This window comes from Oceanobacillus neutriphilus (genome assembly GCF_014645515.1).
Lineage (GTDB): Bacteria > Bacillota > Bacilli > Bacillales > Amphibacillaceae > Oceanobacillus > Oceanobacillus neutriphilus.
In genome coordinates, this window is sequence record NZ_BMLW01000017.1 from 1 (window position 1) to 105266 (window position 105266).

The window sequence follows — 105266 nt, forward strand, 5'->3', positions numbered from 1 at the left end:
ACGTTACCAGGAGAACTTAAATAGCCTGACACCGTTAGAATACCGGTATCAGACTGTTGCATAGATTTTTGTTTTTTTACTGTCTACTTGACAGGGTGCAGTTCATAGCGAAGGCGGACCGTTTTGACTCCTGAGGGATTAGCATCATCTGAAGACCCACTTTTGCCAAGTGCTCTTCTTGGCAAAAGTTAGCTGAAGAGCATGCCCCTAGGCAGGCTAAGGTCGCAACGTCCTGGGGTTGCGATTACTCACCCCATCGAAAGGAGTTGTTGCAACGCCTGCATTAGTACGTCCTGGGACTGGGACTGCGGTTACTCGTCCCACCGAAGAGCTTTTGCGATTACTCGCCCCATCGAAAAGAGTTGTACGTCGAAAGCAAAACGGTCCGCCTCAGCGGTGGCCTTACATGTTACCTTCTTTCTAGATAGAGTTTAGTTTATGCTTTGTCAAGAGATAGATGGAAAGAACGACCAACACACGTCCCAGTGATAAGCAAGTTATTTTTTAAGGTGCGAAAGTTGAATAATTTAATAAAATACCGATCAATTTTAGATGCTGCTTCTCCACCCTACCCTCCGTGGTAAATCATCCTGTTAAATTTAAAATTCTTTTACAATTATTGAATTAATCTGAAAAGCAATTATAATGAGTATAACAAATTAAATGATATATTTGTTTTATGTTCAATGTGGTTTTCAATTCTCATGAAGAAAGGGAGCAAAAAAATGGAACAAGTTATACAAGCTTTAAGTACAAAATTATCAAGTGATCAAATATCCTCAAATGACACAGTAAAAGAACTACATAGTAAAGATGAAACCTATCATCAGACAAGCATGCCTGATGTCGTCGTGTTTCCAAAATCAACAGAAGAAGTTTCCTTTATTATAGAGGTTGCCCAGAAATTCCAAACTCCGGTAACCCCTTTTGGAGTCGGCACCAGCCTGGAAGGACATGTTATCCCTTACCAAAAAGGGATTACGATTGATTTTTCATTAATGAATCAGATTCTGGAAATAAAAGAAAGTGATTTGCTTGTAAAAGTACAGCCGGGAGTAACCAGAGAACAGCTGAATAAAGAATTAAAGAAGTATGGTCTTTTTTTCACTGTAGACCCTGGAGCAAACGCAACTCTTGGCGGAATGGCAGCAACAAATGCAAGCGGTACCACTACAGTAAAGTACGGTGTTATGCGTGATCAGGTCCGTGATATGGAAGTTGTGCTTGCGGATGGCAGCGTGATTCATACCGGGAATCTGGCTGCAAAGTCCTCTTCCGGTTATCATTTAAACGGTCTTTTCATCGGTTCTGAAGGTACCCTGGGCTGTTTTACTGAACTCACACTTCAGGTTTATGGAATACCGGAGCATATTGTTGCTGCGCGGGCTACTTTTCCAAGCCTTACTAACGCGATTGAAGCTGTAACCTCTATTTTGCATGCGGGGATTCCCATCGCAAGAGTTGAGTTTGTTGATGAAGCTTCCGTAACACAAATTAATAAATTCAGTGAGACGGATTACCCTACCAAGCCTACCCTTTTCCTGGAATTCCATGGAAATGCCTCTGGATTACAAGAGGATCTTGCATTTTCACAGGAAATTATGCAGGATCACGGCTGTGACAATTTCAGCTCGGAAACAGATACCGCTGCCCGTAATCATTTATGGGACGCCCGGCATAATTTAGCATATGCCTATATTCATGGCCATGTTGGTAAAAAAATGATGCTGACAGATGTCGCTGTTCCAATTTCAGAATTGGCAAATTCCGTGATCTATGCCGGCGAAGAATTAGAAAAGCTGCAAATTCCCGGAGGTATTTTGGGGCATGTCGGCGACGGAAATTTCCACTCGTTAATCATGATCGATATGGAGAATGAAGAGGAAGTGAAAAAAGCAAAACAATTTAATGAGAAAGTAGTGCGTTATGCGTTAGAGCGTGGCGGAACCTGTACAGGTGAACATGGTGTAGGTATCGGAAAAAAGCCTTATCAACGCTTGGAGCACGGTGCAGCTCTCGATGTCATGATAAATATCAAAAAAGCTTTAGATCCAAATAATATACTGAATCCATCAAAAATTGTAGATGTTGATAATAGAGTTAATCTATGAAATGCTTGAGAAGATAAGAGCTCTGGCAAACAAGTATTTTGCTATTCCTGCCATTATTGCAGCTGTTATTTCGTTTATCTTCCCTTCTGCTTTCATACCATGAAATAAAGGTTCAACACCAAAATACTGTCAGCTGATTTTTTTTCAGCTGACAGTTTCTAATGATCAGTCAAACAGACAGTATTCAAAGTACTAACTGCTTTTTGGTTTACGTACCATCCCCAATATTCCAGCAGCGAAATAAAAGAAAGCTCCAACAAAAGTTCCGCCTTGTGTAATAAATAAGGAAACTGCTGCAAAAATGATTAACATCATGCTGGCAGTTTTGGCCTTCTTGTCCCCTTTAAACCAAACAAAGCCAAGGACACCGATAATGATTGCTATTCCCATCATTCCAAAACCAATGGTACCCCCCTCTAATAATCCGCCCATACTATTCGATTCTGCATATGCCTTATCTATTGCTTTCATATACATTCCAACTAAAAATACATAGAACAGTCCGCCAATAATCGTTAAGGTTATTTCGATAGACCTGTTCATATAATTACGCTCCTATTCTTTGTTTAACTTATTTTTTCATACACCAAAGAAATGGATACTTTCATAATTTTGAAGTAACTGAACTGCGAGTATTCTCTATTTATTTAAAACGGGCCATCCTCCGACATCATCATTTCGACAAATTGTTCAACACCCTCTAATTCATCTGTTTTCACTAGAGGAATCGATATTTTATCAAAAAGTGGTTCCGCATTTACAGCAAAGAAATCATCAATCATATAAATTGTTTTCGGTAAAACTTCTATTTTATCAAGAAGCTGATAGATTGCCTGCTGCACACCTTCTGCATAATAAACTGATTCTGCTAAATCATAATGAAGAACGGCCCCTGTTTCATGTTCAACAAGAATAAGAATATATGGCAGAAAAGGTCTTGAATCTGGAGTATTCTGTACTGGTTCGCCCATTTGAATCAATGCCATTTCTACTTCTTTTCCATTTGCAGACTCTGCTTTTTTTCTCATTCGTTTCCATTCTATTTCAGACATATCCAGCTCTAAAACAGGTTCTTGCAGGGCTTCTTCAAGCAATTTATCAGTTGATAAGTATATTAACTCTTCATTTCCATCAATAGCAAGCATGGTTCTCCCGAAGCTCGGAACCTTTTCAGACAAGTTTTCCGTATCTGAAAGAAAAGCATCCAATTTTAATAGAATTTCCGTTAAAAGAAGACACTCCTCCTGGTTAATCCTCCACGGCAATTGATCCGGAATCATACTGACAAAAGAAGGCCATTGATACTTCCCGCGATATTTTCTGCCCAGTTTTTTAATTAATTCATATTCTTCTTCATCCAAATCATCCCGATTATTAAAATCCACTGTGACAGAGTATTGATTGAAAAGAAGTGCAGGATTGTCTTCATATGGATCTGAATCCATAATATCAAAAAACGATAATAAACCTTTAGAGCCGAGGAAACAGGTAACACCATAGCTCTCTCCAGCATTCCCCATAATTGAGCAATAGGCATAATCATTTATCGCTTCTGACCAGATAGCAATTAATTGATCATCATAAAGCTCCAGCCATGGTTTTTTATTTTTCACCTGATCAGCTGCATCAAATAATTCATTCCATTCTTCTTCATCCGGCTCTATTTCTTCTGAAGTCTCGAAAAACAAATCATCATAAAATTCACTAAACTGTTCATTTATATATTCTACAAGTTCCTCATTTGCCATTGGTTCTAAATTATACTCCGTAACAAATTCCTTATCCTTAAGTGCATTGCCTTCAGCGGCGAAACAAAATGGCAAAGGTAAATCCATTGGCAAATCTGCTTTTTGTTCTAATATAATTTCATGATACCATCGGCTGCCCTCTGCATCGTTTATATAAGTCATCCGGTCACCAATATTTTTCAAAAACTCTGCTAAAGTGACCTCTTCTTCATTAAAAGCAGATTCACCTTTAAACAAATTCTTCGTCTCCGAACCAAACCGGTAATCACCCTGTAAAAAAAGATGTGAAGCCATATCGGGCCATGCAAACGCTATTTGTAAATAGCTATTGAAATCTTCAAAAGTTGTCTCTTCTGATACGATTAATGTCCGCCATACAGGTTGTTCCATGTTTTTTATACTGATTTTTACTTGAAGAGCCAAGAAAACACATCCTTTTTTTACTATATTTTCAGTTTATCAGCTTCTTAATCTGATTCTTATTTTCAAGATAGCTCTTCTTCTGGCAAAATGCAACTATTTCTATGCAAAAGCTGCGCATAAGAACAAGACAATGAAGTAATCATAATTCTTTACAAAAGGTCAGAGCTTCCTTTCTTATTTCCGGCTATTTAAATGCGGCAGCTTATGAATACATCTGCCAAATCACCAACCAGACAATAAACATAATACTGCTGATGCAAGTCAATACATATCCAGTCTTCTGCACTTTAGACAGCCGCTTTTTTCTCCAGAATACAATCACTATAATAACGGAAATAAAACTGACAACAGAAAAAACATAATTTCCTATAAAATGAGGAAGCAATTCTGAATACGTCCGCATTGGTTTATTTAACATACGTATAATTAACAGTGCTATATTTAGTGCCAGGGCAGTACCTGAAAGTGTCAAAATCCAATTCCATTTTGTAACCGCCAATATTTTTTTCTTTCTTCTTTTTTGTATAAATGCCAGCACTACTAAGACAAACGGATTAATTAGAAAGTAAAGCATGCACCAAATAAACAACCCTAAGCTGCTAAATAAGAATGCTTTACTTTTATCCATCGGGAGATAATCTGCGTATGTTGTTGAAATTTGCACGACATTACCATTATTTTCATGAAAATACATGACATTGCTTGGTATAAAGACGTCATCTCCATTTTTTAATTTATAAACATATGGATCTGTTTGCATATAAGTCGCTTTAAAACCACCTAATTCCAATTCAATTTCACTATCATTCATAGCTTCTACATGCAATGGAGCGAGGTATGTGTATAGATTCATAAATCCGTTATATGTACGGCGTGCCGATAAATAAGATCCTTCTACCTCAGACGCCGGCGGAAGATTTTCCTGTACCGTATGATCTCCCCTGCCCACTAATTCGTCTGTCAATCCAAATAAAAGATCGATTTCATCCGCTTGATTAGTTAAAATGATAATAGCAAAATTATCTTCCGGTACAATTTGTATATTACTGGAATAAGCAATCGTATTCCCTGAATGTGTTAAACCTCTATACTCGCCATCGTACTCCCAGAAACCGTGTGCGAGCCCCGGAACGTCTTCTTCGGGAGCATAGCTTGTTGAGAGCAGTTCGGTAACTGTCCCGTTTTCCTTAAATAAAGAAGTATTGCCTGATTCAGATTGCATCAAAGCCTGCGCAAACTTCGCCAAATCAGCTGCAGTCCCATTTATTCCTCCGCTTGGATACATGGAAATATAAAAAGGCTCTGACTCTATAAAGGCTCCGTTCTCTCCAGAAAAATATCCTTTTCCTTTATGGAGTTCAATTTCCTGGTTATCCTCCACAGGCAGATGCATGGTTGACTGATTCATTTCCAATTCTTCAAAAATATGTTCATCTACATATTCATAAAATGGCTGGCCAGTAATTTCTTCAATAATATAAGCTGCTAAAGAAGTAGAGTAATTGGAATAAGCAACAACCTCGCCAGGCTTAAAAACCTGCTCCGGCTCTGCTGTTTTCAAGACTTGCTCCAAAGAAACCAACTGCTCTGGAGAATCGAATAATAAATCAAAAATATTCTCTTCAAAGCCTGCGTTATGATGCATTAAGTTCAAGATGGTAATGGGATCATCGTAATTTAATTTGGTCAAAAAACCGTCCGGTAAATAATTTCGTATATCCTCCTCCAAATCCAGTTTTCCCTGTTCAGCGAGCTGCATGGCAGAGACCCAGACAAATAATTTGGTAATAGATCCCCATTCCAGAACGGTTGTCTCCGGATCCATCGGAATTTGATTTTCTACATCTGCATAACCGTACCCTTTGGAAAAAACAATGTGGTCGTCCTTGATAGCAATAATTGCTGCACCGGCTACGGTATCACCGATGTATTCTTCTGCATAATTATCTATAAATTCCCCCAGTTCATCAATCGGTATCCCTGATGGCGTTGAATTTTCCGCTGCTGAGAAAGGATTGGGAAAACATAGCCCTAATAAGAATATGTAGAGAAAAATGCTGATTCTTTTTATCATTTTGTTACCTTCCCTCTGCTTTTTATATACAAATTCTGTATTTATCATACCATTAAAGAGATATTCTGACAGTTATTATTTAAAAAATTCTAATAATTTTCAAGCGTTTTCTATTAAAAATAACAGGTTTTACGAACGGAGAGCACCACTTTTTTTGATACAGGGTTATAGTTTTCTGCCTTCCAGATATACAAGGTATAAAAGGTGTATCCGATGAAACATATGAACAACTCGTGCAATTTTTTTACCACCACCATGACGGACATATTAACTGCGGATAAAAATAGTATTGATAAATCTGACACGAGTTGGATGTATGAACACGAGTTATATGAGGAAGCAGAAAAATATGCTGAAGAAAATGATGTATATGCTATCGGAGTCTTCCCTAACCCGCTCTTTTTAGTAGCCAGTATTCTGAAGTGAATAGTGAAGAGGAAGCAGCATTTCAATAAAAAGATGACAAAATGCAAGCAGGATAATGAAGAACATGTTTATCCTGGTATGGTAAGATATAGATGTTTATTCTCAGGTGTGAAAGTTGAGTTAGTATATTTGCATTTCAAACTCCTTTGCAGCCCTGTAATTAATTATCAGGAAAATCAAAAAAGAAGCTCCCTTTATCGTGCTAGAGCTATTTCTCTTTCTGCTATAAAGGGAGAATTTCAATGTATACTTGTAATTTTTCAGTACATATTACTTATGTTCACTTAACCAATTAGTAAGTTCATCCAATTCATCGCCTTCAAGATCTTTAAAAGCTGGCATTCCTCCGTCTGTTCCATTTTCAACAATATCAGCAATCTCATTCTGAGAATATTTGCTGCCGATTTCTGTTAAATCCGGACCACTTCCTCCTGCCATATCCTGACCATGGCAGCCGGTACAGTTGTTTTGAAATACCTCTTCTCCCGCTTCAACACTGGCAGACTCTCCATCTCCCTCATCTTCTTCATCACCTGCAGGCTCTGTCTCCGTCTCTCCTTCACTACCTGTGTTGTCAGCGCCTTCATCCTTGCTGTCTCCTCCACAGGCTGCTAATACACACACTAGAATCAAGGCTAATAACATGAGATAGAACTTTTTCATTTTAAGTTACCCCCCTTTTTAAAAAATTATTTTCAATTTTCATACTACTCTTTTTTTCTTTTGATATCCATATATCTGCTTATAAAAATAGATTCAAAATACCCACTAAAAATTACTCGTTAAACCCTTTCCATTCTGTAATGTTTTCAGTAAGATTAATACATAATATGCTTCCCCTGCTAAGAAAAGAAGATGTCATTTCTCTTTTTACAGGGTTCTGTTCATCAATTTATATAAATATTCGCAGTATTTAATCTAATAAAAGTCAGGCAAAATGAACTGTATATTTTCCAAACAAATTGACCTTTTACTGTAAAAAATAATCCCCCTTTTTCCAATCGTTCCGTTGATTACAAATGAAATAAACGCAATCCCATTTAAAGATGATAAATATTGAAGAAGAGTATATACTTGTATGGTGTTTAGAAATTGCATCTTATTTATTATAATAGATTTAGACATTCAATATATCCATATAAAAATTGGTATTACAGAAGTTTAGGAAAACGGCCATCTTCTTTTGTTTTATACTGAAATGATGGTTTTTTAGTTTGTTTAAATGAGATTGTACCAGTTCTATCCTTACAAAGTTACCTGCTGGTTTATCGATGAAGCAATACATATACTACAGCTTTCAGATACTTAAAAGTTACTTTAACTATGGCATTGTCGCGATTATTGTTCAAAATAGATTGACCAATGTAAATAAAAACAAATGATTAATGATATACAGGAGGAAGCAATTATGAGAAGTATTCAGAGCTGGGCTGCAGAACGTTTACTCACACGGCTTAGTAATAAAAATAATTTTACCAATCATAAATTATACGCTAAATTTTTAAAAGAAAAACAAATTAAAAATGAGAAGCCTTATGTTTTGCCAAAATTTATTAAAAGAAAATTTAATATTAAAAAACAAAAGATTGATGGAATGGACTATTATATCTTTAACCAAGAAACAAATACTTCCGAAAAAGCTGTAATCTATTTGCATGGAGGCGGATATATAGAACAACCATCCGTGTTCCACTGGCTTTTCCTTGGAAAAATAGCAAAAGAAACAGATGCTAAAATTTTCGTTCCTATCTATCCCAAAGCCCCTAATCATCAATATAATGAATCTTTTGATAAAGTTCTTCCGATATACGAATGGATTTTAAAGACATTCGGTAAAGATAACATTACCTTGATGGGAGACTCAGCCGGCGGAGGATTTGCATTAGCGTTAGCACAATTGCTCCTGGAAAAAGGTTTATCACAGCCACGGCATATCATCTTAATTTCACCTTGGCTTGATATTACAATGAAAAATCCAGATGCTGCTGTGCTGGAACGTAAAGATCCAATGCTGGGTATTTATGGATTAATTGAAATGGGTAAAGCGTATGCAGGAGACACAGATCCGAATTATTATTTACTCAGCCCAATAAATGGAGAAATACACGGGTTGGGAGAAATTACTTTATTTGTCGGGACACATGAAGTTTTTTTACCCGATGCCAGAAAGTTCAGAGACAGACTGAGAGCGGAAAAAGTGAAAATAAATTATTTTGAATATCCGAAAATGAACCACATCTTTGTACTTTATCCTATTCCTGAAGCAAAAATAGCGACCAGAGAAATAGTGGATATTATCAATAATTGATTATAGCGTTTATGCATTAACATCAATAAGATTACAATAATTAATGCAGTGATTGTTTCTAGAATAATAGAATTTTCGTTATTTTTTATTAACATGCTGCCTATGCCATTAGCATGTAGTCCCGGTGTCAAATACCAGAATAAGATCCAACCTCCGCAGATAAGAAGAAAGGATCTCCAAGGCAATACTCTTTTATTAGATGGGGAGATGTCATCTGATGATGTAAAAAATAGAGAGTCTAATGTGTTTTGGTTCTTCCTTTTCATATGTACCAAATCCTTTTTAGAAAATTTAATTCCTTCCTGCTATACTTGCCGGATTCTTTTATTGCGGCTCTTTCTTTTATTAGAACCGTAAAAATACATACTCAATGGCCACCACAGAATTAGAAAAATCGGATATACTTCCCAAATAATATTTGGTGTGGAAATCGCGCTCACCACAATGAAAAATACAACGGTTAAAAAGGTTCCGAAAACAGACAGTCCAAAATATCTTTTTGATCTGATAAAATATAAAAGAGCTGGCCACCATAAAATAGCGAAGGTCGGATAAACAAACCAAATTGTTGATGGGGAATAGTACAAATTAATAAAAACCATCAAGGCAATAAATAAAATACTCCCCCAGACAGAAAAATTCAAATCGATTTTTGCTCTTTCAATTCTTTTTTCATCTCCATCACTGTTTACGCGATAAACACCTAACTCGTTTTTTATTTCATCAATGTTACCAAATTCCACGATAGCTTTATTGACAGCATCCTCTTCTTCTTTCCCCTGTGCCATCAAATCGTATACTTTTTCTTCCAGATTCTGAAAAATTTCTTGCTTGATGATTTCTTTTTCCTCACTCTTTGGAATATCTTTAATTGAACTACTCCTACTTATCAACCGTAAAGGTTGCTTGAAGTAGGAGATTCCTAAGAACACCAACCCATTGGCCAGTTATGGATTAGGCTATCCCCGCAGTCCCTGCGGTTATCCGTAATGCTTCCTTACGAAGATTCCTGCTTGCATTAATATCTCTTTGATGATGGCTTTGACAGATATCACACGTCCATACACGCAAAGCGAGATTTTTAACTTCTTGGTTTTGGTGTCCACAATGAGAACACAGCTGACTGGATGGATAATTTTTAGCGACCGTAACAACCTGCTTTCCATACCAGGCCGCTTTATATTCCAGCATCGTTTGGAACGCTGACCAGGATACGTCGCTAATTGCTTTTGCAAGATTTCGATTTTTCAACATGTTTTTCACAGACAAATCTTCTATTCCGATGATATCGTGGTTTTTGACTATCTCGGTGGAAATTTTATCCAACATGTCTTTTCTTTTATTAGCAATCTTTTCGTGAAGCCGGGCTAATTTTCGTTTTTGTTTCTGCCAATTTGCTGAGCCAGCCTGTCTCCTGGACAGAATTACTTGCGCTTTTACCAATTTCTCTTCTAATATCCGGAAAAATCTTGGATTTTCATACACCATTCCATCAGAAAGGGTTGCAAAATCGGTTAATCCAACATCAATGCCTACGCAGGAACCAGTCTTTTCAATGTGCCCGACTTCCGTTTCCGCTACAATCGAAACAAAGTATTTTCCTGATGGGTTGCGCCGGATTGTTGCATTGATAATACGTCCTTCCACTTCCCGACTTTTAGCAAAACGAACCAATCCGAGCTTGGGCAGTTTGATATGTTTATCGAATATGGCAATATTTCCATTGACATGTTTCGTGGTATACGATTGAACAGGATTCTTTTTTGATTTAAAACGAGGTGCCTTATTCTGCTTCTTATAATAACGCGTATAGGAATCATTCACGTTTTCCACCGCTTTTTGAAGGGCAATACTATCGACTTCTTTGAGGAAAGGATAGGTTTTCTTTAATTCCCGAACTGCTTTGATTGCCTTATTTTTATTGAAAAATTCGCCCTTCCAATTATTTTGAAGAAGCTGCCCGTTTTGTACCATTTCATTCACCGTGTGCCAATAGTGGTCTTTTTCTTTTTGTTTTCCTGTAAAATAGTTGTAGACAAAGCGGGAGCATCCGATTGTCTTATGGATGAAGGTGATTTGTTTTTTGTTCGGATAGATACGAAAACGAAATGCTTTTGTTATTTTCATAGCTTCTAACCTCCTCCTGTCTATTATATCAGAAGAAGGGCGTTTTTGGAACATTTGTTCTATTTAGTATTGGACAGTCGAGACACCCAAAAGCAATCTTATGTGCATAGGAGATTCATCTCCCCCTTACCTCTACGCGCTTGAAGAGGGAGTTTCCTCTCCTTTTTTGATAAATCGTCTACATGGTTTTTTATCTTATTCAATCTAATCCCTCCATAAACAAATCAATAATTTCCTTTGTTTCCTTCCATTCCCTGGCTGTCTCTTTTAAATATGCTTTACCTAACATCGTAATTCTGTAATATTTTCGCTTCCCGCCATGAGACACTTTCCCATAATACGACTCGATTAATTCTTTCTTTTCAAGGCGCTGGAAAACAGCATATAATGTTGCCTCTTTAATCTGAAAACGATTGTCTGTCCGTAAGCTGATTTGTTTTGATATTTCATAACCATACTGATCATTTTCATAAATCAGCCGCAGTATAATCGATTCCAGGTGCCCCCGGATAATATCACTTCTAATCATAATAATCCTTCCTCATCATATAATTATATCTGATAGAGTAATATTATCACTGATTACTCTATGTGTCAAAGTAATTATAATTAAAGAAAATTGATGCTCCTAATTATTTGAAAGGTCTATTAAATAAATCATTTCAATTTAATAAGCATTTATTACCATTTACTTATTATTATATCGGAATAGTAATTATATCATTTATTACTCTTTCTGTTATAGCAAAATCACAAGCTGTATTGAGGTTTATAAATCTACGGAAATCAAGCATGTAATATGAAGATTTTTTCTGCATTAGAAAGATCAGTCATCCCTAAAATTTTACCTGTTCTTTCTTTGGAAACAGGTTTCATATCTCTTTATAAAAACATTATTTTTTACAGGAATATTGAAAATATATAGTAATTTATTTATAGTTAATGTTAAAGAAAGGAAGAAACGCTGGAGGAATATATAATGAAAAAATATATCGTCATGTTTGTATGTATACTAATCATCGCAGGTGGCTGCGATATGCGTATACAAGAAGAAAATAGAAAGCCTTCAGAAATGAAGCTTGATGAATTACCAGAAGCACCAGCATTTAAAGATGACTTTACAAGAGGATTTTTACAGTCCGCAGAGCCAGTACGAGAAGGGTATTACCCTTTTTTATCGGAATCAGAAAGCTTTACCATGGACTTTCCTGAAGAGATGAAAGTGGAGTATCGGAGTCATTTCGCAAGTTCTGATAACGAGAGGGAAACAGTTGAAATAAGAAATGTAGAAAAGAACAGAAATGTTCATGTCCATTCTTTTATGCAATATTATCGCTCTATGGGCACTGCAGAAGATAGTATGAGAATGATGTCAGCAAGTGCTGATAAGGATTTAAATTTCAAAAAAATAGAAACAGCTTATGAAAATCAATATTTAGATGTTGCAGAATTTCAATATGATGAGAACAACCACACTATCTTAGCGATAGTATGGAATGAAGCGGGTCAACAGATTCAAATTTCTTTGATGGCAAGATGCCTGGATTCTGAAGAGATGGATCGATGTGAACCTTTAACAAAAGAGGATAGAGAAAAAATAATGGAACAATTTAAATCCATAGAATTGATTCTCCCCGAAAACGATTAATCATATCATAAAGAAAAAAACAGAATTTATAATTGGCAGTGTTTTCAAATGATAATGAAAGGTTTTCTAAAACACCCAACACGTTAGTATAAAATCGGAATGTATTTATAGCTATCTAAAAGCAATATTTTTATAGTTTCTTATACAAAATAAATACTGACTGCACAGACAGCCAGTATTAAAAACCGCACGGAAGAAGACCATTGAATATTAATTACAAACTTTTCTTGCAGTTAGCTAACCCGAGTTCCGCACTGCCAAAATGCCGGGATCGGGATTACTCTGCGCGATAAAACCAGTAAACACAAACGGTAATTCTTCTTTCTCAACGTACCTCTTAGCATTATAACAATTGTAAAAAGCTTATACAGCTCATTTTCTAATCATACCATTATCCCTGTAAAGATAACATTTGAATGATCGTCTCCATTACAGCATCCTCTTCATTGGAACGAGCGATGTAATTCGCGGCATCTTTTAATTCCGGTACTGCATTACGAACCGCAAAACTATATTTCGAACGGACCATAAGCTCTAAATCATTATAACCGTCACCAAACGCCATCGTTTCTTCCGGGGTCGTATTTAATAAATGCTGTAAATGTTCAACAGTAGTCCCCTTATGAACATTAGCATTTGCAATATCAATCCAGGCTGCTTCAGAGGCAACAATGTAAGCTGAATCAAAAAATGGAGATAATTTCTCTTTTGTCTCAAAACAATTTAAGGATGGATCATGAACTGTTATCTTAATAAAATCATCCGTTATTTCATTAAAATCAGCAACCTGCCTTATCTGTGTATATGATCCTTTGACAACATTCATTTCATCCGGTGAAAGGTTTTGTTTAACAATCGCTGCCTCTTTCGTACATGCGATAATCGTATGTTTCGAGCTTATTTCCTCAAGTAAGTGAATAATTTTCAGTCCTAATTTATTGCTTAACAATGATTCATAAACAAATTTACCTTGATGCTTGATTCGGGTTGCGCTGTCTCCCAGAATCCATAAATCATTTGCATCGTCTCCAAATAATGTCTCCACACGTTCACATTGTTTCCCTGTAACAGGTGCAAATACAATACCTTTTTCCTTCATTATCTTTTTAACATCTTTATACAATTCCCGATTAAAATCACCACTGTTATTCAAAAATGTACCATCCATATCTGTTAATATCAATTTAATCATATAATATCCTCCCGCTCTGTAAATAAATTCATCCATTTAAGAACTCTATTTAAGACGATCTGTATTTCTACCTCTCCTGCTTTAATAATTGAGATGTTTTCAGCAAGCTGTTTAATTTCTCTGAGCATAGAATCATTACTGCAATAAAAATAATAATACAAATCGTAAAGACTCCCATCGTTGTGTGAGATACAATGAAACCGATAACAGGCGGCATAAATGTAGTGCCTGTATAAGCGGCAGCCATTTGATAACCCATTATTGTTTGAGAATGTTTTTTTCCAAATCGCGACGGTGTTTCATGTAACATACACGGAAATATTGGAGCTAGACCAAGCCCAATAATGATAAAGCCAGCAAGTGAAAAAAAGGCGGGCAGTGGCAGTAACAGAATAACGGCACCTGTTAATGCTGTGATTTGGCCAGATCTAATCAGTGTGCGATTCGTTATTTTAAAGGTAATAAAACCAGTTATTAACCTTCCTGCTGTTATCCCCACAAAATACATAGAAACCCAACTGGCTGCTGTTGCTGCATTTAATCCTTTGATGTTTACTAAGAAACTGCTTCCCCAAAGGTTTACCGTTGCTTCAACACCACAATATAATAAGAAAGAAACAAGCGCTAGTTTAACTCCCTTTATTTGCGTTGGCTTTATTTTTTTTATAGGTTCATCCTTCATTTGATAGATTTCATCTCCATTCTGATCAGGTATGCTATGCGTACTATTGTGGACTACTTTGTTCCATAAAGGCAAAGAGAAAAAGAGAATCAAAACCAATACAAATTGAATACCGGCAATAACGAGATACCCGTTTCTCCAAGAATTATCCCCAGAAATAAAATACGCCATTATAATCGGTCCGAGGGATGCTCCTATCCCCCAAAAACAATGCAGCCAGCTCATATGATGCGCCTTGTAGTGGGTAGCTACATAATTGTTTAACCCCGCATCAACAGCTCCAGCTCCCAAACCAAGAGGAATGGCACAAATGATTAACCAAATTACCGATGGAGCAAAATAAAACCCTAATAAAGCAATGGCAGTCATTAAGACACTGACAAAGGTTACTTTGCCAGTACCGAACAATTTAAGTATCCTCCCGCTAACTAAGCTGGAAATAATCGTACCAAATGCAATCATCATAAAAAGGATTCCGCCTGTTTCAATTGGGGCGCTAAGATCTGATTGCATTACCGGCCATGCTGCTCCTAATAATGAATCTGGTAGTCCTAAACTGATAAAAGCTAAATAAATAATTAGTAAAAGATATACTGCCATGTTTTATCTCCTTTTAATTTTTATCTTTCCATGAAGATTTAAAATGAAAATTATAGTTACAGTCACCTCTCCTGAAAGTTAATTTTATAAATCGTGTCTTTCGTAACTAACCATCTTAAGCCAACTGTTATGCTTTGCTGGAAATTTCGGTCAAAATAGATGACAGGTTTGTTTGGCTGCCTGGAAAGATGCGTATTACCTCCAATTTGTCGCTTCATCATTTCTTCGTCTATATTTTCAGAGGAAATCACAAAAATACTTGGAGCTACAACAGCATTATAAATAGCTACAATTTCTGAAAGATTATGGACTAATTCTTCATCCGTACCTGGAGCAGCTTTATCCATAAGCATCGGAAGGTATTTTATTTCACCGGCCAACCCTTTCTGCCCTTCTATAAGTACACCTTTAGAAAGTATGGTTATTCCCGGCATACTTTTTTCTGGATAATAGATTCCAACAACACTTTCATTCGTAAGATTATTTCCAACACAATATCCCATCGTCATGATATGTGCATCATTCTGTATTTTTATAGGAATATCCGTTATTTTTTTCAGTTCTTTTTCAATATTCCAGGAATCAAACATATTTTCCCAACTGGATGTAATAACACCTTCAAAAATTTTCCCGGGCAGCGTCAGCCCTATTCTTTCAATTTCATATTCTCTATGAATATATTTATCAATGATTTGCAAAAGGTCATCTGTATTATTCGGAAAATCGACTATATCAGAAACTTTCTCATCTCCATCCAAATTTACAATTTTAATGATTGTTTCCAAGTTCCTTTTCCGTTCTGCACTCTTTTTTTCTTGAATTGAAACGAGAAGATAAAATGATTTGTCATAATTAAAAATATAATCGGCTGCCGGCCGCCCTGTCTTTTGCTGTACAAAAGAATTCTCCAAAAATATGTTTTCCTTCACTAATTCTTTAACCAATGAATTAATAGTAACTACACTAAGGCCGGTGTCTTTAACCATCTCTGCTTTAATAGCTTTTCTCTTTTTAAACAGCAACGCTTTCAATTTTTCCAAATTTTTTTGTCTAATAGGATTGTTTTCTTCTTTCAATCAAACCACCTCCCACATTCATTAAAGTACTTTATTAAGTGCCTTTAATAAATATAAATGATAAACAAATTATTGTAAAGAGAATTTGCAGGATATTGTCATAAAGTGAAACTTCATTGAGCAGGGTTTTCTTCCACGGGATTGGGACTGGAATAAATAATTTACCGGGGTTAAAAAGCGCTGCGCGTTGACAGTTCATAGATATTTAAGTTTGAGCTAAAAAGTTGACAAAAAAATTATTTTATGCTATAATTTACATTTATTATTTTTAGTTATATAATAGGGTTCCCTTGGCCAGGGGGCCCTTTTTTGCGTTCTAAATATCCTTACAGGAAAGGTGATATCCTATGAATTTATCCGATATGCTGAATTCCATCCAACAATCACATCATTCCAATACAATAATGGATCTGGTTAGTTTAAATGAGAAAACAAAAGAGCGGAATTTAGTTCTAACGCCAGATGATGCGAAGTCACTGGTGGTATCCAGAAATAAAGTGCTGCGTGATCATGCGAGAATTGAATTGAGCAACGGTGTGTTAAAGGAGTTAATTGAGGTGTTTTCCGTCTCCCCTTATATGAACCAGGAGTACTATGTTGATACACTGAATGAACTTCAGGAGATTTTTTATTATCTTAAAAATGAAACGGAAGATAAAGTTGAAGATGCAAAGCTTATTCAACTGATGAATGATTATTATAATGGATCCTGTGCAGGCTCTATCGAACTGTTAAGAAGTAAAATGGAAGAATTCGCGGAGAATTTCAGAAGAGATATAACACTTCCTGATTCTATATTTAAAGGGGATGAATAATATATGGAATTTGATAACAACTCAGGTCATTCCCGGCAGATTTCTAATATAAGAATTGATCGGTCACGGTTAAAACGAAACCAATATACCCTCTCTCTTCTGCAGGAAGGTCAGCGGTCAGGAGTCATCTCAAGTCAAAAAGTCTATCAGATACAAGTAGAGATGGTGCAGGTTCTTCAGCGATTAATCCTGCGGTATACTCAAGAGGCAAGTACCTCAGTGACAACGGAAACAGCGGAAGGAATCATGACATCCCTGCTTTATGCTATCGATACTTATACTCTTCAATATAAGAATCCTGATGAAGCACTTACTCATTTAAATAAGGAAAGTATAAAAGATATACATTCTAAAGGGGTTGAATTACTCCGCTGTTATTTTGAAGAAACAAAACAACTGTATCAAGAAGTTAAAAATATCAAATTAGATGTGCCGGTCGATGCTTATCATATGACTATTGATGAATCGTTACCTGTATTTATAAAACATTATGATATTATTTTCGAAGCCCAAAATACTATGGCAAGCATTGATTATCCTTTAGCTGTTGATGATATGCGGCTTCAGGGCGTTTTTTATATACGGCAGTATTTAGAGCGATTACGAATAGAGACAGAATTCTGCCGCTTTTTTAGTCTTCAGGATGTAATGTTTGTCTTAATAAATTTCGGAAAAATAAGTCGCTTTAATTACCAAATCGAGCTGTTTAATATGTTTGAGCTAATGATAAATAATGCTGTTTTTTCACTGCTGTCCGGAGGAAAACCTGATAATGTCCGGATTTCGGGAATTCAATTTGAGCAGCTGAATCGAATGTTAACAGCTGCCCCTGCTGATCAAAGGACGAAGTTGATTCATCAAGCTCTTGATCAGCTGCAGAAAACCCTGCAAACAAATCAGGCTCTCATTGATTACATCGATTTGTACCGCGGTGAATTCGTTCAAAGGGTGAATAATGCTGCAAAAATCGGCAGCTTCGAAACGCTTATTATCCGAGAAATAAAAGAACATGAAAAAACAATGGTATTCAAGTTAGATGAGAATGATCGAAAGAGTGATATACAAATGCGCAGCTTAGTAGACCGTATCTTAGAAATCAGCAATTCTGAAGAAAAAGCACTGTTCATCCGGAGACATTTTGTTTCACTGCATGATTATCTGGATCTGCTCCATGCAGGATGCCTGTTTAACGGGGATTATGAAGCTCTTTTTAGAACTTTTGGAGATATTGAACTAGCTATTTTAGCCAAAATCATATTTTATGAGAAATTACGGGATGCTACGCATGATTTGTCAGATATTATTGAGGATGGAATCGAAGCAGAGAATGAGTGGGAAATACATTATATTGAATTTATGCAGCAGTTGGAAGATGAGCGCATTAAAGCTATAGGAAATCTTATTTATGAAATCAATTATGAGGATATATCCTTTCATTAGGCAGAAATTATTGAAAGGAAAATGATTACTTCATCTCCCTTAAGTTTTCCTGTCTACAAAGGAATAGAACTGCGCGAAATAAGCAGTGAATTGTATCAGCTATGTTTGTGGATTATACTGGCAGTCAGGCTCCTCTTCTTGCGGTTTAATAAGCTTCAAATTATTGAGATGGAGACTTACCGCCAGTTTAAAATAAATTTAACCTGATTTAAGACAGTGAATAAACTCGATCATAACTTTAGAATCTAATGACTATTCGCGCATCTTAAGGCATCGGTTTTTCCGATAATAGTGAATAAGTCTTAAATAAACTATTGGACTCTGGTCTGATTTTCTTTATATAAAATGAAGTTCCGCTCTTATTGTGTTAAATAACGTTTAATTATTTAACACGAAGTCCAGAAAAAATTGCAAACAGTTGGGTTCATTCATTAATACACTGAATTATTTTTTATTTCCGGTATCTAATGAGTACTGTATGAAATTATACTTATAGTAATATCAAATTCTCCTGAAAACCAGTATGCGGTAAAATGAATCCAGTCCTTCCATTTCACCGCATACGTATAAATCTGATCTGCTACTTGAGAAGCATTTATTTTATCATCCCGTATTTCTCTTCGAAGGTGTCATCACAGTAAAAATGAGCATATATACCAAAACGACAAGCCCTATTGCAAAATAACTTAGCAGTAAACCGAAAAAATCAGAGGCTGCTCCACTAATCATTGGTCCAATCATCATTCCCGCAGAATATGACGTATTATAAATGGCAAAGGTAACACCGTATGCTTGGGTTTGGCTTTCCTGTGCAATATCAGCAAGTTCAGGAAGTGTCGGTGCGAGTACCGTTCCCATACTGATACCGATACAAGCTAATGCAGCAATTTGCAGCCATATATTGGTCGGTAAAACAACGAGTACCAGAGAAACAGCAGTAATGGCTAAACCAATAGTAATTGTTTTAGGATGACCGATTTTGATGGAAAGACCTCCAATAATGGGAGCTGTAAACGCATAAGCAAGTGAAGGTACACCAAATAATAAACCGATAGCTCCTGGTGATGCATCAAACACATTTCTTAAATAGGTTGGAAATGTCGGTTCCAGCACACTGGGAATAGCAGCACCGATAACAACTGCCCCGCCAACCATGAGCAAAGAACGATTTTTCAATAAACGGAACGCTCCTGATGGTTCCTCTTCCTTTCTGTGAGGCTCTTCTTTCAATAGAAACACTCGTAACAGCCCATCGATTAAGGCAATTCCTGCCGCTATAAAAAACGGAAGCATATAGCCCCCTAATTGGTAGAGCCAGCCTCCGAAAGCTGGGCCCAACAAGGTCCCCACAGCTTGCCCCGATAGAGCAATTCCCATGACTTTTCCCCGTTCTTTCGATGGATAAAAGTCTGCAAGCAATGCAAGACCGGATGTCCAGGTGGCAGCTGCAGCAATTCCTTGTAAAACACGGCAAAGGAGTAATAGCCAAAAAGTATTCGCAAACGCAAATAACAGTGTAGCGACACCGAGTCCTAAAATTCCCCACAGCATTGGACCACGTCTTCCAAATTTGTCTGAAACAACACCAAATATTGGTGTGGCAATTAATAAAGCAGCTGCATAGCTGCCAAATAAAATACCGATTGCAGTTTGTGATATACCTAAGTTTTCAGCATAGTCCGGCAAAATAGGAACAATCATTCCATAAAGCAGCATATCAGTGAAGATTGCTAAAGTTACAACTAACAAGACGCTTTTTTGAGCTTTTTTAATATTTCGTTCCTGATTCATTTTCTTCCCTTCTTTCTTCAGATATTTTGTTGTTAATATCAACAACAGCTACTTCCCTTTGTCAGAAGCTGAATGACCTCCTTTCTTCTTTTACTCCTTAAGAGGAAAAGAAATAATTGTTTTTACCGCCTCGCTAGCTCGCCGCCTCCACCGATAACCGCAGTAATTTATTATCTTACTTATGTCACTGCTATTATCCATTCCGAATAAAATATAATTTACCCTCCATTGATTACTCAACGTTGAATATAAATATATTTTTTTCTCCCTCTCAATTAAGAGGGAGAATTACTGATCATTTTTTTCTAAGTATATCAATGCTTTCTCGACGAAATCCTGCTGCTGTCTGATAGTAGCAAACATATTATCAAAAACCAGCTGCACCATGGGAGGAATATTGCCTTCTATTGCCGCTTTTTTTTCCTTCCAGCCCGCCTGGACGCTTCTATATTCATTTTCCAACGTTATTTGCTGCTGTTCTAAAGCTTGACGTGCTTCTTCTACGGACAGCTTATCAAAAAAAGAGATGCCTGTATATAAAGAGGCAGGATATTGAACGGATGAGCTGGTTAATGCCTCTCGAACCAAATCTTTCAGATGCTTTTTTCCTTCTTCTGTGATTCGATAGGTAAACTTTTGCCGATGACCCGTTTGCTCCACCTTGTCAATTGCAATATACCCATCCTTTTCTAATTTTTTGAGCGCATGATAAATCGAACCGATTAATACGCCGCCCCATCTTTCTGCATCTGTCATTCGCAGTGCCTGCTGAATATCATAACCGGACATCGGTTTCGTATCTAACATACCCAGTACAAGTAATCTTGTCATCAAAGTCACACCCTTTACTTAACGTTGAGTATTGTATAATGATTATATAAGAATGTCAATTATTCAGAATATAAATGCACAAAACGTTTATCCAGCTTTATTGCAGATTATTTACTTTACCGTTTTCGATAGCTCCCATTTGAAAGATAAAAATATGCCTCAATATCATTTATAATTAAAGATCTTGTACTCAATAGCAGTAATTCAAAGAACCTATTATTGCTAATGTGAAATAATTAACAGAAATAGGTTCCCTCGCAGTTGTATTATATTAATTTTCAAATGATTTTCGAAGTATAATTATTTCCTCAAGCTCTAGGCTGGTTAATTCAGATATTTCTTCATCCGTATAATCCCTGTCTAAAAGCTTTTTCACAAAATTTCGTTCTGCTTCTTTCTTTCCTTGTTCGACGCCTCGCTCTATACCTTGCACCATCCCTTGTTCGATACCTTTTTCTATACCTTCAGCCACACCTCTTGCCATTCCCTTTTCCATGCCTCTTTTTGTCGCTTCTTCCTCAATTTCTCTAAACAATCTTCCAAATGTCGGTGTGTCTCTTAACTTTTCCATTCCCATTATTTTTCCTTCCTCCTTTTCGTTTTGTGCAACTGGTAATGAGTCGTACAGCTTTTCCTGTAATTCCGTCGGTATCTGCAGGATATAATCAATAAAATACAACAGGGCGGAAAGATAGGCTTCGCGATGTGAGTACTTTTCGAATGCCAGGCTGATGAGCTTCTGTTTAAATTGGAACCTTTTTTCATTATCCTCGTCTGTCCTGTCATTATTTTTACTGACATAGATTCCTGCAAGAACAGCTAAAGCGAATGGATTATCAGATTTTTTCAGCTCTTCCTCAGCTTTTCCATAGAATCGGTAGGTGTTATAGGCATAGGTCAGCATTGTGCCATAAAAAGAATAATGGAACGTATCTTCATGGTGCTGATGGCTGGCATCAGTTAAAAGCGTGATGGAATAAATCGGGTGATTGTATTTATCGTAGACGCGGTAAAAGTATTTAAACATGCGTTCTGCAAAGTCTTGTCCGCCAATGGCCAGCACTTCAATATGAATGAAGACATATTTTTCTTCTCCGTTTTTCAGCAGCACCTTGACTAGTTTATCCGTATAATTTTTTCCTTTTCTCGAATCAATAACAAACTGAAAAAGCTCCAGATTTTTGAAATCTGCTCCTTTTTCAAAATCAATTTCGGGATATAAATCCCGTGCAAAATATTCCATAAATTCTTGAAATAATTCTTCAATCAAATTTTTCCAAAGTCCATCGTAATCTGTGTTCTTTTCATGATAAGTCTTTTTATTTTCTTTTATTGTTGTCAGCATTATTTTATCACATCCTCAAGTAATAATAAATTTGTTTTAATCGTATAGGCTTTGTGCACGGAAAGCAAAAGCGCAAAACAGGATTTCTTCTGTACATACTGACTATATATATGGGTTTTTAGTACAATTTTTTACGTTTTTCAACCAGGAAATGATATTCATATTGAGTTTTTAGTAATACTTTTATCAGTAGAAAAATCGCTTGTCCTTTTTTTAAGCCAGTTGTGATACCATGGTATGAGCTATTGTGTATTTTAATAGAGGAGTTTACATGCTCTTTAAAAGATTGGGAGGGATTATGATGGAAGTCAACAATTCAACCGCCAATCGAATATTAATCATTGGATGTCCCGGTTCAGGTAAGTCAACATTAGCCACACAAATTGCTCAAATTGGAAACATTCCTTTAGTACACTTAGACAGCATTCAATGGATCGATAATGAAACGAATACCTCTCAGGCAGTTTTTGATGCAAAATTGAAGGAAGAAATACAGAAAGACCAATGGGTTATTGATGGTAATTATGGAAGAACAATGGAATTGCGTATGAAGCGCGCAGAAATGGTTATTTGGTTAGATTTTCCCCGCAGTATCTGTCTATATCGTATACTCAAGCGCTATGTAAAAAATAAAGGAAAGAAAAATCCGCACGGTAATCCGGATAGATTATACTTTTCTTTTCTTCGTTTTGTTTGGAATTATAAGAAAGAGAATGATTCCCGTATAGAGGCATTAAGAGGCAGATTCCAAGACCAGCTTCTATTCATCCATATTCGTTCTGGAAAAGAGCTCAGGAAATTTATAAATAATTTTGAAACTCGATGTGAGCTGTAACATATGTGTCAACTTAGTAATTACTTTCTGTCGCCCAAAAATATCCTGCATAAAAAGAGCAGTACTCATTAACATGTTAGTGAGTACTGTTCTTTCAGATTAAAAACGCTTATCATTATTTTATTTCACCATTCATCTCACGTGTTTTATAGACAATTTTACGAATACTGTCCATCGATAGATTATAGGTTTGTTCCAATTCCTCAAATGAACGGCCTTCTCTGTATAATCTATAGATCTCCTCGTTTCTTTTGGCTAGGGCGATACGCGACCCGTTGGCTTCTCCCCATCCTGCACGCTGACTGGTTTGTTTTGGAATATAGATAAGCTCTCCTTGAATATATTTCTGGAGCTCCTTCAATAAATGAGGCGGAAGCACCTCTTTTCCATTTTTATATGACAAGCAAGAACATCCTTTCTATGAAGATGTATGTGTCGATCTTGCATTATTTTCTCATTCATCATTAAAACTCCTCTCATTTTAATTTATTTTACGAAAGCCTTTTCACTATTAGTATACATTAATTTGGGAAAGAAAAGGAGACCGCAATTTTAATGCGGCCCCGTGTTTTATGATTTCCGCTATGCGGAAATCACCTCATATTTTGTGATCAATTTAAATCAGCCTCCTTTCCGAAATATTATCGGTCCGACACCCTTATTAACTCATATATCCCCTGCTCGAACAAGGGGAAGAACGATTATAATTATTTTTTACCACTTTTTATATTTATTACTCAACTTTCATACCTGAGAACAAGCATCTATACCTTCCTATTCCAGGATGAACATGTTCTTTATTATCCTGCTTGCATTTTGTTAAATCATCCTTCTATTGAAATGAAAATTGTGTATAGCGCCGCTCCGACCAACCACTACGCTTTCCACGGGGACGGCTTCAGCTAGGCTTCTTTCTGCACATTCCTTGAGGCCGAGAGTCCTCTCTCCACCTAAACAGGATAGATTTACGATTATCAGCGCTGAAAAAAGGGTATAAAATATACAATACATTTATGAAGGATAACATTATAATAACGAAAGGGAGCGATGGACACAAATGAGTATGTGGACAAAGATATTTGTTGCCTTAACGATGGTAATCACTATTAACATGGGACTTACACTCACAGCATCTGCGGAAAATCAGATGAACGATTTACATATTGAAGTAGAACTGCAGGAAGATGGCTCAGGCGTTGTTACTGAACATCGTCAAATGAATATAGATAACGGTACGGAGTTTTTCATTGATATGGCCAATCTTGATGATTCAGAAGTATTGGATTTTTCAGTTGAAGGGTTTACAGAGGAGCCTGATTGGGACTCCGATGCTTCCCAGGAGGAAAAGGCAGGAAAATATGGAACAATATCTACCAGCGATGGGGTTGAATTAGTTTGGGGGATCGGAGAGTACGGTGAAAATTCGTATACCATAACCTACACGCTTTCTAACCTTGTTCGTAATTTAGATGATGGGCAGGGAATGCTTTGGAACTTTGACACCTTTTCAGATGTTCCTGCTCAAAATTTGACAGTTGAAATTACAGGTTTTCAGCCGTTTACATCTGAAACGGTAAATTACTGGGGCTTCGGTTTCGCTAATGACATGCAACTCACAGATGGCCGCATTGTATGGGAGTCAGACGAGGAAGTTGATGGAGATGTGATTGTTTTGGCACAATTTCCAGATGATTTCTTTCAAGCGCAGCAAACAGAAGACATGACGTTAGCCGAACAACAAGAAGAGGCAATGGATGGGTCTGCCTATAATACAAGCGACAATTCCAGGGCTGCTACTATCATCATTAGCGTAGTCGTTGTTTTTATATTATTAATCGGTATTGGTACCCTTTTAATTATCCTTAAAACCAATAAAGCAAAAAGAGAAGCCGGCGCAATGAAGCCGCTGCATAAACGGGTGGCAGAAAACAAAGGTAAAACATATGCGGCCGTGCCTTTCGAAGGAGAAGACTATGCAGGTTTAAGTGCCCTTCTAACTCAGATGCAACTGGGGTATTTTGAAGATATTTTTCAAGCTTATCTTTTGAAATGGTCAGTGAATAAGAAAATCTCTATTGAAGCAGAAGAAAAAAGTAAGGTTTTCGGGAAAAAATATCAATCGACCATTGCTATTAACGATTTTAAAAATGAACGGGATAAGCATCCAATAACCTTTGGAGAACTAACGGATCAAATTGATGGCGAAACATATGACGAATCATATGAAACTGGTCTATGGACGATGCTCTTAGATGTTGCTGACAGGAATGGCATTGTCACAGAAAAAGCCATCCAAAAATGGAGTAAACAGTATGCAAAGGAAGTCAGTACGTTTGCTGATTATCTCAAGGACTACTCCGAAGCTTATCTAGAGCAGCAAGGATTGTTTTCTTTTAAAGAAATTAAAGCAGCTGGATTTTTACAATCTATTACGGTACCAAGTGATGAGGGAGACAAACTGGCAGATCGTTTGATACAATTTAATAACTATTTAAGCGAAGCAGATATAAATCAATTTACAAATGCTTCTAAGCCACTTTCACTAAAAGATATGATGCTATGGAGTGTTTTACTTGGTAAAAGTGATAAAGTATCTAAAAAATTAGAAGCTCTCGTTCCTGAAAACAACTATGAAGAGGACTTGGTATACCTTAATTATTGGTACGGAACTGTCCACACCCGTACAATCTTAACTACAGGCTTAGCCAGCGGCGGCTTTCATTCCAGTACTTCATCTATTAGTGCGTCGAGCGGAAACGGCGGTGTTACAAGCGTCGGCGGTGGCGGTGGAGCTGGTGGCGGCGGCGGTGGCGGAATCCGCTAGACAAAACCTCTTTCGTGCCCAGCTTTAATAACCATATCGTATCAATTATCTATCCTAAAAAAGCTCAAAAGTAATTTGAGCTTTTTTAGGATAGTTTTCTTTGAAGTTAGGTTTGTCCAATAAATTCTTTAAAAGTCTGCGCATCAAAGAAAATAGAGGAAGCTGTCAGTTTACCAGTTTCATTAAAAGACAGGAATTCTCCAACATCTAACTGCTTTTCTGCTCCAGACAGAGACTGAAGTGTATAACGGTTTATAGCAGCAGCCTCATTTCCCTGAATAATCAACTGCTTTGTCTCCAATGCAGTACTTAACGAGAAAAATTGTCCTGCTCCTTTTAAATAGAAATCTTTACCCTTCATAGCATCGGCACTATCCAAAACAACATAGGTTATGTCGTTAGAAACATAGCTTTCCCAATCCCCGTCATGAATCGATTGAAAATACGCTTTGACTAAATTCTCTGTAACCATAAAATTACCTCCTAAGATGATTGTGTTCCTTACAAAAGTCATCTTAGCAAAGGCAATATGACTACGTATTGTCATATTGCCCGAGATTTTTTTGCAGAATCGTTATTATTTTTGTTTGTAAAGAAGATGGACCGAGAATCTTTACATGATTTCCAAAACTAAGAAGAAGGTCAACCAGCTCCTGATTGATTATTCTTTGTGCTGCTACCAGCAAATTGTTTTCCTGTTCTGTGATTTCCTCAGCTTGAAAATAATCATATACCTTTGCAGCGGCGTCCAACGAAAACGTTAACCGGATAATTTCTTTTTTTAGCAATCTCTCTGGGTCGATCATTTTCTCCAGCTCTTGATAGCTCAGCTTTTTATGTAACGATTCATCAAAATTCACTTCCGTCATTTCCAAATCCCGGATTCTGGATAGTTTAAAAAAGCGCAGCGCTTCTTTTTCCAAACAAAAACCTAATAAGTACCAGGCATTCATTTTAAAGATCAAATGGTATGGAACCACTGTACGTTTAGTTTGCTTCTTCTTTGAAGTATACACAAACTCGACGAGCCGTTTTTGATGCAAAGCAGCGTCAATCCTGTCCAAATTATTTGAATCCAAATTCCAGGAATTGAAATCAAAAAAGTAATGACTGCTGACCGGGTTGTCTGATTTATAAGAATCCATCTTTTTTTCAAGCATATCAACACTAGGATAACGAATCATCCTGTTGATATTCCTGCTTATGTTCTTAATAAATTTCTGCTCTTCTTCAGTAAATAAAGAAGCATTCATTTTGTATTTCTCCGCCAGAAAAAAACCGCCATTATTTCCCCTTTCGGAATAAATAGGGATACCTGCCAAAGTTAATGTATCAATATCCCTGTAAATAGTACGAACGGAAACTTGAAACTTCTCAGCTGTTTCTTTTGCTATGATTCTTTTTTGGGACAACAGAGCGATTAGAATATACATTAGTCTTTCTAATTTCATATAAGAGTTTCCTTTCTAATATATTTTATTTTACTGAATCTATTAGACAGTTTATATCGTTTAAATATAGTTATAGCACAGAATACCCTGCCAAGTAATGCTGTCATTATACCATTATAATTTGAAAACTATCTGCCTCTTTCCAAAAACCATACTTTATCAAAACTTTATGTTCACTATACGCTCAGCTTATTTTACTTTGCTACTATTTACAGTATCAAAAAAAGGAGATGAGCAAATGATGCAGGCAAATAAAAAAGAGTCTATTTTAGAAATTAGAAATCTAAACAAAAAAATTGACAGGCAAACCGTAATTGATGATATTCATTTTTCAATTCAAAAAGGTGATATCTATGGCTTTCTCGGACCAAATGGAGCGGGAAAAACAACAACATTAAGAATGATTACCCGATTGATTTTTCCTAATTCCGGCGACATATTGATTGACGGACATTCCATAAAAAATGATTCCTTTTTAGCCCTTTCCAGAGTAGGCAGTATTATAGAAAATCCTGCTTTTTATCTTCATCTTACAGCAAGGCAAAATTTAAGTCTTAGTGCTAAATTAGCTGCTGTCAAAGTGCCGAAAACAAGGATCAATGAAGTTCTGTCCATTGTTGACCTGAAAGAAGCCAAGGATAACAAGGTGAAAACATTTTCTTTAGGGATGAAGCAACGCCTGGGAATTGCTAATGCCCTATTGTGCTACCCCAGCTTAATTATATTGGACGAACCGACGAATGGCGTAGATCCAATGGGACTTCGGGAGATGAAAACGTTAATTAAACGATTGGCAGAGAAAGAAAAAATTACGTTCCTTATCTCCAGTCATATGCTTCGGGAAATGGAGGATTTATGTCATAAAGCAGCCTTTATTCAAAGTGGCAAGATCGTTGAAGAAGGAGATATTTCCGAATTATTCAGAGTCTATCAGGTCAACAATTTAGAGGATTTATTTTTTGCCTGTATAAAGGAGAATTTAACATCATGAAGAACATATGGACACTGACTTCATTCGAGTTTAAACGCATGCTGACGTCCAAAATGCTGCTTGTTTATACACTTATTTATGCTGCGATGTATGTTTTAACAGGTGTTATTTTTAAGGTTTACGGTGCGGGAAAAACAGTAGTTGCCGGTTATGGTCAATCATTTCCTGTGGAAATGCTCCAAGCTGGTATTACATTTACAGCTGTTTTTGTTGCCATTTATGTCGGAGAGATCTTAATACAGGAACGAAATAACGGGACAATCAAATTTGTTCTTTTACGTTCTGTTTCCAGATTTCAATATTATATATCGAGAATTATATCAATCTTTTTATTTTCACTTCTTTTAACATTTATCATTATTTTAATAGGTTATGTCGTTGGCCTTCTGTTCTTTGGTTGGGGAGATACGTTTGTTTTTTATTCTGTAACTACGAGTGGTTGGCAGGGTATAGGAGTTACGGTTTTAGCCGGGTTAGCCTTTGCTTTTGCTTATTTTATTTTTGGTTTAATCGCTTTATTGGTTTCGCAGGTTATTCAGCGAATTGCTACTTTAGCTATGCTGATGGGATTGTCTACGCTGGTCGGACAATATATCGTTATCTATGATCAAATAAAACAATATGTGATTTATGAGCACTTATTATTTTTCCATATTAATCTATTTGAAAAGTCTATTTCCTACAGTGTCACCAGCTTCGGTATACTCGTTGGTTATCTTATCGTACTTGGAACAGCAGGCTGTTTTCTGTTTAAAAAACAGGATTTATATGTATAAAGGAGGGTGTACATGATTCAACAAGTAAAACATGACATATTTTATGTGCTTTATAACCGGAAATATCGGTTATTGATATTACTTACTATTTTATTAACAGCAGGTTTAACTATTTACACGGCGGTAAATACGAATGCAGGAGAAGATATTCTCATTCTGGTGTTTGGAAGCTTCAGGCAAATGTATTGGATAATCTGTGCCTATTTCATTGCTGATTTGCTGTCAACAGACTATCACTCGCAGACATTTAAAAACATTATCCCTAAATTATCCATCCGCAATCATTATTATTTATCAAAAATAATCGTTGCGACATTATTAGGAATAGTTATCTTATTAATACACGTTGTAACGAGCTGGCTCACAATTGGTTCTCTTGCAGCAGGAATCGAATTAAATTATTTCAACCTCTCCTATTTTTTATGTGGAGCTCTTCTTTCTCTTCTTTTCTATTCATCCATGCTGGCTTTTGTTATAGCTATTTCCGGAAAAGAAACCGTCACAATTGGCGTGGCATTGGGACTTATACTCTTGCAGGCGTTGATGGAGGGCCTTGACCCTGTGGTTTCAGCTCATTTTCCAACCATGTACGTCAGCACTTTACATGATCTTGTTTCAGCGAATCTGTTAACAGGTATTATTTCGATTAGCTGCTATCTTATTTTCACTTTCCTATTATTTATTGGTACGATAAAGATATTTAGTAAACAAGATTTATTTACTTAGGAGGTACCAATGGAGCTGAAAAGAATACTTGTAGTAGAAGATGATGTAGATTTAGCTAAAATGATGGAAAATTATTTAACTAGAGAAAACTATGATGTGTTGATTTGCCAGCAGGGGGATCAAGCCCTGCATGTTGTCAAACAGTATCAACCAGATATGGTTTTACTAGATTTAATGTTACCAGGACTGGAGGGGCTGGAGATACTAAAGCAAATAAGGGCGTTCTCTGTAGTGCCTGTCATTATTATCAGTGCAAAAGAAACAGAGGTGGATCGAGTGCTTGGGTTAAAAATTGGATCTGATGATTATATGACAAAGCCGTTCTCGATTAAAGAACTCGTTGCAAGGGTGGAAGCATTATTCAGACGTTTTGAATATGCTTCTTTCCCCTCTCCTTCCAGTGACATTATTGCATTTGATGATGTTATTATTGACCTGTCTTCGAGAATGGTAACAAAGGACGGCGTGCTTGTTAACCTGACCATGAAAGAATTTGATTTGCTCGCATTCTTAGCACAATCTTCTAATCAGGCTTTCCGCAAAGAACAACTCTATGACAACGTTTGGGGAATACATGAATATGGAGATATCAATACAGTTACGATTCATATACAAAAAATCAGAGAAAAGCTGGGGAACAGCAGCTACATCACTACTTTACGCGGAGTAGGCTATCGTTTCGACGGTGAAATACAATGAAGCAGAGTATTGTAAAAGAACTTATTTGGATGTGTATCATCACTGCTTGTATACCGCTGCTTATTTCTTTTATGATGGCACAATCAAATATTATTTTTATTATTATCCTGATAACAACCTTGCCTTTTTTTCTATTCTCTTTTTGGATGATTACCTATGTTAGAAAACGAATGATTGCTCCTCTATCTATTTTAGCTGAGGAAGCTCAAAAAATTTCTCAAGGAAACTTATCACATCGGATATCATACAAAAAAGATGATGAGTTTAACCGCTTTATCACTGCTTTTGACCAGATGAGAAATACATTACATCTGCAAGAGCAGCGGCAGCAATCCTTTGAAAAGGAACGTAAACATTTTATCGACAGCATTTCCCATGATTTAAAAACACCGATTGCCTCGATTTCCGCTTATATTGAAGCTTTACAGGATGGTATGGCAGAGAGCCCGGAGGAAGAGCAGCTTTACCTGCAAGTCATTCAAAAAAAGGTTCATGTATTAAATGACCTTTCCACCCAATTAAGCTTAAGCTATGAAACACCGGACACCATTCATTTGGAAACCCAATCAATCAACTGCTATGAATGGACAGTGGACTGGCTGGAAAATATTCTTGTGGAATGCCAGACAATGGGTATACATGCCCAATTAGAAAATCAACTTAACAGCAAGAATGCTTCCAGTTTCAGCATCGATATTTATCAGCTGGACCGGGCGCTGCAAAATATTCTTAACAATGCCTACCGATATGCGAAAGAGTTTTTGTCGATTAAAACAATTCTTGACGCTTCTTCTTTTAAAATACAAATTGCAAATGATGGAGCCCGCCTTCATAACACACATATCCATAGGATTTTTGAACGGTTTTATACGGAAGAGCTGCACAATGCAGATGGTCATCTGGGTTTAGGGCTTTATATAACAGATACACTGGTCCAGGCGATGGATGGGAAAATAACAGCAGCAGTGACAGATGGCCGGATATATTTCGAAATTACTTTTCCAATTGTAAGGATTTAATCTGATTCAGTAATTCCTGTTTGGTATAGAGAAAAGCATTCGAAAGAAAATCCTTTGAATGCTTTTACCTTTTTATAAACAAAATATTGACTATCTTTTGGATGTATTTTGTTTATATAACCCTCTATCCCATTAGTTATAACAAACGCTTGCATTTAAAAACAGCCTGGCTCTATCATTCAGCTATTGGCAATACCATCCGCACAGCCAAACCGCCATAATGACTCTGCTCAATAACAACTTCCCCGCCATGTGAAGAAATAATCTGCTTCACAATTAAGAGTCCCAGGCCATGCCTTAGCTCCCCGGAAGAATTACTGCCAAGCATATAGTGCGGTGTATTATTTAGGTGCTGAATTTGTTCCTTTGTTGCCCCTATTCCATTATCCTCTACCGAAATAACACATTTACTTTCTCCTATATCAATAGACAGGTAAATAGTACATCCATCCTCATTATGATTCATGCAATTTTGAATCAGATTGCTGATTGCCCTTTTCAGTAAGGATTTATCTGCTGGAATAACACAAACAGATACCTGTTCATCCGCAGTCCATTCTACCGGATATTTTCCTTCGAGATCGATATTCATAAATTCCACTGCTACTTCTCTTACAGCAGCAACCAAATTTTCGTCCTTTAAATGAATCGGCTGCATATTATATTCCAGCTTCGATGCTAAATTCAAATCATCGATAAGCTGTTTCATTTTTTCGCTTTGTTTTCGAATGACTGTTATTTTTTGCCTGGATTCTTGATCCAGTTTATCTTCCTCTTCCAGTTGACCGACATAGCCCATTACCATGGACAAAGGAGTTCGTATATCATGTGAAACACCGGCAATCCAATTCGATCGTGCTTCTTCCTTTCTTTTCAGCATCCGCTGCTGCGATTGTAAAATAGCAGAGGTCTGATTAATATTTGCTGCCAATTCAGATAAAGCACCCTTCTCTTTCACATTAACCATCTCTTTTTTCGGCAGATATTGAATTCCCTCTACAATCGGGCCGACAGATTTCAAGAACTTGTAGTTAGTCGCCATATAGATGATGAAAATAAGAGCAATATTACATATAACAAGGATAAGCAGGGTTATCGGTATATTTTTGATAAATTGATAATCCCAGCCCGGCTGCATGTACTTCCAATAGCTGTCTTTTGGAAACCCTACTACTATCAATCCGTCTTCTGCCTCTCCAGTAAAAGTAGGATAGCCATCCATATATCCTCTAGTCAAGGAAGCGATATCAGATAATGTATACTCTTTTGGAATATTTTCCGGCAGATCATCCGAATTCCAAATCACTTTTCCGGAGGTATCATCAATAAGCACGGCCCAGGCTTGCTCTTCTTTTAATTTTACTTTCATTTCTTCCGATAATGTATAGCTCCCGTTTTCCTGTTGAATTGCTTCAGCGGAATCTTTCGCTACCTGCCATGGAGAGATACCTGCACCCTCCTTTATTGCAAAAATAGAGATAAATAACAAATTCAGTACAGCTAAAATAACGGTACTCATCATCAGTAACCCAAGAAATCGCATGGATAATTTGGAGATGCTTTTCAGCTCGCTTTTCATCTCAGTGTTCCTCCACAATTAACTTATATCCCAATCCTTTCACCGTTAAAAGTGATACAGGCTTAGAAGGATTTTCTTCTATCTTTTCCCGGATGCGCCGAATGTGTGCCATTAACGAATTTTCATAGCCGAATGGATTCTCTCCCCAGGCAGCTTCACACAGCGCATCAATTGTCACAATACGTCCAGCCTGACGATACAAAGCTGACAGGAGCTCGAATTCTTTAGCTGTAAGCGGGATATCCTCCCCTTCTTTTACGACGGCTGCACGTTCAAAATCAATTTCACAGTGATTCAAATTAACTTTGGGGTTTTCCCCTTTGTAGCTTCGCCGCAGAATGGCCATGATCCGAAAAATTAACTCCTTTGGCAGAAAAGGTTTCACTAAATAATCATCAGCCCCTGAATCAAATCCTGCAAATTTATCCTCGTCCTCTCCTCGTGCAGTGAGAAAAAGAACCGGGTAATCCGCCATTTCCCGTAAGTGTTTTAACAGAGCGAATCCATCTCCATCGGGCAGCATCACATCCAAAATGGCGAATTCCGGTTTATAGTCGTTTGCCACTGTAATTGCTTCTTTCATTGTCTCTGCCGTGCGTATATGTTGAAAACCATTGTTCTTTAAAATAGAAATTACCATTTCTAATAATGCAGCTTCATCATCCACCAGTAAAATTCGTTTTTGTTTGATATAATCCATATTTATTCACCCTCTTTATACCTGTATTATGTATTATAGTACATTATCATCAAGTTCCGGTTCCTTTTTTGAAAATATAAGGGAATTGTAAGGTAACGAGAAGGGTAATGTCAGCTGAGAACGATATGCTGAGATTATCAACAGAAAGGAGAACATGCAAATGAATATTATCGAAACAAAAAATTTAACAAAGCGCTATGGCGATTTTCATGCTGTTTCAGAAGTAAATCTTCATATTAAAAGAGGGAGTGTCTACGGTTTCCTGGGTCCAAATGGCGCCGGCAAATCAACGGCGATGAAAATGCTGCTCGGCTTAACAAGACCGACAAGCGGAAGTTTTACTATCAATGGGAAAACGTATCCTGAAAACCGGATTGCTATTTTAAAAAATATTGGTTCATTTATTGAGGGCCCCGCCTTTTATGGCAATCTTACCGGGGAAGAAAACCTGGAAATTGTCCAGAGAATCTTAGGTTTGCCCAGCTCTGCTGTCTCCGAAGCTTTGGAAATTACAGGGCTCACAAAAGCAAAGAAAAAACTGGCAAAGAAATATTCACTCGGAATGAAACAGAGGCTGGGACTGGCCAGCGCCTTAATTGGCAAGCCTTCTATCCTTATTCTTGATGAGCCGACAAACGGACTGGATCCGGTCGGTATTCATGAGATTCGCAGTCTGATCCGTTCGTTGCCGGAAAAATTTGATTGTACGGTGCTGGTTTCTTCACATTTACTGTCAGAAATTGAATTAATGGCTGACAATATCGGCATCCTCAATCAGGGAAAATTGCTGTTTGAGGGGCAGCTTGAGGAATTAAAGGATAAAGCTGTGAAACTGGGTTATCCGGTTGACCATTTGGAGGATACCTTTTTGGCTATGATTGACGCTGATAATAAAGAGCGAGGGAATTTACAATGATGCTTACGATGGAATGGAAAAAGCGGAAACGAACAGGATTTATACTGACATTTTTATTCGGAGCTATTTTAGCCGGCTGTGTACCAATCTTAAATATGGCCTTTCGTTCACAGTTGTATACGGGAATGGATGGTTCCCCGCTTCAGATACTGTTAGAGGGAAACTGGCAGATGGTTGGACTAATAAATGTTTCCCTTATCGTGGTGGGTGCGGGCATTCTTTATAATACAGAGTATATCCATAATGCGATACAAAAAATGCAGTCACTGCCCTTAAAAGAAGGAAATATATTTTTTTCCAAATTTTTGATCATAAGTATGGCATGCTTGGGAGTTCTTGTGATAGAGGCTGCAGCGCTTGTATTTAGTTCTGCCTACTGGTTCTCTGGTGATTCATCAGCGTTTACCATGGAATGGTTGAAAAATATCGGCTACTTTTTTATTTTGAGCTTACCGGCAGTTGCACTGGCTTTAATGATTGCCTCCTTCTTCCGTAATATGTGGATTGCATTTGGAATCAATGTTATCGGCATTTTTTTGGCAATCACGCCGTTGTCGAATCAAAGTATGATCATAGCATCCTTTCCATTTAAATTACCCTTTCAAATACTTGATACTCCTGCTGTTGCTGCAGCGGATACATTTATTTGGATTGCGTTAACAGAAACCATATTGCTTTTGCTGATTCAAAGAGCAGCTGTAAACATAAGGAGGATTTTTGTATGAATTTTTTTGATGCGATACGAGTGGAAAGGAAGAAAATCCATCGTTCTAAAATTGTATTAATTTTGGTTCTGGCGGCTATCGTCCTTTGGGTTCCATCGATGTTTAACATGGAAATGAATCTGGATATGCAAGCCGGTGATCCCCCTCCTGAAAATAATTTCTTTGTTCAAGGGTTTCTGTTGTTTGCATGGTTTTTATTTCCTGCCGGCATGGTTGTTGCAACAGTGATGATTCGACAGCTGGAGCAAGGAAATAATGGCATATCAAAAATGTTATCCCTGCCTGTCCATCCAGCTATGCTCAGCCTGGCTAAATTTATTATACTGGTTTTCCTTGCAGCTTTATTTATCTTAATAACTATCGGAGTCTATTATATTGCTGCTGCAGTTGGAACGGTTATCCATCATTATAATTTTATGCTAGCTCCATTGTTTGTATTTAAGGTAGCGGCCTTCTTTTTCCTGGCGGCTATACCAATGCTTTCTGTATTCTGGATGCTGTCTGTCTGCATTCAGACACCTATTTTTGCTGCAGGACTCGGACTGGCTTCTGTCGTTCCATCTGTATTAATGATTAATACGAAACTTTGGTTTATTTATCCGATGTGCTACCCGTTTTACGTAATAACCGCCAAATACATTTCGACAGCCCAGGTCAATCTCTTTCCATGGATACCTGTTGCAGTTGGAATTACAATTGTTTGTTTAGCCATTTCCTGTATCTTTTTTGGAAAAGCGGAAAGGAGGTAGGATTATAAATGAAAAATGCTTTTATAAGCATTTGTACAATCATGCTGTTTATCCCCTGGACAATTCTAATTCTCAGGACAAATGATTGGGCACTTGAATCACCAACAGCTGAAATTATGATTTTATCCTATGCTGCATTTATGGTTTTCAGCGGTATTTTCACGATATTCACCTATCTTAAAATAGATAAGGGAGCCTTGGTGAAAATTTGTCTGGTAATCAATTGTTTATATGCTTTTATCGGAGCAGCAGCAATCTTTCTTATTGTTGCTCCTTCTTAGCAGGAAACATATATTTTCTGCAATAGCGATTTTTATCTGAAGCATTTCTTACAAAAACAGATTATAAATAGCAGTTCTAAAGAATAAAAATAGCAATGGAATGATAGTGTTGCTATTTTTATTCTTTTAAAGCTTGAAAATTTCAAATATAGTTATCTGGCTAGCTTCTCTCATAATATAATGCTTTCTAAGAAAAAAGAGATTTATATATTTCTCCTATGATACCTTCCATTTGATGGACACCTAATTCTCCATTTGTCATGATCACTGCACCTTTTCCCTGATACGGATATGCTGCCATCATACATTGAAAGCCTACACCCCAGCCAAGTGATGCAATTTCCAGCTTTTCTCCTGAACCTTCCAGAAACACTCCTAACCCAGCCCAGCTTTTGCCTCTTTGCGGAGTAATCATTTCTTTTGCTGCATTTTCCGACAGACCGATCTCACTTTTTCCTTTTGCAGCATTTATTAATTCCAGTACTAATTTAGCTAAATCAAAAGAAGATGTCCATAATCCAGAAGCTGCCGGATAAGGATATATAGGGTATTTTTCATCTGTGAGTACCCCATTTCTGTTATGTCCGCAAGAAAAATTATCGCTATCCAGGTTCAAACTGGCCATATCTAAATGGCTGTTTCCCATTCCAAGCGGTTCAAATACTTTCTCATTCATAACCTGATGAAAGGCTTTTGCGGTAACATCTTCTATCAATTGCTGAATAATACAGAAGCCTGCATCCGAATAGTGGAATTCACTTTCAGGTTCACACTTTAATTTAATAGGAACTCTACAATAAGGTGTTTCTCCTTCTAATAATGCAACTATAGAAGGAATGCCTGCTTGCGGATCCAGTTCAGAAAAGCTGTCTTCAGGATCTATAATTCCAGATTGATGACTTAATAAATTTCTTAATGTAACTTTCTGGTTTCCAGTAAAATCACTCTTTGGTACTTTCCAGGAGATAAGTCTTTTATTTACGTCTTCATCTAAATGGAGAATTCCTTCATCTGACAGTTTCATAGCAAGGATGCCTGTTAAGAGCTTGCTGATGGAACAAGCATTAAAAATAGAATCATTATTTACTTCTCTATTACTTTCAGCTTCCAGCAAGCCTTTATTTACCGTTCTGCCGATTTGACCGTTCTCAAGCAATGTAATACTCAACCCATTAACATGATAAAACTTCATCCGTTCTTCCAAGTCAATGTTTTTTAAATCCAAATGATTACCTCCTTCTTTTTCTTTTATTTTACTTTTTAAAATTCTATTTAAAATATAATTGCCTATCGTCAGAGATATTTATTCCAATATTCAAAAAAATATTTATGTTAACTCAACTTACGTACCTTAAAAAATAACTTGCTTATTATAGAGAAAAGTGGTGATCGTTCCTTCCATCTGTCTCTTGACAAAGCATAAACTCTATCTAGAAAGAAGGTAAAGTGTAAAGCGACCGCTGCGGCGGACCGTTTTGCTTTCCTAGGGGCACGCTCTTCAGCTAACTTTTACCAAGAAGATCACTTGGCAAAAGTGGATCTTCAGATGGTGCTATTCCCTCAGGAGTCAAAACGGTCCGCCTCCGCTAGAAGGGGATTCTATACTGTTTAATACAACTGAGCAAAAGAAATTAGACCAGCAAAGAACATCTTTTTCGTGGTGCATATAAAAATATTCCGTCACGATTACTTTCTGTGTATAAAAGCTATTCCCGATATTTACTATCCATGCTGTGTCATCATTTAGATTGCCAAATCAACCATTTGAAATGCTAAAATGATTTTTTCATCCAATTCCATCAGACTATGAGTTTTTTCATTCACTGAAGAAGCCTAACTCAGCGCAGACCAACCACGAAGACTCCTAAGTGGTTCGCAGGCTAAACCCGTGACTCCCGGGGCCTAAGATTACTCACCCCATCGGAAACATTTGTACGTCGGAAAGCGTAGTGGTTGGTTGAAGGCGCTATACACAATCTCCATTCCAGTAGCAGGATGATTTAACAACATGCAAGCAGGATAATGTAGAACATGTCCATCCTGGAATAGTAAGGTATAGATGCTTATTCTCAGGTGCGAAAGTTGAAATGTTAACTAAAAAGGATATACGTCTTATATAATAAGCATATATCCCCTTAGTTAAATCTTCAGCAGCTCTAATTGGAAAGTATAAGATTAGAAACAACTATCTTTGACCATGACTCCAGCTCATCAAAATGCTGTTTCAATTCCTCTTTTGTCATCCAAATCCCCGTAAGCTCTTCTTCCTCTGATTGAATATCTTTGTTATTTAATTCTATTTCATAAATAATCCCCAGATGATCACTATCAACACCATCATTGGATTTAATTATACCTTTCATTTCCAGTTTTTTAACCTTTTCTGCTTTTATTCCGGCTTCTTCTTCCATCTCACGCCAAAGTCCATTTTCAATAGAGCTCTGAATATCTCCGGGTACTGCATCCATTTCTCCTACGTGTCCTCCCAGAAGCCCTTTTCTTCCGGCAAGTCTGCTTTCTCCGACACCTGCACCGCGTAAAATAAAGAAGTATTCCTCTTCATATCTTACAGCAACGTATGGAATCGGATGCCTTTGATTTGGGTGGTATTCCAGCAAACTGCGTTCCTCTATCTCATAATCAATAGAGGGTAATTTACTTGCTTTACTAAATCCCATTGGAATACTGTCTAAGTCAGCTTCTTTAAAATATAATATTTTTTCCGCTGTACTTGGTTTTTTCTTTTGTAAAACTTCCGATTTAATCTTATTTAAATACTCCCATTCCTCTGATTCTACAGGATACTCGGCCCGTGCAGCTAATATTTCTTCCAGACTTTTTTCTTTGAGAGAGTCTTCATCGTTTTTTAGAAATTTGACTGCCTCCTTCTTTTTAATAGAAGCATCAATCATTTTTTTATTTGTCATAACATCACCTTTTTTCCTAAAACTATACTTCTCTTTTCATTTATTTATATACTAATCATATGCAAAAATACTACTCTACCAGCTTATTCTGAAAAGCATAAATTACTGCCTGTGTACGATCGTGCACTTCTAATTTTCCTAGAATATTGCTGACATGCACCTTCACTGTTTTTAATGCGATAAACAACTCATCGGCAATTTCCTGATTCGATTTCCCTTTTGCGATTAATAGTAAAATTTCTTTTTCCCGTTCTGTTAATTGTTCATGTAAGGCAGTTTCCTGCTTTGTCCGCATACGGTTCATGATTTTTCCAGTAACTTCCGGCTCCAGTATAGATTGCCCTTCATATGTAGCACGAATCGCTTTGGCAATTTCGCCGGCTTTCGATGTTTTCAGCATATAGCTGGTTGCTCCCGCTTCTAATGCCGGATATACCTTTTCATCATCTAAAAAGCTGGTAACAATAATAATCTTTGCTTCAGGCCAGGATTCAATAATTTTCTTTGTTGCTTCAATTCCATCCATTTCTTTCATCACAAGATCCATTAAAATAATATCCGGGCGAAGCTCTAATGCCAGGTCAATAGCACGGGAACCGTCATCTGCTTCTGCAACTACGTCAATATCCGGCTGTGAAGACAGATAAGCGGATACGCCGATTCGGACCATTTCATGATCATCGACAAATAAAACTTTAATCATCGGGGTTATGCTCCTTTCTTAAAATAGGGACTTTTACTTCCAAACGCGTGCCTTCATTCGGCAGACTAATAATTTTCAAAGTACCGCCAACCTCGTAAGCACGTTCACGCATATTCTGCATTCCATAAGAGCTTGTTTTAACAGCTTCTGTCTCGAACCCGACTCCATCGTCAACCACGCGCATGATAATATTTTCATCTCGTTCCAGTAATAATATCTGCAGGTTTTCAGCCTTCGCATGACGCAGCGTGTTGGATATAGATTCCTGAAAGATACGGAATAGCTGATCTTCTACCCCTTTATCAATTTGAAATGCTTCTATTTTTGCATCGATTTCTAAAGGTACTTTTTGTGTCAATTCTCTTAAAAGTCCCTCTACACCCTCCTGCAATGTCTTCCCTTTTAAGTCAACCGGCCGTAAGTGCAGAAGAAGCGCACGCATTTCCAATTGTGATTGGTGAATCATTTTTTCCACCATATTTAACTGCTTATTTAATGTTGCATCTTCAGCTGATCCCGCCTCATTAATTGCTGACATCAGCATGGAAGCTGCAAAAAGCTGCTGACTCACAGAGTCATGCAGTTCCCGGGCTAAACGATTTCTTTCTTGTACAACTACTTCCTGCAAACTCTGTTCTCTTTCGTTTGCTCTTTCTGTAGCAATCTTTTGCGCATGCTCCGTTTGTGCACGCAGCTTCTCCTGAACCTGATTCATTCGCGCAGAGATCGGTTCCAGCTCTTTTGGTATTTCTTCTGTATCAGGATGTCTTTCTCCTTTAATAATGCCTGTAAGCATTTTTTCAATTTTTTTCAAATTCCCCTTCCAATACCAGCCAATAATTGCACCAACTATGGAACCGAAGATAATCACAAAAGCAAGAACTGTCAGAAGAAAGGAAACACCTCCAATTTGTCCTTCCCAAAGTGCACTCCAGCCCGCTGACTCATTTACGGAGAAAGTAACGAAGGTTGTTAAAACTGCGGCAATAGCCAGAACAAAGCTGCAGGCGATAGACAAGAGAACAAAACGAATAATTGTATTCATACGCGTTTCACCTCAATGTCTCCGGAAAATAAAGATGTGACAATCTTTACTCTTTGATGCGCCGTATTATAATTTTTTGTTTCATAATGAAGCGATTTGTTCATTAGCCGGCCGTGATATTCTCCAAAAATGGATGCTCTGCCGAATATAGAACTATGATGAATACTGACCTCTACTTCATAAGGAACGTAAATCTCAATATTGCCCACAAGATGCCGGATAGAGATAATCGCCGTATCATAAGGCAGCACTGTATTACTTAAATCAATAACACGATCACCATAAATGCCGTGCATATTGACGTCCTTCCATTGAAAAGCCGTTTCCTCTGTCCGGAAATCATCAAAAAAGCGTTCATCAAATAAATTATCAATTTGAACAAGAGGCTCTTCATCTTTCAAACTTGCTTTATTTGGCAGCTCCGGTTTTTCCTTGCTGGGTTCTTTCGTTGATTTGATATAATTTAAAATAAAGAAAACAATGGCAACGACAATTAAAAATCGAACCGCCAATAAATTAAAAACGTTTAGAACGAAGGATATTGCAGCAATAGCGAATACAATCTTCCAGCCCAGTGAATGCAGTCTTTTCCAGCTGAAGTAAACAAAGAAACCGGAAATTAATGCTGAAATCAGCGAACCGCCATGGAAAAAGACGATTTCAAAAACAAGAAGAATGGCGACGGTAATCCATATCCAGTTTAAATTTCTCGTGCTGAGCTGTTTATACATCCTTCCATTCTCCTTTCATTTTTATGTAAAATATACAAAGGCGCAAGAACAGCCTGCGCCAGTATAAGTATATCATGATTTTCTAATTCACCCTACAAATTCTGAGTTTATTCATTTTCCTTTTCTTCTAATTTCTTTTCAATAGCTGCAATTTTATTATCAAATGTGCTCTGATAGTATGAGCTGTTTACTCTGTATTCCAGATTTTCAATATATTGTTCCATTTCTTCAAATTTGGAGAAAGGCTTTTCTGGTGAATCATCTACGACCCGGTTAATTTGATGGTTTGCTTTCGCAATATTTTCACGGCCCATTAACTCCATACGGCGCAGGTGCATATCCTTTAAGCGATGCTTCATTTCCTCATATTTCTGCTCCAGATTTTCAAGCTGGGTAATAGCTTCTTCTCTGGATGCTTTCATGCGATCTGCACGGTTTTGATACTCTTCATGCTCTTTTAATGCAAATTCGTGCATCTCCTCTTCCTGGGCACGCTCTGCGATTTGCGCCTGCTTCAGGCGTTTATCTGCAAGGTCCTGTGCTTTTAAATATTCCCGTGCAAACTCTTCTTTTAATTTATATTGGCGGTCAATCAGCTTTCTTACCTTTTCTTTTTCCTGTTCACTTTGGCGTAAATAATGATTAAGTGCAGCAATTGGATTATTTTGTTCCTTTTTGTCCATCATCGTGTGTAAATCTGCGGAAATCGAATCCTTCATTCGAGTGAAAATATTTGTTGACATAATCAATCTCTCCTTTTATGCAATTATTTATTTAACTCTGCCCATTGTTTTTCAAAATTTGTAAATGGATCATCATCTTCTTTTATTTCGTGAACAACGGAGCTTTCCGGTGTGTTCCAATTCTTATAGATAAGGTAAAGTGCGTATGCTGCTGCAACACCTAAAACGGCATAAATGTTAGAGAGCGTGATGCTCACCACGATTAATCCGATTATCACCCAGCCTACTTTTGCAGCGGTTGAATCTGTGCTCATAAATTTTTTAAAGCATATATACAATAACCATACGCTTAATGCAAGCAATATCATCGGGCCAAGGTTTGCCAGAAGTATCAGCACTGCGACAAGTCCTCCGACAAATAACATGAATTTTTTCATTCCGTTTTCCTCCTTTCGTTATTGTATCTTTATCTTACCGCGTGCCTGCTTTTTACGTAATGAGCCTGAGAAATATCTTTGTCTAAGCCTTAGGGTCTATACACATCTAAACCTTTGCAGCTATGCTTTTCCGATAAAGATGAGACATCTGCTAAACACAAAAATGGAATGATACCCCTTACTGAGATACCATTCCATTTCTAAACTGGCTGTCCGGTTTTAAATGTAATAAGTTCTTTGGCTTTAACCCTTTGGCATAATACTGTCTAGGAATACTCCTACCTAAAATTTATATTCATTTTTGAGGGAGACCTGCCAGGTTTTAATGATAGAAAATAATATTTAAGCTATTTTAGTTTACATAATATAATTATAGTTATCTAAAGGTGCTTCTCCATTATAATTTCTCCTTCTGGATCAAACTCCCCTGTCCGTACAAAACCATGCTTTTTATATAATTGTTCAGCCGGATTGTTTCCCGGGACAAAGCTTAAACGTATTATTTGCACATCATAATGTTTCTCAATGTACTTCTCAATTAATGGGATAAACTGGTTTGCATAACCTTGCCCCTGAAAACGACGGTCAATCATAAAACGATCAAACCAGATGCTTCTTTTTTCATCAAAATAAAATCCGACCATGGCGTAACCAACCGGTAGATTGTCATCATACAAGCCAAGTGATGTGGTAAGCTGTTCAATAAAGCTTTCTGCTAAACAAAATGCTACACTTTCTATGAAGTCTTTTTGATTTTCAGTTACTTCTAATGCAGCAATTTCTCTCCAATTTTCCTTATTTACTTCTTTTATATAAATTGACACTGCTTTTCACCGCTTTTCTTAGTTTAAGACCGATACATCTAAAAATAATATTGAATTATTTTCACCCAGCCAATGATAGAAAGGATTAGCATGATAAGCCAAAATAAACCGGCACGCAATACTTTGGGAATAGAAAACCAATAAGCTGCTATTTTTAAAGAAGTTTTTTCTTCCTTATTTTTGTTATCTTTCATCTTTTCATCCTCTCGGGTGATTGTCCCTGTCATTTCTTTACTATATAATTCAAAATCCCCCTAATATGATGCAAATTGTCAGCGTCAGGGGGATTATATAATTATCATTATTCAGCTAATGCGTCTCTGACTTCTTCACGAAAATCTTCCTCATTTACTAACTTATCCGTCAAAGCCTGCATCTGCATAGCAGCAACCTCCAGCTCTGAAAGATTAAGATCATTTGTAAATAAAATCACCTCTAAACGGTTTCCTGCCTTGTCTTCTGCATATACGGCCTGATTTAAAACAAAAGCAGTGCTCCCGCCTTTTTGTGCCGCACGTTCAATTGCTTCATTTTCTAGTTCCAGGCTGAAAATAGCATCCAATTCTTCATAAAAAGCATCGGAGTAGTGCTCTTTTTTATTCAGCATAGCCATGATTTTATAATAGTCCTCCGCTGTTGCATGAGTCAATCGATCAGACCAGACCTTCTGAATCGGCATATCCACTAATGCAACGGCTTTTTCTTTTTCCTCTTCACTTAACGGTTCCTGTTGCCATTCTTCAAAAAGACCGATAGCTATCTGCCTGTAAGCATCATCATCTAAATCACGTAACGCTGCTTCTAATTCGTCTTCTTCTAAATTATTTTCTTCCAATACTCTTTCCGGAATGGCAATGCTTGCTGTTAGTGGATAGATTGGATCATGGTTATGCAAATCTAATTCTTCAATCCGATTATTTACTTCCTCAAGCCCTAACCGTTCTATTAAATAATCTGTATTTGCATTAGAGCTGTAATCCATCATTCCTTGTGCAATTTGTTCCAGGGAGACCTGCTCTTCCCCGTCCTCCAGGGTATTCTTCCAGGCTTCATGTGCTCCGCCATCTGTATTAGCAAAAAAATACTTATCCACTTCCTCCATAGATATCATTTCTGAAGGGTCCATTTTCCCTTCCTCCGCTTGACTGGCAAATTCAATCGCAATAATTATTTTGACAACACTGGCAAGCGGCAGAGCTAGATCAGGATTAATTTCCGCTATTGGTTCATCATTCCAGGCAGCTAAAAAAGCAATCCGGTCAGTGTCTTTATTTTCTTTTATAAATTCCATAAAAAGTCCTGTTGCAGGATCCAGGTTTTCCTTCGTATCCTGTTCTTCAAGTTCATCTTGTTCTGTATTATTTTGATTCTCTTTCTGCTCTTCCTCGTTACCCTTAGAGCAAGCTGTCAAGAGAAGCAGAATGCATACAAACAATAGAGCAGAAGAATTCTTCACAAGCATTCATCCTTTCCGATTAATTTCCAGCTACATCTCTTTTTTTGAAAGTAAGCCATCCTACTACCATAAATGCAATATAATAAACGATAAGAACAGTAATAGAAAATCCAGGAGCTGTTCCTTCAATTAATGGTGATCCGGCAAAAATACTTTGAAGATCAAGATGGGCCGTTAACAAGTATTTTGCAATTTCATACCGGCTGACCATCATGGTAATAATTGGTGCAGCAATGAAAACCACAATACTTGCTGCAATCGCCATGGCGCTTCCCTTGAACAGAATCGCAATCATAAAGGATAAGGTTGCCACTATAATTAATGGTACAAGGCTAAAGAGTACGTCTTTTCCAATAGAAGCAATGATCGAAATTTCTGTATAACCAGACCCCAGGTTATCTACAATAGTTGGATTCCAGGTATCCACACCGAAAAAGATAAGGCCAATAATCATGGACAGAATAATGGTATAGAGAATTAACACCGCTGCAAAAAGTAAAACAGTAATATATTTGGATGTTAATACAGTTCCCCTTCCTGCCGGGCGAATAAGTAACAATTTAATCGTTCCCCATTTATACTCATTCGAGATAATTTTAGCAGCTGCGACAATGATAAAAATGGTAATAAAGCTGATAAGCGAGATATTATCAGCCATGAAAGCCCACATATCATAAGCTGGAATCTCTAACCCCATCGACTGATAAGCTTGAACCAGTTCACTTTGAAAGGTTGCGTCAATAATCATACTCTGATTAGCTACAAAGTTTGTAATAACAGCCACGCCAATCAGAAGAACCGCAATAATGATATACATAGCCCATGTAGATTTATAATGATGCAGTTTAATAAATTCGTTTTTTATAAGCTGACTCAGATTACTCAATGACATTCTCTCCAATCAAATCAAAAAATTTATCTTCTAACGTACCTTTTGCAGCCTGAACTTCATATACATTGATATTATTATTTAATAACTCTTTGAGTACTGCTGGTATTTGTTCACGTTTCATCGCTGTTTTTAAGGTTGTTTCATCTGCCATCTCTACAAATAAAGATTCATCCAGACTGTCCAGATGGGCTTTCGCAGTCTGCGCATTACTTACAGAGATAATAAATTCTGACATATCTGTGTCCCCAAGCTTCCTGTTCTTTTCTACATCCTCTACAGCGATTAAAGAGCCATTTTTTATAACTCCAATACGGTCACACATCAGTTCAATTTCAGATAATAAATGACTGGAAACAATGACACTGACATTTTCCTTTTCTGCCAAGGTACGGATATATTGACGAATCTCTTTCATTCCAGAGGGATCAAGACCATTTGTGGGCTCATCCAAAATGAGGATCGATGGTTTATGTAATAAAGCCTGTGCAATTCCCAACCGCTGCCGCATTCCAAGCGAGTATCCGCCAACTCTATCATTGATTACCTTCTTCAAACCAACTAATTGGACTACCTCTTCTATTCTTTCTTTGGTTGTTCCTGGAACCATTCTTGCAAATTGCTCCAGATTTTTTCTTCCTGTTAAAAAAGGATACATCTCCGGATTCTCAACAATCGCGCCAACCTCTCTGATTGCTTCACTATAGTCTGTTTGAATACTTTTGCCAACAATATGGATGTCGCCTTCTGTAATTTTCATTAAACCAACCATCATTCGGATTGTGGTAGTTTTACCAGCCCCGTTCGGCCCGACAAAGCCAAAGACTTCACCCTGTTTTATTTGAAAGCTGACTTCTTTAATGATTTCTTTATTCTTGATACGCTTACTGACATTTTTTAATTCCAATGCAATTTCAGTCAATTCTAGTCCTCCCCGTTCAATTTATTCTTCTTAATCAAGTTATACGAAATGATTGAAAAAAAGTTTCAGATTCATTTGTATTTTTAAGTGATTCGTTTATAAATCTGCAATCTCCATTAAAAATGTGTTAGCTCCTATTAAATTTGTCTAATCCCTTTTTTATTACTGACGTATATTGAATGGGAAAGGGGGGATAAGCTATGTGTGGTCATCACTCATCAGGAGGAAGACGTAAAGACCCTTGTCGCAACACAAGTCGTCCAGGCGCCGACTATCGTCGCAGAGATCATAAACAGGATTGCTGTCATAACATGCAGCAACATCACAACAGATGTGAAAACAGAAATGAAAATTGTTGTCACAACAGAGATAATCATAGAAACGAACACCATCACGGATGTCGTGAATCGAATCGGTGTGATAACAGACAAAGGAATAGTAACAGAAGAAAATTCTGTTTTTGCTGTAACAACTTCTACTAATTAAAGCTTGCAGACAGGCCACCCTCATCTTTTAAAAACACACCAGACTATCAGATATTTTATTCTGATAGTCTGGTGTGTCCTATAGAAAACTTCTTTTTTTCCTGATTAAAATCAATGAAACTTTTTGTTTTCCAATACAATAACTTTAGTGGTCATAGAATGCCCCGCTTGTTTTGTTTCCTCAACTAACCGGTTAATCTTTTCACAGCATTGCTTTGCACCGGCAACCAATAAAGGTTCTCCTAAAAAATTGATATTCAATCCTCTTGATAAGAAGCCTCCCACCGACATTACAAATGGTACAGTTGGAGAAGTATTGGAAATAATAATCTTTTCATTCATCGAAGTTCTTTCATGTAACAAGACTGCTAATTCTTTTATAGCTGGCACAACATATTTATTATTTCTTCTTCCTATGGTGTATACTGCATTATCCTCGTCATCCATACCATGGAAAATAAGTTTGCCAAGATCGTGCTTCGTTAACTTATTGAAATACCTGACATGAAGTATTTCTTCCTTTTTCAGCTTTCGATTCGTTGGAAGTTTATTTAAATGATAAGCTGCTGCAAGTGAAGTAGTATGTGTACCGCCGTAATCGTTGTATATATAAATCAAAGTAATTCCCCCCCTTTCAAAAATATTCTTTTTATCCCTTCTGAATTCATCACCTGCTTTACTTAATAAATCCGCTTCACGAAAACTTTTAATCAAGATTTATTATTATCCAAAATATATAAAGTAATGCACCCAGGGCATATCATTTACTGAACAAATAAAAAAGGATAAACAACACATATATGTATTGTTCATCCTCAATAGTTTATATAAAATTAATTAATCTTTTGTATAATTTAAATCCCAAATAACCCCAAACCTATCTTTCACCTTCGCATATTTTGCTCCCCAAAATGTATCCTGAAGCTTCATCAATACAGTACTTTCCTGTTGCAGGGCATCATACACCTTCTGAATACCTGCTTCACTTTCAAAATCAAGTACCAATGAAATATGATTCCCTGTTTCAACATGCTGATTGGGAAAAGTGTCCGAAACCATAAAAAATAACGCATCCTTTTTAAATTGAGCATGGATAATTCTGTCTTCTGCTTCAGGAGGAGTTGGGTAATCCGCTTCACCAAACGTCTGCATCGACAGGACTTCTCCTTCAAAAACCTTCTTGTAGTAATTTAAAGCTTCTTTGGCATTCCCATTAAATGTGAGATAAGGTGTTGTCTGGTTTTTCATGAGATACCTCCTCTTTATTAGTTAACCTGATGAATTTTCTTCCGTTAGCTACTGAAGAAAATTCTCTGTATAAAACGGCTGGTCACTTTCATTAAAATCAACACCGACTCCTAAATAGCTAAAGCTTTCATGTAAAATATTTTCCCGATGACCAAGGGAATTCAATAAACCCTGATGAGCAAAAATACTGCTGAACTGTCCGTAAGCGAGGTTCTCACCAGCACTTAAGAAAGAAATACCATCTGCCTTCATCCGGTCAAAAGGAGATTGGCCTTCTAAATTAGTATGACTGAAGTATTGATTGACAGCCATGTCAGTACTATGCTTTCTTGCTGTTTCTCTTACCTCTTCATCCCATTCTAAAATAGGCAGCTCCTGTTTCACACGGGTGGCGTTGGTTAAATCAAATAACTGGTATTCCAACCCTTCCTTCAGCGCCTCACTGCCGGGCGTATAAAGTGTGCTCTTTGCAGCTTCTAAGTCTTCATCTATGATCTGGACAGCAGTTACTTCATCCGATTCATGTAAATCATAAAACATGGTTACATAAGTGCCATCCATATGATAAACATCATATTCGCCTTCACTCTCTATTTTATAATTAAACCAGCCGTTACGAATCATTTCTTCCGGCTGACCTAATGTCTCATTTACAGACGTCTTGGAATCACCAAGCGAAATATCGTGCTTTGATGATAGTAAATCCTGATTGGTAAAGAGTCCGCGGACTACATCCTGCTCATCATAAGCAACCATCATAAAGTTTTGATAGTTTTCATGGTAAGTGGACCACTCTACCCCATATTCATTTTCACTTTTCCGTTCAGGTTCCCCGTACATCTCTTCAACCTGATCTCTTGTGTCTCCAATTTCTACATTACCGATGGAAAAAGATTGCTCCTCCGGTGTAGTGAGCTCCGGTGTTTCTACTTGCTCATACTCTTTATCTGTTTCCGAACCTGTAATGGAATTAAAAAATGAAGCAGCCTGATCGGACACTTGCCTGAAGTAAAAATCATTATCTACCGCGTCATTAATAAAATCGCCTGCAGAGGAAAATGTATCACTTACAGCTTCGGGGATAATATCGCGGACCGGCTCTTCCCATAATGGTTTCGTCCAAATGGCTAACAGTATAATTAACAGCAAAAAAAATAATCGCTTGAAAATAGCTATCCCAACCTTTTTAATCTCTTTGATGCAGCAAAAGAATTATAGCTGATATTCTATTATTTACTGAATCAGTCTTTGTTAATCCTAAAAAGTATATTAGTGAATTAACTTATGTAAATTATACTATCTTCAAATTACTTTCAACAAATCTAAGCATTTTTTCTTGATAAAGACATGTTATATAAACAAAAATCTGCTTCCTTCATAAGGTGAGAAGGAAACAGATTTTTTACTATTCTTACATCATGGTGCCAAACCATACAGCAAGGAAGGTGCCGATATAATTTCCAATAATATAACCGAGTGTACCGACAATTAGTATCGGACCAACCAATTGCCGCCAGCCTTTTGCAATTGCAAAAGCGGCTGCAGTAGTTGGACCGCCGATATTTGCATTACTTGCCAGCAGTATTTCCTCTAGGCTCATTCTGAACAGTTTTCCGAAAACAAGAGAAAGTACTAAATTGATTGCGACAATAATAAATGCAAAAACAAGCAATAATGGTGCCGTATTAATGATTAATGTAATAGACGCCGGTATTCCAATAACCACGAAAAATATGTGAATCAGATATGTCCCTATTTCCTGACTGCCGTTTAAATTGGAAAAGTAATTCGGAAAAACACCCAAAGCAATAAAGGTAAGCGTCGTTAATACAAGATATTGATCCCCGATGATTCCATTTAACAGGTTATAAAAAAAGGAAGCACTCTCCCCACTTGGAATGATTCCGGCAAAGAAATCGGCAATTTTCAAAGAAACAACGACTAAAAGAAAGGCTGTTCCAATAGAGAGTGCCATATCCTTCAGTGAAACTTCCTTTCTCTTCCAAAAGCTTTCTGCCAATGTTTTATCATCATCCGCTGATTTATTCTGCTCCACTTCGTCAATATGAGGCGTTGGATAACGTTTTCTAATAAAATTAATGGCAGGAATAGCCATCAGCATGATAAATAATAACGCCATCATTAAATTATCAGCAACAACAGCGGCAGAAATAATTTCACCAGGAGTATCAAATTTAGCAGCCATTGCCGCAAAATTCACGCCTCCCCCAATATATGTAGCACTGAAAATACCGCTTAATTGATCCAACAGAGGTATGTAATTCCGCAAAGTAAAAAATGCAACAATTGTTCCGGCAACCGTACCAATAGAGCTCAGCAGAAAAATAATTAATAATCTGCTACTCTCCTTCCATATTTTTTTAATATTAACGTGAAATAATAAAAGTGGTATTGCTAATGGAACAATAACAGACCAGACAGCGTCATATACCGACGACTCTGTTGGAATGATGCCAAAATTGGATAAGGCCATCGCTCCTACTAACGCAATTATTGCTCCTGTAATCTTAGAGGCCCAGCTATAGCGTTGTTCTAAAAAAATACTGACAGATGCCCAAATAATGATAATTCCCCATAGCGTGATCGTATCATCTGCCTGAATAAATGTTTCTTTCATCAGCTCCCCATCCCCTTCTCGTTTCGGCTTGTATCATATTTTACCATTTAAAATGGATAATTTCGCAGGTATTGCGGAGTATTTTTTAGAGATTATAGTAACTATACAGCTATTATTTTACTTGGAAAGAAACGCTGATAATAAAATCCACCAAAAAACCTCTCTAACTGCTTTAGAGAGGTTTTTTAATTTAATTATTGCTTATTTAACTTTCTCAAATAAGTCTAATTTATGATTTAAGGACTGCAGCTGTTCATCATTCAATGGCAGTAATGGCAAACGGACTCCACCAACGTTAACTCCATTACGGTTTAATGCTGCTTTGACAGGAGCAGGGCTCGGTGCTGCAAACATTTCCTGCATTACCGGCAGAATACGCTGATGAATAGAAGCAGCTTTTTTCACATCTCCCTGTTCATATGCAGCAATCATCTCCTGCATCTCATTGCCGATAATATGTCCAGAAACTGAAACAATACCTATTGCCCCGACTGCAAGAGAAGGCAATGTGATAGCATCTTCTCCACTGTATACAGAAAAGCTTGCGTCTGTTTGCGCCACCATCTCTGTTACCTTATCCATATTGCCGCTCGCATCTTTAATTGCCACAATATTGTCAACAGCAGACAGACGGACAGCCGTTTCAGCTGCCAGGTCTACAGAAGTTCTGCCAGGTACATTGTATAGCATCACTGGTAATTGAACCGCATTTGCCACTGTTTTAAAATGTTCATATAAGGCGTCCTGAGAAGGTTTATTATAATAAGGTGTTACAAGCATAATTGCATCAACACCCGTTTTTTCAGCAGCTTGTGACAGCTCAATAGACCCTTTTGTATGATTGGAGCCTGTGCCTGCAATCACTGAAACCCTTCCATTAACCTTCTGTACCGTATGCGAAAATAATGCCAGCTTTTCTTCAGTTGATAAAGTTGGTGATTCACCTGTTGTTCCTGCTACCACCAATCCATCTGAACCGTTATCAATCAAGTACTCAATCAGGTTATCTAATGCAGCGTAATCAATTTCTTTCTCCTCGTTAAATGGCGTTACCATCGCCGTGACCACTTTTCCAAAATTCATAACAACACACCCTTTGTATAATATCAACATTACTTGATGAAAAATAGACGGATATCGTCTAAGTAAAGTGCCTTAAAAAACTAGAGGATGGAAAATAATAAAGACAAGCAGAAACAGTTTTATTTTTATCCCTACTGCTTCCGGATTTATTTGATTCTCTAATCATTATTCATTACTTCCACTATTTCCACAAAATAAAAAGCACCAACGGAGACCGCTGCTGCACAAACAATAAATTGTCCTCTCAGCTGATAGCCCTCCACATAGTTTCCTATATGACAGCACCGGATTTATTCAATCCCAATACCAGTACAATAAGAATAAGGCTTATTATACTTCGGCAAATTCCCCTTTCCATATGCTTCATCGCCAGCCTATTCTGCCTCTGCATATTTACTGATGGTCTTTGCACCTCTATCGTTCATCTATGAATAATGAATTTGTCTGTATTATAGCAGGAATACGCAAGAAAAACAAATGAAAAATAGAGGTTTTTATGGAGTGAGAAAAGCTTTATAATGACCACTTTAAGATACAGACACCTGTTATTGCTCAATTTCTTTACTGGTAAACTATGCAAAATAAAAAAATAGGTGATTCGCCTGCTGCTTTATTACTTCCCCTGCAGAAATTCCATAGACAAATATCTCTCTCCTGTATCAGGAGCGATACAAACTACCTTTTGGGAAGGTTCCAGCCGCTTGGCAACCTCTCTGGCTGCATAAACAGCTGCAGATCCAGATGGTCCGATAAATAATCCTTCTTTTTGAGCAAGCTCCTGCAATAAATGCAATGCCTGTTCATCATTAATTTGCATAATTTCATCATAAATAGATGTATTTAAAATCTCAGGTACAAAGCCGGGGCTTGTTCCCACCAGTTTATGCGGGCCGGGCTCTCCTCCTGATAAGACCGGCGAGCCCTTTGGCTCAACAACAGTAATATGTAAATCTGGAATAAATTCTCTTAGTGATTCCCCTGTACCTGTTACGGTTCCTCCTGTACCGGCAGTACAGACAAAGGCAGCTAATTGATAGTTCATATCCTTTAAAATTTCAAGTGCTGTCGTTTTACGATGCGCATCAGGGTTCGAAATATTTTTAAATTGCTGGGGAATAAAACTGTTTGGTATTTCCGCTTGTAATTCCAGTGCTTTCTTTATGGCGCCTGGCATTTTTTCATTACTTGGTGTCAAAACTACCTTGGCTCCATATGCTTTCAGAAGATTTCTCCTCTCTTCTGTACTATTATCCGGCATCACAAGAATTGCCTGATATCCTTTTGCAGAAGCTGCCATCGCCAGCCCTATTCCTGTATTTCCGCTTGTCGGCTCAATAATCGTATCGCCCGGCTTTATCAGTTCTTCCTGCTCCGCAATATGAATCATATGCGTTGCAGCCCTGTCCTTTACACTGCCGCTCGGATTAAACATCTCCAGCTTCACATAAATTTTTGCTGCATTTTCCGGCTGCAGTTTATTTAGTGCCACCATAGGTGTTTCTCCAACTAATTCTGTAATATTATCTACAACTCTCATCATTGTCCCCTCCCTCTACTCTTTTAATAAACGATTATCTACTGAAATATCAGGATTTATCTTCATCAGTTCTTCTACAAAAGTAAACTTATCCTTTGGTGAGATTGCAATCAAATCATATTTCCCGCTTCGAATTTGTATACGATCAAGCGACAATGCCGGTGCAATAATCGGCATCTTTGCCAGAAGGATTAACTCCATGTTTTCTATATAAATCGTTTGACGGATTGGCCCATAATAGACAATTAAACGGTCTTTATCAATCTTATACCCGGTACGGAACCAAAACCAAAGCAATATGCTGCATAGTATGAGCATAATGATTAAATTAGTTATCTGCCCTTTCAGTAATGGAATAAGCACGCCGCTAAGTACAACAGCCCAAAAAATGACCACCATCCAGGTATCTTTTTTCGATTCAAAATACATTATATTCCCCCCGCTCATCCTGACAATTTGTTTCTTCTTCCATTATAGCTACTGAAAGTATATATACCAAATTTCAACATTATTGCTGCATGCTAAATTTATACAATAAGAAAAACTTATATCAATTAAACATTGCGTTCTCTGTTAAGAACATAATGTTTTTTAGCTTCACTTACATCTATAAGTATAAGTAATCTCTATTTATGTCTCATATCCTTCAACACAAAACAAAAAGCAGGGTATACTTTATACCCCGCCCTGGTACAGAGCATGCCCCTCCACAAAAAAATTAATTTAAAATGATACAGATGGTTTATTTTTTAATGGTGCCAATAACCGGTCCAGGTGCTTCCATTCCAGTTTATCCAGTTCGGTTACCACTTTGTCTTCTTTAAAATCCCATTTGGAACCTTCTAAATCACAACTGATTGGGACATCACATTTTATCTCCGCCAATTGCCGCGATAGATAAAGCATATCCATATCGGCCTGTAATTTATTCTGTACTCCTTTTGGAAGCATTTCAATGTTCTCTACCAAACCATCGATAGTTTCAAATTCCTGCAGTAATTTTAAGGCTGTTTTTTCTCCAATTCCTTTCACTCCAGGATAATTATCCGAGGAGTCCCCCATCAATCCTTTTAAATCAATGATTTGTGCCGGGGAAAGAGCCTTTTTCTCATAAAAATTATCCTTATCAAAGACCTCGTAATTCCCCTGACCTTTCCGCATAATAATAACACGGATATTTTCTTTTACTAATTGAAGCAAGTCCTGATCTCCAGAAAGAATAAATACTTCATTTTCTGGATTATATACATTTGCAAGTGTCCCCATACAATCATCCGCTTCAAAGTTTTGCAGTCCTACATTAGGAATATCAAATGATTGCACAATTTCTTTGACCAGATCAAACTGCGGAATTAATTCCACAGGCGGTGCATCCCGATTTGCTTTATACCCATCATACATCTCTGTCCGGAATGTTTTGCTTCCCATATCCCAGCAGCAGACCACGTGGGATGGCTCGAAGGTTTGAATGGCATCTGTTAAATAGCGCAGAAATTGATAAACGCCGTTTGTCGGAACCCCTTTTGAATTATACATAAAATTTCCCCGGAAAGATGTTGCAAAAAATCCCCGGAACAAAAGTGCCATACCATCTACTAATAAAACTTTATTTGCTGTCATGCTTCATTTCCTCCCTCTTTAGTATCGATCTAAAATAAGATCCATTCGTTCTTTTCTATTAGCCAGATCATCCATATCCACCTCAACAAATAAACGGTCGATAAATTGCTGATAAAGTACATCTGCTTCCTGTACCAGAACTGATTTTTCTTGCTGGATCCCTTCATCCCACTGTTTCTGATAAGATGACTGAATTAATTTTGCGCCTTCTTCTACAAAATCCTGGACATCCAACTCTATAATTGCGTACAGCTGTTCCTTTATCTCTTCCTTTTGATTTTGTACGAAGAATGTTTTTGTATCTTTAAATTTACCAAATAATTTTTGAAGCTCGCCATGCTTTTGAATCGATAGTTTAATTGTTAAATCAGGTGTATCAAAGCCTGGAATATCCCACTCTGCTATTGAAAAAACAGGATCAAATCTCTTAGCGTTTTCTATCATTTCCAGCTGATTGGTTTTTAACAAACCTTTTAACAGCTGCTCAACCCGTAACGAAACAGCTAACAACTCTTGATGCAGCTCCGTTTCCATATAGTGGACCAGCTGTTCAAACTGCTTACTCAGCTGCTCCCGGCCAGCTTTCCCTGACTCCGTAATCGTTGTCGGATTATAAATTTCTTTAAATAGATCATGAAAGCGAATCGTAAAGCGCTGATTTAGAAAAAAGGCTTGTTTTTCTAATTTTTGATGCCATCTATTCTCAGTTGAATCTAAATCTAAATTTTGTACTGTTTGAACAATTTGCTGATAAGCGTTTTGCAGTACTTCTTTCCGCTTTGTTTTGGCAGATTGATCCAATTGTAACGATTGAATAAATTGATCCAGTGCTTCACCTGAGCGTTCCATATCGCTGATTGCGGCTCTTTTCGCAAGAGCTGTTAAATCATGATGAATAAAATCATAGAAACGGGATTCAAATGACTGCATTTGTTCATTCAGCATGTTTTTCTCTAATTTTTCGGTTAAAGACAGCTTACTCGAAACTGGGTAAAGACGCGGAAAACGAATCCCTAATTGTGCTAATTGTTCTTTGACGTACGCAGTTACCAAGTCTAATTCTTGCTGATCACTGGCAAGATCTGCAGCATTAACAATAAAAAACATTTTATCGAGCTCAAATACATCCTTTACCCGCCCCAGCTGCATTAGAAAATCTTTATCTGCACGGGAAAGAGCATGATTGTAGTAAGTAACGTATAAAATAGCATCTGCATGCTTGATATATTCAAAGGATACATTCGTATGTCTGGCATTAATCGAATCTGCACCCGGTGTGTCAACAAGCGTTATTCCCTGCTTCGTTACTTCACAATCATAGAAAAGATCCATCGATGCAATATAACATGCTTTTTCCTCATCTGTCACGTAGGATTCAAAATTATCAAAGGTGACTTTTTTTGCAGAGCCAATGACAGATTGAACATCTTCATAGCCTTCCAGCATCGCATTTAAATAAGCCTGATACATTTTCGGCAAACGTGAATCTGTTAATACATTCTTTGTTTTCAGCCATGTAATCAGCTCGCCCAGAGAAGCATCTGGCGGTTCGCATTCCTTTGCCAGAGTCATTATATCATCTACCAGCATCTCTTCTGATTTAAAGGTGACAATTACATCCCGATGCCGGTTTTCATTTGTAACCGGACGAATCCGGTTAACCGCAGCCGTTGTCGGATTCGGTGACACTGGCAGGACATGTTCCCCGAGAATGGCATTAGCAAAGGAGGATTTCCCGGCACTAAACGCACCAAACAATGCAATTGTATAAGAACGTTCTGTTAAGGATACTTTTCGTTTCTTTAAATCCTGCTGGTAGCTTTCAAATCCTGGCAAATGAATTGCCTGTAAGACGTTATCTATATCACGGACAACATGCTGGTCTGTGGCTGCAGGCGACCCGCTCTCTTTCTTTTCCTGCACTTCATCTGCTTCAGCATATATTTCCTCTTCAAGCATTTCCATAGCCTCTGTTCCCTGTCTGGGAATTACTTTTCGAGCTTGAAGTTCATCCTTCATCTCAGTGATAACTTTCGGTAACACATCAGGATCTTTCTGCTGCTCATCTAAATGTTTGAAATAAGCTGCTTCCTCGCTGTCAAGTGCATAATTAGCTTGCTGATTTGCTTCTGCAGCTTGCAGCTCCTCCAATTGTTGCGTCATTTCCAGCAGCTGATTCTTATTTTTTTCTTCAAGGTCTGTTTTTACTTCTTTTGCCAGCTGTCTCATTTGTTTTTTGAAATGTGTCTTTAAACTGGCAGCAATATCATTCGTATAATTTAAAACATAATCGCCATTGATACTTGCACCTTTACACAAATTGTTTTCCAGCAGCTCTTCACTTAAAGACCATTCCAGGAAGGAAACACCTTTTTCCTGATAAGAGGAATCCAGTTGATTCATTTCTATTTGTTCATACCACTTATCACGGAGCTTCCATTTTAATGTGGTTTCTACATTTTTTTCTAAAGCATTCATAAAGGCTTGCTTCCGCTCTATTTTTGCTTCCTTCGTTTTTTTACTGCTTGTAAATAAGCCGCCAACCTTAAAATCAGGCTGTACTGATTCTAAATATGCCTTCGCAAGCTCTCTTAAATCCGCCGGCATCAAATATGCATTTTTCGCAGTCTGATCCACTTCATTTAAGAACCCTGCTGCTATATTTCCCGGCTGCTGCTGCAGATTTTCAATTTCTTTTGTCAATGTGTCTATCTGCTCTATCAATGATACTTCCCCGGCTTCATCTAAAAATACTTTTTGATTCGACATTTCCCGATGAACTTTTTCTTTATGATCCTTCACAATTTGTCGAATACTCGCATCCATCGTTGTGTATTCATCTTTAGACCTGAGCATTTGAAATACGGTATCTTTCAGCTTTGACCACTCATTATGCGGCGCTTCCGTTTTTTTTAGGGATGTGTAGAAAATGGACGAAGGATGTAAATTCCATTGATCAAACGTTTGTTTAATTTTTTTATCAAATTCGACAAAAGGTAGCTCTGACTCATTATGCTTATCTATTTGATTAATGACAATCATGAATGGAAGGCCATTTTCCTGCATCGCCTGTAGAAATAATAGATTCACTTCAGATTGAACATGGTTATAATCTGTTACATAAATAAGATAATCTGACAGGTGAAGAGAAGCTTCTGTCAGCATTCTGTCAATATCATCTGCAGCATCAATTCCCGGAGTGTCTAAAATAGCTGTAGAAGGCGGTAAAATATCCTCGCCGGTGCTGATATGCATTTTTTTTATCTGATTTTTATTTTTTGAAAACTTTTTAATTTGCTCTAAATCGTACGGTTCATGGTATTCAATCACTTCCCCATTATGAAAGAACACTTTAACAGTTCCTTCTCCAGATGAAATCTTAACAATATTCGCACTGGTAGGGATGGGACTGTTCGCTAAAATCTCCTGCCCTAATAAATGATTGATTAATGAAGATTTTCCAGCAGAAAAGTGCCCTGTCAATGTAATAATAAATTCCTTATTATCGTATTTTTCCAGCATATCAAGCATCTTATCTGCATTAATTTTATCCCCTCTATTTTTCATTTCCTGATAGAGAGCTGCAATTTGGTGTTCCGTTACCCATTTTTCCATATACGTGATCACAAGCCTTTACCCCTTTTTATCAACTTATTCATATCTATTCCTGACGTTTATGATGTTTCTTCCGGTCTTTTGTACAACACTTTCATTATACGTAATATTCGTATGTATTTCTAGGTATTAAATTTATTAGTTTACATAATATTTTTATAGTTAATTCAATTTCATTGCTACATTGAATGGAATGGCATCTATTTCTCAGAATCAACTGCTTTTTCTACAATCATATTCTTACTGTCACCCCTTTAACTAATGCTTGTTTCATCAAATAAAGAGCGATACACATATTTCGGATGTATCGCCCTTTTTACTATTCGTTTATAGAAAATTTAATTCTTTTGCTGATGCCGCTCCATAATCACATCCGATTATATTTATACTATTGCTTTTCAATGGAAAGACGATACTTTTCTATAATACGGGATAATTTTACCTGAAGATTTACCAGCCATTCAGGATGATTTTCAGCTGCATCAATATCGACAGCTCGTATCAATTTTGCCAGGGAAATTAATCTGTGTAATCTTTCAAAGCCTGAATATAAATGAAGCATTTCCATGTCTAAATCCGTTTTGCTTTTATATCCTTTAATAAATGTTGCTATCACTGGATTTCCAAGATTAAAATCTCCCGCATCTCTTAATGCGTAGACAATATCAGCTGCAAACCAATGCACAGAAGAATCATCAAAATCAAGCATTCCGATTGTATTGTGATCAAAAACCACATTATCCAGTTCAAAGTCATAATGAATGATTCCGAAATTTTCTTTTGATAAGCTTAGTTCATCCGCCCATTTTAATAACCTGGCAAATTCTTTATGGGCAGTCACTTCTTTTTTAGGAAGTATTTCTTTCGCTTTTAGTAAAAGCTCCTTCCAGCTTGGGCGATTAACTCGATATTCTTCTGGCAGCTGTTTCAGGTTGGCATGTAATTTACCCAGAGATTTTCCCCAAATATAAACCTGTTGATCTGAAATTTCTTCCATATCGAGATGCTTACCTTCCAGAGCTTCAAATACGACTGCAAAAAAAGTTCCCAGCTTCGTTTCTACGACTTCAATATCCTTTCCATTTAATGATGCTATTGGCTGAGCAACGTTTAGCGACCTATTCCCCAAATGCTTTACAATGTTCAATTCAGCCTCAATTGCTGAATAGTTCCGTTCTGATGAATCATTAAATCGCAGGAAAAATGGTTTTCCTTCTTTATAAAATTCAAAAATAAAATTTGCACTTGCCCGTAATATAGTCACAGAGCCTTCATCATAGCCCCATCGTTCCAGAATTTTTTCTCCCAGTGGGCTTCTCCATTCGCTGTCAACAGTATCCATTACTTTTTTCATCGTACTTAATTTCATCATTAATATAACTTCCCCTCTTTTGTATATGGTTAAAATATTCAATAAGCTTCAGGGCATATTCTAAGAACAAAAGCGCAGAGCGCCTGCTTAAAAACGTAGAGATTGGAGCGGCACAACTGAGATAAAGGAAACACGGTGAGGTGACGAACCGATGTTGACTTATCGTAGGGCGTGACGTGAAATCTCCTAGTTTTTGGCGCTCGGAGCTGGACTCGGCTGTTTTTCTATAAATAGTTATCCACAAGGCAATAATTCTATAATTTTCTAGAGTAACAAAAAGGAGAGCCAAAAGTTCTATTCGCTTCGGCTCTCCTTTTATTTTAAAAGATGGTTTATAAAAAATCTTCTATGCTGGAAGCCCTTGGTCTGATCCATCCAACGGGCTAATTATTAATAATTATCAACCATGAGCAAGGATGGACAAACTAAACTTATTGAATTAGCTGACATCAACCTCACCCCTTTTCATGTAATATTCTTCTCTATTATACGTCAGATAATTTAGATAAACAAGAATGTTTTCACTTTACACAAATACCCTTGTCAATTTATCTGAGCAATGAAAAATTAGCCAAGTCAAAGCAGGCCATCCTCCATTTATATATCTGATTTTCTGTATTTAACCTTAAACAATTATGTATATTAAAACGCTCAAGCTCCAATCAGCCTGAGCGTTTAGAAAATAACTTTAAACAGGGTATACTCCATGCTTTCGTTCTGTAAATTGCTTATTTTTATTCTGATAAATGGCGAAACGGCTTATCAATTCTTGACGAAGCTGATCCGGATCAATAATATCATCGATAATCATTTCTGAAGCCAAGCGGTAAATATCAATATTTTCTTTATAGGCAGCCTGTTTTTCCTGAATATAGGCTGCTCTCTCTTCTTCCGGAAGCTTGGCGATTTTATTTGCTTCTACAGCATTCACTGCCGCTTCCGGCCCCATGACAGCAATCTGTGCATTTGGAAAGGCTAAGCAGCAATCCGGATCAAAAGCAGGGCCTGACATCGCATATAGACCCGCTCCATATGCTTTTCGGACAATCACAGAAATTTTAGGAACAGTTACCTCACTCATTGCAAACAGCATTTTTGCTCCATGGCGAATAATTCCTTGCTTCTCCACTCTTGTTCCAATCATAAATCCTGGTACATCTGTTAAGAACAGTAGCGGAATCTCAAACGCATCACATAATTGGATAAACTTTGCTGCTTTATCCGCTGAATCTGTAAAAAGGACGCCTCCTTTTACACGAGGCTGATTTGCAATAATTCCTACACTTCGGCCTCCAACACGTGCCAATCCTGTGATTAATTCTGGAGCGAACCGTTTTTTTATTTCATAAAAGCTTCCTTCATCAATTGTACGGTCAATCAGATCGTACATATTAAAAGCTGCATTTTGATTTTCCGGGATAATTTCACTGATAGGTTTATCAAAAGCCTTTGGCTCGACAGAATCAATTTGTTTTGGCTTTTTCCGAAAATTAGCAGGAAAATACGTTAAATACTTCTGTGTAAATTGAATAGCTTCCTCTTCTGTATCTACTAATACATCACCTACCCCTGAGGTTGTGCAGTGCATCTTTGCTCCGCCCATTTCCTCTAAGGAAACCTTTTCGCCAATGACCTTCTCAGCCATTCGCGGAGAACCTAAATACATGGATGCGTTTCCATCAACCATGATAACTATATCGCAAAAAGCAGGAATATATGCTCCTCCGGCTGCCGATGGACCAAATAATAAGCAAACTTGAGGAACCCTTCCAGACAGCTTAATTTGATTATAAAAAATGCGGCCAGCTCCTCTTCTTCCCGGGAACATATCTATCTGATCAGTAATTCTCGCACCTGCAGAGTCAACCAGATAAATCATCGGCACTTCCAGTCGTTCCGCTGTCTCCTGAATACGTAAAATTTTCTCCACAGTCCGCTGTCCCCAGCTTCCCGCTTTGACAGTAGAATCATTTGCCATCGCACAAACAGTCTGACCATTTATTTTCCCGGTAACGGTAATTACACCGTCTGCTGGCAAATCTTCATCCATGGCATTTGCAAATAATCCATCCTCAAGTATCTCATGAGAATCAAAGAGAAGATGAATTCTTTCTCTTGCAAAAAGCTTGCCCTTTTCAGCATTACTGTCATGGTATTTTTGTTTTCCCCCTTTTTTTATTTTTTCAATACGCCGCTCCAGTTCCTTCTCTATACTCATATAAGCATACTCCTTCCAGCTTTAGTTTCCGCGATAATCAGGCTTCCTTTTTTCTTGAAATGCCTGCAGGCCCTCTTTTCTGTCTTTTGTCGGTATAACCTTTAGATAGGACTCATGCTCCAGTTGAATTGCTTTATCCAGCGGAAGATTAATCCCCTGATTAATGGCTTTTTTAGCCTGTTTCACAGCAATTGGACCATTTTTTGTGATTTTCCGGGCGATACTGATTGCTTCATCCCGTAAGAAGGTTGCAGCGACTGACCGCTCAATCAGTCCAAGTGCTAAAGCATCCTCTGCTGAGACAGTTTTAGCAGTATAAATCAGCAGCTTTGCCTGCCCAATTCCTATTAATCTGGGTAATCGCTGTGTTCCTCCAGCACCTGGTATAATCGCTAAAGATGTCTCTGTTAATCCCAGTTTTACATGGTTGGCAGCGATTCTCAAATCACAGGCCAAAGCAAGTTCCAGCCCGCCTCCAAAGGCGACACCATTGATAGCAGCAATAACCGGTACATCTATTTTTTCTATAGAATCACAGACGCTGCCGATTTTTTGTACGGCGGAAACAACCTCTGTATCACTCATGGTCCTTCGTTCTTTCAAATCTGCTCCAGCACAGAAAGCCTTCTCCCCGTTTCCAGTTATAATTACACAGCGAATTTTTTCTGAGGCTCTGATCTGTTGAATACTATTCTCTAACTCTGTCAATAAATCCAGGGATAAAGCATTTGCAGCTTCCGGCCGGTTAAATGTTAAAACAGCGATATTCTCATCAACCGTTTCATAGTTTATATATTGCATAGGCATACACTCCAGACTAGTTTATTCAACAATTGCCATCGTATCTCCCTCATTGACAAAATCTCCTTCTTGCACCTTCCATTCCTTCAGAATTCCCTTTTCTTCAGAAGCAATCGGAATTTCCATTTTCATAGATTCCAGAATAACAACATCCTGCCCTTCTTCTACTGCTTCACCCTGCTGAACTGTAATTTTCCATACATTTCCTGCCATCGATGCTTTAATTTCCATATTATTTACCTCCTGAGTTTGGTTGATAGTATTTAGTTAAAAAGGATGTTTGTGTATTTCCTTTCAGAAATGCTTCATATGTTATAATTTCCTGAAGCATTGGTATGTTCGTTTTAATTCCTTCAATATTAAATTGACGCAGTGCTACTTCCAGTTTATCTATTGTCTCTGGCCGATTTTCTCCATAGACAACCAGTTTCGCAATCATCGGGTCATAAAAAGGCGTTACCGTATCTCCAGAAGCAACTGCACATTCATTGCGGACACCCTTCCCTTCAGGCAGTTCAAGCGCTGTAATTTTACCTGGTGACGGTAAAAAACGAATGGGATCTTCAGCGTAAATCCTGACTTCAATTGCATGACCTTTTCTTACTATCTCCTCCTGTTTAAGAGAGAGTACCTGATTATTTGCGATATTGATTTGTTCCTTCACAATATCAACACCAGTAATTTCCTCTGTAATTGGATGCTCCACCTGAATACGTGTATTCATTTCTAAAAAATAAAATTGCTCTGATTCATCGACTAAGAATTCAATGGTTCCGGCATTGGTATAATGAATCGCTTCTGCCGCGATCACTGCTGTTCTTCCTAATTGTTCGCGAAGCTGTTCAGAAATAGATGGTGAAGGAGCTTCCTCTAATACCTTCTGGTTACGGCGCTGTATCGAGCATTCCCGTTCAAATAAGTGAACCGTATGATGGTGTTGATCTGCTAATACCTGCACTTCAATATGCCGGCTGTTTTGTATGTGCTTTTCTAAAAACATTGCTCCATCTCCAAAGAAAGATGCGGCCCGCTTAGAATTATTTTCAAAAGCTTTTTTCAGTTCATCAGCTGAATGGACTATTTCCATTCCTATGCCTCCACCGCCGGCCGATGCTTTTAACATAACTGGATAGCCGATTTCTTTAGCGAATTGGACAGCTTCTTCTGCAGATCCTACAGCACGATCTGTACCGGGAATTACTGGTACACCGGCTGCTATCATTGCTTTTCGTGCTTCAATTTTACTGCCCATCAATCTTAATATGTCTGCTTCCGGACCGATAAAGATGATATTTTCTTCCCGGCAGCGTTCAGCAAATGCCGGACTTTCACTTAAGAATCCATAACCGGGGTGAATCGCATCAGCATTTGTCTGTTTAGCAACTCCAATGATGGTATCTAATTGAAGATAGCTTTGCTGTACTTGTGATGGGCCGATATGAAAAGCTTCATCAGCATCTTCTTTAAATAAGGCATTTTGATCAGCGTCTGAATATACAGCTACTGTTTGAATACCTAATTGTTTACAAGTACGGATAATTCTCCTCGCTATTTCGCCTCGATTAGCAATTAATACTTTTTTTATCATGGACTTCCCCCTTTCCCTAGCAGCCTAGAAGTCTCGCAATAACCAGCCGCTGAATCTCTGAGGTTCCTTCTCCAATTTCCAGTAGTTTAGCATCTCTTAATAATCTTTCTACTTCATATTCACGCATATAACCATAGCCGCCATGAATTTGAATCGCCTGATTGGCAGCACGAAAGGCCATTTCTGATGCATATAATTTGGCATATGCCGCCTCTTTGGAAAAATTTCTGTCCTGGTCCTTTAACCAGGCAGCTTTATAAACCATATTCCGGGCAAGCTCAATCTCCATAGCCATATCAGCTAACTTAAATTGAATCGCCTGAAAACTGGAAATGGATTTCCCAAACTGTTTCCGGTCTTTGGCATATTGCAGGGAACGGTCTAAAGCAGCCTGTGCAATACCAACCGCTAACGCAGCAATAGAAATTCTCCCGCCATCTAATGTTTTCAAAAATTGTTTGTGCCCCTGATGCTCTGTACCGAGTAAATTTTCTTTGGGGACACGGACATTATCTAAGATAATCTCTGCTGTATCTGATCCGCGGACTCCCATTTTTTCATAATTACTGCGAATTGTCAGCCCCTCAGCATCTGTTGGAACAATGATAGCTGAAATTCGTTTCTTATTGTTTTCATCTTTTTTAGTAACTGCCGTAACAATGATAAAATCTGCAAAGCTGGCATTGGTGATAAAACATTTTTCTCCTTGAATAATATATACATCTCCATCCAATTTAGCAGTTGTCCTTGTGCCGCCAGAATCTGATCCTGCATTTGGTTCTGTTAATCCAAAAGCCCCCAGCGAATGACCTTCAGCAATCGGCTTTAAAAACCTTTGTTTTTGTTCTTCTGTTCCAAAATAGTAAATAGGACTGGCTCCTAACGATACTGCAGCTGCATAGCTTAATCCGGTGCTTCCGCAACGTCTGCCAATTTCTTCTACGGCTATTGCATATGAAATGGTATCACCGGAAGAGCCTCCATATTTTTCAGGAAAAGGAATACCTAATAAGCCAAGCTTTCCCATTTCTTGAAAGATATCTTCTGGAAAAGCTGCATTTACATCGATTTCTATTGCTCTTGGCCGGATGGTTTTTTCTGCAAAGTCAGAAACCATTCGCTGAATCATCTTTTGTTCTTTTGTTAAATCAAAATTCATCCCCACGCCCCCTTGACTTAAATACCGCATTCATTCTTCGATAGATTGAAATTATTTTCAGGAAATTTTAACAATATAAAACCGCTTATCTGAATGCGCTTCCATTTCTATTTTATCAAAAGGTGAGAGTTAGGCAAACAAAAAGATAAAATGTTTTTTATCATAAACCCGGGCAACAGTTCATAGCTAAACTCAAGGAACTATTCAAATCATTACGATAAAAAGCTTTTATTCTTTTCTACCCTTGATGGGATACGTGTTATAGTATAAAATCTCCCCGGCATCATTACTACATGCTAAGGAGATTTTTGGATTATCTATCATTCGCTACCCATATCTTCAAATGGCTTTTCATAGATTGTTTCTTTATACACTTCGATTACTTCACCAGTTTGATCTGTATCGATGATAAAAGAGCCGTTACTATAACGATCTGCAATGGATAACTCCAGTGGATATATCTTTTGCGTACCGCCATTTTTCGTTCTAAAACAAATCGTCTCTTGTTTATTTACCATAAAGAATCCTTCAATCCGATGAGCTTTCTGCTTTAATTCTTTCAGCATAATTAATCCGCGCTTGGCACGGCTTGCTTTTTCAAAGGATCTCAGTTTCATACGTTTACAAGCTCCACGCTGCGTAATTACAAATAAATCTTTTTGAACTTCCTGATCAAATACCTGTCCATTCACAACATAATCATCGTCTTTTAGAGCAATCGATTTTACTCCTGCTGCTCTTTGGCCGACAATGGATACTTCAGCTTCTTCATACCAGAGGCCGTAACCTTTATTTGTTGTGATAAAGATATCTTTGTTTCCATCCGTACGGCTTACTTGTACAAGTTCATCATTTTGCTTGAGGTTTAAAGCAATTAATGCTTTTCCGCGCCGCTGTGCCTCGTAAAGCTGGAATTCACTTCGTTTAACCATGCCGTTTCGGGTAAAGAACACTAAAAATCCTTCCTCTTCTTTAAAATCACGAACAGGAATTACTTTAATCAGATATTCTTCTTTTTCTAATGGTACGATATGCGAAATATGCTGCCCCATATCCTTCCAGCGAATATCCGGCAGTTCATGAACAGCGCATAATATATATCTTCCCTTGTTTGTAAAGATTAATAAATCATCCGTTGTATTAACCTCTAATAAACTTATAGGGTGATCATCATCCTTCAGCGGTAAATCTTGATTATTGGAAGCTGAATAAGAACGTAGGCTTGTCCGTTTCACATATCCATCTCTGGTAATGGAAACTAATACATCTTCACTTGCAACGGTAACCTCAATATTAATCTTTAATTCTTCAACTTTGTCTTCGATATGCGTACGTCTGGCATCAGTAAATTTTTTCTTAATCTGTCTCAAGTCGCTCTTAATGGTCTGGAGTAACTTCTTCTCACTATCCAGGATTTCAGAAAGCATTTCCATTTGCTTTTTTAATTCACTTGCTTCTTCCTCTAATTGAACAATATCCGTATTCGTCAATCTGTAAAGCTGAAGCGTAACAATAGCTTCGGCCTGCGGTTCTGTAAATCCGTATTTTATCATGATTTGATTTTTGGCATCTGCTTTGTCTTTTGACGCCCGAATGGTTGTAATCAATTCATCTAAAATCGAAATAGCTTTAATCAATCCTTCAACAATATGCGCTCTGGTTTTGGCCTTGTTTAAATCGAATCGTGTTTGATTCGTTACCACCTCACACTGATGACTGATATACGCATCCAGAAGCTGCGGTAATGATAAAAGCTTCGGTGTTTTATCTTTAATAGCAACCATATTGAAATGATAGGCAATTTGTAAATCCGTATTTTTGTATAAGAAGTTTAAGATGCCTTCACTGTTCGCATCCTTTTTCAGCTCCACAACAACACGTAATCCAGTACGGTCTGTATCATCACGGACTTCAGCAATTCCTTCTACTTTTCTATCGATACGAAGCTCGTCCATTTTCTTGACCATGGTTGCTTTATTAACTTCATATGGAATTTCCGTAATAACAATTTGTTCACGATTTCCTTTTAAGCTCTCGATAGCTGCTTTTCCACGGACAATAACTTTTCCTTTTCCAGTCTCGTATGCTTTTTTTATTCCCTCGATACCCTGAATAATTCCACCTGTCGGGAAATCAGGACCCTTTAGCACCTGCATCAGATTATCTACACCAGCCTCAGGTTTGTCAATCCGCATAATTACAGCATCGATTACTTCTCCCAAATTATGAGGGGGAATATCCGTTGCATACCCTGCAGAGATTCCGGTTGATCCATTTACTAACAGGTTCGGGAATTTTGCCGGTAAAACAACAGGTTCATCCGTGGTTTCATCAAAGTTAGGAATGTACTCAACCGTCTCTTTATCTATGTCACGCAGAAGCTCTGAGGCAATAGGAGACAGCCTAGCTTCCGTATAACGCATTGCAGCAGGAGGATCCCCGTCAATACTACCGTTATTTCCATGCATTTCAATGAGCCCATTACGTACTTTCCAGTCCTGACTTAGGCGTACCATTGCTTCGTAAACAGAAGAATCTCCATGCGGATGGTAGTTACCAATAACTGTTCCAACAGTTTTTGCAGCTTTTCTGAAATTCTTATCATGTGTATTTCTTTCTACATGCATTGCATAAAGTATACGCCGTTGCACAGGCTTCAATCCATCTCTTGCATCAGGAAGGGCACGATCTTGAATGATATATTTACTGTATCTTCCAAAACGATCTCCGATAACTTCTTCTAAAGGAAGGTCTAAATATTTCTCTGTTTGATCCAAATGGAATCACTCCTTACAATCCGAACTAATCTTCTTTATGAATATTTTCATTTTCTAAAATGGTCCCGTCTTCTTCCAAACCAAATTTAACATGACCTTCAATCCATTTACGGCGCGGTTCTACCTTATCCCCCATCAGGGTGGTTACTCTTCTTTCCGCTCTGGCGATATCATCAATGGATACACGAATAAGCGTACGGGATTCTGGATTCATTGTTGTTTCCCATAGCTGATCAGCGTTCATTTCACCGAGACCTTTATAGCGTTGAATAATATAACCATTCTTCAATTCTGTGACCGCTTTTTTCAGCTCTTTTTCATCCCAAGCGTAAAGCGTTTTTTCTTTCTTTCCCTTACCTTTAGAAACCTTAAACAGCGGCGGAAGTGCAATAAACACTTTTCCAGATTCTACTAACGGGCGCATATAACGGTAAAAGAAAGTTAACAGAAGTACCTGGATATGTGCTCCGTCAGTGTCAGCATCGGTCATAATAATAATTTTGTCATATTGGACATCTTCCATATTAAAATCTCCGCCGACACCCGCTCCAATTGTATGAATAATCGTTGAGATTTCTTCATTTTTAAAGACATCCTCAAGCTTTGCCTTCTCTGTATTAATAACCTTCCCCCGTAATGGAAGCACCGCCTGAAATTTACGATCCCGGCCTTGTTTTGCTGATCCGCCCGCAGAGTCTCCCTCTACCAGGTATAATTCATTCTTTTTAGGGTTTTTCGATTGAGCCGGTGTTAGTTTCCCGCTTAATAATGTATCTTTTCTTTTTCTCTTTTTACCGGAACGGGCTTCTTCCCGTGCTTTTCTCGCTGCTTCTCTTGCTTCTTTCGCACGGATCGATTTTTTTATCAGCAAAGAAGAGGTTTCAACATTTTCTTCTAAAAAGTAAGTCAAGTTTTCAGACACAACAGCATCAACTGCGGAACGGGCTTCTGTGGTTCCCAGCTTTCCTTTTGTCTGCCCTTCAAATTGTAATTTATTCTCCGGGACACGAACAGAAATAATCGCTGTCAATCCTTCCCGGATATCTGTTCCCTCTAAATTCTTATCTCTTTCTTTTAATAAACCGGCTCTTCTCGCATAATCATTCATGGTCCGGGTGATTGCTGCTCTTGCTCCAAATTCATGTGTACCACCATCACGCGTCCGCACATGGTTTACGAACGAGAGCATGTTTTCAGCAAATCCATCATTGAATTGAAAAGCAAATTCAACTTCAATTTCCGATTGCTCTCCTTCAAATGAAACGACCGGATGAAGAACGTCCTTTTCTTCATTCAGCCACTCTACAAAGGACTGGAGCCCTTCAGGATATTCATAAACCTGCTGTTCACCGCTATGTTCATCCTTCAGTTCAATTTTCAGCCCTTTAAGCAAAAAGGCAGACTCTCTTAAACGCTCTGAAATCGTTTCAAAATTATATACCGTCGTTGTAGAGAAGATGGCTGGATCCGGTTTAAAGTGAATACAGGAGCCTTTCTTTTTCGAAGGACCTTTATCCTCCAGGGTGGTTACAGGCTTCCCGCCATCTTCAAAGCGCTGTTCATATTTACGCCCGTCACGATAAGTTGTTACTGTCAGCCATTCAGATAAGGCATTTACGACAGAAGCTCCTACCCCATGTAATCCTCCACTTGTTTTATAACTGCCTTGGCCAAATTTTCCGCCTGCATGCAGAACGGTGAAAATAACTTCCGTTGTCGGCTTTCCGGTCGCGTGCATCCCGATTGGCATCCCGCGTCCTCTATCCTCCACTGAAATACTGTCATCTTTATGTATGGTTACTATAATTTGATTGCCATGACCAGCCAGCGCTTCGTCAACAGCATTATCAACGATTTCATAAACAAGATGATGTAATCCACGAATGTCTGTACTTCCAATATACATCCCTGGTCGTTTGCGTACTGCATCCAGCCCTTCCAGCACCTGGATAGAACTGTCTGAGTATTGATTTTCTTTCTCCACGAACCATCTTCTCCTTTCAAAACTTCCTCTATACACATCATAGAACATTCGTTCTTATTAAGCAACTGAATAAGTAGTAAAATCCTTTTTGCATAAGTCCAACTATAGCATTCTAATAAAAGAAAAAAGCACAAAGCGATAATTCAGCGGCAAACCATTGGATTACAAACCTTGTTTTAAAAGTCTGTAAGCAGCTGAATGCTTGGAGCTTCAGGCAGCTATGCTTATATAATACTGCTTTTCCATCCTTGTTCTACCTATATAAGAAATTTTAACCTTGTTTATACACTATAGAGCAAAATTTGTTTTTCCGTCTAGTCTAAACATGCACGCCTCCCATAAATCAGATAACTTTTTTATGATTATCTTCTAAAAAATTATCGTTTGAGAGAGCTTATCCAATTAGGATTAAACGCACTATATCAATGTTTACATCATTAATATCTTATTGGAAAAACCAAAGAAAAGCAAGGCAATCATTTATTTAAGATTCTTTCACAAGTAAATTTCATTTTAATATTTTATTTAAAAGAACAAAAGCGCAGAGCGCCTGCTTAAAAACGTAGAGATTGGAGCGGCGCAACTGAGATAAAGGAAACACGGTGAGGTGACGAACCGATGTTGACTTATCGTAGGGCGTGACGTGAAATCTCCTAGTTTTTGGCGCTCTGCGCTGGACTCGGCTACTTTTCTATAAATAGTTATCCACAAGGCAATAATTCTATAATTTCCTATGCCACGAAAAAACTGAATCTGGCTTCAATGCCTGACTCAGCTTTTTAGAACATTTATAATAGAGCCTAAAAGATAAGCAAATTATAAATGTACAAAATAAAGTTTCTACTTCAATAATACCGAATGTACCACTTTAATACAAAGGTCCATTACTACTTCAAAATCATGTTCTTTTAAATAATGATAAGCCTCTTCGTTTACAATTCCCTGCTGTGCCCAAAACATTTTACAGTTTGTTTGTACAGCGTCCTTTGCAACATCCATTAAATGCTCCGGCCGGCGGAAAACATTAATAATATCAATAGGCTCCTTTACTTCTGCCAAAGAGCGATATGCTTTTTCTCCAAGAACCTCATCAAGAGTCGGATTTACAGGAATAATCTTATATCCTTCCTCCTGCATTCTTTTAGCGATTTGATGCGATGTTCTCTCTGGATTGGCAGATAATCCTACGACCGCAATTATTTTTGCTTCCGTTAGAATTTCTTTTAACCTTTCTTTACTTGGGTTTTCAATGGACATCTTCATTCCTCCTATATAATTATTCAATAAAACCATTTTCTATCAAGTAATCTCTGGCAACATCCTCTGCAGATGCGTCCTTATAATCCACTTGATAATTCATTTCTCTCATTTCCTCATCGGTAATTTTCCCGCTCAGCTGATTAAGAATATCCTCCAGTTCTGGATATTGCTTTAATGTATCGGCGCGCATTAATGGTGCTCCCTGATATGGCGGAAATAAATTTTCTGAGTCTCCCAAGGATACCAGCCCTAATTCTACCATATAGCTATCTGTCGCATATGCATCGATGACATTTACCTCACCGCCAGATATTGCACCTTGGCGCAGACCCGCATCCATCGTTTTCACCTCATTAAAGTTCAGGTTATACACTTCCTGCATCCCGACATAACCATCATAACGGTCGTTAAATTCCAATGTAAAGCCGGCAGTTATTTCATTTTCAATCGGCTTCAAATCAGAAATATCGTTAAGATTATTTTCTTCTGCAAATTCTTCTGTAACCGATACTGTATACGTATTATTAAACTGCATCGGCTCTAAAAGCTCCAAATTATATGCTTCTTTAATGCCGTCTCTCGCTTGTGCATACACCTCCTCTGCTTCATTAGACTCTGCTTGTCCATCAAGCAGCGAAACGATAACGGTCCCTGTAAATTCCGGATAAATATCGATACTTCCCTGCTGCAGTGCATTAAACACCATATCTGTTTTTCCAAGGTTAGGTTCTAACTCAACGGTAATATCACTTTCCTCCTCAATTAAAATTTTATAGATATTCATAATGATTTCTGGTTCTGCTCCTAATTTTCCGGCAATGACAATTTCACCTTTTTGGCTGTTTGGTATCATAAAAGGAATCGCAATCACAAGTACAACAATCAATAACATGGCTGCAAAAGCCTGCATTCCGTATTTCTTAGACAGCTTCTCAAATAAACGGAGAATAAAATCAAGAATAACAGCTAATAAAGCAGCCGGTATTGCACCTAATAAGACGAGTGGAATATCTCCTCCCCGATCCAAACCGAGTAAAATAATATCTCCAAGTCCGCCGGCACCGATCAAAGCCGCAATCGTCGTTGTGCCGACAATAAGCACCATGGATGTTCGAATACCCGCCATGATTACCGGCATCGCAATCGGCAGCTCTATCTTCATCAACTGTTTTCTGGTATTCATGCCCATCCCTCTGGCAGCTTCCTGTAACGCCGGATCAACTCCATCTATTCCTGTATATGTATTTCTGAGAATTGGCAGCAGTCCATAAAGTACAAGCGCAACAATAGCCGGCAGAATTCCAATTCCTAAAAAAGGAATTAAAAAAGCAAGCACAGCAAGGCTCGGTATTGTCTGTAAGACTGCCGATGTGCCAATAATAGGTTCGGCGACACGCGGATACCTCGTCAGTAAAATCCCTAATGGAACAGCAATTAAAATAGCAATACCAAGTGAAATTAAAGAAATCTGTAAATGCTCCCAAATTGCCTGGAGGAGCATATCCTGCCGATTCTGGAACACGTTAATAAATGAACTCATAAGATGCCTGCTCCTTCCTTTTCCTGCTGATAGAAGTATTGAAGCAGCTCATTACTTGTAACAACACCGACAGCTTTTTGATTCTTATCCACCACCGGGAAATGAGTCTGGTTTACTGAACGGATAATTGCATAAGCATCCTCTACTGTACTTTCGACAGGAATCGTCACAGCTTCCTTCTGCTCCATTTGATTTTCAAAAATTCCTTTTAAAATTTGATTCTTATCCACAAGCATGAAAAACCCATCGCTGTGCTCTATCACGTCATCAGTATTATCTTCCCTAAAATACGCTGCATCCTTCTTCATAACTTCTTTTATCGATTTTAACCATGGCGACTGCCGGTTTCCAATAAATTCTTCTACAAACTCATTTTCAGGATGTTTCATCAATTGTTCCGGTGACCCGCATTGAACAACACTTCCTTCTTTCATCAGGCAGATACGATCACTCATTTTTAACGCCTCGTCCATATCGTGGGTAACAAAAACAATCGTCTTTTTTATCTCCGTTTGCAATTTATTTATATCTATTTGTAATTGCTCCCGGCTGAGTGGATCGAGTGCGCTAAACGGCTCATCCATTAAGACGATATCAGGATCTGCAGCTAAAGCCCGGATAACACCGATACGCTGCTGCTGCCCTCCTGAAAGTTCACCTGGATATCGCTTTTTAAAAATGGATGGATCAAGTCCTACCATATCCAATAATTCATCTGTCCGTTTCTGCATTTTACTTTTTTTCCACTTCAGCAAATCCGGAACCACCTGAATATTTTCCTGAACTGTCAAATGAGGAAACAAAGCGATTTGCTGCAGAACATAGCCAATATTCCATCGTAATTCGTGAATGGAATATTCACTTACCGGCTTATCATCTATGTATATTGTACCTGCAGATGGATCTATCAGACGGTTAATCATTTTCATCGTGGTTGTCTTTCCGCAGCCACTGGGGCCAATCAATGTCATAAATTCTCCCTTTTCCACCGTTAGATTAAAACGGTCTACAGCGGTTGTCCCATCCGGATATGTTTTTGTAATATCTTCAAATGTAATCATCGTAATTCCCCCTTCATAAAATGATTCCCGATTGTACGTATTTAAAAACCTGACATCGCTTTATTTTTCACTATATATAAATTAGTGAATCTGTCTTTTTCATCTGACAAATAAGCCATTTATTCCATTGTTAAGCATTGTAACAAGCGTACTGTATTTTCAAATGACAGCCAGAAGGTAAAATCTTTATTTCAATTTACTCAACTTTCGCACCTAAGAATAAGCAACTATACCTTACTATTCCGGGATGTACATGTTCTACATTATCCTGCCTGCATGTTGTTAAATCATCCTACTAATGGAATGGAGATTGTTGTATAGCTCCGCTCCGACCAACCACTATGCTTTCCATGGGGACGGCTTCAGCTAACTTGAAAAGAAACCCGCTTTTCAAGTGGATCTTCAGCTCGCCCTGTTCCCATAGGAGTCTACGTGGTTGGTCTGCGCTCAGTCAGGCTTCTACAGCGCATGGAAGAAATAATATCCTGATGAAGTTAGATGAAATCATCGTTTTTAGCCTAAATAAACAATCATGCTGATGTTTCAAATGGTTTTTAGCAGTTCAAATCATGACAGCACGAATAATTCATATCGAGAATAGCTTTCATGCATCAAAAGTAAAGATTGCTGAGCATGTTTACCATGCAACACGAAAAATTTGTTCTGTCAGATCTACCTTTTATTTGTTCAGTTATTTCAGTATAAAACATCCTGCTAGCGGAGGCGGACCGTTTTGACTCCTGAGGGATTAGCATCTTCTGAAGATCCACTTTTGCCAAGTGCTCTTCTTGGCAAAAGTTAGCTGAAGAGCATGCCCCTAGGAAAGCAAAACGATCCGCCGCAGCGGTGGCTTTATCTTCTATCTTTGTCAACAGATATATGAAAGAAATGATCACACTCTGTCTCTGTAGATAGGAAGTTACTTTTTAAAGTGCGAAAGTTGAGTAATTTATAAAGATACGTATTAGAAAAATATAAATTTGCTAAAAGAACAGCTCAGATGCGCTTTTCTAAAAAAATTTGTACTTAAACAGATTGGTTCATGCTAAAATAACCATAGGAGCATAGAATAAGAATTTGGAAAAGAGAGTTGGGAACGTATGGATTATATTATTTTTGGGATTATCGCATATCTCTTAGGATCTATTCCATTTGCCTTAATTATTGGCAAAATAGGATATAAAATAGATGTTCGTGAGCATGGGAGCGGTAACCTTGGCGCAACCAATGCCTTTCGAGTACTTGGAATAAAAGCTGGAAGCATCGTTATTATAGGTGACATTTTAAAAGGAACTGCAGCTGTTTTATTACCTCAATTATTTGATGCAAATGTCTATCCTTTAATCATTGGTATTATAGCAGTCTTAGGTCATACTTATCCAATTTTCGCTAAGTTTAAAGGCGGAAAAGCTGTTGCAACATCAGGCGGAATGATTCTCGGAATTAATCCGTTTCTGTTTATTATCATGATTGCAACGTTCTTATTATCATTATATTTATCAAAATATGTTTCACTGTCATCCATGATTGCTGGAATTGTTGCCTTTTTTGCTTCCCTGTTTTTCAATGATATCGGACTGACGATTGTTATCTTTTTATTAACTGCTTTTGTAACCTATCGTCATTGGGCGAACATTAAACGAATAAAAAATGGCACAGAGCCTAAAATAACTTGGATGTAGAAAGCCGATAAATTGAATATTTAAGCCAAATTCAGTATACTAGTGGCTAGTTATAATTTTGATTGTTTAAGCATCTCAGGTATCGCAGATGTTTACAAGAAAGGGCGTTTTTTAATGCAGCAAATAGACACGATTTCATTAAAAAAACTTCCATCTAAGGAAGAAAGACATAGATTATTTGGTTCTGTCCCGCCTGGTGAGAAAAAAAAACCTACTGAAAAAAGCAAAATGGCTGATTTACAAAATGTAAAACGTGATTTTCTTTTTGATTTAGATACCGTTGGAATAGCAAATGTAAAATACCCTATTCGTGTTCTGAGCGGGCAAGCACCTTTTGAACAAACAACCATTGGGACGTTCACATTTTCATCCAGCATCCCTGCCAATAGTAAAGGCACAAACATGAGCCGTTTTATGGAGCTGTTAGAGCAATATCATCAAGGCGGTTTTACTATTTCCATTGATGACTTGAAACAGTTCACCAGAGATCTGGCTGATAAATTGGAACAGGAAGATGCCTATGTTTCTGTAAGCTTTCCCTGGTTCTATGAGCGTGAAGCGCCACAAACCCTTGCTTCGGGGCTGAATCATGCGGAAGCATCTGTTTCCGTACGTTATTCAAAACATGAGGATTATCAAATCAATGTTTCTTTAAAAGCACAAATAACGACATTATGCCCTTGTTCAAAAGAAATTAGTGAATACAGCGCTCATAACCAGCGCGGCAATGTGACGATCGAAACAGAGCTGGAGTCCAATTTTTCGAATGCAGATGATGATTGGAAGGTTCTTTTACTGGAAGCTGCTGAAAGTAATGCGAGTGCCAGACTTCACCCTGTTTTAAAAAGACCTGACGAGAAAATGGTAACAGAGCAGGCCTACGAAAATCCGAGATTTGTAGAGGATATGGTCCGCTTAATTGCAGCAGATCTCTATGAAATACCTTCAGTTATCAAATTTCATGTAGCATGCCGTAATGAAGAATCCATTCATATGCATGATGCAATTGCATCTGTTACGTATGATAAACGCAACGGACAAGGTTGATTTTAATATGAAATATATATTTATTGGACTTATTCGCTTTTACCAGCTCGCCATCAGTCCTTTTACGCCTGCAACCTGCCGTTTTCATCCCACCTGCTCTGCCTACGCTATAGAAGCATTTCGACGTTTTGGATTTTTTAAAGGTGGAATATTGACTATAAAGAGAATTAGTAAATGTCATCCGTTCCATCCAGGCGGGGTTGATTACGTTCCAGAGAAATCTGAGAAAAAGCATTAATAAAAGGGAGAGAGACAATGGACATTAAAGTATCAGAACAAGCTGCAAAATGGTATAAAGAAGAGTTAGCTTTAGAAAACGAAAAGAATGTACGATTCTTTCCAAGATATGGCGGAGTCGGCGGCAGAATTGCCGGTTTTTCTCTCGGAATTAAAGCAGAAGCACCGAAAAACGAAACTGCTTCAACCACGGTAGAAGGTATTCATTTTTTTGTTGAAGAATCCGATGACTGGTACTTTGAAGGAGCAAATTTATCTGTCTCTTACGATGAATCTAAGCAAGAACCAAAAATTGAATACCCTGAAACAAACTAACAAACTTACTATTAACCAACAAAAAGCGCAGAAAATTTCTGCGCTTTTGTTATTTAAATCGTTCTAATTGATTGAGCTTGTTTTCAGACTTTAAAATCTGCCATTGGTGATCACCAAATAAATCAAAATGAGGGTATTCAGGTCTTAAATCAATCCAGGATTCATCTAAATTATATTTCCTCCCCCACTCTTTTAGCTTCTCCAAATCACTGCAGCCAACTTTTGTCACTGTATTACAGCCGGGAAAACGGTCATCCAGCCAATAATGGGTGATAAAATCAATCTTTCCAGCACGCACATTGCGTTTCCACTGATTTAATTCATCTCTTTTTAATCCAAAAGCCATTCCTAATCCTCTTTCCCTAACTGTTTTTGATAAGCAGTATGCCAATCAGGGAACTTCCGGCGGATAGACAGCGGTCGAAAAGTGTCTTTATCAACAATCGTATGTGTTGTTGTACCAGTGATAGCCAAATCTCCAGCTCCATTTAAAATTTCATAGCGATAAACTGTACGTAAACCATCGTAAGCCTCCAGCCATGTTTTTACAACTGGTTTTTCACCATAGCGAACGGCGTTTTTATATGAAATTTGTGCATCGATGACAGGCGAAACAACATTATGCTTCTCCATGCCCTGGTGATAATTGAGCCCTAAAGCTTCCACAAATTTTGTACGCCCGATTTCAAACCATACCAGATAATTCGCATGATAGACGACACCCATCTGATCGGTTTCCTGATATCTTACTTCTATTGGTGTTTCTGTAATTAACAAGCGTTCTTCCTCCTCTTGCTTCCTGCAATCAATTCATTTCTTGAACCATTTCCTCCATATATTCATAATCCATCGGTCCCATTTTTCTCGGATGCTGTATCTTCCCATCTGTTCCGATAAAATATGTGGTTGGTGCTGCATAAACAACATATTGATCAGACACAGTGTTATCTTTATCTAAAGGTACAGGAAATGTATATCCATGCTCCTCGATAAATTCCTCCGCATCCGATACGCTATTTTCAACGTCAGTCAGATTAACAGTGACTACCTCCACTTCTTCCTGATAGTCCTCATAGAATTTCTGCAGTTCAGGCATTTCTTCTATACAAGGAGGACACCAGGAGTACCAGAAGTTCAAAATTACTTTCTTCCCCTGCAATTCTGAAAGTCGAAAGCTGTCTCCTTCTAATGTTTCGAGTTCAAAATCAGGAGCTTGCTCACCGGGTTCAACTCCAGCACTTTCAGCGGGAGCAATGGCAGCACCCTGGCCGGAAGTTCCATCGTCTATCAGTACTGATTCTTCTTCTCCGTCTGCAGTATTGTCCATCAATCTGTCTTGAACAATATTAACAATAACAATCCCCACAAGCACTAATAATAAGGCAAGGGCAAATATCCGTTTATACACTTCTTATCTCCTACCATCCCAATTAATTGGTTTCCTTCTTCTATCGTAAAGAGGAACTTGAAATTTGTAAAGAATAGAGCCCCGGGAAAACCATAGAAAAAGAGCCTTGCCTGATTTGCAGCAAGACTCTCTTCCTTATAAAGCAGCAGGCTGCTTATGCTTTTACTTTTTCACGCAGTACCATACGTAAGATACCGCCGTGACGGTAGTAATCAATTTCAACATCACTATCAAAACGGGCAACTGCTTTAAATGTAGTTACTTTACCAGCTTCATCTGTTGCAGTTACATTAACTAAATCACCCGGTTTTACAGATTCATCAACATCTACAGCAAATGTTTCTTTACCTGTTAAACCTAAGCTTTCAGCGTTTTGGCCTTTTTCAAATTGCAACGGTAATACACCCATCATAACAAGGTTAGAACGGTGAATACGTTCGAAGCTTTCAGCAATAACTGTTTTGATTCCTAACAGATTTGTACCTTTTGCAGCCCAGTCACGGGATGATCCCATACCATAATCTTTTCCGCCCATAACAATAAGACCTGTTCCGTCTTGTTGATATTTCATCGCAGCATCATAGATCGGCATTACATCGCCAGTTGGCCAGTAAGTAGTGTAACCACCTTCTGTACCAGGAGCTAACAGGTTACGGATGCGGATGTTAGCAAACGTACCACGCATCATGATTTCATGGTTACCACGGCGAGACCCGTAAGAGTTAAAGTTTCTTGGTGAAACTCCTTTTTCTTGCAAGTACTTACCTGCTGGCATATCTTTTGCAATTGCGCCTGCCGGAGAAATGTGATCTGTTGTTACAGAATCTCCAAATAATCCGATAGCACGTAATCCGCTGAGTGGTTCAACCGTGCCGGCTTCCGGAGTCAGTCCTTCAAAGAATGGAGGATTTTGGATATAAGTAGAATCCTCATCCCATTCAAATAACGGCTCATCTGTTGTATCAATTTCATTCCATTTTTCATTGGAATTAAATACATTCTCATATTCTTTGCGGAAGATTTCCGGAGTAACTACTTTCTGAACCTCTTCTTTAATTTCAGTAAGTGTTGGCCAGATATCTGACATATAAACGTCATTACCCTCTGTATCCTTACCAAGAGCATCTTTTGTTAAGTCAACATCCACTGTTCCTGCCAGTGCATAAGCAACTACAAGCGGTGGTGATGCTAAGTAGTTAGCTTTTACAAGCGGATGGATACGTCCTTCAAAGTTACGGTTACCTGATAATACAGAAGACGCAATTAAATCACTTTCAGCAATAGCTTCTTCAATTTCTTCACGTAAAGGTCCAGAGTTACCGATACATGTTGTACATCCGTAACCTACAAGATTAAAGCCAAGTTTATCTAAATAAGTTTGTAAGCCGGCATCTTCTAAGTAACGTGTTACAACCTTGGAACCTGGTGCCAGTGAAGTTTTTACATATTCAGGAACTTCGAGACCTTTTTCAACAGCTTTCTTTGCAACAAGACCTGCCCCTAACATAACATACGGGTTAGATGTGTTTGTACAGGATGTAATTGCCGCAATAGCAAGGCTGCCGGTTTTCATAACAGAAGTTTTACCATTTGGATGCTTGATTTCAACTTCTTTATCAAATTCAGCTTTATCTAATCCAAATCCCTGGTTTCCTTCTTTTGCAGTAATTGCTTTATTAAATTCTTTTTTCATATTAGACAGTGGAATTAAATCCTGCGGACGTTTTGGACCGGAAAGATTCGGTTCCAGCTCTGTAAGATTAATTTCAATTACCTGAGTATATTCAGGGTCAGCATCATCTGCATCATACCATAAATTATTTTCTTTACAGTATTTTTCAACAGTTGCAATCAGCTCATCGTCACGGCCGGTTAATTTTAAATAATCAAGCGATTCCTGATCGATTGGGAAGAAACCACAAGTTGCACCGTATTCCGGTGCCATATTAGAAATAGTGGCACGGTCAGCTAATGGCATATCCTTCAGCCCCGGGCCGAAGTACTCTACGAATTTACCAACTACGTTTTGCTCACGCAATACCTGTGTTACCTTCAATGCAAGATCAGTCGCTGTAGTACCATTCGGGAATGAACCTGTGAATTTCACACCGATTACTTCCGGAGCCGGGAAATAAGAAGGCTGCCCGAGCATACCTGCTTCCGCTTCAATTCCACCAACACCCCAGCCCAGAATACCCAGACCATTGATCATTGTTGTATGAGAGTCAGTTCCTACAAGCGTATCAGGGAACGTGTCATAAGTGCCGTCTTCATTTTCCAGCGCGTGTACAACATCAGCTAGATACTCCAGGTTAACCTGGTGAACAATACCTGTTGCCGGCGGTACCGCACGATAGTTGTTAAATGCTTTCTGAGCCCAGTTTAAGAACTGATAGCGCTCAGCATTACGCTCAAACTCTAATTCCATATTTGCACGCAACGCATCTGCTGTTCCATATTGGTCAACCTGTACAGAGTGGTCAATAACCAGATCCACTGGAACTTCCGGATTGATTTTGTCCGGCTCTCCGCCAAGGTCTACCATTGCTTTACGAAGGGAAGCAAGGTCAACAACCGCAGGTACCCCTGTAAAGTCCTGTAAAATAACGCGGGATGGTTTAAAAGGTACATCAGCTCCTGTAGCCTTATCTGTTCCCCAGTTTGCCAGTGATTCAACATGTTCATTTTTAATTTGATGTCCATCATGCTGTCTTAATAAAGATTCTAAAAGAACACGGATAGAAAATGGCAAGCGGTCAACCTTACCTAATCCTGCTTCTTCCAAATTCTTTAAACGGTAATAATTATACGTTTTACCGTTCAGCTCGAACTGCTTTTTTGCATTGTACGCATTTGTGTTCGACATATTGTGTTACCCCTTTCATTTCCTCTCCTCCCCGGCATTTCGCAAGGAGGTATTACTTTTTTTAATCAATACTGCTATTCAAATAAATAGACTGTTCATAGTATATAATATAGGAATCTAGCAAATAAAACAAATAATTATTGTTAAATAGTAGATAGTAAAAAGTTATGCCAAGAGATAAATCTTACTTATACAATCCCTAAATTATTGATAGTGAAAATAATACAAGTGCTGCATATCCTCTTAATGTTTTGTAAAAAGACCGCTTAACCGCCAAAAATAATTTTATAAGTCCGATTCATTATCTGCCTTTGGAAAAATAATTTCAAAAGTACTCCCTTTGTATTCATTATTATACATATGAAAATCTGCATCATGGTTACTGAGGATTTTTTTAGTAATTAACAGACCCAGTCCTGTCCCGGATGATTTTGTTGTAAAAAAAGGTTCCCCAAGCCGGTGCAGAACTTCTTCCGGCAGCCCGCAGCCTTCATCAATAACAGAAATTTTTATTTTATCATCTTCTTCTTTTGCTTTAACAATAATTTGTCCGGGCTGATCCATGGCTTCAATAGCATTTTTCACCAGGTTAATTAGAACTTGTTTAATTTGAGAACGATCACAAAGAACCGATGCATTTGTAATGCTCTGCAAATGTATTTGAATATTCTTTTGATTTGCCTGTGATTGTAATAACATTGCTACGTCCTGCATCATACTTGTTACTTCTTCCTTAGAACGATTATCTGTCAAAGGCTTCGAAATAAATAATAATTCTGATGTAATTGATTCGATTTTTTCAACCTCTTCAATCATCACGTTAAAGTATTCCTCCTTATGCTGGGCCCCCGCCTGGAGTAGTTGCAAGAAACCCTTCAGGGACGTAAGCGGATTACGAATTTCATGCACNATGGAATCTTCTGTTTTTTTCTCCAGATAAGCTAAAATTCTTTTTTCTGTATTAATACCAGCTAAAGTATAATTTAACTCACAGGAAAAAGAAAACTCTTCTCCTTGTTTATTAGAAATATCGATTAACAGATTTTTTTGTTCCACTTTGTCATCAGCCAAAAACTGTGTTGTAATCTCAGAATCTATTCTGATTGGAGCATCCTTCCACGTTTTACCGATTACTTCTTTTGGTTCATAGCCAAGTATCCTATAGACAGAATCACTGACATATTCTATCTCACCGCTTAGTTTGAATGCTACCACAATTCCTTCGATTTTCTTACTCAGCCATGAAACAATGGCTGCTGAAAGCGCTGCATCGGGGTGTAAATTATGACGACTTTCAGAACTTTGTAAGCCATTAGGCAGTTCATTTTTTTGTTTTTTATCCATACCCATGCTCCTTCCAGAAATTATTATAAATAATATGTATGATTATGACGAAACAATTATGAATACTTGTGTATATTTCTTAATAACTTTATAATATAAAAGTAAGGAATGATGACAATGGTTAAGTTAATGTTACTACAATTTTCTAAAAAAATAAATTGATAGTTTATAATAATTAGCAATATTCGTAATTTTTCTTGTGAGATTAAGGTGAGGTGTACGATGATATCACTTATTGTTATAATGTGGGGCTGTTTATTAATAAGTTTAATGGCAATCGGTGGGTATTTTATGTTTCGGAAGTTCTTAAAACGGCTGCCCAAAGAGGACGGACGTTCCATTATGGATTGGGAAGAGTATTATTTTGAACAGACATTACATAAATGGTCCCAAACAGAAAAAGACTTTTTGGAAGAGCTGGTTTCACCGGTCCCTGAATTGTTCAGAGATGTTGCCAGACAAAGAATCGCCAGTAAAATTGGAGAATTATCCATTCAAAAAAATGAGGAATCCATTACTCGTCCTACACTAATTGAAGGATATATTTTAGCAACACCAAAAAGAGACCATAAATTTCTCCGCAAAAAACTGAAGGAAAAAAATATTGATATTGCTCCCTATGAAGATTTTTTCCGGCAGTCAAGAGATAATTATCAGGAGAATTGGGAAGAGAAATATAAGCAGAAAAAATCATAGTTTGCAAATCTCTGGGATAAATAAGTATCTCCTAATAGAAAAATGATTTTCGTAAACAAAAAAGCAAAGTGCTTAAATTTCCGCACTTTGCTTTTTTGTTAATTGTAAATACTGATAAAGCATAGCCAATCTCCATGTTCCTATCATTCCTAAAGCAAGTAAAAAGAACATGCCGGATGTTTCACCAACAGAGATGCTTGTACCAATAATCAGCTTTATGATAATACGGATCACCAGCAAACTGACCAAAATGACAGGAAACATCTTTGATGGCTTAACATAAATATGGCCCCCTTCATGCTCTAATTTTGATGTTTTAATTAAAAAAATAGAAAATATCATTCCAACAATAAGCGCTTCTGCAACTTGAAGCCAACTTATCTGAAACATTGGAAATAAGAACATAAACGCACCGGTACTCATAAAAAACGGAGGCAGAATAATGCTTTTTACAGATGCCGGTCTTCTGGAAGCACGCATCCGTACAAATATCATCACAATTGCCATAAATGCAAAAACAGCCGTTGTCGCAATTGCTAAATACATACCTAACAACTCTTTTCTCTATATTCTGGCAAGCATCGCTCAAAAAATTATCCGATGCTTTTCATCTTCTTGTTTAACATCTTTCTTTTAATCATAACTCGAAATGATGTTATTTGAAAGCATTTAAAACCCGCTAAAGCCGAATAAACCCGCTAAAAATCCAGTTAATTTTGTCATCCAATCAAAAAATAAGGCAATCCCAACAAAAATCATTATCCAGCCTCCGATTTTCACCATTCTTTGGCTGTGCTTTCTAAACCATTTTAATTTGCCAATAAAGAAGGCCAGTACTAAAAAAGGAATAGAGAACCCTAAAATATAGCTGATCATCATAATTAGTCCAGTATCGGGATTTGTTGCAGCGAGTGAAAATACAATACCAAGAATTGGTCCCGTGCAAGGTGTCCATCCTAAGGAAAAGGCCATGCCAATTATAAAGGAACCCAAATAACCTGCCGGGCGATTTTTAAAGTGAATTTTACGATCTTTCATGAGAAACTGAAAATTTAATACACCGACGATAACTAAACCAAAAAAGATAATTAAAATAGCACCAATTTGTCTTATTTCATTTTGATACGTGTCTAAAAACCCGGCAATATAATACGTTGCCGAATAACCAATCACAACAAAAATACTTGAAAAACCAATTAGAAAGCATACCGTATGTAAAATTGCTTTTCGATCAAGTCTTTTATCATCCTGATTTATTTCATCCATGCTCATTCCTGTAATATAAGATAGAAATACAGGATACAACGGTAGAACACAAGGCGAAATAAATGAAAGAAAGCCCGCTGAAAAGGCTAAGAAAATATTAATTTCCTCCATGGTAATCCCCCTATCAATCATTTCTATTCTAACAGAGAAATACAAAAATAAAAGATTATTTTATGACAATCTCTATACATTTTACGAATGGAACCGGAAAAAGATGACTAAGGAGATTATATTGTATTCTTTCCTGTATATGATACTTCTTTGCCAACAAGAAAAACCACCTTCTAAAAAGTGGTTTTAGTGCTTGTCCATAAAATAATTATAAATTATTTCCCAGACTGATTTTGATTATTCATCGCCCGCATCATCTGATTAATTTTCTTCTGTGATGGCTTTTGACCCATTTGCATCATCAATGTACGAAGCATTTGCTCATTGATTGGCGGATTCTTTTTCAAGTAGTTCATCATATATTTTCTAGCAATGAAAAATCCAAGAGCAACACCAGCAATTAAAGCTGCAATTGCGATTAATACTACCCATATCGTACTCATGTTACAAAATTTCCTCCTTCGTGTTGTCTCTAATACAGTATATTAGATTAAAGGAAATTATACAACACTTGACTTTCATCATCCTGTGCTTTTACCGGCTTTGGAGAAATCCATCCATACTGAGGTGTATCCTTCCCCTGCACAAAAAAATAAGGATGAATATCTTCTAAAATAGGGAACAGCACTGATACTGCAGAAACTAAATGATTACATTTTAAAATTAACTGCCCATTCTCGATATATAGACAAAGTGTTTCTTCTCCTTTTTTTACGATCACTCTATTCCCGATCCGTTTTATCATGATATCAGGTGAAGAAAACGTCTTTAAATGCATAGCAAACTTATAAAAATGGATTTTTCTGGTTATGAATCGAAATTGCTTTCTAATTATAATCTCATCCTGTTTTTCAGCACATTCTAAAAAGAATCGATGTAATAAATCACTTTTATGAAAATAATTTTTTGCTACACTCTCTTCTATCCAATAAATTGCATATTCATTCATCACGCATTCCTCCTTTGACTATTATTATAGAGGAATCTATTTCCGAAAGTTGTCAAAATAGTGCGCAAAGAACAACTTCTTTTGTCGAAACTAGAATAATAAAAGAGAGAGGCACTTTCACCTCTCTCTTCATTGATATAAAGTATATAAGCTTTCCTTATTTTGTAACTTCTTCAACCAATTTAACAACATTATCTACTGTAAAGCCAAATTTCTCAATTAATAGATCACCATTTGCAGAAGCACCGAATCGATCAATTGTAAGGGTCTTTCCTTCAAAGCCGACATAACGGTCCCAGCCAAATGACGCAGCCATTTCAAGACCGACTCTGGCTGTTACTTCTTTAGGAAGTACTTCATTTTTATATGCTTCATCCTGTGCTTCGAAACGATCCCATGAAGGCATACTTACAACCTGAACATCAACACCCTTTTCTTTCAGAGCTTCTTGAGCTGCAACTGCTAATTGAACTTCAGAACCTGTAGCTAAAAGAAGCGCATCTGGTGTTTCTTTTTCAGATTTACTTACTATATAAGCACCTTTTTTAACCCCTTCATAGGCTAATTCTGCTGTATTAGCTAATGTAGGAAGATTTTGACGGGTCAACACAAGAGCTGTAGGCTGATCTGTTGATTCCAGAGCCAGTCTCCATGCTGCCTGTACCTCGTTTCCATCAGCCGGACGAATTAAAGATAGATGAGGCATCGCACGTAAAGCAGCTAAATGCTCCACAGGTTCATGCGTTGGACCGTCCTCACCAACTGCAATAGAATCATGTGTAAATACATATGTTACAGGTAAATTCATAATAGATGCAAGGCGAATAGATGGACGTAAATAATCGCTGAACACAAAGAATGTTCCGCCAAACACATGAAGTCCTCCATGAAGAGCCATACCGTTTAATGCAGCACCCATTGCGTGTTCACGTACACCAAACCAAACATTACGTCCGGCATAATCTGCTTTTGTAAAATCATTTTCATCGTTAATTGTCGTTTTATTTGATCCTGCAAGGTCCGCACTTCCGCCAAAGAAGTTTGGAACAGTTTTTGCCACTGCATTTAATACTTCTCCTGAAGAGGCACGTGTAGCAAGTTTTGATCCTTCTTCATATACCGGAAGACTTTCATGCCAGTTTTCAGGAAGCTCACCTTTCAATGCAAGGTCAAATTTCTCACCTAATTCTGGATATGCTTCTTTATAAGCGGCAACAAGTTCATTCCATGCAGATTCTTTTTCTGAACCGTCGGCAACAATCTTCTCTTTGAAGTCTGCATATACTTCATCAGATACATAAAAATCCTCATGGTTCCATTTATAATATTCTTTTGTTAACTTCACTTCATCTGCTCCGAGTGGAGATCCATGTGAAGCACTGGAAGCAGACTTATTCGGAGAGCCATAGCCGATAATTGTTTTCACTTCAATTAATGTCGGCTGGTCTTGATTTTGCTGTGCTTCTTTAATCGCCTGGCGAATGGCATCAACATCATTTCCGTCTTCCACGCGAAGTACTTGCCAGCCATATGCTTTAAAGCGCTGTTCCGTGTTGTCAGAGAATGCACGATCCAAATCGCCGTCTAATGAAATATCATTTGAATCATAGAGAGCAATCAGTTTACCTAAGCCAAGATGACCGGCTAACGATGCTGCTTCATGAGAAATTCCTTCCATTAAATCTCCGTCACTGACAATCGCATATGTATAATGGTCTACCACATTATACGCTTCTTTATTATAAGTAGCACTAAGATGTGCCTCAGCCATTGCCATTCCAACTGACATAGCAATTCCCTGGCCTAACGGGCCGGTTGTTGCTTCCACACCGTCAGTATGATGTACTTCCGGATGTCCTGGAGTTTTAGAATCCCATTGACGGAATTCTTTTAGATCATCGATAGATACTTTATAGCCGGATAAGTGCAATAGACTGTAAAGCAGCATAGATCCATGACCGGCAGACAAAACAAAACGGTCACGATTGAACCATTTTGAATTTTTCGGGTTATGATTCATAAAATCTGTCCAGAGGGTATAAGCCATAGGCGCTGCCCCCATTGGTAAACCAGGATGTCCGGAGTTTGCTTTTTCAATCGCATCAATGGATAACGTACGAATCGTATTAATGGATAGCTCTTCAATTTGTTGTGTCATTATTTTTCTCCTTCCACTTCAAAACATATTCTATTTCTATCTCTATTTTATAATGAAATCCTACACTATACAAGCTAAGTCAGTATCAAGATTGTGAAGAATTAATGTTTTTTACTGCGTTCCTGATAATCACGGAGCTTTTGTGGAGTAACATCATTACCTTCCGGGTCAACTACTGTCATCCCTTTCAAATGATTTTTAAAAGAACCCCGTACATTTGCTAGATACTCTTTTCGCAATAGCTGCTGCTCATTTTTTTCTTCTTCTGTTAATCCTTCATTCTTTGCTTTATTGGCTAAAATATTAATTCTATCCAGTTTATTTTTAGACAACATATAACTTGTCCCTCCTTCTACTAAAAAAACAGGAGATAAACTTCCTGTTATTCTATCTTACGCTACGATTAATTTTCATTCAAGGAATTGATATACTCCTGATACCGCCGGTGAATCGTTGCTTTTGATGCCTCAAAGCCCAGCCCGTTTAAAACCGTTGTAATCTCTTGAAACGTTAATTTATTCTGACGAAGCCGGACAATTTCTTCAATCGGGATTTCAGTCCGCTCTCTTCCCGGAGACTGATTGATATGATTTAAATTTTTTTGAGGATTATATCCATTTGATACAGCACGCCGCATTCCCCGTCTTATCTTCATATTATGTAGTTTACGCTGATATTCTTCCACTATACCGACAATATTTAGCACCATAGAGTCAGCTTCATTCATCTCCAGTCTTCCCTCATGTGTAATTGTATAAATAGGGATACCCATTTTCCGAAGCTGATGAAATAAAGCTATTTTTGTATTTCCTCTTCCTAACCTTGTTTCATCTTGAATACAAAGACAATCAGCTTCTTGATGTGAAAAATAATCAAGAAGCTTAAAAATACCATCTCTATCTATGTCATATCCACTGGCCTTTTCTTCAATGCAATCCACAACAGTAAAATTTAATTTCCCAGCCAGTAGGGTTAACTCTTCATATTGTCGTTGAAGTGAGGTTTCCTGTGTTTCTTTCTCTGTACTTACCCGACAATAAATTATTGTTCTCAATGTTTTATCCTCCAATAGAAAATCACTCTTTTTTCATCTATAAAGTAAAATGCACCTTAAAGAGTACGTTCATAAGTCTAATAAAAATGAAACAGCTAATTTCTTCATACTTTTAAGAACACGCACTTAAAATAATTTATTTTACCAACACTGCAAATTTTATTTACTCTCTGTAAAACATGCAAGGAAATAAGCCGTATGGACTAAAAATTAAGCAGTAGTAACCATCATTGTATATAAAAATAATAAAGCGATAATAAAAGCCACAATATAAAACGCATCTGATTTTATTAGTTTTTCAAACATATAAAAAACTCCCCTTCAGTATTTTATAAGGTCCCGGAACAGTTGTTCTGATCTCAGTATATTTAGAACAGCTGTTCTTGTCAACACTTTTTAGAACATTTGTTTGTAAAATTATTATTTAAGTGCTATACTGTGAATAACAAATACCTATGCTAGAGGGGAGAAAGTCATGACAAAACTATCAAAAAGACAGCAGATGATTTTTGACTTTATTAAAGAACAAGTAGAACAAAAAGGCTATCCGCCTTCCGTTCGCGAAATCGCTGTTGCTGTCGGGTTAGCTTCAAGCTCTACTGTTCATGGGCACTTAGAAAGACTCGAAAACAAAGGATATATACGGAGAGATCCGACGAAGCCCCGTGCCATTGAGATTATGTATGAGAATGAAAACGAAGCACCCAGAGACAAAGCCATTTATGTACCTGTAATCGGAAAAGTTACAGCAGGTATTCCTATTACAGCAATTGAAAATATTGAAGAATTTATTCCTGTTCCGAGCTCCTCAGCTGGTCCGGAGGATAACCTGTTTGTACTTGTAATTGATGGAGAAAGTATGATCGAAGCAGGTATTTTAGACAATGATATGGTTATTGTCAAACAGCAGAGTTCCGCTGATAATGGTGATATAGTAGTAGCAATGACCGAGGAAAATGAGGCTACTGTTAAACGATTTTTTAAAGAAAAAAACCGTTTTCGACTGCAGCCGGAAAACGCAACCATGGAACCACTTTATTATGAAAATGTTTCTATCCTGGGTAAGGTTATTGGATTATACCGTAATATCCACTAAAAATAAAAAAAGCAGTATACTTATACAAGCTGAGAACAGAACATCCTGCCTTCTAGATTTATTAGCGATGTTATTTCCAAAAAAAGGTTAACGGACACAGTTTTAACTGTATCCGTTAACCTTTTTTCTAACATAAAATTAGTCCAAGTCTAATATGCTTTATATAAAGTACAAGTTCAAGGAGTGTATAAAATTGACTGAAACGATAAAAAAGAAACGTTGGCTTTATATTCCAATTATTATTATCAGCTTTATTCTGGGAATTATCTATTTAACGAAAGTTGCTGACTATTTAACGCTGCCATTTTTATCAACTCTTTTAATCATTGTCACTTTTTTAGAAGTTTATCCAGGCAGGAACTATTTTTCCAAAACTAATTTAATAAAAATCATTTCTGCTCTTTTGCTTGTTGCTCTTGCCTTATGGTACCAGGTTACTGTTTTTATAATTGGTTAAATCGACAAGCATTTCATTCAATCTTTCTTAGAAATCCGATGCTTACCATTTCTTACGCTAATCAAAAAATAAGTAATATACCGACTTTTTGAAATATAAACAAGTCAGTTGATTCCATTTTTTATATTTACTATCTAAAACCAAAGGACCCGTATAAAATTATGTCGGCTGCTTCATACCCGTCACAGGAATATTAACTCACTTTATGTTCCAATCTTAATCGGTCAGCAACCATTGCGATGAATTCTGAGTTTGTCGGCTTCGCTTTTGAAATATTGATGGTATAACCAAATAAAGCCGAAATGGAATCAATATTTCCTCTGCTCCAGGCAACTTCTATCGCATGACGGATAGCTCTTTCTACACGTGAAGCAGTTGTATTAAATTTTTTAGCAATATCAGGGTAAAGCACTTTTGTAATAGATCCTAAAAGTTCAATATCATTATAAACCATCGTAATTGCCTCTCTTAAGTACATATATCCTTTAATATGTGCAGGTACACCAATTTCATGAATAATATTTGTTATATTTGCTTCCAGATCTTGTTTTTTCCTGTTTTCTGTATTTGTTTTATTGACATTCGATACTCTTGGAATACTGCTGCCCTGAACCTGCAGAATTTGATCAGCCAGATTCTGTATGTCAAATGGCTTCAGAATAAAATAAGAAGCTCCTAAATCTACAGCTTTCTTCATTACCTCTTCCTGACCAAAAGCTGTCAGCATAATAATATGTGGTTTTTTATTTAAATCCATTTTTTTAATTTCATTTAATACGGCAATCCCGTCCATATGAGGCATAATTATATCTAATACCAATACATCTGGATTCTTCTCTTCAATCAGCGGGATGCAATCCCTGCCATTTAATGCTGTTCCAACGATTTCAATTTCGTCCTGCTCCCCAAAAAAGTCCTCCATTAATTGAATTAACTCACGATTATCATCAACAAAACATACAGATATTTTACTCACTAAAAATCCTCCCTTTGCTTTTTATGCACCTATTACATATTCTACAAAAAATATAAATATCCTCTTTAAAATCAAAAAACTTTTGATTTATTTCGATTTTCTTAAGTATTCTCTGTTTTTCTTTGTTTTTCACCAACTTTCGACATGTTTTTCAAGCTATTTGTATTCGTTTTCATTATATCAGATAGTGATTGGATATAAAACACCTGCACCCAATCACTATAAGCAGCTTTAATCTTTATCATACTAACTCAACTTTCGCACCTGAAAAAATAACTTGCTTATCGTAGTGATAGGTATTGATTTTCCCTTCCATCTATCTCTTGACAAAGTAAAAAAGCGATTATTTCATCCAGCTCTATCAGGATGTGATTTCTTTCATTCACTGTAGAAGCCTAACTGAGCAGACCAACCACGAAGACTCCTAAGTGGTTCGCAGGCTAAACCCGTGACTCCTGTCACAACGCCTGCACTTGCACGTCCTGTGCATCGCAGGGCGAGCTGAAGATCCACTTGAAAAGCGGTTTTCTTTTCAAGTTAGCTGAAGCCGTCCCCATAGAAAGCGTAGTGGTTGGTCGGAGCGGAGCTATACACAATCTGCATTTCAATCAATAAAAAGATGATTTAACAACACGCAAGCAGGAAAATGAAGAACATGTTCATCCTGGAATAGGAAGGTATAAATGCTTGTTCTCTGGTGTGAAGGTTGAGTTCTTATAATACTAATCAAAAAAATACTTGTAATGGCAATCACCATTACAAGTATTTTTTAAGCTGCATTCTGATTGGATTCGGGCTTGATAATGCCGGCATCCTCAAGCATCCACTCGATATGAACGCCATAACCTGAGGTTGGGTCATTAACGAATACATGTGTTACTGCACCAATAATTTTGCCATTTTGAATAATTGGACTGCCACTCATCCCCTGAACAATCCCGCCCGTTAACTCTAATAATCGGGGATCGGTGATTTGAATAACCATTCCTTTTGTTGATGCGGACTTTTGAGGAACACTGCTGATAATTTCAATATCAAATTCTTCAATTTTTTCTCCATCAACTACTGTAAGAATTTTTGCAGGACCTTCTTTGACTTCATGGGATAGAGCTACAGGAAATGCTTCCTCGTATTTTTCATGATTTACTTCCTTCTCTAATATCCCAAATATGCCGAAATCCGTATTTTTTGTTATATTACCAATTCTTTTTTCTTGTGTTTGAAAGGAGGCTTGTTTTTCTCCCGGTAAACCATTATCTCCCTTTTCAATGGCTGTTACAGAAGAATGAATAATGGATCCCTGTTTAATATCAATCGGCTTCTTTGTATCCATATCTGAGATAACATGCCCTAAAGCACCATACCGCCCTGTTTTAGGGTCATAAAACGTCATGGTGCCGATCCCTGCAGCAGTATCTCTAATATACAACCCGATTTTATAAGCTTTTTCTTTCTTATCAAAAATCGGCTGTAAACTGGTTTCAATAAATTTATCTCCACGTTTCAGCTTGATTTGCAGCTTTTTTTTCTCTTTGCCGCTATTATCTACAATCGGTTTGATATCTGTCATATGGTTAATTTTTTGGCCGTTTATTTCAACAATTGTGTCACCAACATTTATTTTAGCAGCCTCTCCCGGAGATTTTGCCCCTTCTGATACTTTTACCTGATGATGGCCAACAACCAGAACTCCTTTTGTCTCCAGCTGAACCCCAATGGATTGTCCCCCGGGCACAACTTTCACATCTTCCAGGCGCTGATACTGCTCTTTATTGTCCTCTTTTGAGCTCTCCTCCTTATTTAAAAAGGGAATGATTGGGGAGTCATGGAAAACTTCTTTATATCCTTGTAGGGATGTATCTGCGTGGATAAAGGAAGGAAAAAGAAAAAACAACGTAAAAAAAAGTGATAACAGCGAGCATGTTTTATATTTTAAATTGCTCTTGTTTGGCTTACTCATAAATCGTCTCCTCCTCATACAAAAAATATTATCTTTCTGTACATATACTTTTTGCAATTGGAGGGCAGTTTAAACTGGAACAACCTATGTGATATGTGTATCTTTTCCTATAAAAATATAGATAAACTTATGTATAGTGTTGTTGTTCTAAAGATGCAAAAGGACATGTTATTAACGAAATTTGTAAGTACAGGAAAAAGAAAAAACCGGTACGTTTATTGTCCGGTTTTTTTTCGTTTTTATCCCTTTAATTTGATTTTTTAAAACTCCCTGCCAATACTAACATTTCCTTCGCATGTTCTTTTGCCGTATCTGTTAATTTTGTTCCTGTAATCATACGACTTAATTCCTCAATAAGCTCTTTGTCATTTAATTCAATAACAGAAGTAAATGTGCGGTTAGACTTTTCTTTTTTCTGGATAAACTTATGTGTATCTGCCATCGCAGCAACCTGCGGAAGATGTGTAATACATAAAACCTGTGATTCAAGGGAAATTTCATGAATTTTTTCGGCGATTGCCTGCGCAACTCTTCCGCTGACACCTGTATCCACTTCATCAAAAATAACACTCGTGATTCCCTGATGCTTTGAGAAGATTTTCTTTAAAGCAAGCATAATCCTGGATAACTCTCCACCTGAAGCAATTTTTGTCAGATCCTTTAATGGTTCTCCGACATTCGTTGAAATTCGGAACAATATTTTATCATATCCGTTTGATTTCAGCTTTCGCTGCGCAGAATCTTCAAAATCAATGGAGAAGGTTGTTTTTTCTAAATAGAGATCCTTTAACTCCATGTGAATATCATGCGTTAACTGTTCAGCTGCCTGTTTTCGTAAATGATGGAGCTGGTCCGCTTCCAACAAAGCATCTTTTTCAAGCTCTTCAATTTCTGTCACAAGTGTATTTAAATGTGATTCCCTGTTTGTAATCTGCTCAATTTCTTCTTCAACACGTCCTAAATAATCTAACATTTCTTCCACTGTCGGACCATATTTACGTTTTAGTCTGTTCAGTTCATCCATCCTCTGTTCAATCTCATTGAGCCGCTCTGGATTGTACTGGAGCTGATCGAGATAGTTACGAATATCAAAAGTGATCTCTTCCAGCATATAATAATGGTTAGACATACTATCTAATTTTCCGGCAATAAAAGGATCTAAATCCGCACCATCCTGTAAAGATAATTGCGCCTGACTGATTAAATCTAATCCGTGCTGCTCGCCATATAAAGAAAAATAAGCATCAGAAAGTGATTTGTGTATTTTTTCATAATTAGCAAGCTGGTTACGTTCTTCTTCCAGTTCCGTATCTTCTTGAGGAACGAGCTGTGCTTCTGTTAATTCCTGCTGCTGAAATTGAAGCAGATCCAGACGCTGTGCCATCTCCTGTTCATTGTCATTCAAATTGCGGTACTTCTTTTTCAGATTTTCCAGACGGTAATAAATATCCTGATAATCCTTTTTCGCTTCTTTCATTGCATCTCCAAGATAAAGATCTAAAAAGTCAATGTGCTGCTCATTATCCATCAACGATTGCGTTTCATGCTGGCTATGGATATCAATCAGTGTCTTTCCAAATTCTCTGAGGATGGCTAATGTCACTAATTTACTGTTTACACGACAGATGCTTTTTCCTGAGGCAGTAATCGTCCGTTGGAGCACAATTTGTTCATCACTTATTTCAATTCCGTACGCTCTACCAACCTGATAAATAGGATGCTTTTTATGATCAATAAAAAATAATCCTTCTATCTCCGCTTTATTCGATCTATGTCTGACAAAGTCCACGGATCCCCGTGCTCCTGCTAATAACTGAATAGCATCAATAATAATTGATTTCCCCGCACCTGTTTCCCCAGTCAATACAGTAAGCCCTTCCTGAAAGCTTAAGGATAATTCTTCAATAATCGCAAAGTTTTTTATAGATAATTCTGTTAACATGCTCCTCACCCCAACTAAACAATTTTAAAGTGTGTGTTCAAAAAGTACGATGAAAAGGACCAAGAAGTTCAAGGCGGCACATCTTTGAGGAACGCAGCGTATGCTTTAAGATACGTGAGTACCGGAAAAGTAAGCCAACGCACTTTCGCAGGATGCGATGACTTCTACGTTGCCCACACGACGTGGGCGCTCTTAGTAGAAGCTCCTTCTCCACGAAGTGTCATTTTTGTTGGGCTTTTTGAACACCCTTTTAAAGCATCCCGATTAACCGATTTTTAATTTCCTCCGCATGCTCCGGCGTCCGGCAAATAATTAAGCAAGTATCATCTCCGCAGATTGTTCCCATAATTTCTTCCCAATCCAGATTATCAATTAAAACACCGACTGCATGGGCATTTCCGGGAAGTGTTTTTAGAATAATAAAATGGCTTGCATTCTCTATTTTAACAAATGTATCTACGATTAACCGCTGCAGTTTTTGCAGTGGATTAAAACGCTGATCTGCCGGCAGGCTATATTTATACTGGCCAGTATTTGTCGGAACCTTGACCAGCTGCAGCTCTTTAATATCGCGTGATATTGTTGCCTGCGTTACGTTATAGCCGAGATTTTTCAATGCATCAACAAGCTCGTCCTGTGTTTCAATAATATTTTCAGTAATCAATTCCCGAATTTTAATGTGACGTTGTATTTTACTCAAGTATAAATCCCTCCTCCTTTTAGTACATCCTCTTTTAGTAAAGCTTATCTGAGATTTATTATACAAGTGCCTGTTGCGCATCCTTAACAACATTTTCTAACCCAATTTCTTTTGGTGTTTCTTTGTTCTTCCATCTAAAATGTGCCAAAAATTCAATATTTCCTTCTGTTCCTTTAATAGGTGAATATGTTAAGTCCACTAAAGTAAAAGATACATCAGCAGCATATCTTACTGTTTTTTCCAAAACCTCTAAATGAATGGAAGGATCCCTGACAATTCCTTTTTCGCCAACCTGATCTTTAAAAGCTTCAAATTGTGGTTTTATCAAGGCAATAATATCATTTTTTTCGTTTAATAATGTCGCCAGGACCGGGAAAATATGCTTTAAAGAAATAAAAGATACATCAATAGAAGCTACTTCCGGAAAACCGGACGTTAACATATCTGGTGTAACATGTCTGAAATTTGTCCGTTCCATCTCGATAACACGGGGGTCATTTCGAAGCTTCCAATCCAATTGATTATAGCCGACATCAATGGCATAGCATTTTTTTGCACCATTTTTCAATGCACAATCCGTAAAACCTCCTGTTGAAGAACCAATATCCATAAATATTTTATCTGAAACATCTACGGAAAATGATTGAAGTGCCTTTTCAAGCTTATACCCGCCACGTCCTACGTATTTTAAGCGTTTGTCTTTGATTCGAAGCGGTGTTTCAACCGGAATCAGACTTCCTGGTTTATCAATACGTTCTGCTCCGGAGTAGACTAATCCTGCCATTACAGCACGTTTCGCTCTTTCAACATCTTCTGCCAGTTCCCGTTCCACCAATAGCTCATCAATTCTTTTCTTTTTTTTCATAGACCTTTTCCTTTTCCGAATAAATCATTTTTATTGGGCTTTTTAAATTTTCTTTTTTAATGATCTCTTTGACTAAAATAATCTGTCAATGCTTTCAAAAGAGAATCTTCTGCGCCTGCTGACCTCAAGCTTTCATAAGCTTTTTGGACATATTTTTCTTTTTGTTCCATAGCACCATCAAGACCTAATAATTTAGGATACGTGCTTTTTTCATTTAATTCATCACTGCCAACCGGTTTACCCAGCTTTTCTTCTTCACCGGAAACATCAAGAATATCATCCTGAACCTGAAAAATCAGTCCCAGATAATAAGCATATTGCTTCAGATAGTGTAACTGCTCATCAGTAGCGTTTGCTAAATATGCTCCTGCAAAAATGGCAAAACGAATGAGTTCACCCGTTTTTAACGCATGAATTTCTTCCATGGCCTCTAACGAAACAGATTGCTTCTCCGCTTCCATATCAAGAATTTGTCCACCGACCATTCCTTTAGGTCCGCTGCAGGCAGCTAATTCTTTGGCAAGGACAACTTTCTCTTCTGAAGTAAGCAAAGAATCACTTAAAATCAATTCAAAGCTATAGGTTAACAATGCGTCGCCGGCAAGGATAGCTGTGGCTTCATCAAACTTTTTATGATTCGTTAACATACCGCGCCGGTAATTATCATTATCCATTGCCGGCAAATCATCATGAATAAGTGAATAGGTATGTATCATTTCAAGCGCAATCGCTGATGACATCGCTTTTTGAACATTCTGACCGTATACTTCATAACTTGCAAATAATAAAATTGGACGCAGCCTTTTCCCGCCAGCATCTAAGGAATAAAGCATAGACTGTTTTAAATTAGCAGGTATCTCAAGCTTATCAAAGCAGCTTGTATAAGCTTTTTGAAGTTCTTCACGGTAAAACTCTAGATAAGCTTGCAATCGTTTATGCATGATCTTATTTATCCTCCTCTACATCAAACGGTTCCAGTTCTCCTTGTTCGTTTAAAATATGAACCATTTTTTCCTGTACATTTGTTAATTTCTCATTACACAGCTTAGAAAGCTTCATTCCGTCATGATAATATTCGATTGCCTTTTCAAGAGGAACATCTCCTTCTTCCAGCATTGTTACAATATTTTCTAACTTTTCCATAGCCTGCTCAAAGGTTAATTCTTCATATTTCTTTTCTTCCGCCACTGTCATCTGCCTCCTTTATCTTTTGTACTTCTGCTTGAACATATCCATCCTTCAGCCTTACATCTATCTGGTCTCCCTGATTCACTTCCTTAATGGATTTAATTACATTACCGTCCTCGTTATAGCTGATTCCATAGCCCCGGGCCATAATCGCGAGCGGATTAACCAGTGTTAATTTATTTATCGAAGTATGCAGCTCACGTTCTGAATTTGTAAACAGCTGTTTCATGGATCTGTTCAACTGTGCTGTTAATTTATTATTATTATCAGCTGCGGCTTTTATTTCTTGCTCCGGATGCTGCGTACCCAATCTTTTTTTCAAATGTGTGTAACGCACCTGCTTCTCTTCCATCCGGTTTTTAAATGATCTGTTAAGCGTATCCAGCATCGTATCCAGCTCTTGTTCCTTCTGAGCAATCAGCTGTTTGGGATACTTAAACGCATAGGTCTGGCTTAAACGTTCTAAACGCTTTGAATACATTTGTATATCCGTACGCATAACCTGTGTTAAGCGCTGCACAAAATACGATACTTTATCAAGCTGTTCTATTTGAGACGGGACAGCCAATTCAGCTGCTCCTGTCGGTGTAGGCGCGCGTAAATCAGCTACAAAATCTGCAATGGTTGTATCCGTTTCATGTCCCACAGCAGAAATTACCGGGATGCTTGAGTCGTAAATCGCTCTTGCAACTGCTTCTTCATTAAAGCTCCACAGTTCTTCAATAGAACCACCGCCGCGGCCTACGATCAAAACATCATACTCCTCTGAAAAGGCATTCGCATATTGTATTGCTCTTACAATAGAACTGACCGCCTGTGGTCCCTGTACAGAAACAGGCAGAACAGTAATTTTCACAGAGGGGGATCTTCTTTCAATCGTTGTCACTATATCACGGACAGCAGCTCCTGTCGGTGAGGTAATTACACCAACATGATTCGGATAGGCAGGAATCTTCTTTTTCTGATCATCAAGAAATAAGCCTTCTGTTTGCAATTTTTCTTTCAACTGCTCAAAAGCCTGATACAATGCTCCAATGCCATCCGGCTCCATTTCGCGGATATAGAGCTGATATTGCCCGCTTGATTCATAGACGCTCACCTCTCCACGGATAAGCACGCTCATCCCATTTTCCGGGCGAAATAGAAGTCTGCTGTTATTAGAAGAAAACATGACTGCCTGAATACGGGCATTATCATCCTTAATCGTCAGATACATATGCCCGCGGCTATGGTGTTTAAAATTAGATATTTCCCCGCGCAGCCAAACCTGACGTAAATGAGGATCTGTATCTATCTTCCGTTTCACATATCTGGTCAGGGCAGTAACCGTCAGATAGTTATCCTTCACTTTTCAGACAATCCTTTTGCTGCTTTAATGGTATTTTTTAAAAGCATTGTAATTGTCATCGGACCAACACCGCGGGGAACAGGCGTAATATAAGATGCTTTTTCCTTTGCACTTTCAAACTCTACGTCACCTGTCAGCTTTCCGTTATCCATGCGGTTAATTCCCACATCAATAACAACAGCTCCTTCTTTGACGTAGCTTCCGTCTACAGCATGCTCTCTTCCCATTGCCACGACCAGAATATCTGCTTCAGATGCAATTTCACGGAGGTTTTTCGTACGGGAATGGCAGTACGTAACTGTAGCGTTTCTCTCCAACAGTAATAATCCCATCGGCTTCCCGACAATATTACTTCGCCCAATAATTACTGCACGTTTACCTTCTATTTCAATATTTTTAGATTCAAGCATTGTCAAAATACCAAAAGGTGTACAGGGTAAGAAAGTCTCTTCTCCATTTACAAGCTTTCCAATATTAATCGGGTGGAAACCATCGACATCTTTTAAAGGTGAAATAGCATGAATGACCTTCTGTTCATCGATATGATCAGGCAACGGCAATTGGACAAGAATTCCATGCACCTCTTTAGCATTATTCTGCCTTTCAATGACCAGTAAAAGCTCCTGCTCAGATACTGATTCAGGAAGTTCAATTAAATCAGATGCTATCCCGGTTATTTCACAAGCCTTCTCTTTTCCTCTGACATAGGATTTTGATGCAGGATTATCTCCTACCAAAATAACAGTCAAATGCGGATGGATATCCTCTTGCTTCAACGCTTCTACTTCTTGTTTCATCTCTATCTTCAGTTGGTCGGATAATTCTTTTCCATTTAATATTTCTGCAGTCATCATTGCCCCTCCTTAAGAAATAACCTTTGATAATACACCGTTAATAAATTTACCGGATCGTTCATCTCCAAATGTATGTGCGAGCTCTATTGCTTCGTTGATAGATACATTTGGCGGAATGTCCTCCATGTATAATAATTCATAAACTGCCATTCTTAAAATAGTACGCTCCACCGCTGCAATGCGCTCGAGCGACCAATTTTCCAGGTTTTCTGCTATTTTTGAATCAATTGCTTCTTTATAAGTAATTACTCCTTCAATCAACATAGTCAGGAAAACATCCTTCCGTTCATCTTCCTTTAATGACTCCATTGCTAAACTAATCTCGTCTTCATTTATGTCTAATTGAAAAAGCGTCTGAAATGCTTTTTCTCTGGCTTTATGTCGGTTCATCACGCAGCTCCTTCTAAATTCTTTCATTTACTGTTAAAATCATAACACGTTTCCCTTAATTTTGGCTAGGATACAGTATACCCGCTTTTGTGATTAAAATAGGAGATACTCAGCCAACAAAAAGGAAACACAGGTCATTTTACCCGTGTTCCCCATTGTGAATCAAATGTATATTTATACAATTTCCTGATTTTCCATTTGAATACCTGCTACATGAACATTTACTTCTTCAACCTGAATAGATGTCATGGTATGAACATTTTGCTTAATATTAGTCTGCAGCTTTGTTGCAACTTCCGGAATCGATTTTCCAAACTTAAGAATTACGTAAATATCAATAATAGCGCCGTTTTCTGTTAATTCCACACGAACCCCTTTGCCATGTGATTTCTTGCCAAATTTTTCAGCAACACCTGTTGCAAAGTTACCGTGCATCGATTTTACACCGTCTACTTCCGTTGCAGCTATTCCTGCAATAACTTCAAGGACTTGCGGTACAATCTGTACACTGCCTAAGCTGTCATCCTCAAGAATATCTAATAATAGTTGGTCACTCATTGCCATCACTCCTTATTTGCTATCCTCATCTTCCCTTTCCTGGATGATTGGATATTCAGTTAAGAAATTCGTATTGAAGTCCCCTTCTTTAAACACAGGGTGGTTCATAATTTGATATTGGAATGGAATAGTCGTGCGTACTCCTTCAACAACAAACTCTTCTAACGCACGCTTCATACGTTCTACAGCTTCTGCTCTGGTAGGAGCATAAACAATAAGCTTAGCAATCATGGAGTCATAATATGGCGGGATTCTATAGCCGCTATATGCGCCGGAATCAACGCGAACTCCCAACCCGCCCGGCGGCAGGTACATCTCGATTTCTCCTGCTGAAGGCATAAAGTTTTTATATGGATCTTCTGCATTGATACGACATTCAATGGCATGCCCTTCAAAAGTAATGTCCTCCTGGGTAAACGCCAGCTCCATGCCATCAGCAATACGAATTTGTTCTTTAATTAAATCCACTCCAGTAACCATTTCCGTTACAGGATGCTCTACCTGAATACGCGTATTCATTTCCATAAAGTAAAATTCTTCTGATTGTCTGTCAAAAATATATTCAATGGTGCCGGCACCAACATAATCTACCGCCTCGGCCGCTTTTACAGAAGCTGCTCCCATACGGCTGCGGATTGTTTCGTTAATGGCAGGTGACGGAGATTCCTCCACAAGCTTTTGCAGACGGCGCTGAATAGAACAATCTCTTTCTCCGAGATGTACGATATTTCCATGTGTATCAGCCAGTACCTGAATTTCCACATGTCTGAAATCTTCAATGTATTTCTCAATATAGACGCCGGGATTACCAAAGGCTGTTTCAGCTTCTTTCTGTGTCAGCTCCATTCCCTTGATTAATTCTTCTTCTGAACGGGCTACACGAATTCCTTTACCGCCACCGCCGGCAGTTGCTTTAATAATAACAGGATAACCTATTTCTTCGGCAATTTGTTTTGCATGGTCAATGCCATCTACAATTCCTTCTGATCCAGGGACAACAGGAACATCAGCAGATTTCATTGTTTCTTTGGCAACGTCCTTGATACCCATTTTTTGAATAGCTTCTGGCGTCGGACCGACAAATGTAACATTGCACTCCCTGCAAATCTCTGCAAAATCAGCATTTTCTGCCAGGAATCCATATCCCGGATGTATTGCATCCGCCTCTGTTGACAATGCAACACTCATAATATTAGTTATGTTTAAATAGCTGTCCTTACTTAATTTCGGGCCGACACAATACGCTTCATCGGCTAGCTCAACATGTAACGATTCCTCGTCTGCTTCAGAATAGATTGCAACCGTCTCTATGCCCATCTCCTTACAGGCGCGGATAATCCGGACAGCTATTTCTCCACGATTGGCAACTAATAGCTTTTTAATCAATTATTCCATCCCCTTACTTCTTCTTTACTCTAAATAATGGCTGGCCGTATTCTACAAGCTCACCATTTTCAACTAAAACTTCCACAATTTCTCCATTGGTTTCAGCTTCAATTTCATTAAATAATTTCATTGCTTCTACAATACATACAACTGTGTCTGTATTGACTGCACTGCCTTTTGACACAAAAGGATCGCTGTCCGGTGAAGAAGAAGCATAAAATGTTCCGACCATCGGGGAAACAATTTCATAATCATAGTCAGCTGAAGCTTGAGGTGCTTCTTCTGCTTTCGTTTCTGTTTGTGCACTTACTTCAGGCTGCGGTTTTTGAACTGCCGGAGCTTGAGGTTCTGCTGTAATTTGGGGCTGTGTTTGAACGGTAGTAGTCACAGAACCTGTATTTTTTTTCATAGCTATCACTGCACCGTTTGCCTCATAGGAAAATTCCGTTAATGATGATTTATCGACCATTTCTATAATTTCTCTAATCTCATCTACTTGTAACATATTGGCACTCCTCGCTTCAATTAAAATCTTTTTTAGTATTTCATATTGGCTGTTTCATTACCTTCTAATATATTACGATAAAATGAATAAAAACTTCAAGTCTACCGCAAATACTATCTTGTTATTATAACAGTTATAGCCTGAAAATGTTGGTTTTAACTATATTTTAAAAACTCAACTTTCGCACCTAAAAAATAACTTGCTTATCATAGAGACAGGTATTGATCATTCCTTCCATCTATCTCTTGACATAGCATAAACTCTATCTAGAAAGAAGGTAACATGTAAGGCTACCGCTGAACTGCACCCTGTCAAGTAGACAGTAAAAAAACAAAAATCTATGCAACAGTCTGATACCGGTATTCTAACGGTGTCAGGCTATTTAAGTTCTCCTGGT

Annotated in this window: 100 protein-coding genes and 1 riboswitch; of the genes, 25 read left to right on the plus strand and 75 right to left on the minus strand. The window is 37.7% G+C overall.

Translation table 11 applies throughout. The features are described from left to right. Positions 1-725 precede the first annotated feature (725 nt). A complete protein-coding gene (locus tag IEX29_RS22555; protein WP_188737482.1) occupies positions 726-2111 on the plus strand; it encodes an FAD-binding oxidoreductase in 1386 nt (461 codons plus the stop codon). A gap of 192 nt (positions 2112-2303) precedes the next feature. On the opposite strand, the gene IEX29_RS22560 is transcribed toward IEX29_RS22555, so the two are convergent. The 3 genes from IEX29_RS22560 to IEX29_RS22570 form a co-directional block, all read right to left on the minus strand. After that, positions 2304-2654: a hypothetical protein gene (locus IEX29_RS22560; RefSeq protein WP_188737484.1), complete on the minus strand. Its 351-nt coding sequence runs from the start codon at positions 2652-2654 to the stop codon at positions 2304-2306. 104 nt (positions 2655-2758) lie between these two features. After that, positions 2759-4282 (minus strand): plasmid pRiA4b ORF-3 family protein, encoded by a 1524-nt coding sequence (locus IEX29_RS22565; protein WP_188737485.1) that lies wholly within the window; start codon positions 4280-4282, stop codon positions 2759-2761. Between the two features lie 202 nt (positions 4283-4484). Continuing rightward, a complete protein-coding gene (locus IEX29_RS22570) occupies positions 4485-6356 on the minus strand; it encodes a serine hydrolase domain-containing protein (protein ID WP_188737487.1) in 1872 nt (623 codons plus the stop codon). 255 nt (positions 6357-6611) lie between these two features. Between IEX29_RS22570 and IEX29_RS22575 the strand changes: the two genes are divergently transcribed. Further along, positions 6612-6782 (plus strand): hypothetical protein, encoded by a 171-nt coding sequence (locus IEX29_RS22575; RefSeq protein WP_229720341.1) that lies wholly within the window; start codon positions 6612-6614, stop codon positions 6780-6782. Between the two features lie 270 nt (positions 6783-7052). Here the strand turns inward: IEX29_RS22575 and IEX29_RS22580 are convergent, their stop codons facing one another. After that, entirely contained in the window at positions 7053-7445 is a 393-nt protein-coding gene (locus IEX29_RS22580; protein WP_188737491.1) for a c-type cytochrome, read from the minus strand. A 745-nt stretch (positions 7446-8190) separates the two neighbouring features. Here IEX29_RS22580 and IEX29_RS22585 point away from each other — a divergent pair. Next, positions 8191-9090: an alpha/beta hydrolase fold domain-containing protein gene (locus IEX29_RS22585; protein WP_188737493.1), complete on the plus strand. Its 900-nt coding sequence runs from the start codon at positions 8191-8193 to the stop codon at positions 9088-9090. Positions 9091-9395: 305 nt separating this feature from the next. Here the strand turns inward: IEX29_RS22585 and IEX29_RS22590 are convergent, their stop codons facing one another. The 3 genes from IEX29_RS22590 to IEX29_RS22600 form a co-directional block, all read right to left on the minus strand. Then, positions 9396-9983, minus strand: a complete 588-nt coding sequence (locus IEX29_RS22590; RefSeq protein ID WP_308423664.1) for a permease prefix domain 1-containing protein — start codon at positions 9981-9983, stop codon at positions 9396-9398. Between the two features lie 61 nt (positions 9984-10044). Then, positions 10045-11217, minus strand: a complete 1173-nt coding sequence (gene tnpB, locus IEX29_RS22595) for an IS200/IS605 family element RNA-guided endonuclease TnpB (protein WP_188737495.1) — start codon at positions 11215-11217, stop codon at positions 10045-10047. Between the two features lie 199 nt (positions 11218-11416). Beyond that, positions 11417-11746 carry a PadR family transcriptional regulator gene (locus IEX29_RS22600; protein ID WP_188737497.1) on the minus strand — a complete coding sequence of 110 codons (330 nt, stop codon included), beginning with the start codon at positions 11744-11746 and terminating at the stop codon, positions 11417-11419. Positions 11747-12196: 450 nt separating this feature from the next. Between IEX29_RS22600 and IEX29_RS22605 the strand changes: the two genes are divergently transcribed. Continuing rightward, positions 12197-12865 (plus strand): YvcA-related protein, encoded by a 669-nt coding sequence (locus IEX29_RS22605; RefSeq protein ID WP_188737499.1) that lies wholly within the window; start codon positions 12197-12199, stop codon positions 12863-12865. Positions 12866-13256: 391 nt separating this feature from the next. Here the strand turns inward: IEX29_RS22605 and IEX29_RS22610 are convergent, their stop codons facing one another. The 3 genes from IEX29_RS22610 to IEX29_RS22620 form a co-directional block, all read right to left on the minus strand. Beyond that, positions 13257-14057 carry an HAD family hydrolase gene (locus IEX29_RS22610; RefSeq protein ID WP_188737501.1) on the minus strand — a complete coding sequence of 267 codons (801 nt, stop codon included), beginning with the start codon at positions 14055-14057 and terminating at the stop codon, positions 13257-13259. 67 nt (positions 14058-14124) lie between these two features. Further along, positions 14125-15339 (minus strand): MFS transporter, encoded by a 1215-nt coding sequence (locus IEX29_RS22615; RefSeq protein ID WP_188737503.1) that lies wholly within the window; start codon positions 15337-15339, stop codon positions 14125-14127. 62 nt (positions 15340-15401) lie between these two features. After that, on the minus strand, positions 15402-16415 hold the full coding sequence (locus IEX29_RS22620; RefSeq protein ID WP_188737505.1) for an ROK family protein: 1014 nt from the start codon (positions 16413-16415) through the stop codon (positions 15402-15404). Between the two features lie 347 nt (positions 16416-16762). Here IEX29_RS22620 and IEX29_RS22625 point away from each other — a divergent pair, with 347 nt between their 5' ends. Together IEX29_RS22625 and IEX29_RS22630 are read left to right on the plus strand one after the other, a co-directional pair. Next, a complete protein-coding gene (locus tag IEX29_RS22625) occupies positions 16763-17230 on the plus strand; it encodes a DUF6323 family protein (RefSeq protein ID WP_188737506.1) in 468 nt (155 codons plus the stop codon). A gap of 3 nt (positions 17231-17233) precedes the next feature. Continuing rightward, positions 17234-18670, plus strand: coding sequence for a DUF6179 domain-containing protein (locus tag IEX29_RS22630; protein WP_188737509.1), 1437 nt, complete (start codon positions 17234-17236; stop codon positions 18668-18670). A 603-nt stretch (positions 18671-19273) separates the two neighbouring features. On the opposite strand, the gene IEX29_RS22635 is transcribed toward IEX29_RS22630, so the two are convergent. From IEX29_RS22635 to IEX29_RS22645, 3 genes are all read right to left on the minus strand, one after another. Beyond that, the gene (locus IEX29_RS22635; protein WP_229720342.1) at positions 19274-20503 is read right to left on the minus strand and encodes an MFS transporter; all 1230 of its coding nucleotides are present in this window, start codon (positions 20501-20503) and stop codon (positions 19274-19276) included. A gap of 246 nt (positions 20504-20749) precedes the next feature. Continuing rightward, positions 20750-21292 carry a PadR family transcriptional regulator gene (locus tag IEX29_RS22640; RefSeq protein ID WP_188737511.1) on the minus strand — a complete coding sequence of 181 codons (543 nt, stop codon included), beginning with the start codon at positions 21290-21292 and terminating at the stop codon, positions 20750-20752. Between the two features lie 271 nt (positions 21293-21563). Next, positions 21564-22637, minus strand: coding sequence for an RpnC/YadD family protein (locus IEX29_RS22645; protein ID WP_188737513.1), 1074 nt, complete (start codon positions 22635-22637; stop codon positions 21564-21566). A 298-nt stretch (positions 22638-22935) separates the two neighbouring features. Here IEX29_RS22645 and IEX29_RS22650 point away from each other — a divergent pair, with 298 nt between their 5' ends. Beyond that, complete coding sequence (locus tag IEX29_RS22650; RefSeq protein ID WP_188737515.1) at positions 22936-23472, plus strand: AAA family ATPase; 537 nt, start codon at positions 22936-22938, stop codon at positions 23470-23472. 115 nt (positions 23473-23587) lie between these two features. On the opposite strand, the gene IEX29_RS22655 is transcribed toward IEX29_RS22650, so the two are convergent. Further along, a complete protein-coding gene (locus tag IEX29_RS22655) occupies positions 23588-23875 on the minus strand; it encodes a CD3324 family protein (RefSeq protein ID WP_188737517.1) in 288 nt (95 codons plus the stop codon). Positions 23876-24529: 654 nt separating this feature from the next. On the opposite strand from IEX29_RS22655, the gene IEX29_RS22660 reads away from it, so the two are divergent. Continuing rightward, a complete protein-coding gene (locus IEX29_RS22660) occupies positions 24530-26296 on the plus strand; it encodes a DUF2207 domain-containing protein (RefSeq protein WP_204799062.1) in 1767 nt (588 codons plus the stop codon). Between the two features lie 106 nt (positions 26297-26402). Here the strand turns inward: IEX29_RS22660 and IEX29_RS22665 are convergent, their stop codons facing one another. Both IEX29_RS22665 and IEX29_RS22670 read right to left on the minus strand, forming a co-directional pair. Further along, the gene (locus IEX29_RS22665) at positions 26403-26768 is read right to left on the minus strand and encodes a hypothetical protein (protein WP_188737518.1); all 366 of its coding nucleotides are present in this window, start codon (positions 26766-26768) and stop codon (positions 26403-26405) included. A 61-nt stretch (positions 26769-26829) separates the two neighbouring features. Then, on the minus strand, positions 26830-27747 hold the full coding sequence (locus tag IEX29_RS22670) for a helix-turn-helix transcriptional regulator (protein WP_188737520.1): 918 nt from the start codon (positions 27745-27747) through the stop codon (positions 26830-26832). Between the two features lie 238 nt (positions 27748-27985). Here IEX29_RS22670 and IEX29_RS22675 point away from each other — a divergent pair, with 238 nt between their 5' ends. The 5 genes from IEX29_RS22675 to IEX29_RS22695 are packed head-to-tail and all read left to right on the plus strand — an operon-like array spanning position 27986 to position 31958. Continuing rightward, positions 27986-28738, plus strand: a complete 753-nt coding sequence (locus IEX29_RS22675) for an ABC transporter ATP-binding protein (RefSeq protein ID WP_204799063.1) — start codon at positions 27986-27988, stop codon at positions 28736-28738. Next, positions 28735-29514, plus strand: coding sequence for a DUF2705 family protein (locus tag IEX29_RS22680; protein ID WP_188737522.1), 780 nt, complete (start codon positions 28735-28737; stop codon positions 29512-29514). The genes IEX29_RS22675 and IEX29_RS22680 overlap by 4 nt, the downstream gene beginning before the upstream one ends. Before the next feature lie 12 nt (positions 29515-29526). Then, the gene (locus tag IEX29_RS22685) at positions 29527-30240 is read left to right on the plus strand and encodes a hypothetical protein (protein ID WP_188737524.1); all 714 of its coding nucleotides are present in this window, start codon (positions 29527-29529) and stop codon (positions 30238-30240) included. Positions 30241-30249: 9 nt separating this feature from the next. Further along, positions 30250-30939, plus strand: coding sequence for a response regulator (locus IEX29_RS22690; RefSeq protein ID WP_188737526.1), 690 nt, complete (start codon positions 30250-30252; stop codon positions 30937-30939). After that, a complete protein-coding gene (locus IEX29_RS22695) occupies positions 30936-31958 on the plus strand; it encodes a HAMP domain-containing sensor histidine kinase (protein ID WP_188737528.1) in 1023 nt (340 codons plus the stop codon). Before IEX29_RS22690 ends, IEX29_RS22695 begins: the two co-directional genes overlap by 4 nt. Positions 31959-32133: 175 nt before the next feature. On the opposite strand, the gene IEX29_RS22700 is transcribed toward IEX29_RS22695, so the two are convergent. Then, positions 32134-33537 (minus strand): sensor histidine kinase, encoded by a 1404-nt coding sequence (locus tag IEX29_RS22700; protein WP_204799064.1) that lies wholly within the window; start codon positions 33535-33537, stop codon positions 32134-32136. A 1-nt stretch (position 33538) separates the two neighbouring features. Next, positions 33539-34237 carry a response regulator transcription factor gene (locus IEX29_RS22705; RefSeq protein ID WP_204799065.1) on the minus strand — a complete coding sequence of 233 codons (699 nt, stop codon included), beginning with the start codon at positions 34235-34237 and terminating at the stop codon, positions 33539-33541. Positions 34238-34397: 160 nt separating this feature from the next. On the opposite strand from IEX29_RS22705, the gene IEX29_RS22710 reads away from it, so the two are divergent. Genes IEX29_RS22710 through IEX29_RS22725 form a run of 4 tightly spaced genes read left to right on the plus strand, consistent with a single transcriptional unit; the run spans position 34398 to position 36908 of the window. After that, the gene (locus tag IEX29_RS22710) at positions 34398-35153 is read left to right on the plus strand and encodes an ABC transporter ATP-binding protein (protein WP_188737530.1); all 756 of its coding nucleotides are present in this window, start codon (positions 34398-34400) and stop codon (positions 35151-35153) included. A gap of 8 nt (positions 35154-35161) precedes the next feature. Next, positions 35162-35878, plus strand: a complete 717-nt coding sequence (locus IEX29_RS22715) for an ABC transporter permease (RefSeq protein ID WP_229720343.1) — start codon at positions 35162-35164, stop codon at positions 35876-35878. Next, complete coding sequence (locus IEX29_RS22720; protein WP_188737533.1) at positions 35875-36627, plus strand: ABC transporter permease; 753 nt, start codon at positions 35875-35877, stop codon at positions 36625-36627. The genes IEX29_RS22715 and IEX29_RS22720 overlap by 4 nt, the downstream gene beginning before the upstream one ends. Positions 36628-36635: 8 nt before the next feature. Further along, complete coding sequence (locus IEX29_RS22725; RefSeq protein ID WP_188737534.1) at positions 36636-36908, plus strand: hypothetical protein; 273 nt, start codon at positions 36636-36638, stop codon at positions 36906-36908. 187 nt (positions 36909-37095) lie between these two features. Here the strand turns inward: IEX29_RS22725 and IEX29_RS22730 are convergent, their stop codons facing one another. The 12 genes from IEX29_RS22730 to IEX29_RS22785 form a co-directional block, all read right to left on the minus strand. Continuing rightward, positions 37096-38133, minus strand: a complete 1038-nt coding sequence (locus IEX29_RS22730) for a serine hydrolase domain-containing protein (RefSeq protein WP_188737536.1) — start codon at positions 38131-38133, stop codon at positions 37096-37098. A gap of 931 nt (positions 38134-39064) precedes the next feature. Beyond that, positions 39065-39835, minus strand: a complete 771-nt coding sequence (locus IEX29_RS22735; RefSeq protein ID WP_188737538.1) for an NUDIX domain-containing protein — start codon at positions 39833-39835, stop codon at positions 39065-39067. Positions 39836-39905: 70 nt separating this feature from the next. Then, positions 39906-40538 (minus strand): response regulator, encoded by a 633-nt coding sequence (locus tag IEX29_RS22740; protein WP_188737540.1) that lies wholly within the window; start codon positions 40536-40538, stop codon positions 39906-39908. Continuing rightward, the gene (locus tag IEX29_RS22745; protein WP_188737542.1) at positions 40531-41583 is read right to left on the minus strand and encodes a sensor histidine kinase; all 1053 of its coding nucleotides are present in this window, start codon (positions 41581-41583) and stop codon (positions 40531-40533) included. Before IEX29_RS22745 ends, IEX29_RS22740 begins: the two co-directional genes overlap by 8 nt. Then, positions 41580-42314, minus strand: a complete 735-nt coding sequence (gene liaF, locus IEX29_RS22750) for a cell wall-active antibiotics response protein LiaF (RefSeq protein WP_188737545.1) — start codon at positions 42312-42314, stop codon at positions 41580-41582. The genes IEX29_RS22745 and liaF overlap by 4 nt, the downstream gene beginning before the upstream one ends. Before the next feature lie 107 nt (positions 42315-42421). Continuing rightward, a complete protein-coding gene (locus IEX29_RS22755; RefSeq protein ID WP_188737547.1) occupies positions 42422-43057 on the minus strand; it encodes a PspA/IM30 family protein in 636 nt (211 codons plus the stop codon). 23 nt (positions 43058-43080) lie between these two features. After that, positions 43081-43434, minus strand: a complete 354-nt coding sequence (locus IEX29_RS22760) for a lmo0954 family membrane protein (RefSeq protein ID WP_188737548.1) — start codon at positions 43432-43434, stop codon at positions 43081-43083. Positions 43435-43814: 380 nt separating this feature from the next. Next, the gene (locus IEX29_RS22765) at positions 43815-44258 is read right to left on the minus strand and encodes a GNAT family N-acetyltransferase (protein WP_188737550.1); all 444 of its coding nucleotides are present in this window, start codon (positions 44256-44258) and stop codon (positions 43815-43817) included. A 38-nt stretch (positions 44259-44296) separates the two neighbouring features. Continuing rightward, positions 44297-44485, minus strand: coding sequence for a hypothetical protein (locus IEX29_RS22770; protein ID WP_229720344.1), 189 nt, complete (start codon positions 44483-44485; stop codon positions 44297-44299). Positions 44486-44559: 74 nt separating this feature from the next. Then, positions 44560-45714, minus strand: a complete 1155-nt coding sequence (locus IEX29_RS22775) for a serine hydrolase (RefSeq protein WP_188737554.1) — start codon at positions 45712-45714, stop codon at positions 44560-44562. Positions 45715-45733: 19 nt separating this feature from the next. Then, positions 45734-46600, minus strand: coding sequence for a DUF2705 family protein (locus IEX29_RS22780; RefSeq protein ID WP_188737556.1), 867 nt, complete (start codon positions 46598-46600; stop codon positions 45734-45736). Next, positions 46593-47525 (minus strand): ABC transporter ATP-binding protein, encoded by a 933-nt coding sequence (locus IEX29_RS22785; protein ID WP_188737558.1) that lies wholly within the window; start codon positions 47523-47525, stop codon positions 46593-46595. Before IEX29_RS22785 ends, IEX29_RS22780 begins: the two co-directional genes overlap by 8 nt. Positions 47526-47729: 204 nt before the next feature. Here IEX29_RS22785 and IEX29_RS22790 point away from each other — a divergent pair, with 204 nt between their 5' ends. Beyond that, entirely contained in the window at positions 47730-48011 is a 282-nt protein-coding gene (locus tag IEX29_RS22790; RefSeq protein WP_188737559.1) for a hypothetical protein, read from the plus strand. A gap of 110 nt (positions 48012-48121) precedes the next feature. On the opposite strand, the gene IEX29_RS22795 is transcribed toward IEX29_RS22790, so the two are convergent. The 20 genes from IEX29_RS22795 to IEX29_RS22890 all read right to left on the minus strand — a co-directional run bounded on the left by IEX29_RS22795 (position 48122) and on the right by IEX29_RS22890 (position 75511). Continuing rightward, a complete protein-coding gene (locus IEX29_RS22795) occupies positions 48122-48628 on the minus strand; it encodes a DUF3189 family protein (RefSeq protein WP_188737561.1) in 507 nt (168 codons plus the stop codon). A gap of 219 nt (positions 48629-48847) precedes the next feature. Further along, complete coding sequence (locus IEX29_RS22800) at positions 48848-49258, minus strand: VOC family protein (protein ID WP_188737562.1); 411 nt, start codon at positions 49256-49258, stop codon at positions 48848-48850. Positions 49259-49306: 48 nt separating this feature from the next. Further along, positions 49307-50407, minus strand: a complete 1101-nt coding sequence (locus tag IEX29_RS22805) for a CAP domain-containing protein (protein ID WP_229720345.1) — start codon at positions 50405-50407, stop codon at positions 49307-49309. 262 nt (positions 50408-50669) lie between these two features. Then, the gene (locus IEX29_RS22810) at positions 50670-51896 is read right to left on the minus strand and encodes a DUF819 family protein (RefSeq protein WP_188737564.1); all 1227 of its coding nucleotides are present in this window, start codon (positions 51894-51896) and stop codon (positions 50670-50672) included. Between the two features lie 201 nt (positions 51897-52097). Further along, entirely contained in the window at positions 52098-52979 is an 882-nt protein-coding gene (gene dapA, locus IEX29_RS22815) for a 4-hydroxy-tetrahydrodipicolinate synthase (protein WP_188737566.1), read from the minus strand. Positions 52980-53223: 244 nt separating this feature from the next. Beyond that, positions 53224-53404, minus strand: a riboswitch (Lysine riboswitch). Positions 53405-53592: 188 nt separating this feature from the next. Continuing rightward, positions 53593-54516, minus strand: a complete 924-nt coding sequence (gene cysK, locus IEX29_RS22820; protein ID WP_188737655.1) for a cysteine synthase A — start codon at positions 54514-54516, stop codon at positions 53593-53595. Between the two features lie 15 nt (positions 54517-54531). Beyond that, positions 54532-54945 carry a PH domain-containing protein gene (locus IEX29_RS22825; RefSeq protein WP_188737568.1) on the minus strand — a complete coding sequence of 138 codons (414 nt, stop codon included), beginning with the start codon at positions 54943-54945 and terminating at the stop codon, positions 54532-54534. A gap of 294 nt (positions 54946-55239) precedes the next feature. Beyond that, positions 55240-56136 (minus strand): 5'-3' exonuclease, encoded by an 897-nt coding sequence (locus IEX29_RS22830; RefSeq protein ID WP_188737570.1) that lies wholly within the window; start codon positions 56134-56136, stop codon positions 55240-55242. Between the two features lie 18 nt (positions 56137-56154). Beyond that, positions 56155-59763 (minus strand): dynamin family protein, encoded by a 3609-nt coding sequence (locus tag IEX29_RS22835; RefSeq protein WP_229720346.1) that lies wholly within the window; start codon positions 59761-59763, stop codon positions 56155-56157. Positions 59764-60139: 376 nt separating this feature from the next. Then, positions 60140-61123 (minus strand): phosphotransferase enzyme family protein, encoded by a 984-nt coding sequence (locus tag IEX29_RS22840; protein ID WP_188737572.1) that lies wholly within the window; start codon positions 61121-61123, stop codon positions 60140-60142. Positions 61124-61811: 688 nt separating this feature from the next. After that, the gene (locus IEX29_RS22845; protein WP_188737574.1) at positions 61812-63341 is read right to left on the minus strand and encodes an acyl-CoA carboxylase subunit beta; all 1530 of its coding nucleotides are present in this window, start codon (positions 63339-63341) and stop codon (positions 61812-61814) included. Positions 63342-63362: 21 nt separating this feature from the next. Further along, positions 63363-64142, minus strand: a complete 780-nt coding sequence (locus IEX29_RS22850; protein WP_188737576.1) for an enoyl-CoA hydratase — start codon at positions 64140-64142, stop codon at positions 63363-63365. Positions 64143-64163: 21 nt separating this feature from the next. Continuing rightward, positions 64164-64373, minus strand: coding sequence for an acetyl-CoA carboxylase biotin carboxyl carrier protein subunit (locus IEX29_RS22855; protein WP_188737577.1), 210 nt, complete (start codon positions 64371-64373; stop codon positions 64164-64166). A gap of 1 nt (position 64374) precedes the next feature. Then, entirely contained in the window at positions 64375-65730 is a 1356-nt protein-coding gene (locus IEX29_RS22860) for an acetyl-CoA carboxylase biotin carboxylase subunit (protein WP_188737579.1), read from the minus strand. A 16-nt stretch (positions 65731-65746) separates the two neighbouring features. Further along, on the minus strand, positions 65747-66889 hold the full coding sequence (locus IEX29_RS22865; protein ID WP_188737581.1) for an acyl-CoA dehydrogenase family protein: 1143 nt from the start codon (positions 66887-66889) through the stop codon (positions 65747-65749). Between the two features lie 320 nt (positions 66890-67209). Further along, positions 67210-69666 (minus strand): DNA topoisomerase IV subunit A, encoded by a 2457-nt coding sequence (gene parC / locus IEX29_RS22870; RefSeq protein ID WP_188737583.1) that lies wholly within the window; start codon positions 69664-69666, stop codon positions 67210-67212. 25 nt (positions 69667-69691) lie between these two features. Further along, entirely contained in the window at positions 69692-71650 is a 1959-nt protein-coding gene (gene parE, locus IEX29_RS22875) for a DNA topoisomerase IV subunit B (protein WP_308423665.1), read from the minus strand. Positions 71651-72490: 840 nt separating this feature from the next. Beyond that, complete coding sequence (locus IEX29_RS22880; RefSeq protein WP_188737587.1) at positions 72491-72907, minus strand: CoA-binding protein; 417 nt, start codon at positions 72905-72907, stop codon at positions 72491-72493. Between the two features lie 19 nt (positions 72908-72926). Then, positions 72927-74450 (minus strand): ABC transporter permease/substrate-binding protein, encoded by a 1524-nt coding sequence (locus IEX29_RS22885; protein WP_188737588.1) that lies wholly within the window; start codon positions 74448-74450, stop codon positions 72927-72929. Continuing rightward, entirely contained in the window at positions 74447-75511 is a 1065-nt protein-coding gene (locus tag IEX29_RS22890; protein ID WP_188737590.1) for an ABC transporter ATP-binding protein, read from the minus strand. Before IEX29_RS22890 ends, IEX29_RS22885 begins: the two co-directional genes overlap by 4 nt. Positions 75512-76611: 1100 nt before the next feature. Here IEX29_RS22890 and plsY point away from each other — a divergent pair. The 4 genes from plsY (at position 76612) to IEX29_RS22910 (ending at position 78792) form a co-directional block, all read left to right on the plus strand. Continuing rightward, positions 76612-77193, plus strand: a complete 582-nt coding sequence (plsY, locus tag IEX29_RS22895; protein WP_147210426.1) for a glycerol-3-phosphate 1-O-acyltransferase PlsY — start codon at positions 76612-76614, stop codon at positions 77191-77193. 114 nt (positions 77194-77307) lie between these two features. Then, entirely contained in the window at positions 77308-78240 is a 933-nt protein-coding gene (gene folE2 / locus IEX29_RS22900) for a GTP cyclohydrolase FolE2 (protein WP_188737592.1), read from the plus strand. A gap of 7 nt (positions 78241-78247) precedes the next feature. Further along, on the plus strand, positions 78248-78478 hold the full coding sequence (gene yidD / locus IEX29_RS22905; protein WP_188737593.1) for a membrane protein insertion efficiency factor YidD: 231 nt from the start codon (positions 78248-78250) through the stop codon (positions 78476-78478). 17 nt (positions 78479-78495) lie between these two features. Then, complete coding sequence (locus IEX29_RS22910) at positions 78496-78792, plus strand: HesB/YadR/YfhF family protein (protein WP_188737595.1); 297 nt, start codon at positions 78496-78498, stop codon at positions 78790-78792. Between the two features lie 49 nt (positions 78793-78841). Here IEX29_RS22910 and IEX29_RS22915 read toward each other — a convergent pair whose 3' ends face one another. The 5 genes from IEX29_RS22915 to IEX29_RS22935 form a co-directional block, all read right to left on the minus strand. Further along, a complete protein-coding gene (locus IEX29_RS22915; protein ID WP_188737597.1) occupies positions 78842-79138 on the minus strand; it encodes a hypothetical protein in 297 nt (98 codons plus the stop codon). A gap of 2 nt (positions 79139-79140) precedes the next feature. Further along, positions 79141-79569 carry an acyl-CoA thioesterase gene (locus IEX29_RS22920; RefSeq protein WP_188737599.1) on the minus strand — a complete coding sequence of 143 codons (429 nt, stop codon included), beginning with the start codon at positions 79567-79569 and terminating at the stop codon, positions 79141-79143. A gap of 28 nt (positions 79570-79597) precedes the next feature. Next, complete coding sequence (locus tag IEX29_RS22925; protein ID WP_188737601.1) at positions 79598-80200, minus strand: TlpA family protein disulfide reductase; 603 nt, start codon at positions 80198-80200, stop codon at positions 79598-79600. Positions 80201-80354: 154 nt separating this feature from the next. Next, complete coding sequence (gene acnA, locus IEX29_RS22930; protein ID WP_188737602.1) at positions 80355-83066, minus strand: aconitate hydratase AcnA; 2712 nt, start codon at positions 83064-83066, stop codon at positions 80355-80357. Positions 83067-83351: 285 nt separating this feature from the next. Continuing rightward, positions 83352-84416 (minus strand): ATP-binding protein, encoded by a 1065-nt coding sequence (locus IEX29_RS22935; protein WP_444544100.1) that lies wholly within the window; start codon positions 84414-84416, stop codon positions 83352-83354. A 216-nt stretch (positions 84417-84632) separates the two neighbouring features. Between IEX29_RS22935 and IEX29_RS22940 the strand changes: the two genes are divergently transcribed. Beyond that, positions 84633-85106, plus strand: a complete 474-nt coding sequence (locus tag IEX29_RS22940) for a DUF2621 family protein (protein WP_188737605.1) — start codon at positions 84633-84635, stop codon at positions 85104-85106. A 72-nt stretch (positions 85107-85178) separates the two neighbouring features. Here IEX29_RS22940 and IEX29_RS22945 read toward each other — a convergent pair whose 3' ends face one another. From IEX29_RS22945 to IEX29_RS22975, 7 genes are all read right to left on the minus strand, one after another. Beyond that, positions 85179-85652 carry a CcdC family protein gene (locus IEX29_RS22945; protein ID WP_188737607.1) on the minus strand — a complete coding sequence of 158 codons (474 nt, stop codon included), beginning with the start codon at positions 85650-85652 and terminating at the stop codon, positions 85179-85181. Between the two features lie 123 nt (positions 85653-85775). Continuing rightward, the gene (locus IEX29_RS22950) at positions 85776-86483 is read right to left on the minus strand and encodes a cytochrome c biogenesis CcdA family protein (protein ID WP_188737609.1); all 708 of its coding nucleotides are present in this window, start codon (positions 86481-86483) and stop codon (positions 85776-85778) included. Between the two features lie 215 nt (positions 86484-86698). Further along, positions 86699-86926 carry a YneF family protein gene (locus IEX29_RS22955; protein ID WP_042534680.1) on the minus strand — a complete coding sequence of 76 codons (228 nt, stop codon included), beginning with the start codon at positions 86924-86926 and terminating at the stop codon, positions 86699-86701. A gap of 47 nt (positions 86927-86973) precedes the next feature. Further along, entirely contained in the window at positions 86974-87432 is a 459-nt protein-coding gene (gene sirA / locus IEX29_RS22960; RefSeq protein ID WP_188737611.1) for a sporulation inhibitor of replication protein SirA, read from the minus strand. 157 nt (positions 87433-87589) lie between these two features. After that, complete coding sequence (gene tkt / locus IEX29_RS22965; RefSeq protein WP_188737613.1) at positions 87590-89590, minus strand: transketolase; 2001 nt, start codon at positions 89588-89590, stop codon at positions 87590-87592. A 101-nt stretch (positions 89591-89691) separates the two neighbouring features. Continuing rightward, positions 89692-89925, minus strand: a complete 234-nt coding sequence (locus IEX29_RS22970) for a DUF896 domain-containing protein (protein WP_188737615.1) — start codon at positions 89923-89925, stop codon at positions 89692-89694. Positions 89926-89993: 68 nt separating this feature from the next. Beyond that, complete coding sequence (locus IEX29_RS22975) at positions 89994-90644, minus strand: YneB family resolvase-like protein (protein WP_188737617.1); 651 nt, start codon at positions 90642-90644, stop codon at positions 89994-89996. A 475-nt stretch (positions 90645-91119) separates the two neighbouring features. Here IEX29_RS22975 and lexA point away from each other — a divergent pair, with 475 nt between their 5' ends. Together lexA and IEX29_RS22985 are read left to right on the plus strand one after the other, a co-directional pair. Then, on the plus strand, positions 91120-91740 hold the full coding sequence (gene lexA, locus IEX29_RS22980) for a transcriptional repressor LexA (protein WP_188737619.1): 621 nt from the start codon (positions 91120-91122) through the stop codon (positions 91738-91740). 193 nt (positions 91741-91933) lie between these two features. After that, positions 91934-92197 (plus strand): hypothetical protein, encoded by a 264-nt coding sequence (locus tag IEX29_RS22985; RefSeq protein WP_188737621.1) that lies wholly within the window; start codon positions 91934-91936, stop codon positions 92195-92197. A 193-nt stretch (positions 92198-92390) separates the two neighbouring features. On the opposite strand, the gene spo0A is transcribed toward IEX29_RS22985, so the two are convergent. The 13 genes from spo0A to accB form a co-directional block, all read right to left on the minus strand. Next, positions 92391-93173 carry a sporulation transcription factor Spo0A gene (spo0A, locus tag IEX29_RS22990; RefSeq protein WP_188737623.1) on the minus strand — a complete coding sequence of 261 codons (783 nt, stop codon included), beginning with the start codon at positions 93171-93173 and terminating at the stop codon, positions 92391-92393. 769 nt (positions 93174-93942) lie between these two features. Beyond that, positions 93943-95133 carry a SpoIVB peptidase gene (spoIVB, locus tag IEX29_RS22995; protein WP_188737625.1) on the minus strand — a complete coding sequence of 397 codons (1191 nt, stop codon included), beginning with the start codon at positions 95131-95133 and terminating at the stop codon, positions 93943-93945. 247 nt (positions 95134-95380) lie between these two features. After that, a complete protein-coding gene (gene recN / locus IEX29_RS23000; RefSeq protein WP_188737627.1) occupies positions 95381-97075 on the minus strand; it encodes a DNA repair protein RecN in 1695 nt (564 codons plus the stop codon). A gap of 250 nt (positions 97076-97325) precedes the next feature. Next, the gene (ahrC, locus tag IEX29_RS23005; RefSeq protein WP_077601359.1) at positions 97326-97775 is read right to left on the minus strand and encodes a transcriptional regulator AhrC/ArgR; all 450 of its coding nucleotides are present in this window, start codon (positions 97773-97775) and stop codon (positions 97326-97328) included. A 58-nt stretch (positions 97776-97833) separates the two neighbouring features. After that, complete coding sequence (locus IEX29_RS23010) at positions 97834-98640, minus strand: TlyA family RNA methyltransferase (RefSeq protein ID WP_188737628.1); 807 nt, start codon at positions 98638-98640, stop codon at positions 97834-97836. 56 nt (positions 98641-98696) lie between these two features. After that, positions 98697-99581 (minus strand): polyprenyl synthetase family protein, encoded by an 885-nt coding sequence (locus IEX29_RS23015; protein WP_188737630.1) that lies wholly within the window; start codon positions 99579-99581, stop codon positions 98697-98699. Between the two features lie 4 nt (positions 99582-99585). Next, positions 99586-99834: an exodeoxyribonuclease VII small subunit gene (locus IEX29_RS23020; RefSeq protein ID WP_188737632.1), complete on the minus strand. Its 249-nt coding sequence runs from the start codon at positions 99832-99834 to the stop codon at positions 99586-99588. Further along, positions 99806-101176 (minus strand): exodeoxyribonuclease VII large subunit, encoded by a 1371-nt coding sequence (gene xseA / locus IEX29_RS23025; protein ID WP_188737634.1) that lies wholly within the window; start codon positions 101174-101176, stop codon positions 99806-99808. The genes IEX29_RS23020 and xseA overlap by 29 nt, the downstream gene beginning before the upstream one ends. Further along, positions 101173-102027 (minus strand): bifunctional methylenetetrahydrofolate dehydrogenase/methenyltetrahydrofolate cyclohydrolase FolD, encoded by an 855-nt coding sequence (gene folD / locus IEX29_RS23030; protein ID WP_188737659.1) that lies wholly within the window; start codon positions 102025-102027, stop codon positions 101173-101175. The genes xseA and folD overlap by 4 nt, the downstream gene beginning before the upstream one ends. Positions 102028-102039: 12 nt before the next feature. After that, positions 102040-102420 (minus strand): transcription antitermination factor NusB, encoded by a 381-nt coding sequence (nusB, locus tag IEX29_RS23035; RefSeq protein ID WP_188737635.1) that lies wholly within the window; start codon positions 102418-102420, stop codon positions 102040-102042. Between the two features lie 174 nt (positions 102421-102594). Then, positions 102595-102978, minus strand: a complete 384-nt coding sequence (locus IEX29_RS23040) for an Asp23/Gls24 family envelope stress response protein (RefSeq protein ID WP_188737637.1) — start codon at positions 102976-102978, stop codon at positions 102595-102597. Positions 102979-102990: 12 nt separating this feature from the next. After that, positions 102991-104364 carry an acetyl-CoA carboxylase biotin carboxylase subunit gene (gene accC, locus IEX29_RS23045; protein WP_188737638.1) on the minus strand — a complete coding sequence of 458 codons (1374 nt, stop codon included), beginning with the start codon at positions 104362-104364 and terminating at the stop codon, positions 102991-102993. 13 nt (positions 104365-104377) lie between these two features. Then, positions 104378-104869, minus strand: a complete 492-nt coding sequence (accB, locus tag IEX29_RS23050) for an acetyl-CoA carboxylase biotin carboxyl carrier protein (protein WP_188737640.1) — start codon at positions 104867-104869, stop codon at positions 104378-104380. Positions 104870-105266 lie beyond the last annotated feature (397 nt).

Coding starts and splice junctions, on each gene's coding strand:
- IEX29_RS22555 (WP_188737482.1), top strand. CDS start 726: ATGGAACAAGTTATACAAGCTTTAAGTACAAAATTATCAAGTGATCAA.
- IEX29_RS22560 (WP_188737484.1), bottom strand. CDS start 2,654: ATGAACAGGTCTATCGAAATAACCTTAACGATTATTGGCGGACTGTTC.
- IEX29_RS22570 (WP_188737487.1), bottom strand. CDS start 6,356: ATGATAAAAAGAATCAGCATTTTTCTCTACATATTCTTATTAGGGCTA.
- IEX29_RS22575 (WP_229720341.1), top strand. CDS start 6,612: ATGACGGACATATTAACTGCGGATAAAAATAGTATTGATAAATCTGAC.
- IEX29_RS22580 (WP_188737491.1), bottom strand. CDS start 7,445: ATGAAAAAGTTCTATCTCATGTTATTAGCCTTGATTCTAGTGTGTGTA.
- IEX29_RS22585 (WP_188737493.1), top strand. CDS start 8,191: ATGAGAAGTATTCAGAGCTGGGCTGCAGAACGTTTACTCACACGGCTT.
- tnpB (WP_188737495.1), bottom strand. CDS start 11,217: ATGAAAATAACAAAAGCATTTCGTTTTCGTATCTATCCGAACAAAAAA.
- IEX29_RS22600 (WP_188737497.1), bottom strand. CDS start 11,746: ATGATTAGAAGTGATATTATCCGGGGGCACCTGGAATCGATTATACTG.
- IEX29_RS22605 (WP_188737499.1), top strand. CDS start 12,197: ATGAAAAAATATATCGTCATGTTTGTATGTATACTAATCATCGCAGGT.
- IEX29_RS22610 (WP_188737501.1), bottom strand. CDS start 14,057: ATGATTAAATTGATATTAACAGATATGGATGGTACATTTTTGAATAAC.
- IEX29_RS22615 (WP_188737503.1), bottom strand. CDS start 15,339: ATGGCAGTATATCTTTTACTAATTATTTATTTAGCTTTTATCAGTTTA.
- IEX29_RS22625 (WP_188737506.1), top strand. CDS start 16,763: ATGAATTTATCCGATATGCTGAATTCCATCCAACAATCACATCATTCC.
- IEX29_RS22630 (WP_188737509.1), top strand. CDS start 17,234: ATGGAATTTGATAACAACTCAGGTCATTCCCGGCAGATTTCTAATATA.
- IEX29_RS22640 (WP_188737511.1), bottom strand. CDS start 21,292: ATGACAAGATTACTTGTACTGGGTATGTTAGATACGAAACCGATGTCC.
- IEX29_RS22645 (WP_188737513.1), bottom strand. CDS start 22,637: ATGCTGACAACAATAAAAGAAAATAAAAAGACTTATCATGAAAAGAAC.
- IEX29_RS22650 (WP_188737515.1), top strand. CDS start 22,936: ATGATGGAAGTCAACAATTCAACCGCCAATCGAATATTAATCATTGGA.
- IEX29_RS22660 (WP_204799062.1), top strand. CDS start 24,530: ATGAGTATGTGGACAAAGATATTTGTTGCCTTAACGATGGTAATCACT.
- IEX29_RS22665 (WP_188737518.1), bottom strand. CDS start 26,768: ATGGTTACAGAGAATTTAGTCAAAGCGTATTTTCAATCGATTCATGAC.
- IEX29_RS22670 (WP_188737520.1), bottom strand. CDS start 27,747: ATGAAATTAGAAAGACTAATGTATATTCTAATCGCTCTGTTGTCCCAA.
- IEX29_RS22675 (WP_204799063.1), top strand. CDS start 27,986: ATGATGCAGGCAAATAAAAAAGAGTCTATTTTAGAAATTAGAAATCTA.
- IEX29_RS22680 (WP_188737522.1), top strand. CDS start 28,735: ATGAAGAACATATGGACACTGACTTCATTCGAGTTTAAACGCATGCTG.
- IEX29_RS22685 (WP_188737524.1), top strand. CDS start 29,527: ATGATTCAACAAGTAAAACATGACATATTTTATGTGCTTTATAACCGG.
- IEX29_RS22690 (WP_188737526.1), top strand. CDS start 30,250: ATGGAGCTGAAAAGAATACTTGTAGTAGAAGATGATGTAGATTTAGCT.
- IEX29_RS22695 (WP_188737528.1), top strand. CDS start 30,936: ATGAAGCAGAGTATTGTAAAAGAACTTATTTGGATGTGTATCATCACT.
- IEX29_RS22700 (WP_204799064.1), bottom strand. CDS start 33,537: ATGAAAAGCGAGCTGAAAAGCATCTCCAAATTATCCATGCGATTTCTT.
- IEX29_RS22705 (WP_204799065.1), bottom strand. CDS start 34,237: ATGGATTATATCAAACAAAAACGAATTTTACTGGTGGATGATGAAGCT.
- IEX29_RS22710 (WP_188737530.1), top strand. CDS start 34,398: ATGAATATTATCGAAACAAAAAATTTAACAAAGCGCTATGGCGATTTT.
- IEX29_RS22715 (WP_229720343.1), top strand. CDS start 35,162: ATGGAATGGAAAAAGCGGAAACGAACAGGATTTATACTGACATTTTTA.
- IEX29_RS22720 (WP_188737533.1), top strand. CDS start 35,875: ATGAATTTTTTTGATGCGATACGAGTGGAAAGGAAGAAAATCCATCGT.
- IEX29_RS22725 (WP_188737534.1), top strand. CDS start 36,636: ATGAAAAATGCTTTTATAAGCATTTGTACAATCATGCTGTTTATCCCC.
- IEX29_RS22735 (WP_188737538.1), bottom strand. CDS start 39,835: ATGACAAATAAAAAAATGATTGATGCTTCTATTAAAAAGAAGGAGGCA.
- IEX29_RS22740 (WP_188737540.1), bottom strand. CDS start 40,538: ATGATTAAAGTTTTATTTGTCGATGATCATGAAATGGTCCGAATCGGC.
- IEX29_RS22745 (WP_188737542.1), bottom strand. CDS start 41,583: ATGAATACAATTATTCGTTTTGTTCTCTTGTCTATCGCCTGCAGCTTT.
- liaF (WP_188737545.1), bottom strand. CDS start 42,314: ATGTATAAACAGCTCAGCACGAGAAATTTAAACTGGATATGGATTACC.
- IEX29_RS22755 (WP_188737547.1), bottom strand. CDS start 43,057: ATGTCAACAAATATTTTCACTCGAATGAAGGATTCGATTTCCGCAGAT.
- IEX29_RS22760 (WP_188737548.1), bottom strand. CDS start 43,434: ATGAAAAAATTCATGTTATTTGTCGGAGGACTTGTCGCAGTGCTGATA.
- IEX29_RS22770 (WP_229720344.1), bottom strand. CDS start 44,485: ATGACAGGGACAATCACCCGAGAGGATGAAAAGATGAAAGATAACAAA.
- IEX29_RS22800 (WP_188737562.1), bottom strand. CDS start 49,258: ATGAAAAACCAGACAACACCTTATCTCACATTTAATGGGAATGCCAAA.
- IEX29_RS22810 (WP_188737564.1), bottom strand. CDS start 51,896: ATGAAAGAAACATTTATTCAGGCAGATGATACGATCACGCTATGGGGA.
- dapA (WP_188737566.1), bottom strand. CDS start 52,979: ATGAATTTTGGAAAAGTGGTCACGGCGATGGTAACGCCATTTAACGAG.
- cysK (WP_188737655.1), bottom strand. CDS start 54,516: ATGAGAGTTGTAGATAATATTACAGAATTAGTTGGAGAAACACCTATG.
- IEX29_RS22825 (WP_188737568.1), bottom strand. CDS start 54,945: ATGTATTTTGAATCGAAAAAAGATACCTGGATGGTGGTCATTTTTTGG.
- IEX29_RS22830 (WP_188737570.1), bottom strand. CDS start 56,136: ATGACAGCAAATAAAGTTTTATTAGTAGATGGTATGGCACTTTTGTTC.
- IEX29_RS22840 (WP_188737572.1), bottom strand. CDS start 61,123: ATGATGAAATTAAGTACGATGAAAAAAGTAATGGATACTGTTGACAGC.
- IEX29_RS22845 (WP_188737574.1), bottom strand. CDS start 63,341: ATGAGTATAGAGAAGGAACTGGAGCGGCGTATTGAAAAAATAAAAAAA.
- IEX29_RS22850 (WP_188737576.1), bottom strand. CDS start 64,142: ATGCAATATATAAACTATGAAACGGTTGATGAGAATATCGCTGTTTTA.
- IEX29_RS22855 (WP_188737577.1), bottom strand. CDS start 64,373: ATGGAAATTAAAGCATCGATGGCAGGAAATGTATGGAAAATTACAGTT.
- IEX29_RS22860 (WP_188737579.1), bottom strand. CDS start 65,730: ATGATAAAAAAAGTATTAATTGCTAATCGAGGCGAAATAGCGAGGAGA.
- IEX29_RS22865 (WP_188737581.1), bottom strand. CDS start 66,889: ATGAATTTTGATTTAACAAAAGAACAAAAGATGATTCAGCGAATGGTT.
- IEX29_RS22880 (WP_188737587.1), bottom strand. CDS start 72,907: ATGTCCATTGAAAACCCAAGTAAAGAAAGGTTAAAAGAAATTCTAACG.
- IEX29_RS22885 (WP_188737588.1), bottom strand. CDS start 74,450: ATGAGTTCATTTATTAACGTGTTCCAGAATCGGCAGGATATGCTCCTC.
- IEX29_RS22890 (WP_188737590.1), bottom strand. CDS start 75,511: ATGATTACATTTGAAGATATTACAAAAACATATCCGGATGGGACAACC.
- plsY (WP_147210426.1), top strand. CDS start 76,612: ATGGATTATATTATTTTTGGGATTATCGCATATCTCTTAGGATCTATT.
- folE2 (WP_188737592.1), top strand. CDS start 77,308: ATGCAGCAAATAGACACGATTTCATTAAAAAAACTTCCATCTAAGGAA.
- yidD (WP_188737593.1), top strand. CDS start 78,248: ATGAAATATATATTTATTGGACTTATTCGCTTTTACCAGCTCGCCATC.
- IEX29_RS22910 (WP_188737595.1), top strand. CDS start 78,496: ATGGACATTAAAGTATCAGAACAAGCTGCAAAATGGTATAAAGAAGAG.
- IEX29_RS22915 (WP_188737597.1), bottom strand. CDS start 79,138: ATGGCTTTTGGATTAAAAAGAGATGAATTAAATCAGTGGAAACGCAAT.
- acnA (WP_188737602.1), bottom strand. CDS start 83,066: ATGTCGAACACAAATGCGTACAATGCAAAAAAGCAGTTCGAGCTGAAC.
- IEX29_RS22940 (WP_188737605.1), top strand. CDS start 84,633: ATGATATCACTTATTGTTATAATGTGGGGCTGTTTATTAATAAGTTTA.
- IEX29_RS22945 (WP_188737607.1), bottom strand. CDS start 85,652: ATGTATTTAGCAATTGCGACAACGGCTGTTTTTGCATTTATGGCAATT.
- IEX29_RS22950 (WP_188737609.1), bottom strand. CDS start 86,483: ATGGAGGAAATTAATATTTTCTTAGCCTTTTCAGCGGGCTTTCTTTCA.
- IEX29_RS22955 (WP_042534680.1), bottom strand. CDS start 86,926: ATGAGTACGATATGGGTAGTATTAATCGCAATTGCAGCTTTAATTGCT.
- sirA (WP_188737611.1), bottom strand. CDS start 87,432: ATGAATGAATATGCAATTTATTGGATAGAAGAGAGTGTAGCAAAAAAT.
- tkt (WP_188737613.1), bottom strand. CDS start 89,590: ATGACACAACAAATTGAAGAGCTATCCATTAATACGATTCGTACGTTA.
- IEX29_RS22970 (WP_188737615.1), bottom strand. CDS start 89,925: ATGTTGTCTAAAAATAAACTGGATAGAATTAATATTTTAGCCAATAAA.
- lexA (WP_188737619.1), top strand. CDS start 91,120: ATGACAAAACTATCAAAAAGACAGCAGATGATTTTTGACTTTATTAAA.
- spoIVB (WP_188737625.1), bottom strand. CDS start 95,133: ATGAGTAAGCCAAACAAGAGCAATTTAAAATATAAAACATGCTCGCTG.
- recN (WP_188737627.1), bottom strand. CDS start 97,075: ATGTTAACAGAATTATCTATAAAAAACTTTGCGATTATTGAAGAATTA.
- IEX29_RS23010 (WP_188737628.1), bottom strand. CDS start 98,640: ATGAAAAAAAAGAAAAGAATTGATGAGCTATTGGTGGAACGGGAACTG.
- IEX29_RS23015 (WP_188737630.1), bottom strand. CDS start 99,581: ATGCATAAACGATTGCAAGCTTATCTAGAGTTTTACCGTGAAGAACTT.
- IEX29_RS23020 (WP_188737632.1), bottom strand. CDS start 99,834: ATGACAGTGGCGGAAGAAAAGAAATATGAAGAATTAACCTTTGAGCAG.
- folD (WP_188737659.1), bottom strand. CDS start 102,027: ATGACTGCAGAAATATTAAATGGAAAAGAATTATCCGACCAACTGAAG.
- nusB (WP_188737635.1), bottom strand. CDS start 102,420: ATGAACCGACATAAAGCCAGAGAAAAAGCATTTCAGACGCTTTTTCAA.
- IEX29_RS23040 (WP_188737637.1), bottom strand. CDS start 102,978: ATGAGTGACCAACTATTATTAGATATTCTTGAGGATGACAGCTTAGGC.
- accB (WP_188737640.1), bottom strand. CDS start 104,869: ATGTTACAAGTAGATGAGATTAGAGAAATTATAGAAATGGTCGATAAA.